The 115,343-nt window shown below is 70.2% G+C and carries 86 protein-coding genes and 2 pseudogenes (1 of these 88 running past the window's edge); 44 read left to right on the top strand and 44 right to left on the bottom strand.

Annotation, left to right across the window (positions count from 1 at the left end; all coding sequences use genetic code 11):
• Together ABD817_RS34895 and ABD817_RS34890 are read left to right on the top strand one after the other, a co-directional pair.
• Window positions 1-374 carry the end of an FxsB family cyclophane-forming radical SAM/SPASM peptide maturase gene (locus ABD817_RS34895; RefSeq protein ID WP_344922670.1) on the top strand. 865 nt of this gene lie to the left of the window's left edge, so only the last 374 of its 1,239 coding nucleotides appear in the window; the start codon falls outside the window, past its left edge; it ends in the stop codon at window positions 372-374.
• Entirely contained in the window at window positions 371-1,690 is a 1,320-nt protein-coding gene (locus tag ABD817_RS34890; protein WP_344922668.1) for an HEXXH motif domain-containing protein, read from the top strand. The genes ABD817_RS34895 and ABD817_RS34890 overlap by 4 nt, the downstream gene beginning before the upstream one ends.
• A gap of 79 nt (window positions 1,691-1,769) precedes the next feature.
• Here the strand turns inward: ABD817_RS34890 and fxsT are convergent, their stop codons facing one another.
• Window positions 1,770-4,301 (bottom strand): FxSxx-COOH system tetratricopeptide repeat protein, encoded by a 2,532-nt coding sequence (gene fxsT, locus ABD817_RS34885; protein WP_344922666.1) that lies wholly within the window; start codon window positions 4,299-4,301, stop codon window positions 1,770-1,772.
• Window positions 4,302-4,503: 202 nt separating this feature from the next.
• Between fxsT and ABD817_RS34880 the strand changes: the two genes are divergently transcribed.
• From ABD817_RS34880 to ABD817_RS34870, 3 genes and pseudogenes are all read left to right on the top strand, one after another.
• Window positions 4,504-4,662, top strand: a complete 159-nt coding sequence (locus ABD817_RS34880; protein ID WP_344922664.1) for a hypothetical protein — start codon at window positions 4,504-4,506, stop codon at window positions 4,660-4,662.
• 195 nt (window positions 4,663-4,857) lie between these two features.
• Window positions 4,858-5,748 (top strand): SIR2 family NAD-dependent protein deacylase, encoded by an 891-nt coding sequence (locus ABD817_RS34875; protein WP_344922757.1) that lies wholly within the window; start codon window positions 4,858-4,860, stop codon window positions 5,746-5,748.
• Window positions 5,745-7,475: pseudogene (locus ABD817_RS34870) on the top strand (tetratricopeptide repeat protein); the annotation flags it as partial. The gene ABD817_RS34875 and the pseudogene ABD817_RS34870, both read left to right, overlap by 4 nt.
• 100 nt (window positions 7,476-7,575) lie before the next feature.
• On the opposite strand, the gene ABD817_RS34865 reads toward ABD817_RS34870, so the two are convergent.
• The 5 genes from ABD817_RS34865 to ABD817_RS34845 form a co-directional block, all read right to left on the bottom strand.
• Window positions 7,576-9,060 carry an MFS transporter gene (locus ABD817_RS34865; protein ID WP_344922662.1) on the bottom strand — a complete coding sequence of 495 codons (1,485 nt, stop codon included), beginning with the start codon at window positions 9,058-9,060 and terminating at the stop codon, window positions 7,576-7,578.
• Window positions 9,061-9,552: 492 nt separating this feature from the next.
• Window positions 9,553-11,238, bottom strand: coding sequence for a hypothetical protein (locus tag ABD817_RS34860; protein ID WP_344922660.1), 1,686 nt, complete (start codon window positions 11,236-11,238; stop codon window positions 9,553-9,555).
• 64 nt (window positions 11,239-11,302) lie between these two features.
• A complete protein-coding gene (locus tag ABD817_RS34855) occupies window positions 11,303-12,253 on the bottom strand; it encodes a carbohydrate kinase family protein (protein WP_344922658.1) in 951 nt (316 codons plus the stop codon).
• Between the two features lie 7 nt (window positions 12,254-12,260).
• Entirely contained in the window at window positions 12,261-13,199 is a 939-nt protein-coding gene (locus ABD817_RS34850; RefSeq protein ID WP_344922656.1) for a pseudouridine-5'-phosphate glycosidase, read from the bottom strand.
• 123 nt (window positions 13,200-13,322) lie between these two features.
• On the bottom strand, window positions 13,323-14,492 hold the full coding sequence (locus ABD817_RS34845; protein ID WP_344922655.1) for a YeiH family protein: 1,170 nt from the start codon (window positions 14,490-14,492) through the stop codon (window positions 13,323-13,325).
• Window positions 14,493-14,562: 70 nt separating this feature from the next.
• On the opposite strand from ABD817_RS34845, the gene ABD817_RS34840 reads away from it, so the two are divergent.
• The 5 genes from ABD817_RS34840 (at window position 14,563) to ABD817_RS34820 (ending at window position 20,183) form a co-directional block, all read left to right on the top strand.
• Window positions 14,563-15,465 carry a LysR family transcriptional regulator gene (locus ABD817_RS34840; RefSeq protein ID WP_344922654.1) on the top strand — a complete coding sequence of 301 codons (903 nt, stop codon included), beginning with the start codon at window positions 14,563-14,565 and terminating at the stop codon, window positions 15,463-15,465.
• 214 nt (window positions 15,466-15,679) lie between these two features.
• Window positions 15,680-17,194: a phytoene desaturase family protein gene (locus ABD817_RS34835; RefSeq protein ID WP_344922652.1), complete on the top strand. Its 1,515-nt coding sequence runs from the start codon at window positions 15,680-15,682 to the stop codon at window positions 17,192-17,194.
• Between the two features lie 116 nt (window positions 17,195-17,310).
• A complete protein-coding gene (locus tag ABD817_RS34830) occupies window positions 17,311-18,018 on the top strand; it encodes a response regulator transcription factor (protein WP_344922650.1) in 708 nt (235 codons plus the stop codon).
• Entirely contained in the window at window positions 18,015-19,442 is a 1,428-nt protein-coding gene (locus ABD817_RS34825) for a sensor histidine kinase (protein ID WP_344922648.1), read from the top strand. The genes ABD817_RS34830 and ABD817_RS34825 overlap by 4 nt, the downstream gene beginning before the upstream one ends.
• 87 nt (window positions 19,443-19,529) lie before the next feature.
• Window positions 19,530-20,183, top strand: coding sequence for a TetR/AcrR family transcriptional regulator (locus tag ABD817_RS34820; RefSeq protein ID WP_344922647.1), 654 nt, complete (start codon window positions 19,530-19,532; stop codon window positions 20,181-20,183).
• A 40-nt stretch (window positions 20,184-20,223) separates the two neighbouring features.
• On the opposite strand, the gene ABD817_RS34815 is transcribed toward ABD817_RS34820, so the two are convergent.
• The 4 genes from ABD817_RS34815 to ABD817_RS34800 form a co-directional block, all read right to left on the bottom strand.
• A complete protein-coding gene (locus tag ABD817_RS34815) occupies window positions 20,224-20,493 on the bottom strand; it encodes a hypothetical protein (protein ID WP_344922646.1) in 270 nt (89 codons plus the stop codon).
• A 66-nt stretch (window positions 20,494-20,559) separates the two neighbouring features.
• Window positions 20,560-21,411 (bottom strand): helix-turn-helix domain-containing protein, encoded by an 852-nt coding sequence (locus tag ABD817_RS34810; RefSeq protein ID WP_344922645.1) that lies wholly within the window; start codon window positions 21,409-21,411, stop codon window positions 20,560-20,562.
• A 135-nt stretch (window positions 21,412-21,546) separates the two neighbouring features.
• The gene (locus ABD817_RS34805; protein WP_344922643.1) at window positions 21,547-21,771 is read right to left on the bottom strand and encodes a hypothetical protein; all 225 of its coding nucleotides are present in this window, start codon (window positions 21,769-21,771) and stop codon (window positions 21,547-21,549) included.
• A 94-nt stretch (window positions 21,772-21,865) separates the two neighbouring features.
• Entirely contained in the window at window positions 21,866-22,780 is a 915-nt protein-coding gene (locus ABD817_RS34800) for a TIGR03620 family F420-dependent LLM class oxidoreductase (protein ID WP_344922641.1), read from the bottom strand.
• A 110-nt stretch (window positions 22,781-22,890) separates the two neighbouring features.
• Between ABD817_RS34800 and ABD817_RS34795 the strand changes: the two genes are divergently transcribed.
• A complete protein-coding gene (locus tag ABD817_RS34795) occupies window positions 22,891-23,427 on the top strand; it encodes a TetR/AcrR family transcriptional regulator (RefSeq protein WP_344922639.1) in 537 nt (178 codons plus the stop codon).
• An 88-nt stretch (window positions 23,428-23,515) separates the two neighbouring features.
• Here the strand turns inward: ABD817_RS34795 and ABD817_RS34790 are convergent, their stop codons facing one another.
• From ABD817_RS34790 to ABD817_RS34770, 5 genes are all read right to left on the bottom strand, one after another.
• Window positions 23,516-25,267, bottom strand: a complete 1,752-nt coding sequence (locus tag ABD817_RS34790; RefSeq protein ID WP_344922637.1) for an acyclic terpene utilization AtuA family protein — start codon at window positions 25,265-25,267, stop codon at window positions 23,516-23,518.
• 184 nt (window positions 25,268-25,451) lie between these two features.
• Window positions 25,452-26,264 (bottom strand): enoyl-CoA hydratase-related protein, encoded by an 813-nt coding sequence (locus ABD817_RS34785; RefSeq protein ID WP_344922635.1) that lies wholly within the window; start codon window positions 26,262-26,264, stop codon window positions 25,452-25,454.
• 53 nt (window positions 26,265-26,317) lie between these two features.
• Complete coding sequence (locus ABD817_RS34780; RefSeq protein ID WP_344922756.1) at window positions 26,318-28,324, bottom strand: acetyl/propionyl/methylcrotonyl-CoA carboxylase subunit alpha; 2,007 nt, start codon at window positions 28,322-28,324, stop codon at window positions 26,318-26,320.
• Window positions 28,325-28,332: 8 nt separating this feature from the next.
• On the bottom strand, window positions 28,333-29,928 hold the full coding sequence (locus ABD817_RS34775; protein WP_344922633.1) for an acyl-CoA carboxylase subunit beta: 1,596 nt from the start codon (window positions 29,926-29,928) through the stop codon (window positions 28,333-28,335).
• The gene (locus ABD817_RS34770; protein ID WP_344922631.1) at window positions 29,925-30,686 is read right to left on the bottom strand and encodes a TetR/AcrR family transcriptional regulator; all 762 of its coding nucleotides are present in this window, start codon (window positions 30,684-30,686) and stop codon (window positions 29,925-29,927) included. The genes ABD817_RS34775 and ABD817_RS34770 overlap by 4 nt, the downstream gene beginning before the upstream one ends.
• Window positions 30,687-30,856: 170 nt before the next feature.
• Here ABD817_RS34770 and ABD817_RS34765 point away from each other — a divergent pair, with 170 nt between their 5' ends.
• Window positions 30,857-31,054, top strand: coding sequence for a hypothetical protein (locus ABD817_RS34765; RefSeq protein ID WP_344922630.1), 198 nt, complete (start codon window positions 30,857-30,859; stop codon window positions 31,052-31,054).
• Between the two features lie 160 nt (window positions 31,055-31,214).
• Here ABD817_RS34765 and ABD817_RS34760 read toward each other — a convergent pair whose 3' ends face one another.
• From ABD817_RS34760 to ABD817_RS34750, 3 genes are read right to left on the bottom strand one after another with little or no spacing between them, the layout of a single operon-like run.
• Entirely contained in the window at window positions 31,215-33,848 is a 2,634-nt protein-coding gene (locus ABD817_RS34760; protein ID WP_344922628.1) for a DUF7824 domain-containing protein, read from the bottom strand.
• Complete coding sequence (locus ABD817_RS34755) at window positions 33,845-35,167, bottom strand: SWIM zinc finger family protein (RefSeq protein ID WP_344922626.1); 1,323 nt, start codon at window positions 35,165-35,167, stop codon at window positions 33,845-33,847. The genes ABD817_RS34760 and ABD817_RS34755 overlap by 4 nt, the downstream gene beginning before the upstream one ends.
• A gap of 53 nt (window positions 35,168-35,220) precedes the next feature.
• Window positions 35,221-37,950 (bottom strand): DEAD/DEAH box helicase, encoded by a 2,730-nt coding sequence (locus ABD817_RS34750; RefSeq protein WP_344922624.1) that lies wholly within the window; start codon window positions 37,948-37,950, stop codon window positions 35,221-35,223.
• 675 nt (window positions 37,951-38,625) lie between these two features.
• Here ABD817_RS34750 and ABD817_RS34745 point away from each other — a divergent pair.
• The 5 genes from ABD817_RS34745 to ABD817_RS34725 all read left to right on the top strand — a co-directional run bounded on the left by ABD817_RS34745 (window position 38,626) and on the right by ABD817_RS34725 (window position 55,355).
• Entirely contained in the window at window positions 38,626-44,862 is a 6,237-nt protein-coding gene (locus ABD817_RS34745) for a protein kinase domain-containing protein (RefSeq protein ID WP_344922622.1), read from the top strand.
• A gap of 44 nt (window positions 44,863-44,906) precedes the next feature.
• Window positions 44,907-47,924 (top strand): DEAD/DEAH box helicase, encoded by a 3,018-nt coding sequence (locus tag ABD817_RS34740; RefSeq protein WP_344922620.1) that lies wholly within the window; start codon window positions 44,907-44,909, stop codon window positions 47,922-47,924.
• The gene (locus ABD817_RS34735) at window positions 47,924-52,213 is read left to right on the top strand and encodes an Eco57I restriction-modification methylase domain-containing protein (protein WP_344922619.1); all 4,290 of its coding nucleotides are present in this window, start codon (window positions 47,924-47,926) and stop codon (window positions 52,211-52,213) included. The genes ABD817_RS34740 and ABD817_RS34735 overlap by 1 nt, the downstream gene beginning before the upstream one ends.
• 101 nt (window positions 52,214-52,314) lie before the next feature.
• Entirely contained in the window at window positions 52,315-54,153 is a 1,839-nt protein-coding gene (locus tag ABD817_RS34730) for a DUF4357 domain-containing protein (protein WP_344922617.1), read from the top strand.
• 128 nt (window positions 54,154-54,281) lie between these two features.
• On the top strand, window positions 54,282-55,355 hold the full coding sequence (locus ABD817_RS34725; RefSeq protein WP_344922615.1) for an McrC family protein: 1,074 nt from the start codon (window positions 54,282-54,284) through the stop codon (window positions 55,353-55,355).
• Window positions 55,356-55,365: 10 nt separating this feature from the next.
• Here the strand turns inward: ABD817_RS34725 and ABD817_RS34720 are convergent, their stop codons facing one another.
• Genes ABD817_RS34720 through ABD817_RS34710 form a run of 3 tightly spaced genes read right to left on the bottom strand, consistent with a single transcriptional unit; the run spans window position 55,366 to window position 56,660 of the window.
• Complete coding sequence (locus tag ABD817_RS34720; protein WP_344922614.1) at window positions 55,366-55,569, bottom strand: DUF397 domain-containing protein; 204 nt, start codon at window positions 55,567-55,569, stop codon at window positions 55,366-55,368.
• 37 nt (window positions 55,570-55,606) lie between these two features.
• Window positions 55,607-55,804, bottom strand: a complete 198-nt coding sequence (locus ABD817_RS34715; RefSeq protein WP_344922612.1) for a DUF397 domain-containing protein — start codon at window positions 55,802-55,804, stop codon at window positions 55,607-55,609.
• 7 nt (window positions 55,805-55,811) lie between these two features.
• Entirely contained in the window at window positions 55,812-56,660 is an 849-nt protein-coding gene (locus ABD817_RS34710) for a helix-turn-helix domain-containing protein (protein WP_344922610.1), read from the bottom strand.
• Window positions 56,661-56,922: 262 nt separating this feature from the next.
• Here ABD817_RS34710 and ABD817_RS34705 point away from each other — a divergent pair, with 262 nt between their 5' ends.
• Window positions 56,923-57,324, top strand: a complete 402-nt coding sequence (locus tag ABD817_RS34705) for an ATP-binding protein (protein WP_344922608.1) — start codon at window positions 56,923-56,925, stop codon at window positions 57,322-57,324.
• Window positions 57,321-57,557, top strand: coding sequence for a hypothetical protein (locus tag ABD817_RS34700; RefSeq protein WP_344922606.1), 237 nt, complete (start codon window positions 57,321-57,323; stop codon window positions 57,555-57,557). Before ABD817_RS34705 ends, ABD817_RS34700 begins: the two co-directional genes overlap by 4 nt.
• A 371-nt stretch (window positions 57,558-57,928) precedes the next feature.
• Here the strand turns inward: ABD817_RS34700 and ABD817_RS34695 are convergent, their stop codons facing one another.
• The gene (locus tag ABD817_RS34695; protein WP_344922604.1) at window positions 57,929-58,369 is read right to left on the bottom strand and encodes a hypothetical protein; all 441 of its coding nucleotides are present in this window, start codon (window positions 58,367-58,369) and stop codon (window positions 57,929-57,931) included.
• 181 nt (window positions 58,370-58,550) lie between these two features.
• A complete protein-coding gene (locus ABD817_RS34690; protein WP_344922603.1) occupies window positions 58,551-60,323 on the bottom strand; it encodes an alpha/beta hydrolase in 1,773 nt (590 codons plus the stop codon).
• 612 nt (window positions 60,324-60,935) lie between these two features.
• Between ABD817_RS34690 and ABD817_RS34685 the strand changes: the two genes are divergently transcribed.
• Window positions 60,936-61,076, top strand: coding sequence for a hypothetical protein (locus ABD817_RS34685; protein ID WP_344922601.1), 141 nt, complete (start codon window positions 60,936-60,938; stop codon window positions 61,074-61,076).
• A 209-nt stretch (window positions 61,077-61,285) separates the two neighbouring features.
• Here ABD817_RS34685 and ABD817_RS34680 read toward each other — a convergent pair whose 3' ends face one another.
• The 6 genes and pseudogenes from ABD817_RS34680 to ABD817_RS34655 form a co-directional block, all read right to left on the bottom strand.
• Window positions 61,286-62,617, bottom strand: coding sequence for a TIGR02679 family protein (locus tag ABD817_RS34680; protein WP_344922599.1), 1,332 nt, complete (start codon window positions 62,615-62,617; stop codon window positions 61,286-61,288).
• Window positions 62,614-66,831, bottom strand: a complete 4,218-nt coding sequence (locus ABD817_RS34675) for a TIGR02680 family protein (protein ID WP_344922597.1) — start codon at window positions 66,829-66,831, stop codon at window positions 62,614-62,616. Before ABD817_RS34675 ends, ABD817_RS34680 begins: the two co-directional genes overlap by 4 nt.
• The gene (locus tag ABD817_RS34670) at window positions 66,828-68,069 is read right to left on the bottom strand and encodes a TIGR02678 family protein (RefSeq protein WP_344922595.1); all 1,242 of its coding nucleotides are present in this window, start codon (window positions 68,067-68,069) and stop codon (window positions 66,828-66,830) included. Before ABD817_RS34670 ends, ABD817_RS34675 begins: the two co-directional genes overlap by 4 nt.
• Entirely contained in the window at window positions 68,066-69,607 is a 1,542-nt protein-coding gene (locus ABD817_RS34665; RefSeq protein ID WP_344922594.1) for a DUF2397 domain-containing protein, read from the bottom strand. The genes ABD817_RS34670 and ABD817_RS34665 overlap by 4 nt, the downstream gene beginning before the upstream one ends.
• Window positions 69,608-69,958: 351 nt before the next feature.
• Window positions 69,959-70,177, bottom strand: a pseudogene (locus ABD817_RS34660) (helix-turn-helix domain-containing protein); the annotation flags it as partial.
• A gap of 139 nt (window positions 70,178-70,316) precedes the next feature.
• Complete coding sequence (locus ABD817_RS34655) at window positions 70,317-70,823, bottom strand: carboxymuconolactone decarboxylase family protein (protein ID WP_344922593.1); 507 nt, start codon at window positions 70,821-70,823, stop codon at window positions 70,317-70,319.
• 271 nt (window positions 70,824-71,094) lie between these two features.
• Here ABD817_RS34655 and sigJ point away from each other — a divergent pair, with 271 nt between their 5' ends.
• On the top strand, window positions 71,095-72,027 hold the full coding sequence (gene sigJ / locus ABD817_RS34650) for an RNA polymerase sigma factor SigJ (protein ID WP_344922591.1): 933 nt from the start codon (window positions 71,095-71,097) through the stop codon (window positions 72,025-72,027).
• A gap of 247 nt (window positions 72,028-72,274) precedes the next feature.
• Window positions 72,275-72,688, top strand: coding sequence for a hypothetical protein (locus ABD817_RS34645; RefSeq protein ID WP_344922589.1), 414 nt, complete (start codon window positions 72,275-72,277; stop codon window positions 72,686-72,688).
• A 150-nt stretch (window positions 72,689-72,838) separates the two neighbouring features.
• On the opposite strand, the gene ABD817_RS34640 is transcribed toward ABD817_RS34645, so the two are convergent.
• Window positions 72,839-74,671, bottom strand: a complete 1,833-nt coding sequence (locus ABD817_RS34640; RefSeq protein WP_344922588.1) for a protein kinase domain-containing protein — start codon at window positions 74,669-74,671, stop codon at window positions 72,839-72,841.
• Between the two features lie 171 nt (window positions 74,672-74,842).
• A complete protein-coding gene (locus ABD817_RS34635) occupies window positions 74,843-76,204 on the bottom strand; it encodes an FAD-binding oxidoreductase (RefSeq protein WP_344922586.1) in 1,362 nt (453 codons plus the stop codon).
• 268 nt (window positions 76,205-76,472) lie between these two features.
• On the opposite strand from ABD817_RS34635, the gene ABD817_RS34630 reads away from it, so the two are divergent.
• The 3 genes from ABD817_RS34630 to ABD817_RS34620 all read left to right on the top strand — a co-directional run bounded on the left by ABD817_RS34630 (window position 76,473) and on the right by ABD817_RS34620 (window position 80,496).
• Window positions 76,473-79,196, top strand: coding sequence for an immune inhibitor A domain-containing protein (locus ABD817_RS34630; RefSeq protein ID WP_344922584.1), 2,724 nt, complete (start codon window positions 76,473-76,475; stop codon window positions 79,194-79,196).
• A 135-nt stretch (window positions 79,197-79,331) separates the two neighbouring features.
• Entirely contained in the window at window positions 79,332-80,270 is a 939-nt protein-coding gene (locus ABD817_RS34625) for a diacylglycerol/lipid kinase family protein (RefSeq protein WP_344922582.1), read from the top strand.
• Window positions 80,271-80,340: 70 nt separating this feature from the next.
• Window positions 80,341-80,496, top strand: a complete 156-nt coding sequence (locus ABD817_RS34620) for a hypothetical protein (protein WP_344922580.1) — start codon at window positions 80,341-80,343, stop codon at window positions 80,494-80,496.
• 27 nt (window positions 80,497-80,523) lie between these two features.
• Here the strand turns inward: ABD817_RS34620 and ABD817_RS34615 are convergent, their stop codons facing one another.
• Genes ABD817_RS34615 through mads6 form a run of 3 tightly spaced genes read right to left on the bottom strand, consistent with a single transcriptional unit; the run spans window position 80,524 to window position 84,176 of the window.
• A complete protein-coding gene (locus tag ABD817_RS34615) occupies window positions 80,524-81,765 on the bottom strand; it encodes a CU044_5270 family protein (protein ID WP_344922579.1) in 1,242 nt (413 codons plus the stop codon).
• Window positions 81,758-82,354 (bottom strand): RNA polymerase sigma factor, encoded by a 597-nt coding sequence (locus ABD817_RS34610; protein WP_344922578.1) that lies wholly within the window; start codon window positions 82,352-82,354, stop codon window positions 81,758-81,760. The genes ABD817_RS34615 and ABD817_RS34610 overlap by 8 nt, the downstream gene beginning before the upstream one ends.
• Before the next feature lie 58 nt (window positions 82,355-82,412).
• Complete coding sequence (mads6, locus tag ABD817_RS34605) at window positions 82,413-84,176, bottom strand: methylation-associated defense system protein kinase MAD6 (RefSeq protein ID WP_344922577.1); 1,764 nt, start codon at window positions 84,174-84,176, stop codon at window positions 82,413-82,415.
• Window positions 84,177-84,672: 496 nt separating this feature from the next.
• Here mads6 and ABD817_RS34600 point away from each other — a divergent pair, with 496 nt between their 5' ends.
• The 4 genes from ABD817_RS34600 to ABD817_RS34585 all read left to right on the top strand — a co-directional run bounded on the left by ABD817_RS34600 (window position 84,673) and on the right by ABD817_RS34585 (window position 87,280).
• Entirely contained in the window at window positions 84,673-85,071 is a 399-nt protein-coding gene (locus tag ABD817_RS34600) for a phage holin family protein (RefSeq protein WP_344922576.1), read from the top strand.
• The gene (locus ABD817_RS34595) at window positions 85,068-85,775 is read left to right on the top strand and encodes a DUF3618 domain-containing protein (protein WP_344922575.1); all 708 of its coding nucleotides are present in this window, start codon (window positions 85,068-85,070) and stop codon (window positions 85,773-85,775) included. Before ABD817_RS34600 ends, ABD817_RS34595 begins: the two co-directional genes overlap by 4 nt.
• A gap of 446 nt (window positions 85,776-86,221) precedes the next feature.
• Window positions 86,222-86,794 (top strand): hypothetical protein, encoded by a 573-nt coding sequence (locus tag ABD817_RS34590; RefSeq protein WP_344922574.1) that lies wholly within the window; start codon window positions 86,222-86,224, stop codon window positions 86,792-86,794.
• A gap of 9 nt (window positions 86,795-86,803) precedes the next feature.
• On the top strand, window positions 86,804-87,280 hold the full coding sequence (locus ABD817_RS34585) for a VOC family protein (RefSeq protein ID WP_344922572.1): 477 nt from the start codon (window positions 86,804-86,806) through the stop codon (window positions 87,278-87,280).
• A gap of 47 nt (window positions 87,281-87,327) precedes the next feature.
• Here ABD817_RS34585 and ABD817_RS34580 read toward each other — a convergent pair whose 3' ends face one another.
• Complete coding sequence (locus tag ABD817_RS34580) at window positions 87,328-88,023, bottom strand: TenA family protein (RefSeq protein ID WP_344922571.1); 696 nt, start codon at window positions 88,021-88,023, stop codon at window positions 87,328-87,330.
• 184 nt (window positions 88,024-88,207) lie between these two features.
• Between ABD817_RS34580 and wrbA the strand changes: the two genes are divergently transcribed.
• The 11 genes from wrbA to ABD817_RS34525 all read left to right on the top strand — a co-directional run bounded on the left by wrbA (window position 88,208) and on the right by ABD817_RS34525 (window position 99,418).
• The gene (wrbA, locus tag ABD817_RS34575; protein ID WP_344922569.1) at window positions 88,208-88,843 is read left to right on the top strand and encodes an NAD(P)H:quinone oxidoreductase; all 636 of its coding nucleotides are present in this window, start codon (window positions 88,208-88,210) and stop codon (window positions 88,841-88,843) included.
• 173 nt (window positions 88,844-89,016) lie between these two features.
• A complete protein-coding gene (locus ABD817_RS34570) occupies window positions 89,017-89,535 on the top strand; it encodes a MaoC family dehydratase (RefSeq protein WP_344922568.1) in 519 nt (172 codons plus the stop codon).
• 26 nt (window positions 89,536-89,561) lie between these two features.
• Window positions 89,562-90,722 carry an acyl-CoA dehydrogenase family protein gene (locus tag ABD817_RS34565; protein WP_344922567.1) on the top strand — a complete coding sequence of 387 codons (1,161 nt, stop codon included), beginning with the start codon at window positions 89,562-89,564 and terminating at the stop codon, window positions 90,720-90,722.
• 168 nt (window positions 90,723-90,890) lie between these two features.
• Window positions 90,891-91,325 (top strand): HIT family protein, encoded by a 435-nt coding sequence (locus ABD817_RS34560; protein ID WP_344922566.1) that lies wholly within the window; start codon window positions 90,891-90,893, stop codon window positions 91,323-91,325.
• A 236-nt stretch (window positions 91,326-91,561) separates the two neighbouring features.
• Complete coding sequence (locus ABD817_RS34555) at window positions 91,562-92,758, top strand: sensor histidine kinase (RefSeq protein ID WP_344922565.1); 1,197 nt, start codon at window positions 91,562-91,564, stop codon at window positions 92,756-92,758.
• Window positions 92,759-92,860: 102 nt separating this feature from the next.
• Window positions 92,861-93,622, top strand: coding sequence for a LytR/AlgR family response regulator transcription factor (locus ABD817_RS34550; protein ID WP_329083538.1), 762 nt, complete (start codon window positions 92,861-92,863; stop codon window positions 93,620-93,622).
• Window positions 93,619-94,200 (top strand): DUF485 domain-containing protein, encoded by a 582-nt coding sequence (locus ABD817_RS34545; protein WP_344922564.1) that lies wholly within the window; start codon window positions 93,619-93,621, stop codon window positions 94,198-94,200. Before ABD817_RS34550 ends, ABD817_RS34545 begins: the two co-directional genes overlap by 4 nt.
• A 94-nt stretch (window positions 94,201-94,294) precedes the next feature.
• On the top strand, window positions 94,295-95,794 hold the full coding sequence (locus tag ABD817_RS34540) for a sodium/solute symporter (RefSeq protein WP_344922562.1): 1,500 nt from the start codon (window positions 94,295-94,297) through the stop codon (window positions 95,792-95,794).
• A 318-nt stretch (window positions 95,795-96,112) separates the two neighbouring features.
• Complete coding sequence (locus tag ABD817_RS34535; RefSeq protein WP_344922561.1) at window positions 96,113-97,375, top strand: MFS transporter; 1,263 nt, start codon at window positions 96,113-96,115, stop codon at window positions 97,373-97,375.
• A 106-nt stretch (window positions 97,376-97,481) separates the two neighbouring features.
• Window positions 97,482-97,811 (top strand): DUF485 domain-containing protein, encoded by a 330-nt coding sequence (locus tag ABD817_RS34530; RefSeq protein WP_344922559.1) that lies wholly within the window; start codon window positions 97,482-97,484, stop codon window positions 97,809-97,811.
• Entirely contained in the window at window positions 97,808-99,418 is a 1,611-nt protein-coding gene (locus tag ABD817_RS34525; RefSeq protein ID WP_344922558.1) for a solute symporter family protein, read from the top strand. Before ABD817_RS34530 ends, ABD817_RS34525 begins: the two co-directional genes overlap by 4 nt.
• A 101-nt stretch (window positions 99,419-99,519) precedes the next feature.
• Here ABD817_RS34525 and ABD817_RS34520 read toward each other — a convergent pair whose 3' ends face one another.
• From ABD817_RS34520 to ABD817_RS34485, 8 genes are all read right to left on the bottom strand, one after another.
• A complete protein-coding gene (locus ABD817_RS34520; RefSeq protein WP_344922556.1) occupies window positions 99,520-100,455 on the bottom strand; it encodes an aldo/keto reductase in 936 nt (311 codons plus the stop codon).
• Between the two features lie 93 nt (window positions 100,456-100,548).
• Window positions 100,549-102,087 (bottom strand): WS/DGAT/MGAT family O-acyltransferase, encoded by a 1,539-nt coding sequence (locus tag ABD817_RS34515; RefSeq protein ID WP_344922555.1) that lies wholly within the window; start codon window positions 102,085-102,087, stop codon window positions 100,549-100,551.
• A gap of 311 nt (window positions 102,088-102,398) precedes the next feature.
• Window positions 102,399-104,084, bottom strand: a complete 1,686-nt coding sequence (polX, locus tag ABD817_RS34510) for a DNA polymerase/3'-5' exonuclease PolX (RefSeq protein ID WP_344922554.1) — start codon at window positions 104,082-104,084, stop codon at window positions 102,399-102,401.
• A 120-nt stretch (window positions 104,085-104,204) separates the two neighbouring features.
• The gene (locus tag ABD817_RS34505) at window positions 104,205-104,909 is read right to left on the bottom strand and encodes a cupin domain-containing protein (RefSeq protein WP_344922552.1); all 705 of its coding nucleotides are present in this window, start codon (window positions 104,907-104,909) and stop codon (window positions 104,205-104,207) included.
• Between the two features lie 136 nt (window positions 104,910-105,045).
• Window positions 105,046-105,885 carry a DUF6807 domain-containing protein gene (locus tag ABD817_RS34500; protein ID WP_344922551.1) on the bottom strand — a complete coding sequence of 280 codons (840 nt, stop codon included), beginning with the start codon at window positions 105,883-105,885 and terminating at the stop codon, window positions 105,046-105,048.
• A complete protein-coding gene (locus ABD817_RS34495) occupies window positions 105,876-106,907 on the bottom strand; it encodes a Gfo/Idh/MocA family protein (RefSeq protein ID WP_344922550.1) in 1,032 nt (343 codons plus the stop codon). Before ABD817_RS34495 ends, ABD817_RS34500 begins: the two co-directional genes overlap by 10 nt.
• 73 nt (window positions 106,908-106,980) lie before the next feature.
• The gene (locus ABD817_RS34490) at window positions 106,981-108,348 is read right to left on the bottom strand and encodes a glycoside hydrolase family 30 protein (RefSeq protein WP_344922549.1); all 1,368 of its coding nucleotides are present in this window, start codon (window positions 108,346-108,348) and stop codon (window positions 106,981-106,983) included.
• Window positions 108,349-108,546: 198 nt separating this feature from the next.
• On the bottom strand, window positions 108,547-109,557 hold the full coding sequence (locus tag ABD817_RS34485) for a LacI family DNA-binding transcriptional regulator (RefSeq protein ID WP_344922548.1): 1,011 nt from the start codon (window positions 109,555-109,557) through the stop codon (window positions 108,547-108,549).
• A gap of 175 nt (window positions 109,558-109,732) precedes the next feature.
• Between ABD817_RS34485 and ABD817_RS34480 the strand changes: the two genes are divergently transcribed.
• From ABD817_RS34480 to ABD817_RS34465, 4 genes are all read left to right on the top strand, one after another.
• Window positions 109,733-111,031 (top strand): extracellular solute-binding protein, encoded by a 1,299-nt coding sequence (locus ABD817_RS34480; RefSeq protein WP_344922547.1) that lies wholly within the window; start codon window positions 109,733-109,735, stop codon window positions 111,029-111,031.
• A 201-nt stretch (window positions 111,032-111,232) separates the two neighbouring features.
• The gene (locus ABD817_RS34475) at window positions 111,233-112,096 is read left to right on the top strand and encodes a carbohydrate ABC transporter permease (RefSeq protein WP_344922546.1); all 864 of its coding nucleotides are present in this window, start codon (window positions 111,233-111,235) and stop codon (window positions 112,094-112,096) included.
• Entirely contained in the window at window positions 112,093-112,917 is an 825-nt protein-coding gene (locus ABD817_RS34470) for a carbohydrate ABC transporter permease (protein WP_344922545.1), read from the top strand. Before ABD817_RS34475 ends, ABD817_RS34470 begins: the two co-directional genes overlap by 4 nt.
• A gap of 50 nt (window positions 112,918-112,967) precedes the next feature.
• Entirely contained in the window at window positions 112,968-114,359 is a 1,392-nt protein-coding gene (locus tag ABD817_RS34465; RefSeq protein ID WP_344922544.1) for a glycoside hydrolase family 5 protein, read from the top strand.
• Between the two features lie 58 nt (window positions 114,360-114,417).
• Here ABD817_RS34465 and ABD817_RS34460 read toward each other — a convergent pair.
• Window positions 114,418-115,343: penicillin-binding transpeptidase domain-containing protein (locus tag ABD817_RS34460; protein WP_344922543.1), on the bottom strand; the 926-nt coding region annotated here is incomplete at its 5' end.

Here is a 115,343-nt window from a genome sequence, read left to right as displayed (position 1 = left end):
GCGAGACGGTGGGGCTCTCACCCGCCCGGATGGCCGTCGTGGAGACCGACGGCAGCATCGAGCAGTCGGACATCCTGAAGTCCAGCTACCACGGGGCGGCCGCGACCCGCCTGCACCTGCTCCGCGACTCCTTCGACGCCGCGCTCAGGCATCCGGCCATGGCCGCCCGGCAGATCGGCGAGCTCGCGCTGGCCCCCGTCTGCCTGGCCTGCGACCTCCGCTCGGTCTGCGGCGGAGGGTTGTACGCGCACCGGTACAGCGAGGCCACCGGTTTCAGGGGACCCTCGGTCTACTGTCCCGACCTCTATCGGTTGATCACCCATATCCGTACAGGTTTCGCGAGGGATGTCGCCCGGCTGAAGGGAAGTCGATGAGGCTCGGTGAGCGAGAGGTGTCCGACACGACGGTTCTCACGCTGGCGGCCGGGGAGGGGGGAGCCGACGCCGTGGCCGAGCTGAGCGCGGTCCAGCGCGTCAAGAACAGGCTGCTGGTACGCGGGGTCGCGGCAGGGGCGCGGTCGGCGGGCCACCCCGGTGCCGCCCTGGCGACGCGTGCCTACGACCTCCTGGCGGACCTGGAGGGGGAGGCGGGCGAGGAGGTCGAGCGCGTGCTGCGCTACCCGGCGGTGGGGGCGTGGGCGTGGCGGACCTACCGGTCCCTGGCAGGCGGGAATGCCACGCACGACGATCCCGCGCAGCTGGGCGCGCTGGCCGTGGTGGCCGCGGCGCGGGCGCGGGCCGCGTGCCGGGTCCGGCTGCCCGTCCACGACGGCGCGATCATGCTGCCGTCCCTGGGGCGCCTCACCCTCCCCGCCGGTACGGGAGACACGATCGACGTCACGGTACGGCCGGACGGGGACGGCGCCGAACTCGACGCCGGCGGCCTGACGGTCCGCGTCCACCCCTCCGGCGACCGGCCCGGCTGGCAGGCGCTGCACAGGCTGCGGGTGAACCCGGGACTCGACCTGGTCGTCGACGACCTCGACCCGTACCGGTGGGCCGCGGAGGAGGTCGCGGAGCCGAGGCTGGAGCCCGAGCGGCTCCGCGCGTGGGGGGAGCACCTGGAGGGGGCGTGGCGCGTCCTGATCGCCCACCACCGGACCGTGGCGGAGGAGGTGGGTCTCGCCGTGTCGGTGCTCACCCCCATCAAGGCCCCGGAGAGGGGACAGAACAGCGCCTCCTCGCGTGAGACGTTCGGGACCATCGCCATGTCGGATCCGTGGGACGGCGTGGGGCTCGCCGCCACGTTCGCCCACGAGATCCAGCACGCGAAGCTCACGGCGCTGACCGAGGTGATCCCGCTGACCCTGCCGGACGACGGCAGGCGCTACTACGCGCCCTGGCGGGACGACCCGCGTCCCGTCTACGGCCTGCTGCAGGGCTCGTACGCCTATCTCGGGGTGGCGGAGTTCTGGCGGAGGCAGCACCGCTTCGAGCGGGAGGAGGAGGCGTTCCGGGCGCGCGTGGAGCTCGCCCGCTGGCGGCGGGCCGCCTACGCGGTCACCGGCACGCTGCTGGCCGGCGGGGGCCTGAACGAGCGCGGGGAGGAGTTCGTGGCGCGCATGAGGAAGACGCTGGAGGAGTGCGCCGCGGAACCGGTGGACTCCGCCGCGGAGAGCCAGGCCCTCCGCGAGGCGGAGCACCACCTCGACGCGTGGAGGAGGCGCAACCCCGGGTTCCGGGCGGGCTAGCCCGGGACGGGGCGGCGGCCGGACCGGCGAGGCGTGCCCGCGCGGGCCTGACCGCCGACGGCGTGGCGTGGCGCGGCGGTCAGATCGGCGGGGGGTCGAAGTCGCACTCGATGCGACGGCCCTCGCTCGCGAAGAGGGCGTCGGGGTGACCGACCTCCAGCGGGCGCTCGTAGCGCCGCATCGTGTCGTCGTACAGGATCTCGGCCCGCTCCTTCTCGCCCGCGGCCCTCAGGTCGAGGGCGAGGTTGCTGGCGCAGGCCAGGCTCAGGAAGTGGTTCTCCCCGAAGAGCTCCCGCATCCGGCCGAGGGTCTCCCAGCCGAGCTCGCACGCCCGGGTGACCTCTCCCAGCACCATGAGATCCCCCTGGAGGCCGACGGCGCACGTCAGCGGGTAGTGGTGCCTCTGGCCGACCGTGGCGACCAGGCCCTCCACCGCCCTCTCGTCGAGGTATCTGGCCGTCGCGACGTCGCCTCGTACGCGGTGCAGGATCGCCAGGTTGCCGCCGCAGGCGAGGCTGTAGGGGTGTTCCTCGCCGAACACCCGGGGATAGAGGGAGACCGTCCTCTCGGCCGTCGCGAACGCCTCGTCGAGGTCGCCGGCCGTGCGCAGGGCGTTGGAGAGGTTGATCGCGGCCGCCATCGTGTCGGGGTGCTCGTCCCCGAAGAGCCGCTGGAAGCGGGTGTGCGTGTCGCGCGCGAGGTCCAGCGCCTCGGCCACCTCTCCCGAGCGCCGCTTGGCGATGGACAGGTCCTTGGCCGTCAGCAGCGTGACGTGGTGGTCGAGTGTCAGCTCCTGGACGCCGTAGGCGTAGGCCTCCTCGCCCAGGTCGCACGCCTCGGTGTAGTCGCCGCAGAGCCGCACGGCCCTGGCCAGGCCGTTCCACGACAGCAGCAGGGTGCTCCTGCCGATGCCCTCCACCGCGTCGCTCATCTCCAGGTACGTCTCCTGGTGCAGGCGCCGCGCCTGCGGGTAGTCGCTGGTGAGGGCGTAGTCGAGGGCCAGGTTGTTGAGCACGCGCAGCGTGGACGGGTGGCTGAGGCCCCGGCTGGAGACGTGGGCCGCCCGGGACTCCTCGTCCAGCCTCCTGGCGGCGCCGAAGTCGCCGCGCGCCCGCAGGGACGCCCCGTAGCCGTTGGTCGTCAGGAGCGTCTCGTCGTGGTCGTGGCCGAGGACCTCGCGCATGCCGTCGAGGGTCCGGTGGTCGGTCTCGTACGCCGCGGTGTACTGGCCGAGCCCTCGCAGCACGTTGCCCAGGTGCTTGTACGCGACGAGCACGTCCGGGTGCTTCGCCCCGCTGACCTCGGTCCATCTCTCGGCGAAGCTCTCGAGGAAGGAACGGGCCGACTGGTAGTTGCCCGATATGTAGAGGTAACGGGTGACGTTGAGGGCGAACTGCCTGACGGTGGGATCCGTGCACTCCTCCAGACCGGAGGGGGTGACGTGGGCGACCAGCTCCTCGAAGCGGCGCCACCTGGCGCTCTCGTCGGGGTCGCTGGGGGCGCTGCCGGCCAGCAGCACGTGCACCTCGTGCCGGATGTCCGCCTGGTCCTCCTCCGGCAGGTCGTCGCGCAGGAGCGCCTGGATCAGGCGGTGGACCTGGATGGTGCGGGTGGTGGGCTCGATCCTGGCCAGCGCGAAGCGCCTCAGCTCGCTCAGCGCCGTGGCGAGCAGGATCGGATCGGAGAGGATCTTGCCGAGCCGGGGGACGACGGCCTTGTTGCCCCTGCGGAAGACGTCGCGGGGAATGGGCTCGGGGCCGAAGAAGGCACAGCACCGCAGGAGCGTGATGGCCTCGGGGAGGCGGTCCTCCAGGAGCGACACCGACACCTTCCAGGCCGCCGTCATCGACAGCGGGTATCCCGGTGCCCGGTTCGCCCCCAGCAGCCTGCTCGCCTGCTCGCCGAGCTGCTCCAGGTACTCGTCGACCGACATGCCGGTCTCGTACTGCAGCGCGCCGGCCTGCTCCAGGGCGAGCGGCAGGTCGCCGAGCTGCTCGGCCAGCCGCGAGGCGTCGTCGTCGGGGACCTCCCGGCGCAGGCGCTTCTTCAGGAACGCCACGCTCTCGTCGCGGGTGAAGACGTCGACCTGGAGGGTCTCGAAGTGGTCCTCCCACTTGGGGTTGCGCGAGGTGATCAGCACGTGGCCCGGCCCGCGCGGGATGAACTCCTGGACCTGCCCCGGCTCCTCGGCGTTGTCGAAGATCAGCAGCCAGCGCCGGTAGGGGACGCCGCTCTGCAGCGTCCTGCGCACCGCCTCGGCGGCCTCCTCGACGCCGGTGGCCGACGCGGGCGGCAGCCCCAGGTGGGGCGCGAGCGCCGCCAGCGCGGACGGCACCAGCACGCGCTGGTCGGAGGGGATCCACCACACGAGGTCGTAGTGCGACCGGTAGCGGTGGGCGTACTCGATGGCCAGGTGGGTCTTGCCGACACCACCCCACCCCTGCAGCGCCTGAGGCTGGGGAACGACGGCGGTGACGGTGCTGATGCCCTGACGGAGCTTGACGAGCATGTCGTCCCGGCCGGTGAAGTTCCTGTTGCGGGGCGGCACCTTCTCCCAGACCTCGGGCTGCCGCTCGGGCACCGTGTTCGCCGCGTGTGAAAGCTCCACCACCTCGGGCCTCCGTCTTTTTCTAGCCAAAGGGATCGTACGGTCATCCTAAAGGTTGATTCGAAGAGTGGGGTATTACAGAATCACATTGAGAAAAAACGCGGCCCTGGGACTTTCGGCAGTGATGTCGCATCCTCCTTTTAGGACATCCCGAAATCCGGGGCCGGGCCGGGCCGGATACGACGCGACGCCATAGGGAGCACGCATGCGCGATGACAATTCCAGGTCAGGCGGTCTCGTCGACCTTGAGGGGCTCTCCCTGGAGAAGCTCACGGAGGTCGACGAGACCTGGTTGCGGAGGATGCTGGAGCCGTTGCTGCTGGAGACGGCGGAGCCGACGGCGGGATTCACGAGTTCGATCTGAGGAATCACCTTGCCGTTTCACGCGGGTTGCGGCAGAAAGGTGATCGTGAATCATTCGTCCACTCCGGTCGCACCGGCGATACAAGGGGTGCCTTCCCGTGCGGGGGGGATCGACCGTGCCAATAGAGTCGTACGGCATCGAGTCCATGACCTGATTGGACCTCTTGTCCGTGAGGTGGTGCCCTGCGTGCACGACATGGGGGAGGCCGAGTGGGAGCGCCTGCTCGACCAGTTGAACAGCGGAGACTGCACGCCCTTCCTGGGGTCCGGGGCGTGCGTGGGGACTCTGCCGACGGGGACGGCGCTGAGCCGTGACATGGCGCGCCGCTGGGACTATCCCTTCGCCGACGACCACGATCTTCCCCGGGTGACGCAGTTCGCGGTGATGAGATATGGGGACTCCGTATATGTGAAGAGGCGCGTCTGCGACGAGCTCGACGCCGGGGGCGCGCCCAACTTCCTCGACCCTCTCGAACCGCACGCCCTGCTGGCGAGTTTTCCCCTCCCGGTATATCTGACGACGAACTACGACGACTTCATCCTGCGCTCGCTTGAAGCGGTGGGAAAAAGACCGAATGTGGCCATTTGTCCGTGGAACAAAGGGCTGGCCTACGCGGAGGATCTGTTCAGCAGTGAGGCGGGCTGGAATCCCCGGCCCGAGGCCCCGCTCATCTACCACCTGCACGGAAATCTGCAGGATCCGGCGTCGATCGTGCTGGCCGAGGACGACTATCTGGAGTTTCTCACCAACCTCGCGGTGGACGGCGTCGCGGGCGGCCAGCGAATGCTGCCCACCTCCATTCTCGCGGCGCTGACCAGAAGACCCCTGTTGTTCATCGGATACAGCCTGCAGGACTGGACGTTCCGCGTGCTCTTCCACGGGCTGTTGAAGGCCGTCCCCGGCATCAACCGCCGCAGGCACGTGAGCGTCCAGCTCGCCCCCTCGCTCGCCAGCACGAGGGCGGACGTGCTGGAGGTCCAGCGCCAGCTGGCCAGATACTACGAAGACTGGCGGATCTCCATCTTCTGGGGGACGGCGGAGGAGTTCTGCCGTGAGCTGCGCCGGCGGATGGGACCGGTGCCGTGACCCCCGACGTGACCCCCGACGTGACCTCCGACCACGGCCGGCCCTACGTCGGCCTGCGGGCCTTCCGCCGCGAGGACGGCGCCAAGTTCTTCGGCCGCGACAGGGAGGCCCGAGAGGTCTCCGACCTGTGGCAGGCCGGGCGCCTGACCGTGCTGTACGGGCCGTCGGGCGTGGGCAAGACCTCGCTCATCCAGGCCGGGGTGCTCCCGCTGCTGGACGCGGGCAGGACCGACGTCCTCCCGATAGGGCGGGTGTCGCACGGCTCGCCCTTCCCGTCCGCGGCGCTCTCGCGGCACAACCCGCACGTGTTCGCGCTGCTGTCGTCGTGGTCCCCCTCGGAGACGCCCACCCGGCTGGCCGGGCTGACGATCCGCGAGTTCCTGAGCCGGCGCCCGCCGCGCCAGGACCCGTACGGCGACCCGGTCCTCACCCTGGCCGCGATCGACCAGGCGGAGGAGCTCTTCGGCGACTTCGCCCACCGCCAGCCGTACCGGGAGTGGTTCATCAGCCAGCTCGTCGAGGCGCTGGACGACGATCCGAACCTGCGGCTCCTCGTCTCGATCAGGGAGGACCACCTCGCCTCGATCCTTCCCCACGAGCCGAAACTGGCGGGCATGGCCAGAAACCGGTTCTCGCTGACCGCCCTCGGCCCGGCCGCCGCGGTCCGGGCGACCGAGGGACCGCTGGAGGGGACGGGCCGCTCGTTCGCCCCCGGCGCGGCGCGGGGACTGGTGGACGACCTGCGCATGATCAGGGTCGGCAGGGCGCTCGGCGAGGAGGTCGTCGCCGACGCCAGGGCGGTCGAGCCCGTCCAGCTGCAGGTCGTGTGCTCGGCCATGTGGCGCTCGCTGCCCGAGGACGTACGGGTCATCTCCTCCGACCACGTCCGCAGGTTCGCCAACGCCGACCGGTCGCTCACCGACTTCTCCGAGCGGATGATCGCCGAGGTGGCCCACGACCACTTCGGGGACGACGTCGCCGACCTCAGGAGCTGGCTGCGCCGCTGCTTCATCACCGAGCTGGGCACCCGCGAGGTCGTCTACCAGGGGGAGACCGTCACCGCCGGCATGCCGAACGCGGTGGTCAGGGCGCTGGTCGACCGCCACATCCTGCGCGAGGACATCAAGGCCGGCACGCGCTGGTGCGAGCTGTCGCACGAGCGCCTCATCCAGCCGATCCTGCAGAACGACCACGTCGTCGTACGGGCCGAGAGCCGGTCCCTGCCCGACGACTACCTGCGGGCCGCCGAGTTCTCCTTCCGCGACGGGGAGTTCGCGCTGGCCGCGAAGCAGGCCGAGGAGGCGCTGGCGCGATGCGGCGGCAACACCAGGATGCGCGCGGAGATCGAGTCCTTCCTCGGCAACGTCGCGCACCGGCGGGAGGACTTCGAGAAGGCCGTCTCCCACTACCGCAACGCCGCGGTCCACTTCGAGACGCTGGGGGCGACCTCGGCCGTCGGTGGCCTTCTCGCCGGGATCGGCAGGCTGCGGCTGGCCCAGGGACGCTCCTCGGTCGCGGTCCGGGAACTGTACTCGGCGATACGCCGCGTGCCCAACGACCTGAACATCGAGACCGAGCTCGCCTGGGCGCTCTGGTACGACGGTCACCCCGACGCGGCGCACGACGTCCTCAACGACGTCCTGGGCAGGGAGGGCAACGTCACCGAGGCGTTGCGGGCGCGGGGCGAGATCCTCGCCGGGCTCGGCAGGGCGGAGGCGGCGCTGCGCGACCTCGACCGGGTCCGGCCGCTGCAGTGGCCGTCCACCCGGGCCGCCCACGCTCTCGCGCTGGCCTTCCTGAGGCGTTTCCCCGAGGCGGAACGGGAGATCAGGGCGGTGCTGGCCGAGGTGGGAGATCATGGTCCGGTGCTGTTGTACGCCGCCCGGATCCACGCCCTGGCCGGTGACGCCGCGTCGGCGGCCGATCTGGTCCTGAGGGCGAGGGCGGCGAGAGCGCCCAGCCTGCCTGCCCATCTCGCGGCCGAAGCGACTCGGTTGCTCGCCACGTTGTGAGCACCCGCGCGGCCACGTGGGCACCGGTCGCCCGCACCTTCCTGGCCGTCCCGGCGAGACCCAGCCGCGCGTGAAGCCGCAGCAGTGACGTGAGCGTCACCACGAGGGCGACGGCGAACATCAGGACGGTGAGGATGACGGCCGCCATCCGGATGCCGAACACGGCGACCAGGATCCCGCCGAGCGGGGCGGAGACGCACACGGCGCCGTGCGCGACGAGCCGGTGCACGCTCACCACCCGCCCGAGCTTGCCCTTGTCGACGGTGTCGACCTCGAAGGTCCTGATGGCCACGTTGCTGAGCGCCCCGGCGCACCCGGTCAGCAGGATCGCGAGCCCGAAGAAGAGCGGCCCCTCACCGTAGGCCGCGACGAAGAGCGCCAGCACCCATATCCACAGCTGGGCGAAGAGCGTGAAGTTCCTCGGTTCGAGCCTGAGGTAGGGGGCCAGGCCCGATCCCGCCACGCCGCCCACGCCCCCGGCGGCCAGGACCAGGCCGACCTGGTACGAGGGCAGGTTCGCCGACCCGGCGATGAAGATCATGATGAGCGCGTTGATCATCAGGTTGGTGACCGTGGTCAGGGCCATGGCCCTGCGGAGGAACGGGTGCCTGGAGAGCTCGTGGAAACCGTCGGCTATCTCCCGCAGCAGGTGCCGTCCCGCCAGGCTCCTCACGCCGCCGGCTATCTCGCGGATCGCGTGCAGCTGCGGCCGGCCCCTCCTTCGTCCCGTCCTCCCCGCCCTTCCCGCCCCGCCCGCCGCCACGCTCAGCGGGGAGAGGAGGGCGAGGAAGAACAGCGCCGCGTTCACCGCGAAGGACATCGCGTGCATGACCCCGAAGAGCCACCCTCCGAGCGGCCTGCCCGCCAGCACCGCGAGGTGCGAGATCGTCTCGCTCCTGGCCATCACGATGGAGACCTGCTCCTTCGGGACGAGGGAGGAGATCAGCGCCGTCTCCGCCAGCGAGTAGACCACCCACAGCGTGCCCTCAAGAAAAGCCGCCACCAGGAGGTGCGCCAGCGACGGGTGGCCCAGGACGAGCGCGAGGAACACGGTGAGGACGATCAGCCCTCGCAGGGTCTCGGTGAGGAGCATGAGCGAGCGCGGGTTCACCCGGTCCGCCAGGACGCCCGCCGGGATGTAGAAGACCAGGATCGGGAAGGTCAGCGCGAAACTGGTCCAGCCCGCCAGCACCGGAGAACCGGTCAGGGCCAGTGCCAGGAGGGGATAGGCGACACTCACCGCCCGTGACCCCACGGTCGAGAACGTCATCCCCAGCCAGACGCGGGCGAATTTTCTCATCGGCTAGCTCGAAGTCGCTCTCTGGTCCCGGGCCCCAGCGCGACCTGGTCGCCCGCCGTCCCCGTCCGCGTCCTAGGGAACACCTCACAAGGCAATGGAGGGAGAGAGCTATACGGACTCCCGTTGTTAGGTGAACAATGACAATTTCTTGACAAAAAGCCGCAGAAATCAACGCCAATGACAGCCCATTCGCCAAAACGGGTCACAGTGGTGTCGCTGAGTCACTTGAGTCCCAAAAGCATAGCGCCGAAGAAGAGCGGCCGGGAAAGGTCGTTCGTTTCCGCGCCTGGAAAGCGGTGTTTGGGAGGCATCGCGGGAAACCCCGTCCCGGCGGCGTTCGGTGGCGTCCGGGGCCGAACCGGGGGGACCGAATCGAGGCGGTCGAACCGGAGCGGCCGGGGCCCGAGTCGCCGCGCGGCGACCCGCCGCCCTCCCCCGGGACCGTTCAGGACCGTTTCCGGGTTTCCGGGGTTCTCGGGGGAGGGGGCGGGTTCAGGCCGGCAGCTGGGCGTCCAGGCGGTAGCCGTCCACGGTGACGTAGACCTGGTCGCCCGGACGGGCGTTCAGGCGCATCAGGACGGGTTGCAGCGAGTCGAAGACGGGGTGGTCCCGCCAGACCAGGACCACCGCGTTGTCGCCGGGGCCGGTGACCGACAGCAGCGTGCCGGGACGCATGCCCAGCCGGGTGGCGTACCCCTCGGGCACGGCCACCGGGCCGCCCCGCAGATGGTCGCTGGTCACCTCGATGCGCTGCCAGCGGCTCGGGTCGGACGACGGGCTCGCGGGCGGGTGGAGCTGAGCCCGCTGGCTGGTGATCAGGTGCGGCCTGGAGTTTCCGCTCGCCAGGGCCGACAGCGTGGCCAGGGCCGCGCGGGGGTCGATGGCGCCGGCGTTCACCTGCGGGATCGGCTGCCCGCCGCGGTGGTGGTGGCCGTTCGCCCCCGGAGTACGGCGCGGCAGTTGCCTGACCTCCTCGGAGGCGCTCTCCTGGGGGACCGCCTCCTGCGTGGTGCCCGCGGCGGCGAGGGCGTCCAGCCAGGGCTGGACCGAGTGGGCCCGGATGCCGAGCTGGTGCTCCATGAGCCTGAGCGCGTCACTGTCGATCGGCTTGTTCGACAGGAGCTGGCGGGTCCTGTCGCGCAGGCCGCCCAGATCGCCCACGACGAGCCAGTCGTCCTGGAGCCGCCGGTCGGGCATGAGCGTGACCAGCACCCTCCAGAGCGGGGTCCGCAGGGTGGGGACCTCGATCGGGTGCGCGGGGTCGGCGCCGATGAGCTGGTCCTTGGTCGCGGCGGAGCCCAGCCACTCGGTCAGCCCGAACATGTGCCCGGTGAGCGGCGCGGACTCCGGGGAGCGCAGCCAGAGCAGTATCCGTTCCTCGGCGGCACGCTGTGCCGCCGAGAGCGCGTCGCGGTCGGCGTTCAGCTTGTGGGCGAGCGCGCGCAGGCTGATCGGGTCGACCGCGAAGAGCCGTTCCACGGCGACCGCGCGCTCCAGCGGGCTCCAGTCGCGGAACATGTTGTCGACCAGGCGCACCAGCGGGTAGTCGCCGAGGTTGACCTGGGGAGCTGGGGCGGGGGCGGCCGCGACCGGTTCGGGGACCTGCGCCTGCCGCTCCTCCTGCGCCACCGACGGCACCGACGGCGCGGACGGCTGGGCGGGGACCTGCGGCGCGGGTGCCCGCTCCGGGTCCTGGACCCGCTCCTGGAGCGGGACCTGGGCCGGGGCGGCGACCGGCGCGGTGTGCTCGGCGATCCCCGGGATGCGGCTGAGCACCTCCCGGAACACGGCGGTGATCACGATCTCGGGAGCGGACGTCGCGGGCCCGCTCAGGTCTCCCGGGGTGAGGCGGCGCAGGCGGGTCCAGCCGCCCAGGCCGGCGATGGCCGCGCGCGCGGGCTCCGGCCAGCCGGGCAGGGTGGGATCGACCGTGTGCACGTGCAGCGCGGGCAGCACGTCGCTCAGCGGCAGATGATCCCAGCGTGCCAGCGAGAGCCGGGCCAGCCTGTCGCACACCCAGTCGAGCCCCGTGGCGCCGAGGGCCTTGGGCAGGGTGACCGACGACCACCAGCCGGCGGGCAGCCGGGGGTCGGCCAGGGCTTCGGCGACCTGCTGGGGACGACTCCAGCGCAGGGCCGGGACCAGATCACTCAGGCAGATCGATGACTCGGCATCCATCGGCGGACCGTAACCTCCCCAAAGTGACGCGTGTGGCTAATGGTGCAGCTTACGCCGCAAGCTATCAATTGGTGTTAAGAGGGTAAAGCTCCTTGGTACCCAAATCAGACGGAAGGACACGCGGACGGCCACCCAGGACCGTCACGGCCTCCGCCCCGGCGCGGCGTCCGGCGTCCAGCGCGGCCTCGTCCGCGGCCCCGCTCAGCAGGGCCGTCAGCAGCCCGGCGGCGAACGCGTCCCCCGCTCCAATGGAGTCAATCACCTCGGTGGTGAGCGCGGGAACCCGGGCGGCCAACTTTCCGTCCCTGGCCATCAGCGCGCCGCGCGATCCGAGTTTCACCGCCGCGGCGCCGTAGCGCAGGCTCAGGCTCTCGGCCGCCCCCTCGGCGGTGGCCTCGCCGGTGAGCAGCAGCGCCTCGTCCAGATTGGGGATGATCAGCTGGGCGGTCAGGGTCTCCCGGACGAACCGCTCGACGCCGAACGAGCGCAGGAAACCGGTCGAGGCGGGGTCCACGCTGATCGAGACCCCGCGCCGGGACGCCTCTGCCATGGCCAGCCGGGAAAGCTGGAGCCCCGGCTCGGCGAACAGTGTGTATCCGGACAGATGGAGATGTCCCACACCGTCGAGGAGGGTCTCGTCCCAGTCGCCCGTGCCGATGTGCCCGCCCGCGCCCCGGTTGGTGAGCATGGAACGCTCCCCGGTGACGTCGACCATGGCGATCACCACCGCGGTGGGCCGGTCGGGGTCGACCCGCAGGTGCGGCCGTACCCCGAATCGTCGCAGCTCGGCGGCGTGCCAGTCGGCGGTGTCGAAACCGGCCCGGGTCAGGATCCGCGCGTCGGCGCCCAGCCGGGCGGCCCAGGAGGCCGTGTTGGCCCCGGAGCCGCCGGGACGCAGCACGATGTCGGCGGCGGTGTCCGTCCCGACGGCCAGGCCGCTCCCGGCGGACCCGCCGTGAAGCGCGACGACGTCGGTCACCACGTCGCCGATGACCAGCAGACCCGTTCCGGCCACGGTGCCCTCAGTCTCCCCGGCTCCAGGAGGCCGCGATCCGCCCGGCGACGCGGGCGTTGCCCCGCACCGCGGCCAGGTTCGCCTCCAGCGAGGCGCCGTCGGTGCCGCGCACCAGGTAGCCGAGGAGGAACGGGGTGATGGCCTGACCGGTGACCCCCCGCCGTTCCGCCTCGGCGAGGGCCTCGGCGAGGACCCGGTCGTGCAGCTCGGGGTCGAGCTGCTCGGACAGCGGCACCGGGTTGGCGACGATCAGCGCGGTCTCCGGGCCGCCGAACGCGTCCTGGGCCCGCATGATGCCCGCGGCCTCGTCCGGGGTCTCGATCCGCCAGTCGATCGGCTCTCCCGAGGAGTGCAGGTAGAAGCCGGGGAACTCGTCGGTGCGGAACCCCGCGATCGAGACGCCGCGCGTCTCCAGCCGCTGCAGGGTGGCCGGAACGTCCAGGATCGACTTCACGCCCGCGCAGACCACGGTGATGCGGGTCCGGCTCAGCGTGTCGAGGTCGGCAGACTCGTCCTGGCTCTCGGTCCACCCTCGGTGCACGCCGCCGAGACCGCCGGTGGCGAAGACCCGGATGCCCGCCCTGGCGGCGAGGAAGGAGGTGGCGGAGACCGTGGTCGCCCCGCTCGCCCCGAGCGCCGAGGCGGCGGGCAGGTCGCGGAAGCCCAGCTTGCGAAGCCCCGGCTCACCGGCGACGCGCTCCAGCTCGCTCTTGTCCAGACCGATGCGCGCCACGCCGTCCAGCACCGCGATCGTCGCGGGCACCGCCCCCGTCTCCCGGACGATCTGCTCCAGCTCCACCGCGACCTCGAGGTTGCGGGGCTGGGGCAGGCCGTGAGAGATGATCGTGGACTCCAGCGCCACGATCGGGGCACCCCGCTCCAGCGCTTCGGCCACCTCGCCGGAGGGGCGGAGCACGCTGGAGAGGGACTGTCGGGTGGTACGCATGAGCTGGTTCTGTCTCCTTGTCCGAGGTCGTAATCATTGCTTGCTTTTGGAACGGTGTAAACGACACCGTCTTCCCCAAAAAGAGCACGTTACGGCGGTTGCAGGGAGACGTCCACTCAAAGATCAGCCAACGACCAGCACCCCGAACAGTGAGATCCCGCCGATGATGGCCGTGGCGATCCCGCCCAGGAGCAGCGACCGCCCGCCCCGCGCGAGCCTTCTCAGGTCGACACCGGTACCCAGGGCGAAGAGCGCCGCCGCGAGCAGCACCGTCGTCAGGCCGGGAACCGCCCGGGTGATCTCGGGCGGCACCACGCCCAGGCTCCGCGCCGCCACGGCCGCGACGAACCCGGCGACGAACAGCGGCACCACCGGCGGGCGCCGCACCGCCCCTCCGGCCGTGGAGCGGTCCGCGGCGGTCGGGGGCGGGGAGGCCGGGATACGGCGCGCGGAGGTCGCGGTGTGGTGAGGGAGGGCCGGGACGCGGCGCGGGGCGGTCGCGGCGCGGCGCAGGGAGACGGAGGTGAGCCCGACGATCGGGGCCAGCAGGACGACCCGGGCCAGCTTGACGGCCACCGCGCTCGCCAGCACGCCCGCTCCGGCCGCCGCGCCGATGGCCGCCACCTGCGCGACCTCGTGGACCGAGGCTCCCGCCCACAGGCCCAGCTGCCCCGGTGTCAGTCCCAGCGCCCCCGCGAGCAGGGGAAGCGCGACGATCGAGGCGCTGCCGTACAGCACGACCACGCCGACCGCGGCCGCCACGTCGTCGTCGTCGCTCCCGGCGACCTCGTGCATGGCGGCCACGGCCGCCGCCCCGCAGACGGACACGCCGGTCGCGATCAGCAGGGACCTGCGCGGGCCCACCCCGAGGCGGCCCCCGATCCACCGCGTCGCGGCGAACGTGACGCCGGTCGCCGCGGCGACCACCGCCAGCGCCCGCCAGCCGAGCGCCAGCAGTTCCGGCAGCGCGATCTGCAGACCGAGCAGCACGATCGCCAGGCGGAGCACCCGGCGGGAGGCGAACCCGAGCCCGGGGGCCAGCGACCGGTGCAGGCCGCCGAGGTTGGTGAGGGCGACGCCGAGGACCACCGCGACCACGGCGGCGCTCACCCCGGGAACGACCCGGGTCGCGGCCGTCGCCAGGACCACCGCGACGGCCGAGGCCCCGAGCCCCGGTGCGAGCGTTTTGAGCGCTTCGAACCCCGCCGCCGGTGCCGGTGCCGGTGCCGGTCGTACGGGCGTCGGAGGGGCCTGCGCGGAACCGGGGGGAGGGGTGAGGGGGGAGACGGGCATGCCCCGAGTGTCGGCACGGTGCCGGGAGGCCGGTAGCCGTCACCTTCCTGGAAGGTCATAGCCTGGAGCTATGAGCGAGCTGCCCGACCTCGAATCCCTGCGCCTGCTCGTCGACGTGGAACGCCTGGGCAGTCTCGGCCAGGCCGCCCGAGCCGCGGGCATCGCGCAGCCGTCGGTGAGCAAGCGCATCTCGCTGCTGGAACGCCGCCTCGGGCTGCCGCTGCTGGACCGCACCCCGCGCGGGTCCACCCTCACCCCGCAGGGCGTGATGGTCTCGGCCTGGGCCACGCAGGTGCTGGCCGCGGCGGAGGAGCTCATGCGCGGGGCGGAGGCGGTACGGCACGGCCGGGCCGCGCACCTGCACATCGCCGCCAGCATGACGGTGGCCGAGTACCTGCTGCCGCGATGGCTGGGGGAGCTCCAGGACCGCGAGCCCCAGGTCCAGGTCGGCCTGGACGTGCAGAACTCGGCCGAGGTGGCGAAACTGATCGGCGGGGAGATCGAGCTCGGGTTCGTGGAGGGGCCCTCGGTCCCGGCCGGGCTGGTGTCGAAGGTGGTGGCCACCGACAGGCTCGTGGTGGTGGTCGCGCCGGGGCACCCGTGGGCGCGCCGCCGCACCCCGCTGCTCGCCGCGGAGCTGGCCGCCACCCCGCTGGTCGTCCGCGAGCGGGGGTCGGGCACCCGCGAGACACTGGACCTCGCGCTCACCGGCCACGCGGTCGCCCCCCCGAGGCTGGAACTCGGTTCCAACGCCGCGGTCAAGGGAGCCGCCCGCGAGGGCGCCGCCCCCGCCGTGCTCAGCGGCTACGCGGTGGAGGCGGAGCTGGCCACCGGCCGCCTGGTCGAGGTGCCCACGAAGGACATCGACCTCGCGCGCCGCCTGCGGGCGGTCTGGCGGCACGGCCGTGCCCCCACCGGCCCCGCCGCCACCCTCCTGAGGATCACCCTCTCCGCCGCCCGCGAGCGGCAGTGATCCGGCCGGTCAGAGGGGTGGTCAGAGGGGTGGTGGGCGGGGGTGGGCGGGGCGCTTGGGGCTGCCGATCTGGCGATATTTCGGGATATGGTGAAGCGCATGGTGATGGTCGAGACGTCGGGTGTGCTCTGCCCCGAGCCACACTGGCAGACAGGTCTCTGAGCGGCCGGAGCCCCCCGCCCCGCGTCCCTCACCTCACCCACCGGGAAGTCTCGTGCTCCGCTCTCGCTACGAAGCCGTGATCGTCGGAGGCGGCCACAACGGCCTGGTCGCCGCCGCCTACCTCGCCCGCGCCGGACGGCGCGTCCTCGTCCTGGAACGTCTCGGTCACGTCGGCGGCCTCGCCGTGTCGGCGAGGGCGTTCCCCGGGGTCGACGCCCGGCTCTCGCGCTACTCGTACCTGGTCAGCCTGCTGCCCTCGAAGATCGTCTCCGACCTGGGACTCAAGGTCGCGCTGCGCCGCCGCCGGTACGCCTCGTACACGCCGGTGGGCGACACCGGGCTGCTGGTCGACAACGGCGACGCCGCGCGGACCGCCGCCTCCTTCGCCCGGGTCACCGGAGGCACCGGCGAGCTGGAGGCGTGGCGGCGCTTCTACGGGATGACCGCCGACGTGGCCGAGCGGGTCGCGCCGACGCTGCTGGAACCCCTCGCCGACCGCGCGGCGATGCGGGACCTCGTCGGCGAGGAGGCCTGGCGCGACCTGTTCGAGCGGCCGATCGGCGAGGTGGTGGACGAGCGGTTCGCCGACGACACCGTACGCGGCGTGGTCCTCACCGACGCCCTCATCGGCACCTTCACCGACCCCTCGGACCCGGGCCTGCTGGCCAACCGCTGCCTCCTCTACCACGTGATCGGCGACGGGACCGGCGACTGGAACGTCCCCGTCGGCGGCATGGGCGCGGTCTCCGGCGCGCTGGCCGACGCCGCCCGCGCCGCGGGGGCGGAGATCCTGACCGGCGCCGAGGTCCTCGCGGTCGACCCCTCGGGGGAGGTCGCCTTCCGCGACGCGGGCGGGGAGCACACGGTGACGGGCGAGCGGATCCTGGCCAACGTGCCGCCCGCCGTGCTCGCCCGGCTGCTCGGAGACGCCGAACCCGTCCCCGAGGGGGCGCAGCTCAAGGTCAACATGGTGCTCTCGCGGCTGCCGCGCCTGAGGGACCCCGGCGTGGACCCCGCGGCGGCGTTCAGCGGCACCTTCCACATCAACGAGGGCCGCGACCAGCTCGCCCGCGCGTACGCGGAGGCGTCGGCCGGGCGGATCCCCTCCCTGCCCCCGGCCGAGGTCTACTGCCACTCGCTGACCGACCCCTCCATCCTCGGCCCGGAACCGCGCCGGGCCGGAGCGCACACGATGACGCTGTTCGGCCTGCACATGCCGGCCAGGCTGTTCCGGGAGGACCCGGCGGGCGCGCGCGAGGCCGCGCTGCGCGCCACGCTCGCCTCGATGAACGGGGTCCTCGCCGAACCCGTCGAGGACTGCCTGCTGCGCGCTCCCGGCGGCGGTCTCTGCCTGGAGGCCAAGACCCCCGTCGACCTGGAGGACGAGGCGGGCCTGCCCGGCGGCCACATCTTCCACCGCGACCTGTCCTGGCCGTACGGGGAGCCGGGACTGTGGGGTGTGGAGACCGGTCTCGAACGCGTCCTGCTCTGTGGCGCGGGCGCCCGGCGCGGCGGCGGCGTCAGCGGCATCCCCGGCCACAACGCCGCCATGGCACTGCTCACCTGAGCCCGGCCTGAGCCCGGCCTGAGCCCGGCCTGAGCCCGGCCTGGTGGGGCCGGTTCCGGCGGGCACGGCCGGAAGCGTTCATCCCGCTTTCATGATGGGCGTCTACCGTGGAGGCCATGGCCGAGGGTGAGGCGGCGCGGGTGCTGGTCGTGGACGACGAGCCCGCGCTCAGGGAGGCGCTGCAGAGCAGCCTGGAGTTCGAGGGCTACCGGGTCGGGCTGGCCTCGGACGGCCAGGCGGCGCTGGAGGCGCTCGACAGGGAGCCGTACGAGCTGGTCCTGCTCGACGTCATGATGCCCCGGCTGGACGGGCTCACCGCCTGCCGCAGGCTCAGGGCGGCGGGCAGGCACCTGCCGGTGCTCATGCTCACCGCCCGCGACGCCGTGGGCGACCGGGTGTCGGGCCTGGACGCGGGGGCCGACGACTACCTTGTCAAGCCGTTCGAGCTGGACGAACTGCTGGCACGCGTCAGGGCGCTGCTGCGGCGCGGCGCCCTGAGCGCGCCCGCGACCGACGACGGCGCGGTCCTGACCTTCGGCGACCTGCGGATGGACACCGCCGGACGCGAGGTCGTCCGGGCGGGCGAGCCGCTGGAGCTGACCCGCACCGAGTACCTGCTGCTGGAACTGCTCATGATCCACCCCCGTCAGGTGCTCACCCGCGAGCAGATCCTCAGCGAGGTGTGGGGCTTCGACTTCGAGCCGTCCTCCAACTCCCTCGACGTCTACGTCATGTACCTGCGCCGCAAGACCGAGACCGGCGGGCGCCCCCGGCTGATCCACACCGTACGGGGCGTCGGATACGTGCTGCGGACCTCCGCGTGAACGGGCGCCGCTCCCTGCGCTCCCGGCTGACCCTGCTGGTGGCGGCGGCCGTGGCGCTGGCGATCGCGGTGTGCGCGGCGCTGTGCTGGTTCGTCGTGCGGGCCGAGCTGCTGCGGCAGGTGGAGCGCTCGCTGGAGGGACGGCCCCAGGGAATCGAGTGGCTCGGGCCGTACTGTCCGGGAGGGCTGGCGGGGGTGGGGGTCCCGAAGGTTCCGGGAGTCCCGGGGGACCGGGGAGAGGTCGTCGGCCGCAGGTCGCTGCTCCGTCTCCCGCCCATCCAGCTGGTCTACGCCGACGGCGGGAGGTGCGTGGCGGGTTCGGCGCCCGTCAGGGTCACCCCGGCGGACCTGGCCATGACGCAGGGGCCCCCGGGCAGGCGGGTGTTCAGGAACGGCGTGACCGACTCCGGGGAGGAGGTCCGGGTGATGACGATGAACGTCAGACGCGGCGTCGCGGTCATGGAGTCCCGGTCCCTGGAGGAGGTCCGCGCCACCCTCGCCGCCCTCGCCTGGATCCTCGCGGGGGTCACCGCGCTCGGCGTGCTCGGCGCCGCCTCCGCCGGGCTGCTCGTCTCCCGTACGGCGCTGCGCCCCGTCGGCAGGCTGACCGAGGCCGTCGAGTACGTCGCCAGGACCGGGGACCTCGACACCAGGATCCCGGTCGAGGGCACCGACGAGATCGCCAGGCTCGGCGTCTCCTTCAACGCGATGACCACCGCGCTGACCGGGTCCCGCGAGCGCCAGCAACGGCTCGTCGCCGACGCGGGGCACGAGCTGCGTACCCCGCTCACCAGCCTGCGCACCAACATCGACCTGCTGTTGCGCAGCGAGAACACCGGGCGTCCCCTCGACGCCGCCCCCAAGCGCAGGCTGCTGGCCAACCTCAAGGCCCAGTTCGAGGAGATGTCCACGCTCGTCGGGGACCTGCTCCAGCTGTCACGTTCGGAGGACGAGCACGAGCCGCACGTCGAGGTCGCCCTCCACGACGCCGTCGAGGCGGCCGTGCGCAGGGTGCGGCCGCGCGCCCCCGACACCTCGATCGAGGTGGAGCTGAGCCCCTGGTACCTGCGGGGAGACCAGGCCGCCCTGGAGCGGGCCGTGGTCAACCTGCTGGACAACGCGGTGAAGTTCTCGGCGGGCCGGGCCGACCCGGTGGGCGTGCGGCTCCGGGGTGGCGAGCTGACCGTCAGGGACCACGGCCCCGGCATCGCGGGGGAGGAGCTGCCGTACGTGTTCGACCGGTTCTGGCGGTCGTCCTCGGCCCGCAGCATGCCCGGTTCGGGGCTGGGGCTGGCCATCGTGGCCAAGGCCGTGCGCGACGCCGGGGGAGAGGTGGGCCTGGAGAACGCCGCCGGGGGCGGCGTCCTCGCCCGCGTCCGCCTGCCCGGCTCTCCCACCCGGTCTCCGGTCGTCCCGGGCCCGTGAGCGTCCGCCGATCTCGGTGAAGCTATTGACTGATCGGCCAATCAGGAGTAGTGAAGCGGTGCCCCCGCCCTGCTGTAGTCTTGCGCCGTGCACAGCGGAGGAGGAGCGCGCAGCAGTCGCGCCGACCAGGCCGACCAGCGCCGAGCGGAGCTCCTTGAAGCCGCCAGGCGAGTCGTGCTGGAACGTGGGCTGGCCAGCACCCGGGTCGCCGACATCGCCAGGGCGACGAACGTGAGCGGCGGGCTGATCCACTACCATTTCGCCACCAAGGACGATCTCATCACCGAGATGCTCCGCAGCACCGGCGACTCCGAGATCCAGCGGCTGAAGGAGATCGTCGCGGGCCCCGGCACCGCCCTCCAGCTCCTCGACCGCGTCCTGCGCTTCTACATCCCGGCCTCCCGTTCCGACCAGAGCTGGACCCTCTGGGTCGACGCCTGGGCCGTCGGGGTGCGCGAGGAGCACGTCCGCACCATCCTGCTGGAGCTCGAGGGCGCCTGGATCGAGATCCTCAGTCAGGTGATCTCCGACGGCGTGGCCTCGGGGGAGTTCGCCTGCGACGACCCCCTGGGCTCCGCCGAGCGGATCGACGGCATGCTCGACGGTCTCGTGGTCCGATACACCCTGCACACCGGCAACATGTCACGGAGCCGGATGCTCCACCATGCCCGGGTCGCCGCCGCCCGCGAGGTCGGCCTCGACCTCTCCGACTTCCCCGACGCCCCGGCCGACGGCTTCTAGACGGTTTCGCGGGGGCTTCCCAGACCGCTTCGCGGGCCGGTCAGACCCGGGGAGTGGGCATGGCGGCGAGGAGAAAGGCCAGCCGGGCCGCGGCGTCGTCGATGTTGTCGCTGGTGCCGAGCCGGTAGCCCCACGACGTGATGAAGCCGCCGTCCTGGGCGCAGGTCACCGTCTCGGCCAGGGTGTTGCTGAAGCGGTTGCGGACGTAGACGTACGCAGGATCGCCGAACGAGATCCGCTGCACGGAAAGGTCGGCGTGCAGCCGTATAGCGGTAACGAATCTCTCCAGACAAGACAGCGTGTCCAGCATCGTGAGTCACCTCCGTCCGACAGAGAATTGCACGATCTTGGGATGCTAATCAAGCAATTGCGGTCTTTAGTCGGCCGATTGTCCGGAGAAATCGCTGAGTACTCGGACGATCACCGCCCTGGCGTCCTCGCCGAAGGCCGCGACCTCACACAGTTCCTCGAAGGTCCGCGTGTAGAAGGCGACGTCGTCCGGGTCGCGCAGGAGCAGGTCCCTCGTCCTGGTCGGCACCGCCACATGGTCCTCGTCGTACACCCAGAAGCCGTTGAGCGGTGCCGAGGGCAGGGGCGCCTCGAAGGGGATCACGCCGAACTCCACGTTCGGCAGCGCGGTCACCGCGAGCAACCGGTCGAGCTGCCCGCGCATCACGTCCAGCGGGGCCAGCCGGTAGCGCAGCACCGCCTCGGTGATGACGAACCTGAACCGCTTGCTCTGGTCGTAGAGGATGTCCTGGCGCTGCATGCGCACCCGGATGGCCGCGTCGATCTCGTCGGGCGCCCGGTAGAGGCGCTTGATCCGGGTGAAGATGCTCCGGGCGTACTCGGTGGTCTGCAGCAGCCCGATGACCACGCCGGGCTCGAACACCCGCAGCAGGGTCGTCCGCGCCTCCATGTCGCGGATGTCCTCCTGGAGCGCCGCCAGCCCGCCGCGATGCCGCTGCCGCCAGGAGTCCTGGCGGTCCAGGAGGCCCGTGGCCCGCTCCACCAGCTTCCCGGCGACCTCGGGGGAGGCGTCCACAGCCCGCGCCCACTGGGTGACGTCGTCCTCGGTGACGGTCTGGCGGGCGTTCTCGATCCGGGAGACCTTGGACGCCTGCCACCTCAGCCGTTCGGCCAGCTCCTTGCCCGACAGGTGGGCGGCCTCCCGCAGGTGCCGCAGCTGCACGCCGAGTTCGGTTCTGGCCTGCTGGAACCCGCTCACACGATCTCCTCGGCCGTTCGTGCGGACCGTGTGCCACGGCTGTCGTCCGCCGGTTCTCTCCGCGTGCTCACGTCGCCTCCCGCATGGTGCGCACGACGCTAGACCCGAGCATGTGGATCAAGCCAGAGAGCACTCCTAATCGTGACCAATATTTACAGAAAGTACTCGGCGCGCGATGTCTGCGAGAAGCTCACGCGGTACCTCGACGGCGGTTTCGCCGTCCAGGACGTGGCGCAGGTCGGCCAGCGCCTCCGTGTCGGTCACCCGGAGACCCTGCACCACGACGGTCCCGCGGTCGGTCTCGTAGAGGGAGGGACAGGCCCCCGCCTCGGAGGTGGAGCCAAGAAAACGGAGACGCATGATTGAATCCTTCCCCGAACCGCACTTGTGGAGCAATTGCGTGCAATCCTAGATTTTGGAAGGTTGCATGAAGGTTTCAATCGACGCGTAACGGTCAGCCGGTCGTGGCCAGGGCGGACAGTTCGCGCCACTCGCGCATCGGGAGCGCCGTGGGGGTGGCGGTCAGGACCTGGAGGCACACGTGGTCCGCGCCCGCGTCCAGGTGGGCCCGGACGCGCTCGGCGATGACGTCGGCGTCCCCGTAGGCGACGATCGCGTCGACCAGGCGGTCGCTCCCGCCGTCCGCCAGGTCGTCGTCGCCGAAGCCCAGACGGCGAAGGTTGGCGGTCTGGTGTGCGGCGGCCCCGAAGTACGGGCCCAGGTGTCCCCTGGCGACCTCGCGGGCTCTCGTGAGATCGGTGTCCAGCACGACGGCCTGCTCGACCGCGAGGAAGGCGCCGGGGCCCATGATCTCTCTCGCCCGGTGGGTGTGCTCCACGGGCACGAAGTAGGGGTGGGCGCCGAGGGTCCGTTCGGCGGCCAGGGCCAGCATCCGCGGCCCGAGCGCGGCGAGGACGCGCCGAGGGGGCTTCCCCGGCGCGGGGGAGCCCAGCGGGATGGCGTCCATCGCGTCGAGGTAGGCGCCCATCGTGTGCACGGCCCGGCCGAGGCTGGGGATGCTGTAGCCGTCCATCTCGATGGGGGTGTCGGAGACCCGGTGCCCGCCGAGGCCGAGGAGGTAGCGGCCGGGGTGTGCCTCGTTGAGCGCGCGCTCGGCCGCGGCCATGGTGATGGGGTCGCGCAGGGCGATGTTGGCGATGCCCGCCCCCACGACCAGCCGCCGGGTGGCGGAGAGCAGCAACCAGGCCTGGCTCACGCTGTCGCGGCCGAACCCCTCACCGAACCACAGGGCGCCGTAGCCGAGCTCCTCGATCTCCGCCGCGGCCTCGCGGACCCTCTCCGCGGGCTGGTCGTCGAAGGCGAACGTCCAGATCCCGACGCGTCCGAGGTCGTTGGTGTCGTCGTTCATTCGGGAGCCTCTCTGCGGGAAATATCCGGAGAGGGTCTCCGGATAATCTGACCGTATAATACGGAGAAGTTCTCCGCTTGCAAACCGGTTTGAGGACCTGGGGGGTATCGATGCGGGTCGACGCGCGTCGCAACCGTGAACACCTGCTGACGACCGCCAGGGCCGTGATCGCCGAACAGGGGCCCGAGGCGTCTCTCAACGAGATCGCGCGCCGGGCCGGGGTGGGACCGGGAACGCTCTACCGTCACTTCCCCACGCGGCAGGTGCTCCTGGCGGCCGTGTTCCGGGACCGGGTCGAGACGCTGTGCGCGAGGGCGGCGGACCTGCTCGCCCACACCTCACCGGACGAGGCGCTGGCCCTGTGGTCGCGGGACGTGCTCGCCCACGCTCTCACCGACCGAGGAATGTCCGCCTCGATGACGCTTGGCGGGGCCGAGCTCGGCTTCGACTGCCACGCGGCGATGCGCTCGGCGGCGACGGGTCTCCTGCTGCGGGCCCAGCGGGAGGGCCGGACGCGTCCGGACGTCGACATTGAGGACCTGTTCCAGCTCGTCACCGGCGTCGCGCTCGCCGCGAGTGAGCTGCCCGGCGGGCTCGACCGGGCCGAACGCCTGCTCTCGGTGACCCTGGCGGGCCTGCGCCGATGAGACCGCCTCCCCTCACCTGACCAAAAGGGATGGGGCCGCCTCCCCGGTGAGACCAGGGGACGGCGCGGGTGCCGTCGTACGGGCGGGATCAGAGGTCGTACGGGCGGGGTCGGAGAAGGTGCCGCGGGATGTCGGCGAGCCCGGCGCGGAGTTCCTCGCCGAGTGCCTTGGCCTGGGCGTCGAGACGGGGACTCGCGGCCACGCCCCTGCCGAGGAGGCCGTGGACGACGAAGTTGAGGGCGAGCAGGTTGGGCAGTTCGAAACGCTCGACCCGCAGGCCGCCGGTGAACGGCAGGAGCTCCGTCAGGCGTTCGACCGTCAGATAGCCCTCCAGCCACCCGAACTGCTCCGCCGTGCGAACCCAGACCCCCAGGTTGGCGTTGCCGCCCTTGTCCCCCGAGCGGGCGCCCGCGATCGCGCCCAGCGCGACCCGAACGGTCTCGCCGCCGCCCGTGACCCGCGCGACCGTCACCTCCGGCGCGCCGATTACGCCGGGCGCGGCGGGTACGTCGCGTGTGCCGGGTACGCCGTGTGCGCCGGACACGGCGGTCGCGTCGGGTACGTCGGGGAGCTCGCGGCCGTCGAGCCAGACGCGGGCCCGCACCGTGTCCGCCGGGACGAGCGTGGGCCAGTAGACCCCGTACGGCGAGGCGTCACCGGGAGGGGTGAGGCCGTAGAAGCCGGGGTAGCTCGCCAGGCCCGTCTCGACCACGGCCGAGGAGAAGGCGCGTCCCGCCCTCCGCCGGTCGGCGTCCATCACGGTGACGCGCAGCAGGGCGGTCCCGGCGAGCGGGGTGAGCTCCACGTGGACCTCGTCGAACGACTCCTTCGGCACCCGGGACCAGATGGCCTCCTCGGCGAGCCGGGCCTTGGCCTCGATGTCCAGCCCGGTCAGGACGAGCGTCATGGTGTTGCGGTAGCCCGCCAGGTAGTTGACGGCGACCTTGAGCGTGTCCGGGGGCGCCTCGCCGCGCACCCCCGAGACACGGACCCGGTCGGGACCCTCCTGCTCCAGCCGGATCGTGTCGAAGCGCGCGACCACGTCGGGGCCGAGGTAGCGAGGCGACCCGATCTCGTACAGGAGCTGCGCGGTGACCGTGCCCACCGAGACCAGCCCCCCGGTCCCCGGGTGCTTGGTGACCACGCTGGAGCCGTCGGCCGCCAGCTCCACCAGCGGGAACCCGCAGCGCGCCGGGTCGGGGACCTCGCCGAAGAACGCGTAGTTGCCGCCGGTCGCCTGGCAGCCGCACTCGATGACGTGCCCGGCGACCACCGAACCGGCCAGCGCGTCGAGATCGCCGGGCCCCCAGCCGTACCGCCAGATTCCCGGCCCGGTGACCAGGGCGGCGTCCGTGACGCGGCCGGTCACCACCACGTCCGCCCCCGCCGACAGGGCGGCGGCGATCGGGCGTCCCCCCAGGTAGGCGTTGGCGGTCAGAGCGGGCGCGGGCAGCGGCTCACCGGTGTCCGCGTTGAGGGCGCCGCCCAGGTCACGTCCGGTGAGGTCGTCGCCGGTGACGTGGGCGACCCTCACCGGCAGCCCGAGGCGTCCCGCCAGCTCGGCCACCGCCTCGGCGCACCCGGCCGGGTCCAGCCCGCCCGCGTTGGAGACGATCCTGACGCCCCGATCCAGGCACGTCCCGAGGACCTCCTCCAGCTGCCTCAGGAAGGTCGGCGCGTAGCCGGGACGGCCCTTCAGCCGGTTCCCGGCCAGGATCAGCATGGTCAGCTCGGCGAGCCAGTCGCCGGTGAGCACGTCGATCGGGCCGCCCTCCACCATCTCCCTGGCGGCCGACAGCCGGTCCCCGTAGAAGCCGGAGCAGTTGGCGACGCGAAGCATCAGCCCTCCTCTGGGCGGGACGTCCCGGACGCGTCGCCGCACGCCGCGAGGACCGGCGCGCGCGCCGCGCGGATCGTGCGGACCGGCGCGCGCGTCGCGCGGATCGTGCGGACCGGCCCGCGCGGCGAGGTTCCGTCGCGTGTCGTCGGCCCGACTCCGTTCCCCGGTTCGCCGTACGGCGGCATCAGCTCGCTCCCGGCGCGGGGATCCACGACGCGGGACGCTTCTCCATGAAGGCGGCGATCCCCTCCTGCCCCTCGGCGGAGGTGAAGCGCCGCGCGGACAGCTCGGCCATCTGGCGCATGCCCTCCTCGACGCTCAGCTCGGGCACGGTCCGCACCAGCTGCTTGGTGAGGGCGAGCGCCTCGGGGCCGCCGCGCAGCAGCATGCCGGTGTAGTGGGCGACCGTCGCGTCCAGCTCCTCCTCGGGCACGGCGCGGGTGAGCAGCCCGATCTCCCTGGCGCGGGCCGCGTCGAACGTCTCGCCGGTGAGCAGGTACTCGGCGGCGGCGCGCGGGTCGAGCCGCCGCAGCACGGTCACCGAGATCATCGCGGGCACCACGCCGAGCCGCACCTCGCTGAACGCGAACGACGCCGAGTCCGGGGCTATCGCGAAGTCGCAGGCCGCCACCAGGCCGAGCCCCCCGGCCCGCGCCGTACCGTTCAGCCTGCAGACGACCGGCTTCGGGCTCTCCCAGATCAGGCTCATGATCTCCGGGAACGACGCGGTCACCGGCGCCTCGTGCGCGCCGCCCGGCGCGACCCGCTGCTCCTTCAGGTCGGCGCCCGCGCAGAACACGGGCCCGGTCCCGGTGAGCACGATCACCCGGACGCTCTCCTCGGCCAGCGCCCAGTTGAGCCGGTCCTCCAGGTCGCCCAGCAGCCGCACCGACAGCGCGTTGCGGTTGCGGGGGGAGTCGAGGGTGATCGTCGCCACCCCGCCGGACACCTCCCTGCGCACCAGGCGTTCCACCGGCCAGCCCCCGTCGCTCTTCATCTCGGTCCCTCCGTCCTCGAAACCCCCGGTCCCCGGGGAACCCGGAGGGAAGGTCACGTCCGCTCCTCGATCACGGCCAGCACGGCCCCCGCCTCGACCTGGCGGCCCGGCGTCACGTTCACCGCCGCCACCGTGCCCGGCGCGGGCGCGGCGATCCGGTGCTCCATCTTCATGGCCTCGAGCACCACGACCACCCGCCCCGCCCCGACGGCCTCGCCGGGTTCGACGTCGACCCGCAGCACCGTACCGGGCATGGGCGCCACCAGGGAGCCGGGCGGCACGTGTTCCACCGGTTCCGGCAGGCGGGCCAGCGGGGTGAGCCGTACGGAACCGAGGGGGGAGTCCACGTGCGTCACGCCGTCGTAGCGGGCGACGGCGAACCGGTGCCGCACGCCCGAGGTCTCCAGCACCACGAGCGAGGGCGTCGCGCCGACCAGGACCGTATCGGGAAACCCCTCGGCCCGTAGGCCGTCCCTGGTGATCCGGTACGAGATCTCCGCCTCCGCGAAGACGGCGCGCTGCGGCCGCGACACCACGTTGCGCCACCCGCTCGGCAGTCCCGCCTGCACGGTCGCCGCCGCCCGGTTGGCCGCCGCCCCCGCGAGCGCGGCGGCGAGGGCGGACAGGCGCGCGACCCCCGGCCGTCCCGGGTGAGCGCCGGGGACCCCGGTGAGCCCGTGCTCCTCCAGGAAGCCGGTGTGGGTGTCCCCGGCCAGGAACGCCGGATGGCGCAGGACCTCGACCAGCAGGTCCCGGTTGGTGACGAGGCCGTGGATCCTCGCGCCCGCCAGCGCGGCGGCCAGCCTGCGCACGGCGTCGGGGCGGCTCGCGCCGTACGAGACGACCTTGGCGAGCATCGGGTCGTAGTGGACGCCGATCTCCGAGCCGTCCTCGACGCCGGAGTCCAGCCGCAGGCCGTACCGCCGGCCGGGAACGGGCGCGAAGCGGGAGTCCACCCCGGAAATCTCGAAGCGGTGCAGGACGCCGCTCTGCGGAAGCCAGTCGCGGGCCGGGTCCTCGGCGTAGAGGCGCACCTCGACGGCGTGCCCGGACGGCTCGGGCGGCGACGCGGGGAGCCGGGCGCCCTCGGCGATCCGCAGCTGCCACTCGACGAGGTCGAGGCCGTAGACGCACTCGGTCACCGGGTGCTCCACCTGCAGGCGGGTGTTCATCTCCAGGAAGGCGATCGTCTCGTCCCGGACGAGGAACTCGACGGTCCCGGCGCCGACGTACCCGATGGCCCGCGCGGCCGTGACCGCTGCGTCGAGCAGCCGCGCCCGCAGCGGCGGGGAGATCGCCGGGGACGGGGTCTCCTCGACCACCTTCTGGTGCCGCCGCTGGATCGAGCACTCCCGCTCGCCCAGCGCCCACACCGTCCCGTGCCCGTCGGCCAGGATCTGCACCTCGATGTGCCGGGCGCCCTCCAGCAGGGGCTCGACGAACACCGTGCCGTCCCCGAACGCCGACGCGGCCTCCCCGCGCGCCGACTCGACCGCCTCCGCCAGGTCGTCGGCCGACCGCACGACGCGCATCCCGCGCCCGCCGCCACCGGCCGACGCCTTCACCAGCAGCGGGACGGCCATCCGGGTGAGCACGGCGTCCAGGTCGTCCGTCGAGTCACCGGGCCCCGCGACGAGGCCCGGCAGCACCGGGACCCCCGCCTCGGCCATCAGCGCCTTGGCCTCGATCTTGGAGCCCATCGCGGCGACGGCCTCGGCCGGAGGGCCGACCCAGGTCAGCCCGGCGTCCGGTACGGCCCGCGCGAAGGCGGCGTTCTCCGACAGGAAGCCGTACCCGGGATGGACCGCGTCGGCCCCCGCCCCGCGGGCCGCCTCGATGATCTTCTCCACCGACAGGTAGGTGTCCGCGGGCCTGACACCGGCCAGCCGTACGGCGTGGTCGGCCTCGGCCACGTGCGGCGCGTCCGCGTCGGCGTCCGAGAAGACCGCGATGGTCTCGATGCCGAGGTCGCGGCAGGTACGGAAGACGCGGCGGGCGATCTCACCCCGGTTGGAAACGAGCAGGCGGCGGATCGGCGGGACGGGCACGGGCGTGGGCATGGTCACGGTCACATCCGGAAGACGCCGAAGCCCGAGGGCTCCGGGACGGCGGCGTCGCCGATGGCGTCGCCGACAACCGACAGGCACAGGCCCAGGACCGTCCGGGTGTCGCGGGGATCGATCACGCCGTCGTCGTAGAGGCGGCCCGACAGGAAGAACGGCAGCGACTCGGCCTCGATCTGCGCCTCGACCAGCTGCCGCATCGCCGCGTCGCCCTCCTCGTCGTAGACCTGGCCCCGCGCCTGGGCGGCGGCCCGGCCGACGATGGACAGCACCCCGGCGAGCTGGGCGGGCCCCATCACGGCCGACTTGGCGCTGGGCCAGGTGAACAGGAAGCGGGGATCGTAGGCCCTGCCGCACATGCCGTAGTTGCCCGCACCGTACGAGGCGCCCATCACGATCGTGAGGTGCGGGACGGACGAGTTGGACACCGCGTTGATCATCATGGCGCCGTGCTTGATGATGCCGCCCTGCTCGTACTCCTTGCCGACCATGTAGCCGGTGGTGTTCTGCAGGAAGACCAGCGGGGTGCGGGCCCGGTTGGCGAGCTGGATGAACTGCGCCGCCTTCTGCGCCTCCTCGCTGAACAGCACGCCCCGGGCGTTGGCCAGGATCCCGATCGGGTGGCCGTGCAGGCGGGCCCACCCGGTCACCAGGCTCCCGCCGTACAGGGGCTTGAACTCGTCGAACTCGCTGCCGTCCACCACCCGCGCGATCACCTCGCGCGGGTCGAACGGGATCCTCAGGTCCTCCGGCACGATGCCCAGCAGCTCGTCCTCGTCGTACAGCGGGTCACGCGCGACGCCGGGGGAGACGCCGGGCCCGCGCCGGTTCAGGCCCCTGACGATCCGCCGCCCGATCCGCAGCGCGTCGTGCTCGTCGGCGGCCAGGTAGTCGGCGAGGCCGCTGACGCGGGCGTGCATCTCGGCGCCGCCCAGCGACTCGTCGTCGGACTCCTCCCCGGTGGCCATCTTGACCAGCGGCGGCCCGCCGAGGAAGACCTTCGCGCGCTCCCTGACCATGACCACGTGGTCGCTCATCCCCGGCACGTACGCCCCACCGGCCGTGGAGTTGCCGAAGACCAGGGCGATCGTGGGGATCCCGGCCGCCGACATGCGGGTCAGGTCGCGGAAGATCCGGCCGCCGGGGATGAAGATCTCCTTCTGGGTCGGCAGGTCGGCCCCGCCCGACTCCACCAGGTTGATCAGTGGCAGCCGGTTCTCGAAGGCGATGTCGGCCGCCCTGAGCGTCTTGCGCAGCGTCCACGGGTTGGACGAGCCGCCCCGCACGGTGGGGTCGTTGGCGACGAGCACGCATTCGACGCCCTCGACGACCCCGATCCCGGTGACCACGCTCGCCCCGACGGGGAAGTCGCTGCCCCAGGCCGCCAGCGGCGAGAGCTCCAGGAACGCCGAGTCGGGGTCGACGAGCAGCTCGATCCGCTCCCTGGCCAGGAGCTTGCCCCGCGCGCGGTGCCGGTCGGCGTACTTCCCGCCGCCGCCCGCCACCGCCTTCGCCTGCTCGGCGTCGAGCTCCGCCAGTTTGGCGAGCATCGCCTCGCGCCGCGCCCGGTAGTCCTCACCGGAGGTGTCCAGGCGGCTCATGAACCCGCTCCCTGGGTTGACACGGACGTCACATCGACGACCCGGCTCGTCGGCGTCGGCGTCGGCGTCGGCGTCGGCGTCGGCGTTGGCGTTGGCGTTCGTGCCTGTGCCTGTGTTTGTGCTTGTGCCGGAACGGGACCCCACGCGGGAGCGGGTGTCAGGCCGATGGCCCGGCCCCAGAACGTGGAGAGCATCGCGACGGCGGTCCGCTCGTCGGCGTGCTCGCCGAGGTCCAGCCAGACGTGGGCGAAGTGCTCGACCATCCCGCCCAGCATCACGGCGGTCAGCCGAGGGTCCAGCGACGGGTCGGCCAGTCCCTGCTCCTGCAGGCGCCGCAACCCCTCCGCGCCCCGCCGCACGAAGACCTCGCGCAGCTCCAGCAGGAGGCCCCGGAAGCTCTCGTCGGCGACCGCGACCTGCTCCAGCATCCGTACCAGCCGGGAGTTGGCGGCCCAGGCGCGCAGGTAGAGCAGGTTGGCGGCCTCGATGCGGGCGTACGGGTCGCCGGGGGCGGCGGGTCCGACCACGCTGGCGGTGAACATCTCGCCCACCACGGCCGCCGCCACCTCGCGGAACAGCTCCTCGCGCGAGCCGAAGTAGGTGTAGAAGGTGCCGTGCGAGACCCCGGCGCGGGCGCAGACGTCGTCGACGCGCACGGCGTCGTACCCCCGCTCCTCGAACGCCTCCCGCCCGGCCTGGACGAGCGCCGCCCGGGTGCGCCGCCCTCGGCTGCCGAGGGTCTCAGACTTGACGATCACGTCAAGTACGGTAGCCCACAACCGATGCTTCCACCAGGACGGCGCGTCCCCCGCCCGCTTTCCGGCCCGCGATGTGGCCGGGAAGACCTTAGATTTCAAAGACGGCCGATGTACCAAGATGTCGGCCTAAGTAAGCACATGTTTCACAGAAGCAGGGGAAGCGAGAGCACATGAATGAGAAACCAGACGACGCGTCGAAGGCCGCCACCGGACTCTCCCTTGGCGTCGCCTTCGGCGTCGCCATCGGCGCCGGTCTGGGAGTCGCGCTCGGCAACGTGGCCATGGGCATCGGTATCGGGATCGCCATCGGCGCCGGCCTGGGGGTGGCCTTCATGACCGGCCGGAAGAACAACGGCGGCAAGGGGTGAACGACCCCTGGTCCGCGCCGGGCACCCTGCGAACCGGCCCGCTCGCACGGTGCCCGGTCGGCGGATGCTGAACCCCTGACGACCGAGCCGCCGGTACGCCCTCCCCGGAGCGCGGGCTCTCGGGTACGGCGGGGGCTCGACCGTCAGGTCTCCGGTCTCGTCACATCTCCTCGGGTCTCGTCGGGTCTCGTCGGGCAGGGAGCGGCTCTCGTCGGGCGGGGAGCAGCCGGGTAAGGCGAAGTGCCTCGCGGACCATCCGGCTCGACCCGCCGCGTGCGGCGACCGCGGCCAGTCCGGGGATCGGCGTGGTGTCGCCGGGTGGGGCGGTCCTGACGCCGAGCGCGATGAGGTCGGCCAGGCCGCTGGGCGGTCGCTCACCGTCGGCGGGCAGTACGCGGGGAAGAGCGGCCGTGACGGCCTGCCACACCTGGGCGCCCGCGCCCGCCCGTTCCGCCTCGGTCAGTGAGGGAATGACGCGGCTCAGCGTCACCATGCCGTTCTTGACCAGGTGACCTAGCTGGTCTCCCAGGTCGGCGGCGGGCAGGTCCCCGGCCGCGGCGAGGGCGAGGAGCAGATCCAGGGCCGCCGTACGCTCGGCGGGGTCCTCGTTGTTCAGGTGGAAGACCAGCATGGCCGCGAAGGCGGAGCCGAGGGGGCCGTCGGCGCGGGCGAGATCCTGAAGAATCGGCAGCCTGGGGCTGCGCTCGGACCATTCCCAGTTGAAGAACGGCAGCAGGTGGGCCGCGACGACCTCGCGATGGGAGGGCATGACTCCGGCCCACCAGTTCATGTACCCGCCGAGGCGGTGGATGGAGGTCTCGGGATCGCGGCACAGCGGGTCGACCAGGTCGAGCCCGACCGGTGAGGCCGCGACGAACGAGGCCGCACGCGGGTCGTAGTGGTACTCCGGCGGTTGCCCCTCGTCGAACCAGCGGTGGGAGGCGCCCTCGGCGTAGCCGTACCGGACCGTCACGACGGGATCGGCGAGTCCCTCTCCGGACAGCCATCGCGCCACGAGCCGCCCGGCGGGAGTGGTGAGCCGGGCGGCCCTTGAGACCACGTCGGCGTCGACCCGCCGGGGGATACGCAACAGCGCCTGCTGCAGATCGGCGCTCGCCGGGTTCATGTCCGCGGCTTCCAGCCGTTCGAGCCGGGCGAGCAGTTCGGCGGGGTCGACATGGCCGTCGGCGCTCGTCGGGGTGGCGAGCAGCACCGGCGGCAGGGCGTCCGCCCGCGCCGCGGTGACGAGTTCGGCCATCCGGCGCAGGATCAGCAGGTGCGGCACCGAGATCCGGTACCGGGCCGGAAGCCGGGGCGCGGGCGACGACGTCGAGGGAGAGGCGACGGCCCGCATGGCCGCCCACAGCCACGCCAGCGGGTCGTCCTCGCTCCGCTCCCAGGTGCGGACCGGCACCGTGGCCAGGGCCGCCCGTACGGCTTCGCGGTCTCGGTGGGTGAGCTCGACCAGCCCCGCCATCAACCGTTCGGTGTTCAGCCAGCCGGGATGGTGGAAGGAGTCGCCCGCGAGCCGGGTGAACTCCGCGCCGAGCTCGGCCGCCGTGGTGATGGGCGGCGGGAACTCGACCCGGGGGAGTGCCGGGGCGACCAGGAGGACGGGCCTCTCCCCTTCGACCGGCTCCTCCTCGCCCGGCTTCTCCGAGACGCCGAGGCGCGCGCGCAGATCGGCGGGCAGCGCGGCTGCCGCGTCGCGAAGCGGCGCCGGGTCCAGGTGCGCGGCGTGTTTGACGGCGAGCCGTACGGCGCGTTCCTGCACGTCGGAGGACTCATGGGCGAAGGCCGACACCAGGGCGGCGGTAGCCGCCTCTGCGTACTCGGGCGTCAGCCGCACGGACCGGTCGAGCCAGGAGAGACCGGCGCGCACGAGCTTCTTCTCCGGCCGGTACATCAGCGCCTCGACGGCCTCGGCGAAGTCGCCGGGGGATACGGCGGGCAGCTCGCGCAGGTGGCCCAGGGCCAGTTCGGCGACCGTGCCGGGCGCGGACGGCAGCAGCCGCAGGTAGTCGCGGGCCCGGGGCGCCACCTCGGCGCGGGTGGGTTCGAGCGCCTGGTGCAGGCGGGCGAAGAAGCGCAGCTCCAGTGCGGTGCCGCCGCGCAGGAACCGGCCGACGCACCCGTCCAGCAGCATGGCGCGGTCGACCCGGCCATCGGTGGCCAGCGCGTGAAGCCCGCCCAGCCAGGTGTCGCCGGTGGGGCGGCCCTCCCACTGCAGGGCCGCACCGACACCCTGGGCGTGGAAGATCCGCGGCAGGAGCGTGTCCAGCAGCGGGTCGGCGGCCAGCACGTCGGCCATCCGCTGGTGGCCGAGTGCCGCCGACACCCAGTTCACGATGAAACCGTCGTCGGTCGGCGGTTCGATGCCCGTCCGGTGGATCAGGGACGCGGTCAGCTCGTAACTCGGGTCACGCCCGCGGAGTTTCCCCGCCAGCCGCGCCGCCAGGTCGGCCTGCCACGCGGGCGGGCGGGTGCCGACCAGGTCGAGCAGCCGCCGGGTGTCGTCGACCCGCTCGTCGGCGCCGACCAGGCCGCGCCGGGTGAGCCAGGACGCGACGGAGGCCGCGGCGGCGATCGTACCGGTGCCCGCCGCGCGCAGCGCCTCGGCATGGTCCCCGGCGCCGCGCCAGGAGTCGAGATACAGCCGGATGTGCTTGAGATGTCCGGGCAGCTGTTTGGCGACCTCGCGCCTGGCGGCGTCGTCCAGGGTCACGACCAGCGCCGCGACGCCGTCGGCGTCGCACTTGTCGATCAGGTCGCGTACGTCGTCCCACGCGCTCACGCCTGGGCTCCCTTCGTGATCTGTACGGCGAGCACGTGCTTGCACGGCCCTCGTTGTCCTTGGTGCCTGGCCCACCACGGGCAGGTACAGGTGGTGCCACGCACCTCGCGGACCCGGTCGCCGGAGGTCACCAGGGCGAGGCCGGATCCGTCGAGCCGTACCGCCCCGCTGTCGGCCAGCTCGCGGGCGGCCCTGGCGCGCGGGTTCATCGCGGCGACCCTGTCGCGGTCGTAGGGCAGCTCGCGGTGGAAGTAGCCGGCCTCGGCGGTGTCGTAGCCCACCCGGCCGGCCGCGCCGAGCTGGGTCAGCGCGGCCCGTACCCGGGGCGCGTCGAGACCGGAGCGCTCGGCCAGCAGGTCGGGCTCCACCCTCGGTTCGAAGGCCAGCAGCGCGCCGACCAGGTCGGCGTCGTCCGCGGCGTCGTCGGAGGCCAGCGTCCGGAGCACGGCACCCTCGGTGGAGAAGGAGCGCCCGCTGTCCGGAGACAGGGTGAGCACGTAGCGCATGCCGGGCAACTCCAGCTCCCACGCGCTCGCCACGGCCGTGTCCGGGCGGGCCGGGCCGTACAGCCGCAGGGTCCTGGCGAAGCGCAGCAGCGTGAGCATCGTCGCGAGCCGGTCCGGCCCCGGCAGGCAGACGGCGCCGGGGCCCGGACCCGAGGTCAGCCGCAGCGAGCGGCCCGAGGGCACCGCCCACAGGGCGGAGCCGACCCGGCGGGGCAGCGTACGCAGGAAACGCACCGCCTCCGGGCCGGTGAGCTCCGCCCGCAGGTCGAAACCCGCGGTGACGAGCTGGACCTCGGCGAAGCCGCGCAGCCACCGCTCGGGCAGCGGCACCTTCTTCTCCACCACCGCGCCGTCCAACGTGGTGACGGCCAGCTCGTCCCGCCCGACGCCCAGGTGCAGGGGGTCGGCGCCGCCGACCCGGGCCAGCGCCTCGCGCAGCGGGCCGTTGACGTCGACGTTGGTGGTGCCCAGGTCGACCACCTCTCCGTCGAGGGCGCGCTCCAGCACGTCGAGGCGGGCGTAGACGCCGCCGCAGGCGGAGAACGACTCGAACCGGAGCCGGTCGCCGTTGCAGGTCACCACCGGATCGCGGGAGAAGGTCGGGGCCGGGCGGTCGTAACGGGCCTGCGCCACGTTCGCGACGGCGAGCAGCCCGGCCGCGGCGGGGGCGGCCTCGGTCAGCAGGCCGCTGAAGAACCGGGGATGGCTCAGCGGGCCGCGCGCCGTACGCCCGCCCGAGGTGGACAGGGCCAGCCGCCCGGCGGTGAGTGTTGAGGGTCCGGCGTACGCGTACGCCTGCACCGCATTGGTCATGATCGGGACCGTAACCGCGATCACCGACATTTCTCGATGATGCGAATCCAGTGCTATGCCTTACATGCCGCACATTCGTAACGGAGACCAGTTCTGCCGCGACGGTCTTGTTCGTAGCGGATCAGCATCCGGCGGCAGCGGCCGCAGTCGTCACCAAGTTGCCCGCTTCCCGGGGCTCCCGAGCCGGGGCGTCGACGCTGGGCTCGGCGCGCGGCATCGGCGAAGGCACGGTGCTCGGTACGGAGCACGAGCCCCGGTTCCATCCCAAGCAAAGATGTCGATGAGGACCAGACGACATCGCCGACGATGGCACTGGATTCGAGAATGGGCAGACAAGGCCGGATGTTGACCCCCTCCCGCCGGGCTTGGAGGGCTTCGACGGACAGGTAACCGTCCCGCTCCGGCTCCACCCAGATCGTCACCGCTTCCGAGCTGTCACCACAGATAGAGGTGAGCTCGGGAAGGAGCGATGGCAGAGCGCGAAGGGAGCCGCGAGGCAGCCACATGTCGACCGTCGCGGCTCGTTTGATGTCGGTCCGCAGCCGTTCTACGAGGTCCTCATCGATGAGTTCGGTCATTCCGGTAGAGATTGCCGCTTGCCACGGCATTGATGCCGCGGTGTCGATAAGGCGGGCGAAGAACGTCCACACCGGGTCATGGGAGGCGGCAGACCGGTGGTGCAGGGCGTTCAGCGCGCCGATCACCACGAAGTGGTCACGCGCCCGGCTGGCCGCCACATTGAGCAGGCGAGCACCCTCGCTGCCGGCGTGGCCCTCGGTGAACCAGCGGTTGAGCGGCGAGACGCCACGACCGGTGTCGACAGTGTCGTAGATGACGATGTCTCTTTCACCTCCCTGGAAGCGGTGGACTGTGGAGGCCGCCCAATCGTCCAGGTGATCTTCTGGCAGAAGTGATTCCAGCAGCCGGGCCTGCGGCGCGAAGGGCGTGATCAGGCCGAGGTCCGCTGCTGTCGCTGTGGCGCCGCTGGTGAGCGAGGCGGCCAGCTGGGCATGTGCGAGGTTGTAGCGCGACAGGCTGCCCTGTCTGCGTGCTGTACGGCTGCGCATGGAGGTGGTGTCGATGACGACGAGCTCGGCCTTGGCCCATGACGCCCGGCTGTGGACGGTTCTGCTCGCCGTACCGGGCGCTGATGAAAGCCGGCTGCCGTAGAAGGCGGTGCTGACGACGTCGCTGATGGTCTGACGCATGCGGTACTGCTCGGTCAGGGCGGCCAGGCGAGGTGGATCCTTGCGCTCCGAGATGGCTGCAGGGATGCCCGCTTTCTCGAACGGGCTGTGGTGCAGCCATTCTTGTGCTTCGGGGGTGTCGGCGATTACCACAGGTGGTAACTGTCGGAAATCGCCCGCGATGATGGTGTGCCCGCTGCCTGCTCCGGCGACGAGCATGGCGAGTGCGGCCGTGGTCATGCTCGCCTCGTCGAGGACAACGACGTCGAAGCTGAGGTTTTTGAGGGTCTCCAGCGCGAGCTGGTGAGCGGTGGCAGCCACCACGGTGGCCTCCCGGCAGATCTGGCGCCGGACCTGCTTGAGCCTGCCGTCCAGCTCACGCAGGAGCGCCTGCAACTCGGCGATCTGCGTCTCCAACCGCAGCCGTTCGGTCTCCTCGGCTTGGTTTAGCTCTCGCTGCTTGAGCGCGTTGAGGTCTTCGCGGCATTCACGTAGCTGGTGGCCTTTCTCGACGCGGTGCTGAGCCAGGGGAGCCCCCAGGGTGGCGGCGATCTCGTCGACGAGGATTTGGCGGGTCAAGGACGGGTCGGCGGGCTGGCCGATCCGGACGAGCGCACCGTTGGCCAAGCCGGGCCGGCGCCTGAGCAGCGACCGGATCGCCACATCCAAAGCCGCGTTGGTCGGCGCCGCCAGCAGCACCCGCTGCCCACGTGCGCACAGTTCGGTGATCAGGGCAGCGACCGTTGTCGTCTTGCCGGTGCCCGGCGGGCCCCAGAGCCAGGTCACGCCAGGCGTGAGCGCGAGATGAACCGCCGTCTGCTGCCCCCGGTTGAGGTCCGTGGGGCCGGTCGGCTTCGCCAGGCGTACGGGAGGTCCGGTCTCGGGTGGTGTCACGGCGGCCAGGGCGGCTACGGCGTTGAAACCGGGTCCGCCCTCGACCAGCTCGTTCAGCCGCTTGCTCTGTTCGGTCAACAACCAGGACAGGTCCGTGCGCAGTGTCGCCTCGGTCGCCATTGGCGCGTCGGGTGGTGTCGACAGCGTGACCACGCTGCCGAACACCGATACGACCTCAACCTGGAACTGCTGATTATCGATGATCAGTATGGCCGACGTGCCCTCGGAGGCGCCGATTTCGCCCTGTGCCTCGAAACGCCTCAGGCCCTTTCCGGGCACTGCTGTGCCCGCGGCTGCGATCAGCGGGACATCGGTCTGGACTCGGCGTTTGGACACGGCCGTCAGTTCGTGACGAAGCGCGGCCGCCGCTTTTCTGGCCGTTTCGGGCCACTCGGGTGACATGGGGCCGACAGGCGGCAGAGGTTCGTGCGCGGGCAGCCCGAGCGACATGGCCAGCTGGGTCGCCTCCGCGGCGGCTCGTTCCTCGACAACCTCCCGAGGGCGGGGCTGCAGGGCAGGCGTGGGTGCCCATCCTCGCGGCACCCACATACCGTCACGAAGATCAGCGAGACCGTGGGTGCTGCAGGTTTCCCAAAGCACCCCGGAGTCGATTCGCCGCAGTCCGGCCTGATGGACCGCGGTGAGCAGGTCATCGGCCGCGATGGGCCCGCTTGCCAGCGCCCCCTGGATGACGGTGACCATGTTTGTCTTCCTGAGACCTGCCATGAAAGCTCCAGTTGGTCGGTGCCGGTGCGGGCAGACGATCATCGGGATGGACCGATCCAGTTTTCGCTGGTGGCACCGCCGAAGTCCTCACGGGAGTTTGGTCGGGCCTCGCGGATGACCGGGGGCCGGGCGCCGGTCACGGCCTGCCCTGGCTGGCGTTCACATTTTCGGCTGTGACTAAAATGGGGACATAGTGGTTCCAAATCTCACCACGCCCTTGAGGTGGCCTGGCGCGTCGGCAAGGCCACAGTCACCCCGCTGAGCGGGGCAATCGTGACGACCCCACCCTTTGGGCTGGATGACGGCCAAAGGAGGCTCCGGGTTCATAACAATCGGTAGGCGCAACGTAACCCGCACCCCTGCAGGCGCTGATATGACGGGCATGCGGTCCCTTCGCGCGGCTTCCTTATCATCGCCTCCACTCCCGTTCCGTCCGGTGATCGACCCGCCCGTTTTGGATGCGGAGTCATTCGACTACAGACAGACTATGTTCCTGTTAACTATGTCAATAGAGAAAATCTGTCTCGTTTTAGAAACATCGTGTACTCTAGCCGGACATAGTGGGGTTTTACCTAACCACGGCCTTGGATCCCGTGGTCGGTCGCTGGGATCCGCTTCCAGCTCAGAACATGGGGAGAACAAGGAGTGCCTGTGAACCTGGACCGGGTGGCGAGTCGTTTCCGTCTCCTGGAGGCCGTGGGCAAGGGCAACATGGGGGAGGTCTACCGCGCCGAGGACCTCCAGGCGGACGCGGAGGACCGAAACCGCGTGGTCGCGGTGAAGCTGATTCTGCGCAACCGCTCCGGCGCGATCATCGACTCGCGCGCCGACGACAAGGCGGTCCAGCGGTTCGACCGTGAGATGCGCATCATGCGCAGGCTCGACCACCGCAACCTTCCCCGGATCATCGCGGGCAGCGTGGACACCACCGGCCTGCCCTACATCGCGATGGAGTTTCTCGAAGGGGAGACCCTGAAAGACCTGGTGAGCGAGCATCCGCAGCTGCCCATCGGCTGGGCCTCGGCGCTGGGCGCCCAGATCGCGGACGGGCTGTCCGCGGCGCACACCGCCGGTGTCATCCACCGCGACCTCAAGCCCGCCAACGTGATGCTGCTGCGCGGTGGAGTGGTCAAGGTCCTTGACTTCGGCATGGGGCGGATCCTCGACGACATCGAGGGCGGCAAGGTGACGAGCACCGGTGTCACGGTCGGCACCGCACGCTACATGGCCCCCGAGCAGTTCCTCGCCTCGACGGTGACGCAGGCGGCCGACCTGTACGCCCTCGGTTGCATGCTGTTCGAACTCCTCACCGGTGTCCCGCCGTTCCACAGCGAGTCCGCGCACAAACTCGGCGAGAAACACCTCAAGGAGCCGCCGCCCCCGGTACGGCTGCTCCGCTCCGACGTTCCCGCGGAGTTGGAGAGGCTCATCGAACGCCTGCTCGCGAAAGACCCGGCCGACCGGCCCGCCGACGCGGTCACCGTCCGCGAGGCGCTGCTGCCGTTCGCCGTGGGGGAGGAGCGCGTCCTCGGCTGGGATGAGCTCGACCCGGTGCGACACCTGGCGAAATTACGCGCACAGAGCCGCCTCTCCCGGCCGGCCACCGAGCCCGCGGACACCCCCGAGCTCCAGACGCCCGGGACCGGTATGGACGTCTTCGGGGTGCATCGCAAGCTCATCAAGGACTACCGCTCGTTCACCGAGGGCGGCACGGTCATCCGCGACGAGCGGATCGCGGCCTTCGTCGAGAACGACCTGGACGCCAAGTCCCAGTGGCCCGACCCCTGGCTGTCGCTGAACCCGTTCTTCGCCTCGGGCGGCACCGTCCTCGAACTCGCGACCGCAGGGGTGCTGCACCCGGAGTGCGCGCGCATCTTCCAGTCAGGGAAGACCGAGGACGGCACGGTGTGCGACGGCCGCCCGCTCACCCTGCACCGCCACCAGCGTGAGGCGATCGACACCGCCGGGTCCGGTGCTTCCTACGTGCTGACCACGGGAACCGGCTCCGGAAAGTCCCTCTCCTACATCGTGCCGATCGTCGACAAGGTGCTGAGAGACCGCGAACGGGAGGGCCCCGAGGCGCGCAAGCGGGTCCGCGCGATCATCGTCTACCCGATGAACGCGCTGGCCAACAGCCAGATCAAGGAGCTCAAGAAGTATCTTTCCGACGGTTACGGCCCCGGCCGCGAGCCGGTCACCTACGCCCGCTACACCGGCCAGGAGAACGAGGAGCAGCGCAAAAATATCCGTGACAACCCGCCGGACATCCTGCTCACCAACTACGTGATGCTGGAGCTGATGCTCACCCGACCGGGTGACCGGCGCTCTCTCATCAAGATGGCCAAGGGACTTGAGTTCCTCGTCTTCGACGAGCTGCACACCTACCGAGGCCGCCAGGGCGCGGACGTGGCCCTGCTCATCCGCCGGGTGCGTGAGGCCTGCCAGGCGACGCGTCTGCAGTGCATCGGCACCTCCGCCACCATGTCCAGCGAGGGCACCGCGGAAGACCAGCGAACGGCCGTCGGCCGCGTCGCCACCACTCTCTTCGGCATCGAGGTGGGACCCGAGAACATCATCGGTGAGACCCTCGTGCGCGCCACCGAGGAGACACCCGACACGGTTCCGGTCGAGCGCCTCCGAGCCCCTGGCGCCCCGCGCGCCTACGCCGACCTGGTGAAGGACCCTCTCGCCCGCTGGATCGAGACCCGCTTCGGTCTCACCACGGACGAGACGGGACACCTGGTCCGGCAGAGACCCGCCAAGATCGAGGAAGCGGCCCTCGAACTCGCCGGAGACAGTGAGCTGACCGTGGCCGAGTGCGCACGGGCGATCCGCCGCACGCTGGAGGCCGGTTCCGAGGCGAGGAACCCCGTCACCGAGCGCCCGCTGTTCGCCTTCCGGCTGCACCAGTTCCTCTCCAAGGGAGACACCGTCTACGTCACCCTTGAGGACACGTCAACTCGTCACCTGACGCGCGACTACCAGATCGTCCAGCCCGGCTCGGGCGGCAAAATCCTGCTGCCGCTCGCTTTCTGCCGCGAGTGCGGCCAGGAGTACCCGACCGTGTGGCGCACCGAGAAGGACGGTCGCGTCGTCTACGAGCCGCGCCGCGACACCGCCGCCACCGGTGGCCCCGCAGGGGACGGCTACCTCTACATCGACTCCGACCGGCCCTGGCCGAGCACGCCGGAGGACGTCATCGCCGACCGCCGGTTGCCCGAGTCCTGGCTGGAGATCGACGAGCGGGGCCAAGAAGTCGTGCGCGCCTCATACCGGTTGCGGCTGCCCAGAGCCGTCACCGTCGACGCGTACGGGGTCGAGGGCCAGGGCGAGCTGAAGGCGGCCTTCGTCCCCTCGCCGTTCCTCTTCTGCATGCACTGCGGGGTGAGTTACGAGCAGGTCAGGGGGAAGGACTTCGCCAAGCTCGCGACCCTCGACCAGGAGGGCCGCTCCTCGGCGACCTCCCTCGTCTCCGCCTCCATTGTCCGCTCGCTCAAGGAGGTCCCCACCGAGGCGCTCAAAAAAGCGGCCCGCAAGCTGCTCACCTTCGTCGACAACCGGCAGGACGCCTCCCTACAGGCCGGTCATTTCAATGACTTCGTCCAGATCACCCAGTTGCGCGGCGCCCTCTACCGCGCGGCCGTCGAGGCGGGGGAGGAAGGCGTCAACCACGAGGAGCTCGCCTCCCGCGTCTCGGTCGCCCTGGGCCTGGAGGTCGCCGACTACGCGGGCAGCGCGGATCTGCCCCCTTCGATGGCGCGCAACGCCGCGAAGACCTTTCAGGACGTCGTCGCCTTCCGCCTCTACCTGGATCTCGAACGCGGCTGGCGCATCACCATGCCCAACCTGGAGCAGACCGGCCTGCTGGAGATCGACTACGCGGACTTGCAGTGGCTCGCCGAGCAGCAGGATCGGTGGTCCGGGACCCACCGGAAGCTGCGTGAGGCGACCCCGGGTCAGCGTGTCGAGATCATGCGGGCACTGCTCGACGAGATGCGCCGGGCCCTCGCCATCGACGTGCAGCACTTCCGCGAGGACTTCGACACCCTCCAGCGCGCCAGCGAGGAGCGCCTCGTCGACCCCTGGGTGCTCGCCGCGAGCGACCGACCCAAGGTCGGCACCGCTTACCCGCAGGGCTCCAGGCCAGGCCTGGACCGCTCAGGTCTGTTCCTGTCCGGACGGGGCAAGTTCGGCAAGTACCTGCGGCGGGTGCACTTCGGCCAGGCTCTGCCGGTCGACGACGCCCAGCTGATCATCGTGGAGTTGCTGAAGGTGCTCGCCAAGGCAGGACTGGTCAGGGAGAGTGTCACGACCCCGCAGCGCGCGGGCCGTTTCCGGGGCGGCTCAGGCCCGGCCGTCACCGGCTACCGCATCTCCGCCGCAGCCCTCATCTGGCGGGCGGGGACGGGGGAGGCCGGCACCCACGACCCGCTGACCCGCACCTACGCCAGCGGTGACGGTCCCAGGGTCAACGCCTTCTTCCGCGACCTCTACAAGGAGACGGCCGGTGCCCTCGGCGGCCTCGTCGCCCGCGAGCACACCGCCCAGGTCACTCCCCTGGAGCGGGAGAAGCGTGAGGAGGCCTTCCGCAAGGCCGAGTTGAAGCTGCTCTACTGCTCGCCGACGATGGAGCTCGGCGTCGACATCTCCGAGCTCAACGCCGTGATGATGCGCAACGTGCCGCCGACCCCGGCCAACTACGCGCAGCGCAGCGGCCGGGCGGGCCGGTCCGGGCAGCCCGCGCTCGTCACCACCTACTGCGCGACCGGAAACAGCCACGACCAGTACTACTTCCGCCGCTCCGAACGCATGGTCGCCGGAGCCGTCGCCCCACCCCGCCTCGACCTCGCCAACGAGGACCTGGTCCGTTCGCACGTCCAGGCCATCTGGCTCGCCGAGGCCGGGCTCAAACTGGGCAACGCCATTCCCAACATCATCGACATCGGCTACCCCGAGGACGCCCGGATCCCCAACCCCGCGCTCATCCTGCAGGACCACATCGACGAGGCCCTGCGCGACGCCGCCGCGCAGGAGCGTGCGCTGAAGGCCGCGCAGAAGGTCTTCGGCGGACTGCTCACCGACTTCGCGGCCACCACCTGGTGGGACGAGCAGTGGATCGAGACAGCGATCCGCCTGGCTCCGAAGGAGTTCGACCGGGCGTTCGACCGCTGGCGCGGCCTGTTCAGGGCGGCCCTGGTCGACCAGGCCGAGCAGAACCGGCGGGTCCTGGACCACACCCTCTCCGAGCGCGACCGCAAGATCGCCGTCGGGCGCCGCAGGGAGGCCGAGACCCAGCTCAACCTCCTCAAGAACGAGAGCGCGGACAGCAAGTCGGTGCTCTCCGACTTCAACCCTTACCGCTACCTCGCCGGAGAGGGCTTCCTGCCCGGCTACTCCTTCCCGCGCCTGCCGCTCGCCGCCTACATCCCCACGACCGGGTCCCGGTTCGGCGACGGCGACTACCTGCAGCGTCCCCGCTTCCTCGCCATCCGCGAGTTCGGGCCAGGAGCCCTCATCTACCACGAGGGAGCCCGCTACCAGGTCACCCGCATCCAGCTGCCGCCGGACGCGACGGGCGACGTCGTCACCAGCAGTGCCCGCAGGTGCGCGGGGTGCGGCTACCACCACGACAGCCAGGACCGTGACGACCGCTGCAAGATGTGCAAGGAACCGCTCGGCGAGACCACCTACGGGCTGCTTCAGCTGCACACCGTCTACACCAGGCGTCGCGAGCGGATCTCCTCCGACGAGGAGGAGCGGCGCAGGGCCGGTTTCCGGCTGGTGACCTCCTACAGCTTCCAGGATCACGGCGATCGTTCCGGCCGTCAGGACGCCCTCGTCTTCGAGGCCGGAGACAAACTCGCCACCCTGTCCTACGGCGACTCGGCGAGGGTCCGCATCACCAACGTCGGCCGGGTGCGGGCCAAGCCGAACGAGCCGGACGGCTTCTGGCTCGACCCCGCCGACGGCCGCTGGATGAACGAGCGCGACGCCGGTGAGGCCTCCGGCGACTCCGGCGAGATGCCCGTCATCGACGCGGACGGCAACGAGAAGCGCCGCAAGAAGCGGGTCATCCCCTACGTCCAGGACAGCCGCAACATCTTGGTCGTGAAGCTGGACGAGCCGCTGGACGAGCCGATCGCGCTCTCGCTCATGTACGCGCTGGAACGCGGCATCGAGGCCGCCTTCGAGCTGGAGGACTCCGAGCTGAGCAGCGAACTGCTGCCACCCGACGACGGCCCTCGCGACCGGATGCTGTTCACCGAGGCCGCGGAGGGCGGCGCCGGCGTGCTGCGCCTGATGCAGTCCGAACCCGGAGCGCTCGCCCGCGCCGCCGCGGAGGCCCTCGCCATCTGCCACTTCGACGCGAACGGCAACGACCTCGGTGGACCGCACCCCGACCGTCCCTGCGCCAAGGGCTGCTACGAGTGCCTGCTCACCTACGGCAACCAGTTCAACCACGCCCTCATCGACCGCCACTCGATGCGTGACCTGCTACTCCGCATCGCGGGTTCGACGGCCCGCACGACCGGCCGGGGCGAGACCCGCTCCGAGCAACTGGCGCGGCTGACCGCGCAATCGGACACCACGCTGGAGGCCAAGCTCATCACCTGGCTCAAGGAACATGGTCTGCGCCTGCCCGACGAGGCGCAGACCCTCGTCGCCGAGGCGGGCGCCCGACCCGACTACGTCTACCGGCTGCCCGGCGTCAACGTCGCGGTCTTCGTCGACGGCCCCGTCCACGAGCACGCCTCGGTCGCCGAACGCGACCGCGAGGCGGAGGAGCGGCTGTTCGACAAGGGCTGGGACGTGGTCCGCTTCCCCCACGACGCCGACTGGTCCGCCATCGTGGCGGAGTTCAGGCGTTACTTCGGGACCGGCGCCTGAACCAGGAAACCGACAGAGACAACTACCCAAGGATCCCCCTCCCGATGACGATCACCCCCACCGTCGGTTCCCTGGTCTCCGCCCGAGGCCGTGACTGGGTGGTGCTCCCCGAGAGCGCCCCCGACATGCTCGTACTGCGTCCCCTCGGCGGAGCCGACGACGACATCGCCGCTGTCTTCCCCGACTTCGAGGAGGTCACGAGCGCCGAGTTCGCACCCCCGTCGGCCACCGACCTCGGCAACGCCCACGCCGCGGGCCTGCTCCGCTCGGCCCTGCGCATCGGTTTTCGCTCCGGGGCCGGCCCCTTCCGCTCGCTCGCGGGGATCGCCGTCGATCCCCGCGCCTACCAGCTCGTCCCGCTGATGATGGCGCTGCGCCAGAAGACCGTACGGATGCTGATCTCCGACGACGTCGGCATCGGCAAGACCGTCGAGGCCGGTCTCATCGCGAGCGAGCTGCTCGCCCAGGGCGGTGCGAAGGGGCTCGCCGTGCTCTGCGCGCCCGCGCTGGCCGAGCAGTGGCAGGAGGAACTGCGCACCAAGTTCGGCATCGACGCCGAACTGGTGCTGGCCTCCACGGCCTCCAGGCTGGAACGCGGCCTGGACCTGGGCCAGTCGCTCTTCGACCGGCACCCCCACGTGGTGGTCTCCACCGACTTCATCAAGTCCACCCGCCACCGCGACGACTTCGTCCGGCACTGCCCCGACCTGGTCATCGTCGACGAGGCCCATACCTGCGTCGCCGCCGACGAGAACAGCTCCACGCAGAACCAGCTGCGGTACGAGCTGCTGCGACGCATCGCCGACCCCAAGGTCGACCGTCACCTGCTGCTGGTGACGGCGACCCCGCACAGCGGCAAGGAGAGCGCGTTCCGCAACCTGCTCGGCCTGATCAGGCCGGAGCTCGCGGAGGTCGATCTCGGCTCGGAGGAAGGCCGCAAGCTGCTCGCCGCGCACTTCGTGCATCGCAAGCGAGCCGACGTGCGTCAGTTTCTCACCGTGAACGACGGCCTGGCCGACAACAGCCTGGCCGAGGAGACCTCGTTCCCCTCGGACCGTTACTTCAAGGACGAGACCTACAAGCTCTCTCCGGCCTACCAGGCCCTCCTCGACGACGCGATCGGCTACGCGCGTGAGCGGGTGGCCGCCGCCGGAGGCCAGGGGAGGCGCGAGGCCCGGATCGCCTGGTGGTCGGCGATCGCGCTGCTGCGCTCCCTGGTCTCCTCACCGCGTGCCGCCGCCCAGACGCTGCGCACCCGTTCGGCGGCGGCGAAGGCCACCACCGCCGAGGAGGCCGACCGGCTCGGTGCCCCCCTGACCAGCGACTCCTCGGAGAACGACGCCCTGGAAGGTCTCGACGTCGCCCCCGGCGCGGAGATCACGGAGGTCTCAGAGATCACGGGGACCGGCGTGGAGGTCGCGGAGGTCTCGAAGACCGGAAAGGGGGACGCGCGCCTCGCCGAACTGGCCGACAGGGCGGCCCTCCTGGAGGGAACGGCCGGTGACCTGAAGCTGGCCGCGCTGATCAGGCACCTCAAGAAGCTGCTCGACGAGGGCTACCACCCGATCGTCTTCTGCCGCTACATCCCGACCGCCGAGTACGTCGCCGAACACCTGGACGGCAAGCTCGGCAAGAAGACCGTTGTCCGGGCCGTCACCGGAACCCTCTCCCCGCAGCAGCGCCTGCAGCGCATCGAGGAACTCGCCGACGAGGCGGGCGACGACAGCGCGGCCCGCCGCGTCCTGATCGCCACCGACTGCCTCTCAGAAGGCGTCAACCTCCAGCACCACTTCGACGCCGTCGTCCATTACGACCTGGCATGGAACCCCACCCGCCACGACCAGCGCGAAGGCCGTGTCGACCGCTACGGCCAGAAGCGGGACATCGTCAAGGTCATCACCCTGTGGGGCAGCGACAACGGCATCGATGGCAAGGTCCTCGAAGTCCTCATCAAGAAGCACCGCCAGATCCGTAAGGACCTCGGTATCTCCGTCTCCGTTCCGGACGCGGCCTCCTCCGGGGTGACCGACGCGATCGTCGAATGGGTGCTGATGCGCGACCGGCAACGCGGTCAGGAGACGCTCTTCGGCCTTGAGGAGCTCGGCGCGATCGACGACAGGGCCGAAGAGCTGGAGACGGAGTGGAAGTCCGCCGCCGAACGTGAGAAGACCTCCCGCTCCCGCTTCGCCCAGCGTTCCATCCACCCCGAGGAGGTCGCCCGCGAGGTCGCCGCGATCCGCGACACCCTCGGACGCTCGGAGGAGACCCGCGACTTCGTACGACACTCCCTGGCAGCCCTCGACGGCGTCCTGCGCGACGACGCGAGCGGCGGCGACTTCACCGCGGAGGTGAGCGGCGCCCCGGCCGGGCTTCGCGACGTCCTCGCCCCTGTCCTCGGCGGCGACGCCGTCGAGCTGGGCCGCCCGGTCCCGTTCCGTACGACGGCCGCGGTGGCACGCGGCGAGGCCGCCCTGGTCCGCACCGATCCTGTGGTCGGCGCGCTCGCCGGATATGTACTCAACGCCGCCCTCGACGGCAAGGCGGAAGGACCCCGCCCGGCCCGCCGCTGTGGAGTGATCCGGACCAACGCCGTCGGTAACCGCACCACGCTGCTCCTGGTCCGCTACCGCTTCCACCTCACGCTGCCCTCCAGATCGGGGGAGCGAGAGCTCGTCGCCGAGGACGCCCGGCTGCTCGCCTTTGAGGGCTCACCCGCGAACGCCGTCTGGTTGCCCGCCGAGAAGGCGCTGGAACTGCTCGACGCGACCGCCGACGACAACACCGACCGCCACTTCGGCGAGCGCACGATGAGCCGCGTCCTGGACGGCCTGCCCGCCACGAAGACGCGTCTGGAGGCGTACGGCGAGGAACTCGCCGCCGAACTCCTCGCCTCGCACCGCCGGGTCCGCAGTGCCTCCGGCGAGATCGTCCGTGGTGTGAACGTCACCGCGCAGAAACCCGCCGACATTCTCGGCGTCTACGTCTACCTGCCGGCCTCCGACGCCGTCACTTCCGCAGTCGCCTCCGTCATTGTCCCCGCCGTCGCCGGAGGAGCAGCCTGATGTCCGCCACCGTCCGCAACCAGGTCTTCTCCGCCGTGCACAGCATCGGCGGCCTGCTCCCCGCCGACATGCTGGTCCGCATCTCCGAGGGCAGGGACGTCAAGGGCTCGCTGCCCTCCGACTACCGCGTCGTCGGCTCGCGTTCGGTGCGCGACGACGCCGAGCGCCACTGGGACTACCTCAAGTCGGTCTGGAAGGAGCTGCGCGCGAAGCTCCCCGTCGCACCGGAGGTGGAGGCCCCGTCCGACCCCACCGGTCTCGCGGTCACGCAGTGGCTCGAACCGCTCTTCGCGGAGCTCGGTTTCGGCGACCTGACGGCGGTCGGGGCGGCGGGCATCCCGTCCGACGACGGCGGCAAGACCTTCGCGGTCAGCCACCGCTGGAACCACGTGCCCCTGCACCTGGCCCCCTGGAACGCCGCGCTGGACAGGCGCCCCGGCGGCGCGGGCACGGTCCCGCCGCAGTCCCTGCTCCAGGAGTGCCTCAACCGCACCGAGGCGCACCTGTGGGGTGTCCTCACCAACGGCCGCCAGCTCCGCCTGCTGCGCGACTCCAACGCGCTCGCCACCGCCTCGTACGTCGAGTTCGACCTGGAGGCGATCTTCGACGGCGAGCTGTTCAGCGAGTTCGTCCTGCTCTACCGGCTGCTGCACTTCACCCGCTTCAAGGTCGAGGAGGACGCGGCGCCGTCGGCGTGCTGGCTGGAGAAATGGCGCGTCGAGGCGATCGCCTCCGGCACGCGTGCCCTGGACCACCATCGCGACGGGGTCCAGAAGGCCATCACCACGCTCGGCACCGGCTTCCTCAAGCACCCTGACAACAAGGCCCTCCGCGAGGACCTGGACGTCGACGCCTTCCACGCCGCGCTGCTCCGCCTCGCCTACCGGCTGATCTTCCTCTTCGTCACCGAGGACCGGGACGCGCTCCACTCGCCCACGGCGAGCGAGGAGGAGCGTCGGCGCTACGCCGCCTACTTCTCCTCCCGCAGGCTGCGCCACCAGGCGAGCCGTCGCCGGGGCACCGCGCACACCGACCTCTACCGGACCCTGCGGATCGTGCTCGACGCGCTCGGCAACGAGGACGGTCACCGGAAACTGGGCCTGCCCGGACTCGGCGGCCTCTTCGACGACACCGCCGCCGACGCCCCGCTGCACGGCCTGTCGCTCTCCAACGTTCATCTGCTGGAGGCCGTACGCCACCTCGACCGGGTCCGCGACGCGGACTCGGCCCGCTGGCGCCAGGTGGACTACCGCAACATGGGCGCGGAGGAACTCGGCTCCATCTACGAGTCGCTTCTTGAGCTCGTCCCCAAGCACAGCGCCGTCGATCGCACCTTCGAGCTGGTCAACCGCCTCGGCAACGACCGCAAGAAGACCGGCTCGTACTACACGCCGAGCTCCCTGATCGAGACCCTGCTCGACTCCACCCTCGACCCGGTCATCGACGACGCGCAGAAGCGCGGAGAGCTGAAGGCGTCGGCGGCGAGTGAGCCCGACCCGGCCGAGGCCATCGTCACCGAGTTGCTCTCGCTGACCGTCTGCGACCCGGCCTGCGGCTCCGGCCACTTCCTGGTGGCCGCCGCCCGCCGGATCGCCAAGCGCGTCGCCGCCGTACGGGAACGCAACCCCGAACCCACCCTGGACGCGGTCCGGCACGCCCTGCACGAGGTGATCGCCCGCTGCGTGTACGGGGTCGACCTCAACCCGATGGCCGTCGAGCTGGCCAAGGTGTCGCTCTGGCTGGAGGCCCTGGAGCCGGGCAAGCCGCTCGGCTTCCTCGACGCGCACATCAAGCACGGCAACGGGCTGATCGGGGCGACGCCGGTGTTGCTGCGCGACGGCATCCCAAGCAAAGCGTTCAAGGCAGTCGAGGGTGACGATGTCAGCTACGCGAAATTTCTTGAGAAGCAGAACGATAAGGAACGTGCGGGACAGGTTAGGCTGTTCGATGTTGCCGAGGAGACGAAGGTGGCCAACACCGCTTTCGCCTTTGGTCTGCGCCGCATTATAAATGCTCCTTCCGATACACTCGAAAAGGTTCATCGGCAGGCTGAGGACTACCGAAATTGGGAGAACTCCGCCGAGTATGTCAACGCTGTGCATTTGGCCGATGCCTGGTGTGCGGCATTCATGTGGCACAAAGTCAAGGACGCCCCGCCTGCGGTAACTCATAATGTCTTCCGTGCACTCCAGGACCCTGATGCCACAGCTGCCTCGCAGGTGACCCACGATGAGATCATGCGGCTCAGTCAGGAGTATCACTTTTTCCACTGGTATCTGGCATTTCCCGAGGTATTCACTGTCCCGGATGATGCCTCAGGCGCGGACGTGGACCCGGCCACCGGCTGGGCTGGGGGTTTTTCTTGCGTACTGGGCAATCCGCCGTGGGACAAGGTTGACTTCAAAGATCAGGAGTACTTCAGCATAGTTGAGCCGTCGATTGCCGTGATCTCTGGTACCGCTCGGCGTATCCGAATCGCCGAGTGGGCTAAAGAGAACACGGAGGCGGGTAAGCGCTACCGGGCCGAGCGACGCAAAGTGAAATCGACATTTCTGTTTGCAAGCGGCTCGGAGACGTACCCTCTGTGTGCCAAGGGGCTCACGGTTAAGGGCGTCAACTCACTCCAGACCGACCAGCTCTTTACTGAGCGCTTCGCCTACATTGCCGCACCCAAAGGGCGCTTCGGGTGCATCATCCCGACAGCCATCGCAACGGGCGCGGGGGCACAATATCTTTTCAGCGACTTCACTCGACGCGGCGCCATCGCCTCCTTGTATGACTTCGAGAACCGCAAACCGCTCTTCGTGGGGGTGCACTCTAGCTACAAGTTTTGCCTGCTCTCGATGACCGGCAAGGAGTTGCGTGAACCGGCGGCGAAGTTCGCCTTCTTTCTCGAAGAAACAGCTGATCTCGACGATGCTGAACGCATCTTCGCACTCAGCCCGGCGGAGATTGCTCTCATCAACCCCAACACCGGGACCCTCCCCATATTCCGCACCCGTCAGGACGCCGACCTCACTGTTTCGATCTACAAGAGCGCCCCTGTGTTGAAGCGTGGAGCGGATCCGGACGGAAACCCCTGGCGCATCTCCTATAAGCGTCTCTTTGATATGACTGATGACTCGGAATTTTTCCATACGAGACAAATGCTGGAGAACGGGGGGTGGGAGTTGAGTGGCAACGTATTCACGCGTGACCGTGACCGCATGCTACCTCTCTATGAGGGGCGTATGGGGCATCAGTACTTGCATCGGTTTTCCCACTCTTCCGGTTCTCAAGAGGTCACTCTCGAAGAATTGAATGATCCAAATTTCGTCGTGTTGCCGGAGTATTGGGTAGCTGAGGATATAGTGAGACAGCGCCTCGATAAGCGAGGCTTGAAAACTGGATCAGCTCTTCTTGGTCATAGAAGGGTTACGCGTAACACTGACGAACGTACGTCGATTTCCGCCATTATTCCATGGGGTGCTGCATCTTACGGATGGATCATTTCTGTTGGACCAGAAATGGCGCAGCTGCCCCTGCTGGAAGCCGTTTATAACTCATTCGTATACGATTATGTACTGCGAAATAGCCTTACCCAGCCCAGCGTTCCGCAAAGCACCTCTGAGCAGCTCCCTGTTCCCTCACCATCAGTTCTGTCTTTGCATAATTTATTCATCACGAGTCGTGTTATTGAACTTACTTATACGTCCTACGACATCAGCCTCTTTGCTCGCGATCTCGGTGACACGGGCGCACCCTTCTGTTGGGACGATGAGCGTCGTACTGTCATTCGTGCCGAACTTGATGCTCTTTTCTTTCACCTCTACAGCGTATCGCGCAACGATGCCGCCTACATTCTTGACAGCTTCCCGATCGTTAAGCGCAAGGATGAGGCTAAGTACGGTACGTACCGCACCAAAGATCTCGTCCTCGCCGAGTACGACCGCTTGGCAAAGTCCGGCGTAAGCCTCACCGTCCCCCTCGTCGACGGCGAGAACTACACCTCCACCCTCACCCCACCCCCTGGCCACGGCCCCCGCTATTCCAAGCAGTCGACCATCACCACCACGACCTTCCGAGGCGCGGAGAGTGCGTCTGTGATCGGCGAAGTACGCGAAGCCGCCCGTATCGATTTTGAAATATGGAAGGAGCCTCCAACTTCAGAAGTGTGTCCGGGGACCGGGCATAAGGGACGCCTGGAATTCCGAAACGGGTGGGAAGACTGGTACGTCCACTGCCCCGCCTGTGGAATGACGTGGACAGGTGGCAGTGACGTGATCGATCCACATAAACCCCTGCGGTGACGTTGAGTCTGGATGCCTTAAGTCGTGGAGATCGCTGCCTTCACACCAGGCGGTGACCACGTGCCCTCATCTATTGGTTGTGCCGACACCGAGAGGACCTGATGTCCAACCTCCATCCCGAGTTTCAACTCCGTCTGCCTGACGATGGGCCTGTCGCACGCGGCTGGCTATTAAACGAGAAGGGGGCCAACGGCAGCCAGAAGTTTGTGGTGTTAGCCGGGTCGCCGATCCGGCGGGATGTCGTGCCGTCGTTTGAAAAGCGAGCCGCTTCCGCGCACAGATTCCGTCAGGAATTGATCGACGATGGCTTGATCGCAGAGTCCGCAACTTTGCCGGGTTACTTAGAGGCGGTAGAAGACATCCCCTGCGGCTCGCCCTCGGCCGCCGCCGCGATCGTGCTTGGTCGCAATTCCAGCGGATGGAAAGATTGGAAGAGCGACGGTGGGCATCCGCTCGGCGACTTCGTTGACCAGGCGGGGTGGGGGGCCAGCCGTACTTGGCTGGTCCGGGGGACCAATGTGGCCGGGTTCGGTACGGTCAAGGATCTCTGGCTTTCCCAGGGGCGCGTGAGCCTCGCGGCGGAACGGCTGTGTGAGGGCGTCAAGCCGGGCATGAGTAAAAACCGTCTGCGCAGTCTCGTGGAGGAGGACTACGAGTCTGTCGTTTATACCCAGCGAGTCCGGCTGGTCGACGACTTTCACTTCTTCCTGTCTCGAATGAAGCTCGGGGACACCGTCTGCACGACTTCCCACGGCCTGTTGTACGTCGGGGAGATCACCGGCGAGGTGGAGCAGATCGTCTCTGAGGGAGGACGCTCGAACCTGCGACGTCCGGTGGAGTGGCAGAGCATCGGATACCCGTACGACGAACTACCCGAGGAGCTCCAGCAGAAGCTCTCCACCCAGCGCGACGTCGTCGACATCACCTCCAGCCAAGCACTGATCGCCGGGCTGGGCCGGAGCGACGAGGAGTTGGCCGACGAGGCGCGGGACATGGCAGGTGATTCGAGCCTGGAGATCGCCGCGCTCGCCGCCCGCCGGGAGCTGGAGCTCCCTGAGCCGACCCAAGGACTCGCGGACGAACTTCTGGTGCACGACGTCAAGTGGCTGCGTGAGGTGCGTGACCTACTCTGGGACGACCGGCAGCTTGTTCTCTACGGCCCACCCGGCACCGGCAAGACCTACCTTGCGCTCAAGCTGGCCGAGTTCCTCGGTGGCGGTCCCGAGCAGGTCAAGCTGGTGCAGTTCCACCCCTCGTATGCCTACGAGGACTTCTTCGAAGGCTTCCGACCTCAGGAGGATCCGGAGACGCGGGAGGTCGCCTTCCGGCTCACCGCGGGACCACTGCGTGAACTCGCCGATCTGGCATCCCGCGAGGGCAACCGGCACGTCCCGCACTTCCTTCTTATCGACGAGATCAACCGGGCGAACCTGGCCAAGGTCTTCGGCGAGCTGTACTTCCTGCTGGAGTATCGGAACAAGTCGGTGCGGCTCACCTACTCAGGCGACGACTTCGCGCTCCCGCCGAACCTTTTCGTCATCGGCACCATGAACACCGCCGACCGCTCCATCGCGCTCGTGGACGCCGCGATGCGCCGCCGTTTCGCCTTCGTCGAGCTCTCACCCCGGACCGAGCCGACCAGCGGATTGCTCCGTCGCTGGCTGGAACGCGAGGAACGAGACATCGAGCCCGCCGACCTCCTCGACGCGCTCAACGCGCGTATCGCCGACCCGGACTTCCGTGTCGGACCCTCGTACCTGATGAAGAAGGGGGTCTATCGCGATGGCGGGCTCGAACGCACCTGGAGGACGAAGATCCTGCCGCTGCTGGAGGAACATCACTACGGGGAAGGTGTGAACGTCGAGCTGCGCTACGGGCTGCGGTCGCTGCGCGCCGCCATCGCGACCTTCCCGGATACCGGCGAGCCCGACCTGTCATGACGTTCATCGAGCTCACCGAGTATGGCGAGGGGGTCTCGGTCCCACTCGATGATGCCGCTGGCCGGGCACTTCTGGCATCCCGCCTCGTCGAGGCGGGACCCGACCCGTACCGTCCAGGTCGGTGGCGGGTGAAGGCTGGAGGCAAGGTCGGTGTGGCCACGGTCGCCGTGCCCGATGGCGAGGCGGTCACCGTGCGGATCGAGCCAAAGATGTCCATCGCCAGGATCCTCTTCCTCCTGGGCTACAGCCTCAGTGCCAAGGGGTGGCGGCACGAGGAGGTACGACTGGGGGAGGAGCCGGAGCTGCTGTCCGCCCTCGCTCGTCTCTTCGAGCGGCAGGCGGACCAGGCCCTGCGACAGGGGCTGCTCCAAGGATATCGCAGCACCGAGGAGACCTCCCTCGTCGTACGTGGTCGCATCCGCGAGGCGGAGCAGATCCGCAGGCATCACGGTCGGCTCATCCCGCTGGAGATCGCTCACGACGAGTACACCTCCGACATCGCCGAGAACCAGCTCCTCCGCGCCGCCTGCGAACGGCTGCTGCGGTTGCCCGGCGGTATCCCCGGTGACGTACGCGCCAGGCTGCTGCGACTGCGCGTCCGGCTGGCCGAGATCACCCCGCTCGGACGCGGCCAGGAGCTGCCCGTCTGGCGGCCCACCCGGCTCAACGTCCGCTACCAGAACGCGCTGCGCCTGGCCGAACTCGTACTGCGCGGCGCCTCTGTCGAGCACCGGCCTGGCGACATCACCGTGAACGGCTTCCTCTTCGACATGGCCCAGGTCTTCGAGGACTTCGTCACCGTCGCGCTCCGCGAGGCCCTCGCCGACAACGGTGGCCACTGTGTTCTCCAGGCCACTCACTATCTCGACGAACGTCAGGCGATCCGGATGCTTCCCGACTTCGTCTGGTACGCCGACGACGGTACCCCACTCGCCGTGGCCGACGCCAAGTACAAGGCGGAGAAGCCCGGGGGTTTCCCAGACGCCGACCTCTACCAGATGCTCGCCTACTGCACCGCGCTCAACCTCCCGGAAGGTCACCTCATCTACGCCAAGGGCAACGCCCCGCACGCCGCCCACCGCGTCCGGCACGCCCGCATCACCATCCACCAGCACGCCCTCGACCTCGACCAGCCGCCGGCCGGGCTACTCACCGAAGTGAAAGCCCTGGCCCGGCGACTGGTCATGGTCATGCCCGTATAGCCGGTGCCCGTCAGCCGAACTCGCCGTTCCTGACACCGCTGACGAATGCGGACCACTCGCCCGAGGTGAGCTTCAGGATGGGGCCGCAGGGGTCTTTGGAATCCCGTAGGGCCTGCCCTTCATTGGGGAGTGCCGCGACCTCAAGACAGTTCTGTCCTTCTGCCGAGCTGAGGGAGGATTTACGCCAGGTGAGATTGGACTGGGTAAGGCTCATGATTTCCTCTCGGCTGTAGCTGCGCGGCGGGTTTTGGTCAGTCGAGCTGGCCGTTTCTTACGCTACTGACGAAGGCGGACCACTCCGAGGGCGTGAAGATCAGACTTGGCTCGTCGGGGGCTTTCGAGTCCCGTACCGCGACGATTCCAGGAAGGTTGCGGGCGACTTCCACGCAGTTGTTGCCGTCGCCCTGGCTGAGGCTGCTCTTGTTCCATTCGGCGCCAGACAGATCCATAGGTGTCTCACAATCGGTCGATGAGCTCGGAGAGATAAGCGATCGAGGCGTCAGCTCCAAGTGCGTTGGCAACGAGGCGCTGCATCATCAGGTTATAGCGTTCGAGCTGTTCGGGTTCTTCTAGATAGAGATTGTCTGTAGGAGTTTCAACGTAGACAACGTTCTGATCGGTAGGGTCAGGAAACCCGAGAATGACGAACTGACCCCACATTCCTACATGAGGACCCGCCGACATTGGAATGACCTGAATGGTCACGTGCTCAAGCGGTTGGGTATCGATTAGCTTGCGAAGTTGGTCGCGCATCACCTCTTTTTTGCTCATGGTTCGCAGAAGAGCCGCCTCGTCGATGATCGCCCGATATCGAGGTGGATTCGGGCGCTGCAGGATCTCCTGTCGGCGCATCCGCGCTTCCAAGCGTTTATCGAGTTCGGCGGGATCATAAGACAGGGAGGCTCGGATGAGTTCGGCCGTGTACGCGGAGGTTTGCAGCAAGCCGGGGATCACGAGGGGCTCGAAGGTGTCGATTGAGGAGGCTTCCGCTTCGAGACCCACGTAGCTGCCGGTGAAGACACCTTTGTACTGCTCCCACCAACCTCGCTCGCGAGCACCCCGGACGAGGTCCATGACCGCTTCCCTGTGAGCGTCCTCCGCCCCGTATAGATCAAGGATGTCTCGGATGTCGCGAGGTCGCGGCCGGGCCGTTTTGCCGGTTTCGAGGCGCGAAACCGTGGCCCGTGACATGTCCAGCGCCTGAGCGACCTCCTCCATGGTCAAGCCAGCGGCCTCGCGCAAACTCCGGAGTTCGGCAGCCAGACGTCGTCGGCGCACCGTTGGACTCTGGCCACTGTATGTCATCGCTTACCTCCAGGGCGTAGGGATGTCGATCGTAGAGCACTCGGTGCAAGGGAAGACATATCGGTCGAGTTTCAGAATGAGAGTTGCAGTTTGAGCCGTGCAGGCCGCATCATAGGCGCGTCAGACGAGCATGCTTTGTAAAGAGATAGTGATTCTGTGTGACATCAGTCGTTGGCTGGGTCGGATTTCGGTCTCGCGCCTCTGTGCCGCATATGCCAAGTGCGGCACTCCCTCTGTCGGCCTCGCCCTCGCTGGAGCACTTATGAAGACACCTCAAAACGCCCTTGAGGCGTACTGGGATCTGCCCGCCGATCCCGAAGCGGTCGGTAAGGCGCGCGGCCTCGTGCGGGAGGCCCTTGCCGCCTGGGACATGTCCTCCGTGGAGGAGAACGTGACCATGGTCGTGTCCGAGCTGGTGAGTAACGCGATCCTGCACGGCAAGGCGCCGATCACCCTCGCCCTGTACCAGTACAGGCGGGTCGTCCGTGGGGAGGTCACCGACCACAGCGCCGTGTGGCCGAACCCGGTCCCGGCCGGTCCGGAGGAGGAGCATGGTCGAGGGCTGGTGAACGCCGACCGGTGGGGCGTCGTACCGGCCTCGGAGGGCAAGCCAGCGGACGGCAAGACCGTCTGGTTCGTCTGCGCGGAGTGGAGGTCCCGGTGAGTGGTCCGCTGCCCATCGTGGATCTGTCCGACGGGGTACGCCTGTGTGCGGGGTGCGGCACCCACATCGTCACGCTGGCCGCCGCGGTACGCCTGATTTGGGCCGACGTCACCGACGACGTGATCCCGGCCGAGGCCGTCGAGCAGATCACCGCGCCGGTCGCCGACATCTGGGTCGACGTCCTGTGTGACCCGTCCTGCCCGTCGGGAGACCACGAACCACACCCGGGCTGACCACGCTGTCGTCGCCGGGCGGCCCGTTGTCATCGAACTTGTCTACCGACACTGCGGCAACCCGGTGGACCCGCTACGCGGCACCGGCCAGCTCGGCACCGGCGTCCGGTTCGACCTCCCAGCCCAGCCCCACCACCCCTGAATCCTCGAACCTCCGGGTTCGGCGGGATCGCCCTCACTTCCCACCGATCCCCTGAACCCGGAGTCGGTCCACGCCCGCGGCTTCCCCTTGCCGAGCGTGGACCGCACAAAAGGGCCGGTGTCCACGGACCTGATCCCCACTCGTCCGGGACGCTGGCCTCCCCATCCTGGGAGACACGGCAGAGTTCGGCCGATGAGCCGTGCGAGCAAGGGGAAATGAGGTCGGCAGGTCAGGTGGGGGAGGGGGAAGGCTTGTCGGGGCGAAAGCATGGCGAGCCCACCAACAGCGAAATTTCCAAACCGGATTCGCCGTCAACGGTGTCGAGGGCGAGACGAAAGTCGTCACTGGTCCTACCGGATAGCTGAGGCTTCCCCCGGTCGAATGCGTATTCGTTTGTAATTTTGTGTCCGGAGTTTTTCCAGTTGGTCTGGATCTTCCGGGCCACCTCGACCAGGTGCTCCTTGGGAATTCCTGTTAGATAATAGGATCGGATGACATATATTTCCCCAGTGAGAACGTTCCCCTCATCGGGAATACAAGGACGATCGGCGAGACTGGTGGGACTGAGCTTCATGTTGGGAACAGGTTTGACCTCGGCGACGGCTGTGCGGACGAGCTCCTCAACCCGTGTGGTGGCCTGTGCCTTGGAAATATTCGGTTTATCGTTCATTGTCGATTCCTTCGCGCAGCCACTGAGCCAACCCAGCACCGCTAGCGTAGTGAGCGCCGCGAAAAAGCGTAATCGCCGTGCCATGGGTTCCCTTCGCAACTAATTTGGCTGTCCGATAGCTCTTGCCGATCAATGCTTCGCGTGTTTTTTAGCTTGCCTGCCATGAGGGGACGCCTGTCATTTAGAGAAATGGTACGAACATTTTTTGAACATCATCGGATTTTCCAACGACGACACGGCTCATGTTACGGATGGAATCTGATCCTTCTATCCAGTAATCGGAGTGGCCGCCCTCCCCGGCGCGGAAGCGGGTGGCGCCGAATTTGGGGGAGTCCGGATCTCCACCGAACCGCCCAAGCTTGGCGACAGGATCATTGTCACTGGCCCCGACCCACACGTGATCCCTGCCCGCACCCAACTCGGCGGCTTGGGGAGTGCCGACGCCGGGGCTGCCGACGAACACCAGGTCGTCGGCGAACGTCCCGGGAGGGCGCAGCGTGGCGGCTTTGCCGGTGGTCAGCGAGCCGTAGCTATGGCCGACCATGGTCAGGCGAGCCGGTACGGCGAGGTCATGGGTGGCGTGCAGCCCGTCGGCGAAGGAGGCCAGTTCTTGGGCGCCCTTCTCGGCGGCCCCGTCCACGGCCACTGAATGGTCAGGGATGACCAATCCGATGTCGAGCTGGGGCGCGTCGTAACCGAGCCACGCGATCGAGGCCGTCCGTCTGCTGTGATCCAACCTGTCTGCCTCCGACCAGACGGCCAAAGCACGGTCGAAGTCGGCGGTGCCGTTCTCGACCTGGGTGGTGAATCCCGGCACATAGGTGGTGATGTTGTGTGCCCTGTCGGGGTCGCCGTATGACACCACCGCGCGGCCGTGGGCGTTCACCGCGTCGAAGGAGAGCAGCAACGCCGGGGGGAAGCCGTTCTGGCCGCCCTTGGCGAGGGCCGCTCTGACCTCCTGGACCCTCTTCAGCATGAGAGAGACCCGCTCGGCGGCTGCCTCCAGCCCTGCGCGTGCCTGGCCGGAGAACTCGGGCCGCCCGGCTTTCTCCTTGAGACCGGACAGCATTGTGGTCAGTCGCTTCTGCTCCTGGTCGAGGAAGGTCCGGTTGAGTCTGTCGCGGGTGGCCGAGGGCAGCCCGTTCAGTGAGCCGACCAGGCCCGGAGCCGCACCGGCCAGCTTCTTGGCGGTGGCCGGATCCAGTGTCTTCCACCAGGCGCTGACCCGCTGCGCCAGGCCGGCGTCTTTTCCCTCCCGCTGGAGTTTCAATATCCCCTCCAGGGCTTTGGCGTCACCGCCGCTCGCGCGGGAGAGCAGGTCCCTGGCCTTGTTCGGCGCGGTGTCGAACGCGCCGAACAGCCCGTACGCCGCCGCTCCCGCACCGATCGTGTCCATGCCGAGGAACGGCCCCTGCACGGGAAGCCCGTTCTCGGCGATCGGCGTTACGCGGGTGATGGTCTCCAGACGTTTTCGCAGATCTCTGGTCTGAGTCTCGGACCAGGCCCCGATGGAGCCGATCGCAGGCCCGGCGCCGGGGGCCACGCACAGCGTCGAGCAGGCGTTCTGCAGTTGGGATCCGGCTTCCATCAGCGGGCCGCCGGCCCGGTCGAGCTCTCTGATGAGGAGCTCCATCTGGCCGACGTCTATCCCTCTGAACCCCTCGGCACCCGCGCTCATGCTCGTCTGGAGCGGGGTGATCACGCGTAGCTGTGGAGGAGCGGTCCCGCCTTGGCGCACGATCAGCTCGGCGATCTCGTCCAGCGCCGTCTGGAACGCCTGCTGGAGCCGTACGCGGTGGGAGAACAGTTCTTTGGTGAAATAAGATGCTCCGCCACCCACCCAGGTATTGAGCTGCATCACCTGAGACGCTCTGTTCAGCGCGGGGGCGTTGGCTTGTGCGAGCTCGGCCACTCTACGATATGCCTCGATTGCGTATTTCGCGGTCGAAGTCATCTCAGAGGACGTCACCGGAGCATCTCATCATGAACACACTCGCTGGTCCATTCTTAATAAGCGGGCATCATTCTTGCCGCGGGCGATCTGCCGGATATCGGCGAACCGATATTCGGTCTCCGGTTCATCCGCCCCCTCGGCTCTCGTACGGCACCAGTACGCGCGGACCTGCACCATGGCCGCAGCCGCCACGCTGCGGGACGTGGAGGTTCGGCGACTTCGCCTGTCCACTGTTGCCTCCCGTGTGGGCGCCCGGATGGAGGCGCTCGTTGGCGAACTGTCCAACCCTCGTGATGCGGGGGCGAGGTGGTGTGCTGCCGTCATGCTCCAGAGGAGAAGAGCGACGAAGCCGCCAGAGCTGCGCTGCTTCGTGCACCGAGAACCGAGCCGGTGCGCGAGACTATCCGCACCATCGGCCTTGCAATCCAGGGAGAAGACCCATGCACGTGATCGAGATCCAGGAAGGCGAACTCGTCTCCGAGATCAGCCGGTCGGCGAAGGAGTTGGGTTCTGAACGGCGCCATCGTATCCTTGATCGGGGCCGCGGATTCATTCGCTGTCTCCACAATGCCCGCAAAAGATCCAACGGCGGATAATATCACTGAATACGCCATGACCGGCGAGATCGTCGATGGCAAGCCGCATGTTCATGTGGTCATGGGCGTCGAAGGTGATAGGGGAGTTACCGGACATTTGCACAGCGCCCAAATCGGCCACTGGTTCGCCCGTGTTTATGTGATGCCCGTCAGCTGAACTTGCCACTCCCCAGCCAGGGCCCCGGCGTTGATTCATTATGTCCCGCTTCTTCGGGTTGATCAAATGTTGTAGACGCGAAGGTGTCGTCTGCTTCGGCGGTGCGGATGCTCCGGCGTTCGGTGCGGTGGTGGCCACGATCACGCTCAACGGCGGTGGTGTCGCTCCGTTCGGCATCCGGGCAGCTCACCCCGCACCGGAACCGTCGCTCACGACGGGAGGGCCGATGGAGCCGCCTCGTGTGCGCGCAGATCGGTGAGCAAGGTCGATAACAACATCTCCTCATGGACGGCGGAGTTTCGGCGGCGCATCGCGTCCTCAAGGGCCGCGTCCCATGGCGTCGGGTTCGGCGAGCCGGTCAGAGCGAGCCTCGCGTCCGGCGGGAGGGCCGCCAGAGCATTCCGGTAGTCGTCGGCGCTCATCCGCCACGGCTTCAGGCCGGCCGCGAACATGCGGGCCGCGATCGCGACCCCGGGCCAGTCGAAGTCACCGTGATAGCGAACGATCACACCCGCGTCCACGAGCCGACGCAACGCCACCCAGCCCGCGACGGACGGATTGCCCGCCGGGCAGACAATGGGGGCGGCTACGCGTGCCCTCGCCGCCGCCTGCAGGACCTGCGGATTCTCGCACGCGAACACGTGCGTGCCGGGAGCGGCGAGCCGTGCATCCGCCGCCGCGCCGCGAAGTTCGTGCAGGGTCAGGTGGGTGACCAGCTTCATATCGGCGCGTTCCCGCATCATCGCCGACCAGGGATCGCTCCCCGGTGGCCGTAGGGACCAGACGAGGACGGTGCCCGACACCAGGTCGGTCGCGACTCCCAGCCGTGCCCACAGATCACGCCGTTCCTCGGCCGTCTCCGGTACGGCGACGCCGAACGAGGCGGCGGCCGCACGCAACACGAGCGAACCGGGAAGCCTGCCGTCGTCGAGGCCATGCGCGTCGCCGAGGCAGCGGCCGGCCAGCTCCGCGATCTCCCAGCCGGGATCTCGCGTGATGGGGCCGCCAAAGCCACCCGATCCCGAGAGTTCGGCGAGTACGGCTGCGAATTGGGTGACCGCCACGGCTGCGGTATCGATACCGGCCCGGGTCAGGAGTCCCGAGCGACGTATGCCTTCGATGAATGTCGGGGCCCAATGTGTCCGCACGGCTCCGGCGGTCGCCAGTGCGGCGTCCAGTTGTGCCCACACGTCGGCCCATGAGGCGTGCGCCTTCTCTTTGATCGCCGCTCGATCCACAAGACCGTCTCCGGTGAGCTGCGCGATGACCGTGACCAGGCCCGCGGCCGCCGCAGAGGATCGGAGGGCCTCATCGAGCGCGGTAAGGGAGACGCGGATCCGGCCTGCGGCGATGGGTTTGCCGAGCAGGCCGGATAGCCGGTCGGCGCCGTTCTCGTCGAGTGTCACGGTGACCGTTCCCGTCACGGCGAGCCTGCCGCGTTCCAGCTTGCCGCGTAGGGCCGTCCACAGGGGAGCGAGGCAGGCGTCGGCGAGGTAGCGTCGGGTGCGTTCCGGCAGTCGAGTCTCGGCGGGCGGGTTCACCGGGCGGGTCGCAGATGACGATTGTGGCCGTCCCAGTGGATGTGGGTGGTCACCGCGGCCGTACCCTCTCCGCGCCGGATCTCGTAGCAGTCCAGCGAGGGAACCTGCGGATAGAAGCCCCACAGTGCGTGGCCGGTCATCGCGAAGTCCAGATCGAGCCGGACGAGCAGGCCCATCAGTTCTCCGATCGTGCGGTTGTCGACCTTGGCGAAGGCGTCGTCGAGCAGGATGAGCCGGAGCGCACGGGCCGTGTCCGGTAGGCCGGACAGATAGGCGTCGGCCGCGGCGAACAACGTCACGTACGACACGAACCGGATCTCTCCCTGGCTCAGCTTGGCCCGTCGGCTGATCTTCCGCTCCCGTCCCTGCTCAGGGCCGGTGATGACGACCTCCATCTCATGCCACGACCGGTAGTCCAGCGCTGCTTTCAGATGGGTCGCGTATCCTGCAGTCGGATCCGTGGCGAACTCCTCGCTGACACGAGCGTTGAGCAGCTCGGTCAGCTCGTCCTCCTGCTCGGGGGAGCGTATGTCGCCGGCCGTGGCAACAAGCGCGCGGATCCTGGCGACGGTGGGGCCCGCGCCTTCGGCGAGGTTCCAGCGCAACGTGACCCCGATGCCGTGGCTGGTGCTGATGCCGGCCAGGCTCACGTTCATGGCTTTGATCAACTCCTTGGCCTGCTTGAGCCGCTGCCGGAGTTCCTCGGCGACGCCGCCGAGGATGAATTCGGTGAAGACGCGTCGTTCGCGGTCGCTCAGCGCCGACCGCCCCGCTTCGCACTGGTGGTGGAGATCGGCGGTGGCCTCCGGCAGGGAGCGCTGACCGGCCGCGTCGGCGATCGCCATCAGCCGGATGCCGTCCCGCACCGTGGGGATGACGTCGAAGCCACCGGCGAGTTCGCGTTCCACCGTCTGCTGGGCGCGGATCAGCGCGTTCTCGTCGGCGATCTGGCCACGCCTGTCCAGCGCGGCCATTACGACCCCGACGGCCGCCTCGACGTTCGGGGGATCGATGTGCGCCAGTGGGACGTGGAAATGAGGCTGCCCGGTCGCGGCCGCCGCCACTCCGGGAAGCGCAAGCCGAGCAAGGAGCCTCTTCGCCGCCTCGGTGAGCCGGGCACGCTCCCGCTGGGCCTCCTGCCGAGCCAACTGCGCCTGGGCTTCGGCCTTGCCCTTCTGCTCCGCAAGCGTGGCGACGCGCTTGCGGGTGGATTCCAGTTCACGACGGCACGCCGCCGCTCCCTCCTCGGCGGAGCGCAGATCGGCCCGTGCCTGCTCGGCCGTGGCACCCATGTTCTCCCTGATCGCGGCCAGCTCCGCGGCCTCCCCGTGCCATGTGCCCCACCGCTCGGCGGCGGCTACCTCGGCTTCGTGTCGTGGCCGCCGAGACTCCCGCGCTCCGGCCACGGCGTTCGCGTGCAGGCCGACACGGTGCCGCAGCTCCGCCAGTCTCTGTCCGGCTGTCCTGCACAGGCGTACGGCGTCCCGGAGCCCGTCCCGCACCGCGGAGAGCTCGTCAGTGGCGGTCGGCAGGTCGAATTCGGCACATGCCGCCCGGTGCGCGGCGAGGGCGGTGGTCCACTCCCGGCGGAGGTCGGCGGCGGCCCTGCGTGCTTCGTGACATATCGGCTCGACTCTCTTCACCCGCTGCCTCGCGGCGACCGTCAGCGTGTGGGCCGACCGGACCGACTCGCTTGTCGGCGCGGTGCGCAGGTGTGAGTCGAGCGCGTCGCGTTCGTCGTGCAGCGTCTGCCGCCGAAGGGCCCGGTTCTCGGCGGCATCGGCCAAAGTGGCGAGCGAGACGTCGATCTCGGTGAGCCGGGCGGCCCGGGTGGCGGCTCTGGCGGCCGCGCCGATATGCCGGGCCGTCGCCGTCCGGTGGCGACCGGTGAGGGGGCCGTTGCCCCAGGCACCCTCGGTGTCCACCCAGGTGGGGTGGCCCCGATCGCCCAGCGCGACGCGGTCGAGCACGTCGCGCACCAGTTCCGCTGGAAGCGCGGACGTGGTTTCGACGAGCAGCACGTCGCTCAACGGATTCACGGCCAGGGGGCCGGTGGCGCGAAGCAGGAGCCGGCCGTCCGGGGCGGCGAGACCGCCGTCCGTGATCGTGGCCGTCAGCAGGCCCGAGGCGAGCAGGGCGCCCTCAAGACCCGCGCGTTGCCCCTCGTCCAGCTGGGCGGCGAAGTCAACGGCACGCCACAACGGCACCTCGTCGCCGGACACCGGGCGCGTCCAGTGCGGCGGGGGCGGATCCGGATCGCGCGCGGCGAGCAACCCCTTCCGCTCGTCCTCCAGTACCTGCCGTCGTTCCCTGCCCGCCCGGTCCTCGGAGTCGAGCATGGCGAGGGCGCGGGAGAGCCGGTCGTGAACCGCGTCGGCAGCCGGCCTCACCACGTGGTCGAGCGCGGCGAGCAGATCCATCGTGTCGTCGCCGACGAGCGCGCCGATGTCGTCGAGTACCGGTCGGAGAGCGGTCGCGGTCCAATCGACGCCGTTCAGCAACGTCCGGGTCGGCTCACCTGTTATCCAGGCCGTCCAGTCGCGCGCGAGAGCGAGTGCGGCGGCGTCTCTGGCCCTTTCCTCCCCATCCGCCTCCGTCACGGCGTCGGTCAGCCGCTGTTCGGCCTCGGAGGCTTTCCTGTCGGCCGATTCCACATCGCGTGCCTGTTCGTCGAGGCGGCGCGCCTGCTCCAGGCGCGTGCTCGCGTGCGCGCCACGTTGTGTCGCCGTGTGGGAGACCCGGTTCACCTGGTCAACGGCGTCGTCCAGGTTCGAGGGGGTCGTCTCCAGACGTGCCGGGACCGGGCGGGTGAGTGGCTCGGGCTCGGCGTGCAGAGCGAGTCTGACCATTTCCGTGGCGCCCGCTTCGCTGTTGACCATGACGCAGGCGACACCCGGCATGGTGGCGCGTACGCCGGCGCCCAGCAACGGATCCCGCGTCTCCGCGATGGCCTCCGCGGCGATGCGGGCCGCCTCGACGGCCTCGCGGGCACGCTCGTCGGCTCCCGCCACCTTGCCCGCCTCGTCGATCCGGGCGGCGATCGCCATCCGGATCGCCAACTCGGCGGTACTCCCGAGCGCCTGGACCCTGCGCTCCCGCTCGTCGAGATCGCGGACGGCGCCGTACGCCTTCGAGGCGCGGATGCCCTCGGCGCTCCTGCGTAGTTCCTCCTCGTCGGTCGCCAGCTCCGTCGTCTTGGCCTCGGCCCGCATGTGCTGGTCGGCCAACCGTACATGCTCGTCGTGCAGCTCTCCGGCACGTCGTTGGGCTTTCCGGACGGCGGTGACGGCTGCCTGGGCGGCCTCGGCGGTCTCGCCCAGGACACCCACGGCGTACCGTCGATAGATGTCGAGGAATCCGGAGACCACCCGGTGCGCCGTCTCCAGTCTCTGCTGAGCGGCGCGCGTCTCGGAGAGACCGTCGAGCTGCTCGCCCGCTCGCGACAGTGCGGCCTCACTGGGCGGGGGCAGCGCGTCGGCCAGGATCTGCGGCAGCCTGCCCTCGTCGATTCGATTACCGACATCCGGAGCCCGAAGCGTCCGTAGCAACTGGAGCAGACCGGCGAAACGCTCCTTGCCCGACTCGCCCGTCAACCCGAAGACCGTGGCGCGGACGCGTTCACGGTGGACATCCGGTGAGTCGGCGATGCGATCCGCGCCTATCGCCTCGGCCAGCCCGTCACGCGACAGCGGGGTGCGGTCGTCACCGAGCAGGACCAGGTCGTGTCCGACTCGACGCGGTGTGGTGAAATACCACGCTTTCGCCTCGCCGGTGGATTTCGCGAACCGGACCAGCGCGCCCAGCGTGATGTACTCCGGCTCTATTACCCCGTCTGAGGTTTCTCCGCCGTCCCCGTGGCGGATGAGTTCCAGCCAGAGATAGCCAAGCCGGTTGGGCTGCTCCTGCCCACCGGCGCGCATCAGGTCTTCGAGGCGCACGCGACCCGATCCGGTCGCGTCCATCCTGCGGCGGTCACCGTCGAGGAGGAAGGGCAGGAGCATTTCCAGGGCCCTGGACTTTCCCGAACCGTTGGTGCCTCGCAGCACCAGGCGTCCGCCGGAGAAGGCGAATTCGGTCTCGTAGTAGTGCCAGACGTTGATCATTCCTGCTCGATGCAGGCGCCACCGATGCGGATGGTGTTGTGGCGGAGTCTGCTCGACGCCGGAGGACCCGTCGATCACGGACATCGGACTCGTACGATCCATGGTGGTCATGCCGTCTCTCCGGTCTCGTCCGTGAACAACGGGTCCTGCATCTCCTGCGGATCGGCGCCGAGCCGTCGCTTGGCGCGTGTCGTGGCCGAGACGTCTCGCACGCTGGGCCGGTAACGGGCGGCAGCCGGATGAACGACCACTCCCTCGGTCACGACGGTGGCCAGGCCCACGGATGCCAACAGGTGAACGACCTCGTCCCGGAAGCGGGCCGGATCGTTCACGACGTCGCTCCGCCACGCTTTGGCGTGGCGGAGCGCGAGATCGCCCAGTTTGTCGTCGACGACCTGCCACGGCGCGAGCACGCCCGTCACGGCCCGGCCATCAAGGATCACCTGTCCGGTGGCCTTCGGTTCGAGAACCTCGATGAGCGCATCAAGGAGAAGCAGTGCGGCTTGCCGCACGGTGCCCGTGCCGGGAAAGGCGACATCGGTGAGTCGTTCGTCGGCGTCGTACGCGAGGGCGCCCTCCGCTCTGACTTCGAGACCCAGACCGAAGCTCTCCTCCAGGATACGAGTGAGCTCGGTGCGCTCCCTGCTCAGCACGTCGCGTTCCGCCTCACTGAGGTCCCCGCGGTGCACCACCGGGTTCTCCACCAGCTTGCGACGGAGGGAACGACGGGGTTGGTCGGGCACGTTCGGATCGTCAGCCCACAGGAGTTCGGGGCGCGCGAGCGGGTACAGGGGGCGCGCGACCAGGTGCGGCAGCAGGCTCCGGTTGACGGTCAGCAGTGCTTCCTCGCGGCGCTCACCCCATGCCACCACACTTCCGTCCGTCTCCGTCAGCACACCCCAGGCGAGTAGGAAGTCGATCGCGGCGACGAGGTCACGTCGTTCGGCGAGCGTGTCGTCGATCGTGATGCCCGTGGTGGCGGCGTCCGCTCGAATCTGCTCCACGAGCTGCGACACCAGGACCTGTTCCCCTACGTCCGACGCCAGCAGACCGGCACAGACCAGGGCGAGGTAGGCGTACGCCCGTGGCGTGAACTCACCGCCAGAGGGGCGGCGAGCGGGACGGACCGGGGCGTCGGGTGACAGCGGCGTCTTGACCAGGCGGGCGAAACCGGTCTCGACCACCAGGGCATAGCCCAGCAACCTGGCGAAGGTCGACTTGAGCGCGCCGGAGTGTTTGCGTACAAGAGCGAGCTGTTCGGAATGCCGATGCGCGGTGAGCACAGGGTCGGCGAGAAGAGCACGGGCTGCGATGCGCCGCTCGTCGGCGTCATGGGCTGCGATCGTCATCCCTCGGTTCCCGTCTGGTCGTCATCGGCCAAGGCGACGTCGGCGAGCGGGGCGACGCTCAGGCCCAAGCCGTGAACGGTGAGCCGGCCGTCATCGGAGTACACGCGGGTCACGCCTCCCGGGCGGGGCACGACGACCAAGACCAGGTCCAGTTCTGAGTCCATGGACACGGCAGGACCGGTCAGATCCGGTGTGACGGCCAGCAGATCGGAGAGCTTGTCCAGTAACAGCTCGCAGGCCGCACGAGTGATCCTGGCCTCACTTAGGTCTCCCACGGCGATGAGCTCAGCCGCCGCCCCGGCCTTGCGGGCGACCTCCTCGTCCGCTTCCGCCAGCAGCCGCTCGTAATCGAGACCCGGGTCGGGAACGCGCGCCGTGCGCCCTCGTGCCGTGCGATCACCGCGCTCCCGCAGTGATACCGGTACGTCGACAGGGCCGGCGTCCCACCACGAGGTACCCGCCGTAGCCCGGCCACCTACCTCGTCAGGGCCCATAAGCAGGTGCCGGGAAGGATAAGCGCCGAACGCCGCCGCGAAGATGCGGTGCGCCTCCTCGGTGCCGGCCTCGGCGAACCACGTCGCGAGACGAAGGAGATCGGCGCGCCTGGACACTCCGGTGCCCGCGGCGGCCAGCATACGCTTCGCGTTCGCGAGGAGCTGGCCGAGCGCCTGCTCCGCTGCCGCACGCAGCTGAGAAGGCCCCGAGCGGCCGTCCTCGCCATACCACGCGGCAAGCTCGACCCACTCGGCGGCAGTCCGGCCGGGCGAACGCTCGGCCGGACTGCCATCAGGGCCGGTCAGTCCAGGAAGTGCGGCGAGCACCGCGAGAAGCCGGTCAAGATCGGGAAGTATTCTGTCCAGCCGGTCGGCGACCGCGGGCGCGTGCCGGGCGACATCGGCTGATATGAGATCGACGTATTCGAGGAGCAAGGTCTTGAACGCCGCGTACTCGGCTCCCGCCAGGTCATATCGGGACATGACTTGATGAAGGTAAGCGTAGAAATCTCGCACGCTTTCGGTGAAAAATCGCTGGTTGTTGAAGACGGTGGTCACATCGGCGGCCAGCGCTTCGGCGTCCATCTGCCGCTTGTCCGAAAGCCTCGCCAGGATGTGGTCGAGGATCTCGGCTGTGCCGCCGAGCAGCTCACGGGCCACCTCACGCGCGCCGTCGGTCGCGGAGAGCAGCTCCTCAACCTGCCGATGCACCTTGCCGCCGAGTTTTGAGACCTGGTATCGGGAACGGGAGCGCAGCCACTCCGAGACGGTCGCCACCCGGGCGTCGCGCACCGACCGGACCAGATTCCCCCATGACTCGAGTTGCTGGCATCGGTCTTCGACGTCGTCCGCCGACAGGGTGATTCCGGCTTCCCCTAGCAGTCCGGCGGCCTCCACGGCTGACAAATCCGTGAGCAACGTGTTGGTGAAGAGTCGCATCAGCGCTACGTACTCATAAGCGCGCTTGTCGGCGGTCGCGTACCGATAAAGGTTCAGTCGCGCTCGCGCTTTCGATGGAAAATCCTTTGTGTCATCCGGCTCCATGTCCCACCCACCTCGCGTCTGTGATCGGCACAAGTCGCCACTCGCCGAAGGATATACGTCTACGTTAGGTAAATCCTCCAAAACTTTTGAGTGGTCCGTCACCCGTAGTGAATTCGAAAATATTCTCGAAATGTGCACAGTGGGCGCCGCCCTGCAAAGCTGAAATCCATCGCGTAAATAAAGGTATTTTGCAGTGATTGCGGCCAGGGTGTATCAAATGGGGGTTTTGGTTTCTATCGTATAGATGGCATAATTTTAGGAATGACATTTTGTAATCTTCGGGTTGCAGTCGGTGGGACGGCCTGTCGCAGCCGTCGTCGAACCGCGCCGTGCCCGTCGTAAGGCCGCCGGTCAGCGGAAGGAGCGCCGGTAGCGGCCGGGGGTGGTGTTCAGTGCGTTGTGGAAGCGGCGGCGTAGGCTGACCGCCGAGGACAGGCCGACGCGCTGGGCGATCGTCTCCACCGGGAGGTCGGTCTTCTCCAGCAGGGCGCGGGTGCCGGCGATGCGTCGGTTGAGCAGCCAGCGGCTGGGGGAGATGCCGAGCCGCTCGGTGAAGTGGCGGCCGAGGGTGCGCGCCGAGACCTACCGCGCGATCCGGGCGGACACGATCGGCGACGACACGGAGGGCGGCTCGGCGCTGCTGATTCTCGGAGCCGGCTGGGCGCAGGGCGAGGCACGTTCGCGTGTCCTCCCTCTGAGCCCGTCTGCGTTACCTGCTGTAGTTCTCCCCGGGGTTCCTGCCGGGGATCGGCCTGCCGATGAGAGCGACGGGGATGAAGAAGCAGATCTGGCTGATCGCCAGGGTGAGCGTCCACAGCGCCTTGTCGTCGTAGTGGGCGGATGCCCTGGCGTACAGCTCGTCGGGGACGCGCTCTCCGAACGGGTTCGGGGAGAGCACGGCCTCCACGAGTTCCAGTGCGACGCGTTCGGCGTCGGTGAAGGAGGGGGCGTCCCGCCATGACGCCACGGCGGTGATGCGCTCCTCCGCCTCCTCGGCCTTGCGGAGATCGCCGGTTTGCCGGACGGTGTGATACGTGCTGCCGACGATCTGCCCGGCGCGAAGCTGCACCAGGCTGACGGTGACCCGCGGAATCGAACCGTTCAGGACCGCCTTGGACATGCCTCCGGCGATCCCCGCCATCTCGGGGAAGAACTGGATGGGGTCGGGCAGGCGTGACCGGAGACCGTCTTGCCCGGTGGACGTGGGAGTGGACATGGTGAGGGCTTCCCTTCCGAATCTCAGCGTATTTTGAGGCTTGCGACCCGGCGGGGCCGGTCCTCCATCACGAGGTGACCAGCCGGGGGTCACCCGTCGCGGTGCGGGCCACCGGCCGGGGTCGCCGGGCTTTCCCGCGTGGTGGACGGTGTCTCGGTAGTCCGACGAGACATCCGCCGGGAATGTGAGGCGACGCGCCGACCTCACGTTCGGGGGGTTTGTCTCGTCGGACTGGTGAGGGCAGACGCGACCGAGGAGAGCCGGCGACACGATGACCACCCAGTCCGACCAGTCCGAGCCGGACCTGAACGCGATCATGAGCGAGCGGCGCCAGCTGATCAATCTCGCCTACCGGCTCCTCGGCTCCCTGGCCGACGCCGAGGACGTCGTCCAGGAGACCTACGCCCGCTGGTACGCCATGTCCCGGGAGCAGCGGGACGCCATCGAGTCCCCCGGCGCCTGGCTGACGACCGTCGCCAGCCGCGTCTGCCTCGACCTGCTCGGCTCGGCACGGGCCCGGCGCGAACGCTACGTGGGCGAGTGGATCCCGGAGCCGCTGCCCGACCGTACCGAGTGGATCAGCGGGCGGCCGGGCGGCACCGCGGCCGACCCTGCCGACCGCATCACCCTGGACGAGTCGGTCAACATGGCCTTCCTCGTCGTGCTCGACGCGATGACCCCGGCCGAGCGCGTCGCGTTCGTCCTGCACGACGTCTTCCGCTACTCCTTCGCCGAGGTGGCCGAGATCGTCGGCCGTACACCGGGGGCCTGTCGCCAGCTGGCCTCCTCGGCGCGCCGCCGCATCCGCGCCGCACAGGCTCCCGCGACCCCGGCGGCCCGGCGCGCCGACATCGTCAGAGCCTTCAAACAGGCATGGGAGGCGAAGGACATCGACGCCCTCGTCGGCCTCCTCGACCCCGACGCCACGGGGATCGCCGACGGCGGTGGCCTGGCCAGCGCCGTGCTTCACCCGATCGAGGGCGGCGAGCAGATCGCGCGCTACGCCATCGACATCGTCGCCAGGGTGCCCGAGCTGACGATCCTGGAGCGTACGGTCAACGGTGAGCCCGGCCTGGTGGCCCAGCGGGACGGCGTCATCGTGGTGGTGATGGCGTTCGACGTCGCGGGCGACCGGATCAGGCACCTCTGGGCGGTGCGCAACCCCGAGAAGCTCCGGCCGTGGACGGTGGAGCCGCGGCGGTGAGACCGGCCGTCGAAGCGATCCAACCGTCATGATCGAGCCGGCCGTCTCCCGGTTCGGACGGGGTGGTCACCGTGTCGCCGGCTCCCGTGGTCGCGTTCGCCCTCACCAGGTCGGCGAGACACCGCACCGGGAGCCCGGCGCGTCGCCTCACATTCCCGGACGGTGTCTCGTCGGACTACCGAGACACCGTCCGGCACACGGATCGTCGCCGTCCTCACCCCGTCTCGCAGCCGTCAAGGAGTCACCCGTGTTGTTGCGTGTCGCGATCATCCTGCAAACCCTCGCCCTCTTCGCCGCGCCGATCACCGCCGGACTGCTGTTGTCCTCACCCGGCGGACGGACACTGCACAGCGTTTCTGCGTACGGGGTGTTCACCGTGGCGGTCTCGCACCTGGTCGTCGCGATCCTGGTGTGGCGGCCGGGCGGCGGCTCGCCCAGGCCCATCCTGTACGCGGCCGGGTTCCTGGCGCTCACGCTGGCACAGGTGGCGCTGGGCATCGCGCGGGTGAAGACCCTGCACGTCCCCCTGGGCGTGCTGATGTTCGGCATGAGCGTCCTTCAGCTCAGCCGGGTCCTGGCCGACCGCCGTCCTCACGTGGCCGCCGCGGGCCGGAGGGGTGGCGCCGGTCGCGCGGCACCCGCCCATCTTGATCACCTATGAACTGGCCGCGCCGACGGCACACCCGTCGTGATCAAGCATTCTCGACCCCCGGCTCATCCGCCGCCGTTTCGTCAAGCCGCGAAAGACCCCCGCCGTTTCGTCAGGCCGTGAAAGACAACGACGAGCTGAAGCGCGCGACATTCCCCGCACTCAGCCGCAGTGGCTCCAGCCGCTCTTCCACGACAGGGAGCCGTGCGAGCCACCCCAGATCACACACTTCTTGGCGGCGGGGAGCCGTACCGGGCCCGCGTAGACGGTGAAGTTGCCGGGGTTGCTCCCGCTGGAGCCGCCTTTCACCTGGAGGATCGCGTTCATCGCGATCTTGGAGGGGAACACGTACCGCGACATGGTGACGACGCAGTTCTTGCCCTCGCCGGTGTTGTAGAGAAGGTAGACGGTCGCCGCGCTGCCCAGGGCCCTGGAGTCGACCACCTTGTAACCGCTTCCGCAGACGCCTGTCGCCGTGTAGGGGTTGGGCTTCTGGGGCGGCTTGACGGTGGGTTTGGCGGTGGGTTTGACGGTGGGCTTCACCGTCGGTTTCGCCGTGGTGGGCCTGGACGTCGGCTTCGGGGACGAGGAGGGCTTGGGGGTGGTGCTCGGCCGGGTGGAGGCCGTCGGCTTCGCGGGCCGGGTGGGCCGGGCGGTGGTGACCGTCGGCTCGGGAGTCTGCGAGGGGGGCCTGCTGGGCTTCCGCGTCGGCTTCGCCGTGGCGGAGGCAGCATCCCCGTTCGGGCGGGAGGGCGGCTGCTCGGTGCGCCAGGACGGGCGGGACGTGATCGCGGAGGCCACCTCGGTGTCCTCCGCCCGCTCGGAGGTCGTTTCCGAGGGCTCGGGAGACTCCTCCAGGGCGTCGGGGACGGGCGTCGGCTCCGGCTCCGCGACCTTCGACACGGCGGGGGCCGCCGCCGCGGCCTTCTCGTCGCCCTGGAGAAGCACCACGGCTCCGGCGGCCATGCCGAGCGCGGCCACGACCGCCACCCCGGCGAGCAGGAGTCCCACCGGCCGGGGAGCCTTCGGCTCGCCAGGCCCCTGACCGCTCTGCCCCGGTCCGCCCTGTACGCCGTGTCGTGTGGCCGTCCCGGCCCCGGGTACGGTCGCGTGTCCGATGCCAGTACCAGTGCCAGGCACGGCGCCGGGGGCGTGGGAGGGAGCGGCCGGGCGGGGGACCGGGGTGGTCGGGCCCGCGCCCATCAGGTGGCTGACGAGCTGTTCGGCGGTGGGGCGCAGGAGCGGGTCCTTGGACAGGCAGGCCGCGATCAGGTCGCGCAGCGGCCCCTCCAGCGTGCCCATCTCCGGCTGCGCGTTCAGGATCCGGTTGATCACGACGGCGATGGAGTCCTGGCCGAACGCGGGCGTACCGGTCGCGGCGAAGACCATCGTGACGCCCCAGGCGAACACGTCGGCCGCGGGCGTCACCTCGCCGGGACCGAGCTGCTCGGGCGCGAGGTAGGAGGGGGTGCCCATCGCCACCCCGGTCGCCGTCATCCCCGGCGAGTCCAGCGCCCTGGCGATGCCGAAGTCGATCACCACCGGGCCCTCGGGGCCCATCAGCACGTTGGCGGGCTTGAAGTCGCGGTGCAGGATGCCCGCGCGGTGGATCGCCGACAGCGCGGTGGCGGTACTGACGGCGAGACGCTCCAGGGAGGCGCCGCGCCGGGGCCCCTCCCGGTCGACCAGCAGGCGCAGGGACGGTCCCGGGACGTACTCGCTCACGATGTACGGGCGGCTGCCGGCGAGGTCGGCGTGGAGCACGGCCGCGGTGCAGAACCTGGCCACCCGCTGCGCGACCGACACCTCGCGCAGGAAGCGGGCCCTGGCCTCGGGATCACCGGCCAGCCCGTGGTGCAGCAGCTTGACGGCGACCTGCTCGCCCCCGGGCCCCCGCCCGAGGTAGACGATCCCCTGACCACCCTCGCCGAGCCGTCCGATCAGTTCGAACGAGCCCAGTCGCGGTGGATCCTCCTCGGTGAGCGGCTCTGTCACGATATTCCCCCGGAACAAACCCAAAAATGGTTTATATGGGGAAGAACGCTACCAGCGCGAACGGTGGTGGAGATTCACTCCGGAAGTCCCGTGGCGGCGGGGAAGCCGCCCAAGGCGGAAACCGTCCCAAGAAGAACCCCCTCAAAGGGGACCCCAAAACGGAGAGCCCGCTCAGATGGCCTTGCCGGGGTTGAGGATGCCGAGCGGGTCGAAGACCCGCTTGATCCCGTGGTGGATCTCCTCGGTGACCGGACCGGTCTCCAGCGCCAGCCAGCGCCGTTTCAGCAGGCCGACACCGTGCTCACCGGTGAGCGTGCCCCCCACCTCCAGGGTCTCCCTGAAGAGATCGTCGGCCGCCGCCCACACCCGCGGCGGCGGTTCGGTCAGGGCGTGGTCGAAGATGAAGACCGGGTGCAGGTTGCCGTCGCCCGCGTGGGCGACCGTGGTGATCAGCACGTCGTGTTTGACGGCGATCGCCTCGATCTTCTCGATCATGTGCGGCAGCAGGGAACGCGGCACGCACACGTCCTCCACCAGGCACTTGCCCAGCCGCTCCTTGGCCTGGTAGGCCATCCGCCGGACCCCGATCAGCTCCTCGGCCTCCTGCGCCGACGACGACACCGCCACGAAGGCCGCGCCGTTGGCGGTGCAGAGCTCGGCCATGCGCTCGGAGACCGCCGGGCCGTCCACCGCGTCCGACTGCGCGATCAGCATCGCCCGGGTCGACTCCTCCAGCCCGATGTTCCGCCAGTCGTCGATGGCCTTGAGCGTGTTGCGGTCGAGCATCTCCATCAGCGACGGCTGGCATCCGGCCGCGATGATCGCCGAGACGGCGGCGGCGGCGTCCCGCAGGGAGGTGAACTCGGCCGCGATCGTCGCCGGGTAGACCGACGGGGCCCTGCGCAGCCGTACCGTCGCCGCGGTGATGACCCCGAGCGTCCCCTCGGAGCCGACGAACAGCCCGGTCAGGTCGTACCCCGTCACGCCCTTCACGGTGCGCCTGCCGGTGTTGATCACCCGCCCGTCCGCGAGCACGACCTCCAGGCCCATCGCCGAGTCGCGGGTCACGCCGTACTTCACGCACCGCAGCCCGCCCGCGTTGGTGGCGAGGTTGCCGCCGATGGTGGAGATCTCGTACGAGGAGGGGTCGGGGGCGTACATCAGCCCGTGCTCGCGGGCGGCCCGGTCGAGGTCGGCGGTGATGACGCCCGGCTCGACCACGGCCGTCTCGTCGGCGGGGGAGAGCTCCCTGATGGCCGCCATTTTGTGCAGCGCCAGCACGACGCATCCCTCGACGGCGGTCGCCCCGCCCGCCAGGCCGGTCCCGGCTCCCCTGGGCACCACGGGCACCCGGTGCTCGGTGGCCCATCGCATCACGGCGACCACGTCGTCCCTGGTGTGCGCCAGCACCACGGCCGCCGGTCTGCCCGGCTCCAGGAAGGTCCGGTCCCGTGCGTAGGAGTCGGTCACGTCGGGGTCGGTCAGCACCTTCTCCGGTGCGAGCGCGGCGACGAGTTCGGGGATAGCGGTCACACCTTGGACTGTACGGCCTGCCCCGCCGTGCCCTCTCCGGACAACCGATACGCCCTCTTCGGACAAACGGTGCTTTATTGCAGTTTCGCAACATCATTTGGTCTCTTGACTCTGACTTTACCTTCTCGTCTAACGTCCCGGTTCGGCACGCTCATACGGCGTGCCGGAGATGGACGCGTCCGGCCACCCCGGGCGCAGGGAAGGGGACACGTTGTCCGGCAGAGTCAGCAGCGGAGGCGCTCGCAAACGCCTTCTCGCGATAGTCCCCGTGCTCGGCCTGGCCGTCACGGGACTGGCTGTGGGCGGTGCGTCGGCCGAGAGCGACACCTCGGTCGCGCGGTACCAGCCGACCGCGGCCGACTACTACATCAACTACGCGCCCCCGAGGGACGAGCCGGAGGTCGACGACCCCGCCGTGCCGTCGGCGCGGGCGCGCAAGCTCAGCCCCTCCAAGAAGATCACCGAGAAGTACACGGAGGGCAACCCGGTCGCCGCGCGGGTGCTGGCGAAGCGCGAGGCCCAGGCGATCAGGACGGGGATCAACCCCGCCGACTTCATCTTCAAGAAGTCGAAGACCGTCAAGACGGCCAAGCTCCTCACGCTGCTGGTGGAGTTCAACGACAAGGCCAACGACGACTTCTCCGGCTTCTCCCGGCCCGGGAACGTCGACAGCGAGGACCCGGCCGAGTGCGTCACCGAGCCGGCGGGCACGCTGCTCAACGGCCCGCTGCACAACAGGATCCCCAACCCGGCCACCCTGTCCCACAAGGACAACAACAGCTTCTGGGTGCCCGACTTCAGCCCCGACCACTTCAACAAGATGCTCTACAGCAAGCAGGGCATCACCCAGCGCGTCCGCACCGACCTGACCGACCCCCGGGACGGCCGCAAGGGCATCGACATCTCCGGCTCCACCATGAAGAACATGTACGAGGAGATGTCCAAGGGCGCCTACACGGTCACCGGGCAGGCGAGCCCGTGGATCAAGGTCCCGCACTCCGAGGCGTACTACGGCGCGCGCGCCTGCGGCCAGCCGGTGCAGGACATGACCGGCCACCCGGACAACCCGCGCGGGGCCGGCCAGCTCGCCATCGACGCGGTCGACACCCTGGCCGCCACCAACCCGAACTTCCCGTGGGCCGACTACGACATCGAGGACGTCGGTGACGCCGACGGCGACGGGAACTTCGCCGAGCCCGACGGCGTGGTCGACCACCTCGTCCTGGTCCACGCGGGCAAGGACAAGTCCTCCGACGGCGGCGCCGAGGGCACCTACGCGATCTGGGCGCACTCCAGCGCGGTGGCCGGCGGACACCAGGTTCCCGGCGAGAACGTGAAGATCTCCAACTACATCGTGCAGCCCGAGGACTCCGGCGTCGGCGTCTTCGCCCACGAGTACGGCCACGACCTGGGCCTGCCGGACCTCTACGACACCAGCGGCCAGTTCTCCTCGGCCGTCGACTTCTGGGACCTGATGTCCGCCGGTTCGCACAGCGGCCCGATCTTCCAGTCGATGCCCACCCACATGAGCATCTGGAGCAAGTGGGTCCTCGGCTGGGCCAACCCCAAGATCTTCAACCCCGGCGACCGCGCCGGTGTGGTGACGATCGGCCAGGCCTCGCGCACGCCCAGGCTCACCGAGGACGGCGTCAGGGTGAACCTGGCCAGCCCCCCGGTCGTCATGGTCGAGCCGCACAGCGGCACCAAGACGTTCTGGTCCAACTTCGACCAGGAGTGGGCGAACGTCAAGATCGGCCGTGACGTCCAGGTGCCCGCCGGAACCGACCTGAAGTTCCGGATGTGGAACAACTACGAGATCGAGGAAGACTGGGACTACGGTTTCGTCGAGATCTCCACCGACGGCGGCACGACCTGGGCCCAGCAGAAGGTCTACACCGAGGGCGGCGCCCTGGTCTCCACCGACGACGACTACGCCGACCCCAACGGCAACCTGGTCGCGTTCGGCAACAAGAAGTACGGTCTCACCGGGAACACCGACGGCTGGCGGCACGACTACGTCGACCTCGCCCCGTTCGCCGGCAAGACCGTCAAGCTGCGCCTGACCTACAACACCGACGCCGCCTACACCCCGCGCGGCTGGCACGTCGACGACTTCGCGCTCACCAACGGCACCCAGACCGTGTGGAGCGACGACCTGGAGAGCGGCGCCACCGGCTGGACGGCCAGTGGCGGCAGCTTCAACGGCACCACCGGCCAGGGCTGGGTCGTCAACGACGGCAAGCGCGAGGTCTCCCGGTTCTACCTGGCCGAGTGGCGCAACCTCGACGGTTTCGACAAGGGCCTGCAGTACACCTACAACTCCACCTACTCGCGTGACGGCGCGTGGAAGGTGGAGAAGGTCAAGTACAACGCCCCCGGCATGCTCGTCTGGCTCCGCGACTCGAACTACACCAACAACTCGGTGGCCAACGGCCTCGAACTGGCGCCGAGCATCGGCGCCAAGGGCAGCCTGCTCCTCGTCGACTCCCACTTCGACCCGCTGCGGCGGACCGGCGCGGCGGCCGAGAAGGACACCACGACGCTCAAGAACATGCCGGGACGCGCGCAGAGCTCGAACGCCGCCTTCTCCTTCGCCAAGACCTACCCCTTCACCGAGTGCTTCGAGGGACCCGGCGAGCCCTTCAGCGAGTACTGCACCAAGGTGGCCGCGCAGGGCGGGGTCTCCGAGTTCACCGACGCCAAGACCTGGTACCCCGGGTTCGAGGCGCGCGGGACCAGCCTGTTCTACCGTGACGTGGACGCCTCGACGGTCATCCCCTCCAAGGGCGACCAGCCGTACAGCACCCGCGTCGTCAACGCCGACGGCACCCCGGCCACCGAGATGTACGGGACCGACATGGGCAACGGCCACGTCCTCGGCTCCGGCAACCCCGGCGACGAGGGCAAGGCGCTGGGCGTGAAGCTCAAGCTGATCACCCCGCTCCCGGGCGACCTCGGCGCGATCGTGCAGGTCACCCCGCCCAAGAAGTAGGTCACCCCGCCCAGGAGACCCCCAGAAAGGCGCTCGGAAGGCCCCTGGAGGCACCCGGGAGGCACGGGCCCCGCCGTCACCGACGGCGGGGCCCTACCATTTGAACGGGCAACCACCCGATCGGATAGGGGCAGCGTGGGAGAGCTTCGAAGCAAGGCCGAGCACACCGAGGCCATCCGGACCAAGGGCAGGGTCCGCGTGGTCGTCAACACGCGCTCGCGCCAAGGCCGGCGCCACTACCCCGCCGTGGTCCGCGCGCTGCGGGCCGAGGGGTTCGACTCGATCCGCTTCCTGCCGGTGGTCGATCCCAAGCGCCTGCGCGCCACCCTGGAGGAGGCCCTCGCCGACGAGCCCGACCTGCTCGTCGTGGGCGGCGGCGACGGCACGCTCAGCGCCGCCGTCAAGCACGTCGCCCACCGCGACGTCGCCCTCGGGGTGCTGCCCCTGGGCACCACCAACAACTTCGTCCGCAGCCTCGGTGTCCCCCTCGACCTCGCCGGAGCCGTCCGGGTCCTGCGCACCGGGAAGGTCGCCGACATCGACCTCGGCGTCGCCGGAGACCGCGAGTTCGCCAACCTGGCCAGTTTCGGGGTCTCGGTGGAGGTGGCGGGCAAGGTCAGGCACGGGGTGAAGCGCCTCCTCGGCCGCGCGGCCTACCCCCTCACCGCCCTGACGGTCCTCCCGGGCCACCGGCCGTTCCGCGCCTTCCTCACCGTGGACGGGCACCGCCACGAGCTGCTCACCCACCAGCTCAACATCGCCAACGGCCGCTTCCACGGCGGCTGGCAGGTCGCCAGGGACATCAGCATCGACAACGGGCGGCTGGTCGCGTACCAGCTCGGCTCGGGCAAGCGCCTGCGCCTGCTGCTGGAGACCATGGTCCGCGCCGGCAGCGGCCGCTGGCGCAGCCTGGCGGGCGGCCCCTTCGTCGTGGGGCGCGAGATGCACCTGGAGACCGACCCGCCGATGGCCGCCGACGTCGACGGCGAGGTCCGTCTGATGACCCCCATCACGATCCGTACCGTCCCCAACGGCCTGCGGGTGATGGTCCCCGACGACTTCGTCGACTCCTGAGCCCGGTGCCGACGGTGATTGGAACCGGGCTCAGCGGGTAGTCGTCGGGTTCCGACAGAGGGAGGACACCATGGCGTCGCTGATCGACCGAATCCGAAGCTACCTGCGCACCCCGCAGGGGCAGCGGAACCTGGAGAAGGCAAAGGCGATGGCCCGCGACCCGCGCAACCAGCAGAAGCTGCGCGGGCTGCTCGACCGCTTCCGGGGTGGCCACACCCGCCGCTGACCCTGCCGACGCCCACCGCCCGGCGGCTCAGTCGCGCCGGGCGGGCAGGTCGGGCATGTCGTCGGTCCAGCCGATCCGCTCGTACGCGGTGAACGAGGCGACCTTGTAGGTCCGCCCGTCCGGGAGCCGGTCGAGATTGTCCCTCTCCCGGGACAGCGGCAGACCGCTCGCCACGTCGATCACGAGCCGGTTCCTCCCGAAGACCCTGTTCTCGCCCTGCGGCATGGACGTGCTGGCCGGGTAGGAGATCGCCTGGCCGACCCGGCCGAGATCGTCGACGACCTCTCCCTCGGAATTCATCCCCGGCAGGGAGGCGAGGAGCTGGTAGGCCGCCGCGCGCGTCTCGGGAGAGACCGGGAGCGAGGTGATGATGGTCATGCAGTCCTCCAGCATCCACGGATCCGCCTCCCCCCGCTTGCCCGGATCCGGCCGCTCGGCGGTGAGAGAGGCGTTGCGCTCGCCCAGGTAGGCCTTCAGCTTCTCCGGGGTGTCCGGCATCGCGCTCACCTCGGCCCAGGTGAGCGACCCCTTGGTCAGGTGGCCCGCCGACCCGATCCACCCGCCGCGCAGCCAGGACGCCTCCGGCTCTCCCTTCGCGGACTCGATCCGGTGCTCGGGGGAGATGTAGCCACCCGTCAGCGCGCCGTCCTCGAACAGCCAGCGGGTCGGCGAGCCGTTCTTCCGCCAGGCCGCCTCGTCCCTGGGCGTCGCGGGTTTCGCGCCGAGATACTGGTTGATCCTCCAGCTCTTCCTGTCACGTGTCCGCGACAGCCACATCTCCGTGGCGTGGCGCCGCAGGACGAGGTATCGGGCACCGGGCTCGACGCGCTGGGACCCGTTGACGGTGCGGATGACCCAGTAGGCACCCTTCGTGGGAGCCTTGGCCACCGCGGTCGCCGCGGCCAGCAGGACCTGCCGCGCCGTGGCCGAGGTGTCCGGCGCCGGCAGCCGGTTGAGCGGTGCCGGGGGGTGTACGGCGGTCGACGAGGTGACCACCAGGGCCGCGGCCGCCGCGGTCCCGGCCAGTCCCACCCCCAGGGCCGTCCACCAGGCCGTCCTGCGGCCGCGCCGCGCCTGCCGGATCATCCGGTCTCCCGGCGATCCGGGGGAGGGAGATCCGGGGGAAGACGGCCCGGACGGCTCGAAGGACTCGGAGAACCCGGAGAAGGGGTCGGCGGCGGCCAGGAGCCGGGCCCGGCCCGCCGCGATCACCTCGTGGGACGGCTCCGGCTCGGTGAGCAGGTCACGAACCGAGGTCAGTTCATCCATCGGAGTCTCCGATCATGGGATTGACGCCGCCCAGCGCGGTGCGCAGCTTCCTGCGCACCCGGTTGAGCCGGGAGCCGACGGTGCCGAACGGGATGCGGAGGGTCTGTGAGACCTCCTCGTAGCTCAGGTCGGCGAGCGCGACGAGCAGCAGGACGTCGCGGTCGCCGTCCGGGAGGCGGCGCAACGCCGACGCGAGCGGCCCCTGCACGCCCGCGGCGGCGAGGCGCGCGGCCACTCGCTCCTCGTGTCCCTCGTCGGCCTCACCGGTGACGGGCGCCCGCTGCAGGGCCTCCAGCCTGCGCATCTCGCTTCTGCGATGCTGGGCGACCAGGTTGGTGGCGATGCCGTACAGCCAGGGCCGGACCGTCCCCCTGGCGGGGTCGAACGACTCCCGCCTGCGGAACGCGACCAGGAAGGTCTCGGCGGCGACGTCGTCGGCGATCTGCGAGCCGAGCCGTCCCGCGGCGTAGCGGTGGATCTCGACGAAGTAGCGGTCGTAGAGGACCGCGAACAGGTCGGGGTGATCCCGGGATCGTTCTATCAGCTCGGCGTCGCCGATTCTCGTCGGCGCGTCAGGGGGAGCGGCCATGTGCCGGGTGTCCCTTCTGTGGGTTACACCCTTACTCCGTCGCGCGGCCGATTCGCCTTCACGGCTGTTTTCCGGTGATACGCCGGAATCTCGTCCTGAGCCTGTCGATCAGCGGCTCCCGCGCCGGTACGCCCTCGGGGCGCGCGGTCTCCTGCCGGGCGGGTGCCTGGGGACGGGCGTCCCGAGGGTGGCGTCCTGGCCTGTGCTCCTCGGGCCCGTGCTCCTCCGGCTTGTGCTTCACCGGCCGTCCGATGTCCGTCGCGCCGGGGTTCGCCGTGACGACGCCCGCCGCGCCGGGGCCCTGGGGTGCCGGGGCCTGAGGGTGGCCGGTGTGCCGTGGCCGGACATCCTGGGGACGGGCGTCCGACACGGCGGGGTCTGATGCGGCAGGGCCTGACACGGCGGGGTCCGGTCGTACGGCGAGGTGCGGCGGGACGGGCGGCTGGGCGGCGGGGACTCGGCGGACGGGCTCCGCCGGGCGGGGCCGCCGGGCCCGGCGCAGGTCGGCGAGGGTCTCGGCGGCGGTGGGACGCTTGTGCGTCGCGTGGTCGCGCATGCGCCGCAGCAGGTCCATGACCTCCACGGGCGCCTCGCCGGAGGCGGGCTCGGCGTCGGGGGTGACCGGCGGAAGCTTCCCGGTCAGCAGCTGGAAGGCGATCACCCCGGCCGCGTACACGTCGGAGGCGGCCGTCATCCGCTCGGGCATGGCCTGGCACTCGGGGGCGGCGTAGTGGGTGTCGAGGACGTTGGGCAGCTCGTTGGCCACGGTGTGCGCCCGGGGCCCCGGCTTGGCGTAGTCGAACCCGGTGAGCATGGCCCGGCCCTCCTCCGTCACCAGCACGCACGCGGGGCTGAGCGCCCGGTGGATCACGTTGTTGGCGTGGACGTGGGCCAGGCCGAGCAGCATGTCCTCCACCACGTCCAGCCGGGCGGCGGTGGAGAGCGTGGAGGGGGAGGCGGTGAGGTGCAGGTGCAGCGCCTGGCCGTGCACGTCGTCGAGGACGAGCACGAACCGGCTCTCGTCGTCGATGGCGAAGAAGTCGCGGGCGCGCACCACGCACGGGTGCGGGGGAATCCTGGTGAGGGCCTGGTAGGCGTTGGTGATCAGCCGTCGCTCGGCCGCCCTCGGCTCCTCCTCGGCCAGCGGGTCGGCCCGGTAGACGCGCAGCAGGACCGTCTCACTGCCCGGGACCGTCGCGTTGATCGCACGGTACTCGGTGACCCGGGTGTCGCCGCCCAGCTGCTCCTCCACCTCCCAGCTGCCGAAGCGCGGCGGCGCCGTGGAACGCCGCACGCTCCCGTTGAGCGCCTCGATGATCGCGGTACCGTACGGCGCGGTGTCCGTGGTGTGGCCGCGCCTGACGCGGGAGACGTCACTCAGCGTGCCGATCAGCCCGGCGAGGTCGGTGACGTGCCGCGAGTCGCGGCCGGCCGGGTCGACCAGTTCCGCGTCGGCCCCGGTGAGTACCACGAGGCTGTCGACGTAGACCCGGTCCAGCTCGCGTCGCTCCTGGGTGAGCAGGCCCTTGAGGGCGCGCCCGTTGCCGCGCAGCTTGGCGACGGGGGAGCCGAACGCCTCACGCCGCAGCGGGAACCAGCGGGTCCCCGCTACCTCGATCCGGCCGCGGGTGCCCTTGACGTCGATGACGCAGAGCGAGTGGCCGGTCAGGACGATCACGTCCACCTCGAAGGTGTCGTCTCCCCGGGGCACCTCGATGTTGTGCAGCAGCAGCCAGTCGTCCGGGGCGCTGTCTCGCAGGTGCGCGATGACCCGTCGCTCGGCGTCGTTGACCGGGCTTCCGCCGCCGACGATCTGTGCCATCTCTAGCGTGCCGCCTTCCTGATCGCGCTCATCGTGCCACGCACCATCCCAAGAGGCTCATCTTCACCCGTACCTCTACTTTTCCACCACTCGGACACGCGGGCCTCCCTATGATCATGGCGTATCCCGGCCGTGAGACGTGATCGACGTGTCCGGGGGGCCAGGCGGCGGCGTCCTCCACCCGGTCGGCCGGGGCGTGGCTCCCGCGGATCACGGCCATGGGCGGGCGGGTCGGCCACCACCGTCCCCGGGCCGGGCGGCCCGGCCGACACGCCCGGAGCCGTCCCCCCGGCCGCCTGACCCACCGGGCCGCGCCGTGGAGGCCCCCGGCTCGGGAAACCCCTCGTACCGCCGTGGACGCCCGGCCTCCCCGGTTCCGCCACGTGACCGCAGGTGACCGCACGTGGCCGCACCCCCTGTGATCATCGCAGTCAGGGCCATGTTTGCCGGAGGAGGGGAGGGTAGACGTCTTCTCCTGTAGGGGAGGAGGCGGTCCATGACCAACACCAAGGAGTCGCTGCCGACGTCCGAGCTGATCCGGCAGCTGTCGGAGCAGGTCTCGCGTCTCGTCAGGGACGAGTTGCGCCTGGCCAAGGTGGAGCTGACGGAGAAGGGCAAGCACGCCGGGATCGGCGTGGGGCTGTTCGGCGGAGCGGGAGTCGTGGCCCTGTTCGGGGCCGGAGCCCTGGTCGCCGCGGTGATCCTGTTTCTCGCGCGGTACATGCCCCCGTGGGCGGCGGCCGCGCTCGTGGGCGGGGTGCTGCTGGCCGTGGCGGGCGCGCTCGGGTTCTTCGGCAAGCGCCAGGTCGCCGAGGCCGCCCCGCCGACCCCCGTACGGACCATCGAGAGCGTCAAGGACGACATCGACGCGGTGAAAGAGAGGGCGCACCGATGACCGAGACAGACCCGGGCGGGCCCGACCGGCGAGAGGCCGACGCCGGGACCACCGGATCCCGCAGGAAGGGCGTCGACGAGCCCATCACGCCGGACGAGAGCGGGTCGCTGAACATCCCGCCGAACCAGCCGGACGGCACGCCCCGCGAGGACCTCGGCGTTCCCGAGTCCGAGCGCGACGGCACTCCCCGGCTCCTCGACACCACGGCGACGACCACCCCGTACGCCAACACCGGTGGCACCGGCGGCACCGGTGGCACCGGCGGCGCGACGGAGACCGGCAAGACCGTCGGAGGCGACGGGAACGACACGGAGACCATGCGGCGGGACATCGAGGACGCCCGCCGCGAACTAGGCGACACAGTGGAGGCACTGGTGCACAAGACCGACGTCAAGGGCCGTTTCCAGGAGACCGCCGCCCAGGTGGGCGACGACCTGCGCAAGGTGGGGGCGGCGACCGCCACCACGGCCACCGAGATGGTGGAGCGGGTCAAGGTGGCCGCCCCCGAGATGGTCGGGCGGGTCAAGGAGGTGGCTCCCGAGGTCGTCGGCAGGGTCAAGGAGGTGACTCCCGTCGAGATCAAGGACGCGGCGGGCAGGGTCACGACCGAGGCGGGCAAGCGCCCCGTCGTGACGATCGCGGCGGTCGCCGCGCTCCTCCTGGTCGTCCTCCGCGTCCTGCGGCGAGGCAAGAAGAGGAAGTAGGCCGGCCAGTAGCGTCGGCAGGGCCGTCCCCGGCGATTCGCGGGGGCGGCTCACCCTTGTCCCGGCGAACGCCATCCGGCGTCCGGCCGGACGCCGCCTCGGGTTCCGGCCGGACGCCGGTCTCCCGCCCTGGAGATCGGCGTGACCACCGGATCCGCGGAGATCCGGCCGATCCTGTGCGCTCAAGCGAGCCAAACTCATGTCTGTCGGGGTAATCTGACCGTTTCCGGGTGGGCGGCGGACCCCCTCCTCTCCGCCCACCCGGGCTTTCCCATGCCCGATGTCCCATCGGGTGCTATCCGGTCCCGTCAGGTCCCCGTTTCCGGCCCGGAGGGTTTCCGGGCCGGGAGGCGAACTATCCTGATCTCTGACGCGCGGAGAGCCGGGCGCATGTAGCGTTCTCGGGGCAGGACACGATTCTCGGGGCAGGACACACAGGAGGTCTCATGCGCCGTGCTCTCGGGATCGCCGTAGGCCTCGCCCTCATCGCGGCCGCCCTGTCGCCGCTGCCGCAGGCCCAGGCCAGTTGCGTCACCGAGGCCAGGAAGTGCCAGGAGAAGCCGCTGATCGGTGTCGAGCTGACGGCCGGGGCCGTGTCGCGTCCGGATGCGGGCGGCCGGGTCTCCTACACCCTCGACTACTCCATGACGTGGACGCCCTCCTTCGCCCCCTACTGGGGCGCCTTCTGGGTGGGGGGCCGCTTCCCCAAGGGCGCGCGGGGCCCCACCCGGGCGGTGCTGCTCGACGCCACCACCGGCGGGCGGCTCGCCGTCCTCCGCTGCCGCGAGCACTCCGACGGCGTCTGGTGTGCCGCCGGAAGCCGCGTCCCGCACCGGGGGCGGATCGTCTTCACGACCCGCCTCGCGCCCGGTGCCGACGCCACGGCCAGGCTCGGTTTCGACAGCTTCGAGGGGCTCGGCCGCGAGGAGGCCGGGCGCCGCCTCAGCCGGGCGCAGGCGCGTGAGAGATTCTGCAACCACCGTTTCACCACGACCGTCACGACGACGCCGGCCCCCTGAGGAGACGAGTTGAACGCCGTACTGACCGGTGTGCACCACCTCAAGATCTGGGTGAGCGACCTGGAGCGGAGCCGCTCCTGGTACGAACGGGTCCTGGGGCTGGAGCACCACACCAGCTTCCAGGACGACGACGGGGTGATCAGGGGGATGAGCTTCACGGTCCCCGGCGCGTCCTTCCAGATCGCGCTGCGCGAGAACCCCGAGCTGGCCAGGGCGCTCTTCGACGCCGACCCCTTCGCGCTCCAGGTCACCCTTGAGGGGCTCGACGACTGGGCCGCCCGTCTCGACGGGCTCGGCGTCCCGCACAGCCCGATCTTCAGGGCCTCCGCGGGCCACGCGATGGGCTTCACCGACCCCGACGGCGTCCAGATCCGCCTGTACGCCCCGGACGAGCGGGTCCACGCGGCCCAGGTGGGCGCGGAAGGCGTCTACCGGTCGGGCGAGGCCCCCGACCCCATCCCCGCCCCCGGGCGGGACCAGGACTGAGTGGTCCCTTCCCCGCGTGCGGGGGCGCCGGGGTCCCCGGCGGGAGGTCAGGAACCGTCGGCCATGTCGAAGAAGCGCAGCTCCAGCCGTACGGCACGGCGGAAGAAGTCGAGCACGCGCAGCCGTCCCTCCTCGTCCAGCCCGGGACCCAGCCGGTCCAGCTCGTCGCGCAGGAAGTGCACCCAGGCGCGGAAGGCAGGGCCCTCGTGCAGCTCGATCCACTCGCGGTGCACGAAGTTGTCGGGCAGCGGCTCCTCGGCGAGGGCGGCCCAGCTCAGATAGGTCCATTCGGCCACGCACAGCACCGCCAGGACGAGCGGGTAGTCCAGGCCCGTCCTGGCCTCGTCCATCAGGGCGCGGAAGTCCTCCGTGACCGGCTCCAGCACGGGGGAGGCCAGGTCGGCGGGGGCGGCGCCGAGGGCGGCGAGGGCCCGGTGGAAGTACGTCACCTCCTCGGTGGTGGCGATCTCCCCCAGGAACCGGCCGAACGGCACCCGCGACTCGAAGCTGTCGGCGCAGGCGACGGCCGCCCCGAGCAGGGCGGTGAAGGAGTCGACGAACTGGAAGTCCTGGACCAGGTAGCGGCGCATGGCGTCGTCGGGGACGTCGCCCCGGGTGATCGAGGCGGCGAACGGGTGGTTCACCACCGCCGTCCACTCCGGCTCGCTCAGCGCGCGCATCCACTCGCTGAAGGCGGGGTCGACGGCACTCTCGCGCCACTCGTCGTAGGCGATCTGCTCCACGGGGCCTCTCCTCGCGATCTCGGCATCTCGATCAGCGTGAATGCTAGCCCCGCCGGGCCCGGCGCGCGGAGGCCGCCGCTCATTCCGTGATCACCTGGGTCAAAGAGTCTTTGCAGCTCGAGATGGGTTCTTCCGGGGCTTGTCGGGCACGTTCCGCAGGACGGGCCCGGAAGGATGTGAGGCAATGACCGAAGAGGGAGTGACCGAACCGGTCGTCAACGCCGCCGTCATCTACTACTCGGCCACGGGCACGGTCTTCGCGCTGGCCAAGGCCGCCGCCGTCGCCGCGGAGAAGGCCGGTGCCGAGGTCCGCCTGCGCAAGGTCAGGGAACTCGCCCCGGCCGAGGCCGTCGCGGCCAACGAGGGCTGGGCCGCCCACGCCGCCGCCACCCAGTACGTCGTGGAGGCCTCGCTGGCGGACCTGAGGTGGGCCGACGCGCTCCTGTTCGGCACGCCCACCCGCTACGGCAACCCCACCGCCCAGATGAGGCAGTTCATCGACACCACCGGCGGGCTCTGGGCCCAGGGCCTGCTGGCCAACAAGATCGTCTCGTCGTTCACCGCCAGCTCGACGGCTCACGGCGGGCAGGAGAGCACGATCCTCGCGATGAACAACACCTTCTACCACTGGGGCGCGATCATCGTGCCGCCCGGCTACGTGGACCCCGTCCAGTTCCGGTCCGGCAACCCGTACGGCACCAGCCACACCTCCCACAACGGCACGATCCCGCCCGGCGACCTGCAGCTGGAGGCGATGGGCTTCCAGGCGCGGCGGGTGGTGGAGGTCGCGGCGGCGTTCCTCCGGGGGCGCCTGCCCTGACGGCCCTACCTTACGATCGCCAGGTGACCGCCTACCGGGCACCCGCCGCCGATCCGCGCCGTCATGTCGTCTCGGGAGGGTTCCGGCCGGGAGCCCGGCCTGTGCGCCGGTGCGGCGCCGTGCCCGACGGCCGGCAGGCACCCGATCGGGACCGCACGTCCAGGGGAGAGACCGTGACCGTGCACGAACCCGGCCTAGGCCGGTACTACGAGGACTTCGTCGTCGGCGACGTCTACCAGCACCCGCTCGGCCGTACGATCAGCGAGGCCGACAACACCTGGTTCACCCTGCTGACGATGAACACCAACCAGAACCACTTCAACGCCCACTTCGCCGCGCGGGCCCCGGTCGGGAAGGTCATCGTCAACTCCGGCCTGTCCGTGGCGATCGTGCTCGGCATCTCGGTGATCGACATCAGCCAGACCGCTCTGATGAACCTCGGCTGGGACGAGATCAGGCTGACCCACCCGGTCTTCCTGGGCGACACCCTGTACGCGGAGTCGATCGTGCTGGACAAGCGGGAGTCGCGGTCGCGGCCCTACGCCGGGATCGTCACCTGCAAGACGCGTGGCCTCAACCAGGACGGCGACGAGGTCATGTCCTGGCGCCGCGCGGTGATGGTCTACCGCCGCGACGCGCCGCAGGACAAGAACTACTTCCCGACGGCCAGAACCGGCCCGCTCACCCCCTGACGCCGCTTCGCGGAAAGGACCCCGTGATGGACTTCGAGCTCAACGAGGAGCAGCGGCTGTTCCGCCGGACCCTGCGGGAGTTCGTCGACAGAGAGATCGTGCCGGTCGCCTCCGAGTGGGAGCGGACCGGCCGCTACCCCACGGAGATCGTCGAGGGCTTCAAGGAGATGGGGCTGTTCGGGATCACGATCCCCGAGGAGTACGGCGGGCTCGCCCTGGACCGGGTGTCGTTCGCCCTGGTCTTCGAGGAGATCGCACGCGGGTGGATGGGCGTGGCCGGGGTGCTCGGCTCGCACTCCCTGGCGGCCTGGATGATCGCCAGGTACGGCACCGAGGAGCAGCGGGACGCTTACCTGCCGGACCTGGCCACCGGCGCCCGCCGTACCGGCATCGCGCTGACCGAGCCCGCGGCGGGCACCGACCTGCAGGGCATCCAGACGCGGGCCGTCCGCGACGGCGACCACTACGTGATCAACGGCACCAAGACGTGGATCACCAACGCCCGGCACGCCGACCCGATGCCCGTCCTGGTCAAGACCTCCGTCACCGACCCCGCGCACCACGGCATGTCCCTCGTCCTCGTCGAGGCGGGAACCCCCGGGTACACCGTCGGCCGCGACCTGCCCAAGCTCGGCTACAAGGGCCCCGAGACATGTGAGATCGTGCTGCGGGACGTGCGCGTCCCGGTGTCCGCGCTGCTCGGCGGGGCCGAGGGGCGGGGCATGCAGCAGGCGCTGTCGGCCCTGGAACTCGGCCGGGTCAACATCGCCGCCCGCGCGGTCGGCCTCTCCCAGTGCGCCTACGACGCCGCGCTGGGCTACTCGCGCGAGCGCCACGCCTTCGGGCGGCCCATCGCGGACTTCCAGGCCATCCAGCTCAAGCTCGCCGACATGGCCACCGACATCCAGGCGGCCCGGCTGCTGACCTACTGGGCGGCGGTCCGCTCGGAGAGCGGCGCGGTGAACTCCGAGGCCGCGATGGCCAAGTACTTCGCCTCCGAGGTCGCGCTGCGCGCCACCACGGAGGCGATGCGGATCCACGGCGGCTACGGGTACTCGCAGGAGTTCGTTCTCGAACGCCTCTACCGCGACGCGCCCCTGATGGCCATCGGCGAGGGCACCAACGACATCCAGCGGATGGTGATCGCGAGGTCCCTCATCTCGGGGGCGGCCAAGATCGGGTGGTGACGCGTTCCCGTGACCCGTCCGTCCGCTTCCCGGCCACCGGGGCCGGAGCCGGAGCCGGGGAAGGAGCAGGGGCGAAAGGGGGCGCGAAGGGGGAGCGGCGGTCCCCGGTGCCCGGTGGCGGGCCGGAGGCGGTCGTCCGGGCCGCCCGGCACCTCCTATCCTGACGTGATGCCGGTCTCTGAGGTGGTACCAGGTGAGGACTGTCTGTTCTGCACCATCGCGGCCGGGGAGCGACCGGCCCACGTCGTCCTCTCCGACGACGTGGCCACCGCCTTCCTGGACACGCGGCCGGTCTTCAAGGGCCACGTCCTCGTGGTCCCGCGGGCCCACGTCGAGACGCTGGGGGACCTGCCGGAACCGGTGATCGGCCCGTTCTTCGAACGCGTCCGCGTCCTCTCCGTCGCCGTCGAGCGCGGCCTGGAGGCGGCCGGTACGTTCGTCGCGATGAACAACCGGATCAGCCAGAGCGTCCCGCACCTGCACGCCCATGTCGTGCCCCGCAACCGCAAGGACGGCCTGCGCGGCTTCTTCTGGCCCCGGACGAAGTACGACGATCCCGCCGAGGCGGAGTCCTACGCCCGCCGCGTCCGCGAGGCCCTCTGACAGATTGGTCTTGATCTACAATGTAAAGGCACCGGGCCGGTTGACGACCACAGACCGTGCGGTCCGCCCGGATACGACGCGCCGGGGTGAGGCGCGACCCGCCCCGGACGCGCGGAGCCCGGCGACGCGGCGGCCCGATCCCCGGGACGCGGGGTCGCGCCGGGAAGGCCGGATGTGGTCTCGCGCGATCTCGATGGGCGAGGCGCGGGCGTGGCGGGGCGTATAAGGTCCGGAGCGTGGAACCCCTCGTCGCCGTGTTGCTGGTCGCCGCGCTGGTCGGCGTACCCGCCCTGGTGCTGTGGCGGGTGCTGCGCGGCCGCAGGGAGCTGGGCAGCAGTCCCGCGGAGCGGGCCACGTTCGAGACCCTGCACACCGCGTCCCTGGCCGCGCCGCCGCTGCGGGCGGGGCTGACCGAGGCGGGGGCGCAGAAGGCGTCCCGCCACCTGCGGGAGCTGCTGGGCTCCCCGGCGCTGGCGATCACCGACGAGGAGCGGCTGCTGGTCTACGACGGCGAGGGCGACCACCACGCCCGCGAGGTGTTCGCCCACGCCGCCAAGACGCTCTCCGGGGGCCGGACCCGCGTCCTGGGCCCCGAGGTCGTCTCGTGCGACCTTCCCGAGTGCCCGATCAGGTTCGCCGTGGTGGTGCCGCTCACCACCGACGGCAGGGTGGTGGGCTCCCTCGCCGCGTACGGCGGGCACGCCTCGGCGGGGCTGGTCAGGGCCGCCCACGAGGTCGCGAACTGGGTCGACTCGCAGCTGGAGCTGGCCGAGCTCGACCGGTCGAGAACGCGCCTGATGGAGGCGGAGGTCCGGGCGTTGCGCGCGCAGATCTCCCCGCACTTCATCTACAACTCGCTGACGACCATCGCGAGCTTCGTCCGTTCCGACCCCGACCGTTCCCGTGAGCTGCTGCTGGAGTTCGCCGACTTCACCCGCTACTCCTTCCGGCGGCACGGGGAGTTCACCACGCTGGCCGAGGAGCTGCGCTCCATCGACCGCTACCTCACCCTGGAACGTGCCCGCTTCGGCGACCAGCTCCAGGTGACGTTGCGCATCGCCCCGGAGGTGCTCGCGGTCGCGGTGCCGTTCCTGTGCCTGCAGCCCCTGGTGGAGAACGCGGTCCAGCACGGGCTGGAGAGCAAGCCCGGGGTCGGGCGCATCTCGATCGTCGCCGAGGACGCCGGGGCCGAGTGCCGGATCAGCGTGGAGGACGACGGCGTCGGCATGGAGCCCGACCGCCTGCGCCGCATCCTGGCCGGTGACGCCGACGAGCGCTCGGGGGCCGGGGGAGTGGGGCTGGTCAACGTGGACGAGCGGTTGCGTCAGGTCTACGGTGACGAGTACGGCCTGGTGGCGGAGACGGCCAAGGGCGCGGGAACGAAGGTCAGCGTCCGCCTGCCCAAGTACCATCCGGGTGTCTCCGCCCGTTGAACCCGCGCCTGATCCGGACCTTCCCCTACCAAAAAGTTGACAGGCGATGTCTGATTCATCACCCTCTAGAAATTCCCTCGTGAACGACCTGGAGGAGTGACCGTGACCGGCCTGCGCGTCCTTGCGGTGGACGACGAGCTTCCCGCGCTGGAGGACCTGGCCTACCTGCTCCGGGACGACCCTCGCATCGGAGAGGTCTCCCTGGCCAGGGACGGGGCCGCCGCGCTGCGGGTCCTGGACCGGGCGATCGCCGACGGGCGGCCGATCGACGCGGTCTTCCTCGACATCAGGATGCGCGGCCTGGACGGGGTGGTGCTCGGCCGCCTGCTCTCGCAGTTCGCCAACCCGCCCCGGGTGGTCTTCGTGACGGCTTATGAGGAGCACGCGGTCGACGCCTTCGAGATCAAGGCCGAGGACTACCTGCTCAAGCCGGTACGGCCGGAGCGGCTGGCCGAGGCGATCCGCAGGGTGTTCGTCTCCGCGGAGCTGCCGGAGAGCGAGGGGTCCGGCCGTGCCGACCCCGACACCATCCCGGTGGAGCTCGGTGGTGTCACCCGGTTCGTGGCCAGCACCGAGGTCCGGTACGTGGAGGCGCAGGGCGACTACGCCCGCCTGCACACCGCGGGGGGCAGTCACCTCGTCCGCATCTCGCTGGCCACGCTGGAGGAGCGCTGGTCGTCGGCGGGGTTCGTGCGGGTGCATCGCAGTCATCTGGTCGCGGTCAAGCACATCGACGAGCTGCACATCGACTCGGGCCGGTGCGTGGTCCGTATCGGCGAGACCGAGATCCCGGTCAGCCGCCGTCACACCCGCGAGCTGCGTGATCTCCTGGTCCGCAGGGCGCGCAAGGGCAGGTCGGAATGAGCGGCGACCCGGGGCCCAGGGAGGGGGCCGAGCCGCGCCGGTGGATCACCGACCGGTCGCGCGGGGAGGCGGAGCGGACGCGCAGGGACACCGAGCGGTCCCGTAAGGAGGCTGAGCGGTCGCGTAAGGACGACCGGTCTCGTAAGGACGAGCGCCCGCGTAAGGACACCGATCGGTCGCGTAGGGACGCCGAGCGCCCGCGTAAGGACGAGCGCCCGCGGCGGGAGGTGGTGACCAGCCCTCGCACCATGGCCCCCCGCCATCCCCGCTACCCGGTCACCCGCGAGATCGACGAGCAGACCCGTCTGGGCGAGGTCTACATGCGCTCGCTGGTCCGTACCCAGTTCCGCCTGGCCCTGTTCGTCTGCACGGTGCTGGGGTGTGTGGTGGCGGGGCTGCCCCTGATGTTCCTGCTGGTGCCCGAGCTGCGCGCGGTCCACGTGCTGGGGATCCCGCTGCCCTGGGCGGTGCTGGGCGGTCTGATCTACCCGGCGTTCGTGATCGGGGCCTGGCTCTACGTCCGGCAGGCGGAACGGAACGAGCGGCACTTCGCCGAGCTGGTGGACAGGGCCCGTTGACCAGGCGGTGGGTCGTCCCGGGGCCGGAGCCCGAGGTCTCCATACCGGGGGACATGACGGAGAACGCCACGGGAGAGGGCGGGGGAGGCGTCGGATGAACACCGCGTACGGTGTGACGGCGGTGGTGCTGGTGGTGCTGGCGGCGGTGCTGATCGGCGCGTTCGGGATCAGGCTGTCGCGGACCACCTCCGACTTCTACGTCGCCTCCCGCACGGTCTCCCCGCTGTGGAACGCCTCCGCCATCGGCGGGGAGTATCTGTCGGCCGCGAGCTTCCTGGGCATCGCCGGGCTGATCCTCACCTACGGCGCCGACATGCTGTGGCTGCCGGTCGGCTGGACGGGCGGCTATCTGGTGCTGCTCGTGCTGGTCTCCGCGCCGCTGCGCCGCTCGGGCGCGTACACGCTGCCCGACTTCGCCGAGGCGCGGCTGGAGTCGATGGCGGTGCGGCGGATGGCCGGGGTGCTGGTCGTGCTGATCGGCTGGCTGTACCTGATGCCGCAGTTCCAGAGCGCGGGCCTGGTCCTGCGGGCCATCACCGGCGCCCCCGAGTGGGCGGGGGGCCTGCTGGTGGCGGCCGTGGTCGCGGTGAACGTCATGTCGGGCGGCATGCGGTCGATCACGTTCGTGCAGGCTTTCCAGTACTGGCTGAAGCTCACCGCGCTGGCCGTGCCGCTGGTGTTCCTGCTGCTGGCCTGGCGGGGCGACGGCGCGCCGGGGCTGAGCGCGGGGGACGCGGCCACGTGGGCGCTGCCGCTGGCGACAGGCAGGGAGTACGGCCTTTACTCGACCTACTCGCTGATCCTGGCCACGTTCCTGGGCACCATGGGGCTGCCGCACGTGCTGGTCCGCTTCTACACCAACCCCGACGGCCGGGCGGCGCGCCGTACGACGCTGGTGGTCCTGTCGCTGCTCGGTGCCTTCTACCTGCTGCCCGCGGTGTACGGCGCGCTGGGCCGGATCTACGTCCCGGAGCTGGTGGGCAGTGACACGGTGGTCCTGTCGCTGCCCGGTCGGCTGATCGGCGGCGTGGCCGGGGACCTGCTGACGGCGCTGGTGACGGCCGGGGCGTTCGCGGCGTTCCTGTCGACCTCCTCGGGGCTGACGGTCTCGGTCGCCGGGGTCATCGGGCAGGACATCCTCAAGGGAGGGGTGCGGTCGTTCCGGGCGGCGGCGGTGCTGGCCGTGATCGTCCCGCTGGCTCTGGCGGCCTTCGCCCGCTCGCTGCCGGTCGCCGACGTCGTCGGCCTGGCGTTCGCGGTGGCGGCCTCCTCCTTCTGCCCGCTGCTGGTGCTGGGCATCTGGTGGCGGCGGCTGACCCCGGCCGGCGCGATGGCCGGGTTGCTCGCCGGTGGTGGCCTGGCCTGCGGCGCGGTCCTGATGACGATCGGCGGGGGGCCGCACACCGGCCTGGTCGGTGCCCTGCTGGCCCAGCCCGCGGCGTGGACGGTGCCGATCGCCTTTCTCGTCATGGTGGTGGTCTCGCTGCTGACGCCGGGGCGCATCCCGCCGAACGTGGCCCGCACGATGGTGCGCCTGCACACCCCCGAGATCCTCAACCTGGACCGGGGTGACTGGCGGCCCCGGTCCTCTTGACGGCTCCGGCGAGCTGTGACGGAATAACGGTTATGAACCGACATTTCGGTTGTTCTGACTAGATTTGGTGCTTGCCGGCTCCGGTGACGAGGCGGTCGTCGAGGTCGGCGACGCCACCGCAGCGCTACCCGGGAGCCGGGCGCTCCGCCGGTCCGCCGTCGCGCGTCCCGGAAGCCGGGCGGAACTCCGGGCCGCCGCCGTCGCGTCCCCCGAGAGGCGGAAGGTCTCCCGGTCCGCCGCGTCCCCCGGGAGCCGGGCGGGACTCCGGTCCGTCGCGTCCCCCGAGAGGCGGACGGCACACCGGCCCGCCGGTCCGCGGTGATACCGCGGGTCCTGCGCCGGTCCCGGTTCCGGCTCGTCTACTTCGGAATGGCCGTCAGCCTGCTGGGCGACGCCTCGCTGCTGCTGGTACCGGGCATCCTGGCCAAGAGCCTCACCGGCTCCGACGCCGCCGCCGGTCTGACCCTGTTCTTCTTCACCCTGCCGCTGTGCTTCTCGCCCTTCTTCGGATACCTGATCGACCGTATGGACCGCAGGAGGCTCCTGATCGTCACCTGCGTGCTGTCGGGGATCTCGCTCGCCCCGCTGGTCGCGGTCACCGGGCAGGACAGGGTCTGGCTGGTCTACCCGGTGTCGGCGGCGATGGGCTGCTCGTACGCGGTGGTCTTCTCCGCGCTCGGCGGGCTGCTCAAGGTCATCCTGCCCGAGCACCTGCTGGCCGAGGCGAACGGGGCCCTGCACACCACCCGGCAGGGGCTGCGGCTGTTCGGGCCGCTGCTGGGCGTGGCCGTCTACACCGGCTTCGGCCTCGGCGCGCTCGTGCTGTTCGACATGGTCACCTTCCTGGTCGCCGCCGGGGTCTTCGCGATGCTCCCCGCACCGGAGTCCGCGCCGAAACCCATACCGGAGCTGGTCGTCTCGCGGGGCCGGCGCGAGGAGTTCTGGGCCGGGGCCCGCCATCTCGCCGCCGACCCGCCGCTGCGCCGCGCGGCCGTCGCGCTCTGCCTGATGTTCTCGCTGGCCGGGGCGACCGAATCGCTGATCTTCGCGGTCATCGAGCACGGCCTCGCCAGGTCGCCGGAGTTCACCGCGTTCACCTCGACCGCGATGGGCGTCGGGGCGGTCGCCGGGGGGCTGTGGAGTTCCACGGTGATCGCGCGCAGGGGCGAGCTGTTCGCGATCGGCGCGGGCATCGGCCTGTACGGCGCGGCGGTCGTGTGCTGGATGGTCCCCTCGGAGGTGGCCGTGCTGGGGGCGATGACGGTGGCGGGCGCCGGGCTGACCCTGGAGGGGGTGGCCAGGACGACCCTGGTGCAGCGCCGCAGCCCCGGCCACCTCGTCGGCCGGGTCTCCACCGCCTTCGAGTCCCTCACCGGGGTCGCGCAGCTGCTGTCCCTGCTCGGGGGCGCCGTGCTGGTGTCGCTCGTCGACTACCGCCTCCTGCTGGCGGTGGTGGGTCTGACGGCCTGCTGCGCAGGGGCGTACGCCCTGCGAGGCGGGGGACCGCGGCCGGAACGGGCTCCTGCCGGGAACCGTTCGTCGCGCGATACAGACCTTTCACCGCAAGCCCCATCCAACTGAACGCGACTCGTCGGCGCCTCGGCGAAGAGTCCGCGTACGGGTCTCCTCCACGGGTAGCGTCCACCCCTACGTTGTCCGTGATCCAGATCACATTTTGGGAGGTCTCGTGACCGCCAGGCAACATGATTCATCGGTCTACGAAGAAATTCAGGCCAACGACCAATTCCAGGAGCTGAAGAGGCGTTTCCGGGCCTGGGCGTTCCCGATGACCGCGGCGTTCCTCGCGTGGTACCTGCTTTACGTCATCATGTCCGCCTGGGCGCGTGACTTCATGGGCACGAAGGTTTTCGGCAACATCAACGTGGCGCTGATCTTCGGTCTGCTCCAGTTCGTGTCGACGTTCGGGATCGCCTGGGCCTACTCCCGTTTCGCCGAGAAGAAGCTCGATCCGCTGGCCGACGAGATCCGCCACGGTATCGAGGGGAAGAACGAATGAGCCACCAGACCCTCTCCACGATCCTGTTCCTGCTCTTCGTCGCGGGAACGCTGGGCATCACCTTCTGGGCCAGCCGCAACACCAAGGACGCCACCGACTACTACGCCGGCGGCCGGTCCTTCAGCGGTGTGCAGAACGGCCTCGCCATCGGCGGCGACTACATGTCGGCCGCGAGCTTCCTGGGCATCGCCGGCATCATCGCCCTGTCGGGCTACGACGGCTTCCTGTACTCGATCGGCTTCCTGGTCGCCTGGCTGGTGGCGCTGCTGCTCGTCGCCGAGCTGATGCGCAACTCCGGCAAGTTCACCATGGCCGACGTGCTGGCCTTCCGGATGAGCCCCCGCCCGGTCCGCACGGCGGCGGGCGTCTCCACCATCACGGTGTCGATCTTCTACCTGCTGGCCCAGATGGTCGGCGCGGGCGCGCTGGTCGGCCTGCTGCTCGGCGTCACCTCGCCGACGGGCAAGGCGCTCACGATCGTCGGCGTCGGCATCCTGATGATCGTCTACGTGGTCGTCGGCGGCATGAAGGGCACCACCTGGGTGCAGATCGTCAAGGCCGTGCTGCTGATGGGCGGCGCGACCCTGGTCACCCTGCTGGTGCTCGGCCGCTACGGCTTCAACCTGTCCGGCCTGCTCGGCGACGCCGCCGCGCAGAGCGGCAAGGGCGACGCCTTCATCAACTCCGGCCTCAAGTACGGCACCGAGGCGCAGGGCCTCGCGGGCAAGATCGACCTGATCAGCCTGGGCCTGGCGCTGGTCCTCGGCACCGCCGGTCTGCCGCACATCCTGATCCGCTTCTACACGGTCCCCACCGCGAAGGAGGCCCGCAAGTCGGTCCTGTGGGGCATCGGCATCATCGGCACCTTCTACCTGCTCACCCTCGTGCTCGGCTTCGGCGCGGCGGCCCTGGTCGGCGGCAAGGCGATCCTGGCGCAGGACAAGGCGGGCAACACGGCGGCGCCGATGCTCGCGGAGGCGGTCGGCAGGGCCATCTTCGGCGACGTGGGAGGCACCATCCTGCTCGCCATCATCGCGGCGGTCGCCTTCGCCACGATCCTCGCGGTCGTCGCCGGTCTGACGCTGGCGTCGAGCTCCTCCTTCGCCCACGACCTGTACGCGCACGTGTTCAAGCGCGGCAACGTCACCGACAAGGAGGAGATCCTGGTCGCCAGGATCTCGGCCTTCGTCATCGGCGCGGTCTCCATCGGGCTCGGCATCCTCGCCCAGGGGCAGAACGTGGCCTTCCTGGTCGCGCTCGCCTTCGCCGTGGCGGCCTCCGGAAACCTGCCCGCGATCCTCTACAGCCTGTTCTGGAAGAAGTTCAACACGGCGGGCGCGGTCTCGGCCATCTACGGCGGCCTGGCCTCCGCGCTGATCCTGGTGATCTTCTCGCCGGTCGTCTCCGGCAGCGCCACCGCGCTGTTCCCCGACGCGAACTTCGCCTGGTTCCCGCTGAGCAACCCCGGCATCGTCTCTATCCCGATCGGCTTCCTGGCCGGGTTCATCGGCGCCCGCCTCAGCAAGGAGTACAGCGCCGAGAAGTACGCGGAGATCGAGGTCCGCTCGCTCACCGGCATCGGCGCCGAGAAGGCCGCCTCCCACTAAGCCCCCCTCCCCACAGACCCCGTACCGACCCCCCGTACACCTCGTACGGAAGTGCGGGAACCCGGGGCCCGGCCGCGTCGCGGCCGGGCCCCGCCGTCGTGCTACCCCCCGGCCGGCGCGGACGCCTCGTCCAGCAGGGCGAGCTCGTCCTTCGACAGCGTCAGGTCGGCGACCGCGAGCAGCGGCCGGAGCTGCTCGACGTTACGGGCGCTGGCGATCGGCGCGGCCACCGTGGGCTGGGCGGCGAGCCAGGCGAGCGCGACGGTGGCCGGGGCGGCGCCGTGGGAGGCGGCCACCTTGTCCAGGGCGTCGAGCACCCGCGGGCCGCGCTCGGACTCCAGGTATTCCGACGCCTTGGCCGCCCGCGGGCTGTCCACCGTGACCCCCGGCCGATACTTGCCGGTCAGGAAACCGCGGGCCAGGCCGAAGTACGGTGTGCTGGTCAGCCCCGCCTCGGCCACCACGTCGCGCAGCGCGCCCTCGTAGCCGCGCTCGACCAGGTTGTAGTGCTGCTGCAGCACCCCGTACCGCGCCAGACCGGCCTCCTCGGAGATCGCGAGCGCCTCCGCGAGCCGCTCGGCGCTGTAGTTGGAGGCGCCGATGTTGCGTACCTTGCCCTCGGTGACCAGCTCGTCGAACGCGCCGAGGGTCTCCTCCAGGGGGGTGGACGCGTCGTCGATGTGGGCCCAGTACAGATCGATGTAGTCCGTACGGAGCCGCCGGAGCGAGTCCTCGGCCGCCGCGCGGATGGTGGCCGCCGACAGCCCGGTGCGGCCGCTCAGGGAACCCACCTTGGTCGCCACCACGATCCGGTCGCGGTTTCGGCGAGCGGCCATCCACTCGCCGATCACGGTCTCCGACTCCCCGCCGGCGTGCCCGGGGACCCACGCCGAGTAGGAGTCGGCGGTGTCGACGAGGTTTCCGCCCGCCTCCGCGTAGGCGTCCAGGACGGCGAAGGAGTCGTCCCGGTCGGCGGTCCAGCCGAATACGTTGCCGCCGAGGCAGAGAGGGAACAGGTTCAGCTCAGAAAAGCTCATGGTCCAACTCTATTTCTTGACCGTCGAAGTGTTTTCCGCGGCCGGAGCCGGGGATCTCGGGGTGCTTCGTGGGGGAGCGGGCCCGCGCCCCTCTCAGGCGGGAACCATCTCCCTGACCGGCGAGGGGTGCCCCACCGGGGCGATCCGCACGGCCGGCCCGGTCGGCACGGCAGGCACGGCCGGTTCGACCTGCTCCATCAGCTCGTCCATCGCCTCCCGCAGGTGACCCATGAGCCGCCACACGTCGGCCACCCGGTCCGGGCAGGACAGGATGCCGAAGTCGAGCGAGCCGTCGTAGGAGAAGCAGGTGATGTTGACCCCGCCGCTCACGTCGGTCAGCACCGACATGGGGTGGTAGGCGAGCACCCTGGCTCCGCACAGGTACAGCGGGAGCTGCGGCCCCGGCACGTTCGAGACGATCAGGTTGATCGGCGGCAGCACGATCGAGGCGAGCCGGAACACCGCGGAGGTCGCCAGCGCGGTCACGGCCGAGGGCAGCATCGACGACAGCTCGCCCAGCCAGGCCGTGGGGGCGCCGGCGAAGCGCCGCTTGGCCGCGAGCATCGTCCGGGCCATGACGCGCAGGCGCTCGCGGGGGCAATCCAGGTCGGTCGGGATCGGGGTGACCATGACGGAGATCTGGTTGCCGACCACCTCCCGCGCGCTCGCGCTGCGGACCGCGACCGGGACCGCGGCGATCAGCGGCCGGTCGGGCAGCGCGTCGCGCTCGCGCAGCCACGCGCGCAGCGCCGAGGCGCACAGCGTCATGACCACGTCGTTGACGCTGGCTCCCGCGCTCTTGGCCACCCGCTTGACGTCCGCGAGCGGGATCGACCCGTAGGAGAAGCGCCGCTCGGCGCCGATCGGGCCGTTGAACGGCGTGCGCGGCGCGATCGGCATGGGCGGCTCCGAGGGCTCCACCGGCTCCGGCGCCCTGCCCGCGATCATCCGGGTGGCGGCGGCCACCTGCCGGGCGCCGGGCAGGGCCGAGGTCAGCGGCATCGTGTCGAGCTCGGCCGCCATGCGGCCCAGTGAGTACAGCGTCCTGGCGGGCTGGAGCACCGTCCTGGCCACGGCCCCGGCGAGCATGCCGGCCAGGCCGGGGGCGGTGGTCCGGGCGCCGGGCGCGGGCCGCTCGACGGCGCGGGGCTCGGGGGTCAGGTCCAGCAGCGCCGCGAGCAGCTCCGCCCCGGACACCCCGTCGATGGCGCAGTGGTGGACCTTGGCGTACAGGGCGACCCGGCCGCCGGTGAGGCCGTGGATGAGGTGCATCTCCCACAGCGGGCGGGTCCGGTCGAGGTGCCGCTCGTGGATCCTGGCCACCTTCTCGGCGAGCTGGGCGTCGTCGCCGGGGCCCGCGAGGGTCACCTCGTGGACGTGGCCGGAGACGTCGAGGTCGGGGTCTTCCGTCCAGTAGGGACGGTCGAGGCCGAACGGCACGGTGGCCAGGCGCAACCTCAGCGCCGGGGCCAGGTGCAGCCGATCGCGCAGCAGCCCGACCAGGCACTCGCGGGTGACGGCTCCCAGCCTGGAGCAGGCGGGGTCGAGGATGGCCAGCCCCGCCACGTGGGCCGCGGTGGTCGCCGATTCGGCGTGAAGGAACTGCGCGTCGAGCGCGGTCAGCTGGCGCATCGGTCGGGCCTCCTGGCGGAAAATGCGAGAAATCGGAGAACACGTGTTGCCATCATCACGTCGGCACGTTTCCCTCTCGTTTCCTCCGTAGGACCTCCGGCGTTTTTCGGACGTCTCCTTGGCGAGGGGCGGAGACCCGCCGACCGTCACCCTGCGTAACCTTCCCATTTCACACGGTAGACACGCCTTCCGGACGGGGTGACCCCGACGATCCTTTTCGAAGGAAATACTCGCCCATGGGTCTCCGTCCCCGAAGACCTCTATTTCCTACCGGGAAAACAGGTGACACGCCGTCGTCCCCGGCCGTCACCTCACCGGCCGAGGAAGGCGAGCAGCCGCTCCAGCGGCCAGGTGTTGATCACGTCGTCGGTGGTGAGCCACCCGCGCTGGGCGACGCCGATGCCGAACCGCTGGTTGTCGAGGTGCGGAACCGCGTGGGCGTCGCTGTCGACGGAGAACTTCACGCCGTGGTGGTGGGCGAGCCGCACCAGGTCGGCGGGGAGGTCGGAGCGGTCGGGGAAGGAGTCGATCTCCATCGCGGTGCCGGTGCGGGCCGCGGCGCGGAACACCTCGTCCCAGTCGGCGTCCACCGGCGGGCGGATGCCGATCCTGCGGGTGGTTGGGTGGCCGATGATGTGCACGTTGGGGTTCTCACACGCGGTGACGAAGCGCCGGGTCATCTCCGCGCGCGACTGGTTGAAGTGCGAGTGGACGCTGGCCACGCACACGTCGAAGCCCTCCAGCACCTCGGCGGGCCAGTCGACCGAGCCGTCGGGGGCGATGTTCAGCTCACTGCCGTGCAGCAGCCGCGTCTTGGGATACCGCTTCTGCAGCTCGCGCAGGCGCTCGCGCTGCTCCAGGGCCTTTTCCAGCTTCATCCGGTGCATCGCGAGGTCGGGCGCGTGGTCGGTCACCGCGTAGTAGGCATAGCCGCGGGCCGAGGCGGCGGCGACCATGTCCTCCAGGGGGGCGATGCCGTCGGTCAGGTCGGTGTGGGTGTGCAGATCGCCCCTGAGGTCCTCGACGGTGACGAGCCTGGGCAGCTCGTGCCTGAGCGCGGCGGGGATCTCCCCGGCGTCCTCGCGCAGGGTCGGCGGGATCCACTCCATGCCGAGCGCCCCGAAGACCTCCTCCTCGGTCGCGGCCGCGATCAGCCGGTCGCCGTCGAACAGGCCGTACTCCGACAGCTTCCAGCCCTTCTTCACGATGATCTCCCGCAGGTGCACGGTGTGCTCCTTGGAACCCGTGAAATACATCATCGCGGCGCCCCACGACTCGGCGGGGATCAGGCGCAGGTCGACCTGGACGCCCTGGGCGGTGCGGATCGAGGTCTTCTTCTCGCCCGAGGCGACGACCTCCGCGACGTAGGGCTGCGCCTTGAAGTCGTCCATCAGCGACTCGGGGCCGACCACGAGGATGTCGATGTCGCCGACGGTGTCCTTCATCCGGCGCAGCGAACCGGCGTAGGCGATCCGCTCGGCGCCCGGCAGCGAGGCGATGACCCGCTCGGCCAGATCCATCGCCGTCCCGGTGTGCATCCTGGCGCTGTGCTCGGTGAGGTGCTCGACGCCCTTGAGGAGGTTTTCCACGGTCTTGGCGCCGAAGCCCTTGACGCCGTCGAGGCGCCCCTCCCCGATGGCCTTCACCAGTGCCTCGGGGGAGTCGATGCCCAGCTCCTGGAAGAGGAAGACGGCCTTCTTCGGCCCGAGCGAGGTCACCCGGGTCAGCCGCCGCACCCCCTGCGGGACCTTCTCCCGCAGGTCGTCGAGCTGCCGGAAGCTGCCCCGCTCCAGATATTCCTCGACCTTCTTCGCGATCGCCTCGCCCACCCCGGAGACGCTCCGCACGGGCACGGTCGTGATGTCGTCGGGAAACCCCGCGATCGCCCTGGCGGCCTTCTGGTAACTGCGGACCCGGAACGCGTCGCCCCCGTTCATCGCGAACAGCTCGGCGTACTCCTCCAGGGCGGCGGCGACGTCATCGTTAGCTCGTGCCATGGGTCCAGCCTAGAAGATCGCACCGACATTCCCCGGCTCCGGCCGTCACAAGGAACCGAGCGGGGAACCGGGCGGCGCGCGCCGCCGCGCCGCCCGGTGGTCTGGGCCCCCTCGCGGCCCTCAGTCCCGGCCGTGCTCGGCGGGCTCGGCGGGGCCGGGAAGATCGGGGAGATCGGGGAGATCCGAGAGGTAGGTCAGCAGGTGGCCGCACATGCCGTCGCGGGGCACCGAGGGCACCCGGGTGACCTCGGCCTCACGCAGGTGGGCGAGGTCACCGGCGCGCAGGGCCGCCAGCTGGGCGCCCGTCGTCTCGGCGGCGCGCAGCGGGCCGTCGCGCCAGCGCGCCTCGAAGGCGTCCAGGCGGGGGGCGACGAGCCCGGCGGCGGCCTCCAGGAAGGCGGCGAAGCCGGGGCGGCCCTCGGCGCGGAGCCGGAGGAACCCCTCGACGGCCAGGTCGCGGCGCTCGCGCGGGGCCGACCGCACGGCGGCGGCGTAGCGGGCGGGGTCGGCGAGGACGTCGGGGGGGAAGGTCAGGACGGCGTCACCGGCCTCGGGCAGGCCGCTGTTCTGCATGAGGACCACGATGCGCAGGCCGCCGCCGTTGACCAGGCGGTGGACCGTGCCGGGGGTGAACCGGACGACGGCACCGGGAGCCAGTGCCGTCTCCTCGTACCCACTCCAGGTCAGGGTCTGGACGGCGCCGGAACCGGCCACCACGGCGTACGCCTCGGCGCACAGCGTGTGCAGGTGGGGCGACCCCCCGCGCAGGCCGTCCTCGGCGGGCCAGTCGTAGACGGTCAGATCGCTCACGCCTGTGCCGAACACCGGTGCTCCTCACTCCTGTCGAGCTTCCGTCTGAGCTTCCGTCCGAGCTTCCGCCGGGTTTCCGCCGGGCCCCTTCCGGGCGTCGGTGAACGCGGCCCGGCACCGGTCATACCCCGCCGGACCCGGCGCGAGGCCGTCACGTCCCCTCCGGGTACGGGTGTTCCCCGACGTACGCCTCCAGCCGGGGGCGGTCCCACGCGCCGGTGGCCACGACCATCCGGTAGCCCAGGCGCAGCGTCGCGCCGGGCGGCAGGACCAGCTCGCGGTGGAAGGCGATGGACGGGTTGACGGCCGCGAACGGCGTCGTACGGACGAACCAGACGGCGGGCAGGGCACTCTGGAACAGCAGGGTGGAGGAGCGGTCCACCTCGTCGTGGTGGCCGGTGTAAGCCAGCCAGGCCGACTCCTCGCCCATCATCTCCGGACCCTCGCCGCTTTCCGCGATCACCCGCCCGTGCTCGAAGGAGCGGGGCCCGCGCCAGAACAGGCCGCAGTACCCGGCCATCGGGCGGCCGTTGGTGGTGGGGCTGCCGAAGACCAGGTCCTTCCCGCGCACGTTGGTGATCGCGGTGGACAGCTCCAGCGCCCACGAGTCCTCCAGCACGTCCCGCACCCCGAAGGTCCGCACCTCGTCCACCCAGTGCTCGCCGCCCCGGGTGTGCCAGGTGAGGCGCTCCACGCCGGGGGCGAGGAACTCCTCGTGCCGCATGGTCCCGTTGTTGGGCAGGTCCACATACCCCGCGGCCTCGCGGACGTAGCTGCCGCCACCCCAGAAGTTCTCCCCCGACAGGTCCGAGACGGTCAGCTGCAGACCCCGGTGCCAGCGGTGGTCGTGCGGGCGGTAGGCGCTGACCACGTCCCCGGCCAGGGTCCTGATCGGGTGGAAGTACGGCTTGGGCGACTCGAAGACCGGGGTGTCCGGCCGGTGGACGTAGCGCAGGATCTCCACGCCGCGCTCGACGAAGGTCAGCTCCATGCGCGTCCGTCCAGGCGATGGTGGAAGGGGTGGCCGGGGACGAGGTCGGCGCGGAAGACGGGCCGGCCGGTGAACGCCGACGCGTACAGGCCGGTGATCAGTTCGAGCGCCCGGCGCCCCTCGGGGCCGCTCATGGGCGGGCGCTCGCCGCGCTCGTAGGCGTCCAGCAGTTCCGCCAGCTGCGCCTCGTGCGAGCTCGGCAGATCCGTGGGCGGGTTCCAGCGCGCCGAGGTGGAGGTCCAGTCGGCGTTGCGGTAGCCGTACAGGTGGCGTAGTTCCACGGTCGCCTCGGTGTAGTCGAAACGCAGGTAGCTCTCCTCGCGCCGCGACAGCACGCTGTTGACCACCGAGGCCATCGCGCCGGAGGCGAAGCGGACGGCGGCCATCGAGACGTCCTCGGTCTCGATCCGGCGGTCCAGCGTGCCGGTCATCGCGCGGATCTCCGACCAGTCGCCGAGGACCGACAGCATCAGGTCCATCTGGTGGATGCCGTGTCCCATCGTGGGGCCGCCGCCCTCGGTCTCCCACCGGCCGCGCCAGGGCACCTCGAAGTAGGCGTGGTCGCGGTACCAGGCGGTCACGCAGAGCGCGACGAGCGGGCGGCCCAGCTCGGGGGCGAGGGCGCGCAGGTGCCGCGCGCCGGAGCCGAACCGGTGCTGGGAGACGACCGAGGCGTAGCCGGGCCCCTCGGCCGCCGAGATCCGGTCGTACTCGGCCAGCGACAGGCAGGCGGGTTTCTCGATCCACACCCAGGCGCCCGCCTCCAGGCAGGCCACCGCCTGGGCGGCGTGCAGGTGCGGCGGGGTGCAGAGGTGGACGAGGTCGGGCCGCTCCGCGTCGAGCATCGCCTCCAGGGAGGTGTACGCCCCCGGGATGGCGTGTTCGGCGCAGAACGCCCTGACCCGCGCCTCGTCCACGTCCGCGGCGGCCACCACCCGCGCCCTGCGTGCCTCGGCGCGCAGGGCGGGCAGGTGGCAGATCCCGGCGATGCCGCCGGTGCCCGCGACCGCCACCCGGATCATCGCGCCCCTCCCGGTGCGGAGGACCCCCCGGCCTCCGGCCGAGGGAGGGGCGCGGGTACGGGAACCCGGCGCGTCACCGGACGACGACGGTCGTCAGGGAGCGCGGGGCGAGGGTGAGGCTCCTGCCGGGCCTCAGCCCCGGGAGCGGGGTGGCGGCGAGAGAGTGCTCGCGGTCGGTCAGGTAGGCGGTGGCCCGGCCGGGACGGGTGGTGATCTTGGTGGTGACGGGGGCGGCGGAGGTGTTGAGGATCTCCACGACCTCCGAGCCCCCGGCGTTGCGGAAGGCGGTGACCTTCAGCGCCGGGTCGGCAGCGGCGACGGAGAGCCGGACCGCGCCGGGGCGGACGAAGCGGCTGTAGGCGGCCAGCGCCCACAGGCGCTTGGAGACGCGGTAGGTCGAGGTGGCCTCGTCGATCTGGATCAGTCCCCGGGTGGCGCCGCGCGAGGCGCCGAACCAGAAGACGTAACCGTTCGCCTTTCCCAGGGTGAGCGAGTCGTGGATCTGCTGGGCGACCGCGAAGCCGTCGTAGCCGCTGCCGTCGTCCCACTCCTCGTTCCAGGTGGTCCCGTTGGGCGACCACTCCGACATCCACACGGGCCGGTCGGTGGGCAGCGGGCCGTCCACCGGGCTGACGTAGGGGTGCCCGGCGTGCGTGGCGACCCACCGCCGCGCGACGGGGTCGGCCTCGATGGCGGCGGTGTACTCGCGCTGCTCGGACCAGCCGGCGGCGTCGCAGCAGACCACCTTGAGGCCGGTACGGGCCGCGGTGGGACCGAGCACCTTGACGAACTCGGCGGCCTCCTTGGGGGTGAACCGCATCGAGGCGTACGAGACGGTGAGGTCGGGCTCGTTGGTGAACCCGATGTCGGTGATCCTGATGCCCTCCTTGGCGTAGAACTTCGCGTACTGGACCAGGTAGTTCGCGTACGCCTGCCGCCACTCGGGGAGCAGTGTCCCGCCGTTGCTGTCGGAGCCGTTGTCCTTCATGTAGCCGGGGGCGCTCCAGGCGTCGGCGTAGAAGCGGGTCACGCCGTAGCGCCTGGCCTCCTTGGCGAGCCAGACCTGGCCGCCGTCCTCGCCGTCCCAGACGTACTTCGGGGGCGCGGTCGGCCCGCCGGGGTCCTCGGGCTGGATGGAGGCCATCAGGTCGTACGGGCTGCCGGTGGGGGAGGAGCCGATGCCCAGGCGCAGAATGCTGAGCCCCGCGCCCTTCTCCGGGCTGAGCCACAGGTCGAGGATCTCCCGCTGCTTGGCGGCGGGCAGCGCGCGGACCAGCTCGTTGCGCCGGAACGCCTGCGAGAAGCCGAAGCCGTCGATCTTCTGGAGAACGCGGTGATGGTCCACCCGGATCTGGGAGGCGTTTTCCATGGTGGCCGGGCTGATTCCGAGGAGGGGGAGCGCGAGGATCGGTGCCAGCAGTGCCCTGTGATGCCGAGACATGCGGAAACCCGCTTTCCGAAAGTTTCACAAGATTGCCGAGACATTTCGTGTCGAGTACCGTAAATGTTTCACGGGCGGCCGTCAACAGCCGGTCAGGGCACGAGTGGAGAAGGCTCGGCGGCGCGCGGGAGGGCCGCAGGGCGGGGGGTGAGCCGCAGGGCGAGGGACAGGCCGCCGGGGCGTCCCCGGGCGGCGGGGTCAGCCGGTCGGAGGGGCGGTGCTGTCGCGGACGAGGAGGTCGGTGGCGAGCTCCACCCGCCGGGGCTCGTGCCCGCCCCGGTCGAGCCCGAGCACCATCCGGGTGGCGAGCTCGGCCATCTCCTGGAGCGGCTGGCGCACGGTGGTCAGCGGCGGCCACGCGGAACGTGCCAGCGGCAGGTCGTCGAAGCCCACCACCGACAGGTCGCCGGGAACCCGCAGGCCGCGCTGCCTGGCCGCCTCGAAGACGCCGAACGCCTGCATGTCGCTGCCCGCGAAGATCGCGGTGGGCGGCTCGTCCAGGGACAGCAGGGCGTGGCCGTGGTCGCGGCCGGAACCGACCAGGAAGTCGCCGTACCGGATGAGCGCCGGGTCCACCGCGATCCCCGCGGTCTCCAGCGCGGCCCGGTAGCCGTCGACGCGGGCCCGGCTGCACAGCATCCCGGCGGGGCCGCCGATCATCCCGATCCTGCGGTGGCCCAGCTCCAGCAGGTGGCGGGTGGCGGCCAGGCCGCCGTTCCAGTTGGTGGCGCCGACCGAGGCGACCCCGGGCGGCGGCTCGCCCTCCGGATCCACCACCACGAACGGGATGGACCTGGCTGCCAGCTGGCCGTGCTGGTCGGCGCTGATGCGGGAGCCGACCAGGATGGCCCCGTCGGTGCGCCGGGCGGCGATCCGCTCCACCCAGTCCCGGCCCGGCCCCGCGTGGCTGTGCAGGACCGAGACGACCACCCCGGCGTCGACCTCGCGGGCCGCGGTCTCCACGCCGCGCACCAGCTCCATCGCCCACGGGCTCTCGATCTCGGTGAAGACCAGGTCGACCAGGCCGACGGGGGCGTCGCCCTGGCCGGTCCTGCGCTGGTAGCCGTGCTTGTGCAGCAGGCGCTCGATCCGCTGCCTGGTCTCGGCCGCGACCTCGGGCCGCCCGTTGATGACTTTCGAGACCGTGGGCGCGGAGACCCCGGCCTCCTCGGCGATCAGGGCGATCGTCACGCGCGGCTTGGCTGGCATGCGGCGAATACTAACTGAAACCTTTCGGAGCCCTTCCGGGGAGGTGGCCGCCACCGTCCGGGATCGCTACCCCGGGGCTATTGACGGGTAACCGCGAATTTACCTATTCTCCGGATCACGAAATATTCGGGGAATATGTGAAACTTTTCAACTTACCTCCCGAAAGGGGATCCCCATGCTGAGCCGGCGAGGCGTGGTGGCTCTGGCGGTGTCCGCGCTGCTTCTCGGAGCCTGCGGTACGAGCGAAGACGGGAACGGGGCCCAACCCGGCGCGAGCACCGGTTCGGAGAAGGTCACCTTCGAGTTCTGGAACCTGGCGACGGCGGAACCCCTCAAGACGTTCTGGGCGGATCTCATCACGGAGTACCAGACGGCCCACCCGAACGTCACGATCAAGAACATCGCCATCGAGAACGACTCCTACAAGCCCAAGCTCGCCACGCTCACCCAGTCCGGCAAGGCACCCGACCTCTACTCCACCTGGGGCGGCGGCGTCCTGAAACAGCACATCGAGGCGGGCCTGGTGAAGGACCTGTCGTCCGACGCGGGCGACGTCATCGGCGGCATCACCCCGGCGGCCCTGTCCGCCTACCAGTTCGACGGCAAGACCTACGGGCTGCCCACCGACATCGGCATGGTCGGCTTCTGGTACAACAAGGCGCTGTTCGAGAAGGCCGGGATCACCGCCCCGCCCACCACCTGGGCCGAGTACCTGGACGCGGTGCGGAAGCTGAAGGCGGACGGGACCACCCCGATCGCCCTCGCGGGCAAGGCCAAGTGGCCGGGCCACTACTACTGGGCCTACCTGGCCATGCGGGTGGCCGGGCTGGACGCGCTCAAGCAGGCCGGTGTCACCAACGACTTCACCGGGCCCGACTTCGTCACCGCCGGGCAGCGGCTCAAGGAACTCGTCGACCTCCAGCCGTTCCAGAAGGGCTTCCAGGGCGCCGACTACTCCACCCCCGACGGGCAGGCCGCGACCATGGCCAACGGCAAGGCCGCGATGGAGCTGATGGGCCAGTGGGCCCCGGCCGTGCAGAAGGACGCGGGCGAGGGTCTCGGCGACGACCTCGGCTTCTTCACCTTCCCCACGGTGGAGGGGGGCAAGGGCTCCGCGGGCGACGCGTTCGGCGGAGGCGGCGGTCTGGCCCTGGGCGTCAACGCCCCGCCCGCCGCGCTGGACTTCCTGAAGTTCGCGCTCAGGCCGGAGAACCACAGCAGGGCCGTGAAGGCCGGCGCGGTCCTGCCCGTGCTCAAGCAGGGTGAGGAGGCGGCCGTCACCGACCCCCACATCAAGACGGTCTCCGAGACCCTGTCGGCCGCGGGCGGCTTCCAGCTTTACCTCGACCAGGAGTACCCGCCGGCCGTCGGCCAGGAGGTCAACGACGCCGTGGCCGAGCTGATCGGGGGCACCAAGACGCCGCAGGAGGTCGTCCAGACCATCACCGAGACGGCCAAGTCGGAGTCGGAGTAGCCGCCCCGCCCCGATGAGGACGGCGGCGAGTGCGACGGGGGCGAGGACGGCGAGGGCGACGAGGACGACGGTGATGATGGCGAGGACGATGACGACGACAGGCCGGACGCACGTCCGGCCCCCCACTCCGGGCCCGCTGTGAAGCGGGGGCGGGGCGGTGGCCCGCGCCGGGGACGAGGCTGGGGCACCGCAGTCCTGTTCGTGCTCCCCGCGCTGGTCCTGTTCACCCTCCTGGTGCTGGCGCCGATCCTGGTGGCCGGTTACACCAGCCTCTACCGATGGAACGGCATCGGCCCGCCGAGCGACTTCGTCGGCCTGGACAACTTCACCCGCCTGTTCCGGAGCGACATCCTCGCCGGAGACCTGCGCAACGGCGGCATCCTGATCGTGCTGGGCCTGGCGGTGCAGCTGCCGCTCTCTCTGGGCCTGGCGGTGATGCTGAACCAGCGGATCCGAGGGCGCGCCTTCTACCGGCTGCTGTTCTTCGCGCCGTACATGCTCTCCGAGGCGATCACCGGCGTGCTGTTCTCGCTCATCCTGTCGCCCGAGGCGGGCCTGGCCAACCAGCTGCTCACCTCCTGGGGGCTGGAGCCCTGGCCCTGGCTGTCCGAGCCGGACACCGTGATGTTCTCGCTGTTCCTGGTGATCACCTGGAAGTACTTCGGATTCCACATGATCATCTATCTGGCCGGACTGCAGGGCATCCCCAGGGAGCTGAGCGAGGCGGCCAGGATCGACGGCGCCGGAGGCTGGGACGTGTTCCGCCACGTCACCCTGCCGCTGCTCGGCCCCACCATCCGGATCAGCGTGTTCCTGTCCGTCATCGGCACGATCCAGCTCTTCGACCTGGTCTGGATCCTCACCGGCGGCGGCCCCTCGCACGCCTCGGAGACCATGGCGGTCAGCATGTTCGAGTACGGCTTCAAGCGGTCCCAGATCGGCTACTCCAGCGCGATCAGCGTCGTCATGTTCCTGATCAGCCTCGTCTTCGCCCTCGGCTACCAGCGGTTCGTCCTGCGCAGGGACCTGGAAGGGGCGAGCACCACCATGGGAGAGCGCCGATGATCGCCCGGCTCCGCACGCTCCCGGTCCACGTGGTCATCTGGGTGGCGGCCGTCTTCGTCGTTATTCCTTTCTTGTACGGGCTGCTCGGCGGCTTCAAGAGCTCCGACCAGCTCTCCGGCAACCCGCTGGGCCTGCCCTCCCCGTGGGTCACCGGGAACTACACCGACGTGATCGGCTCGGGCGCGTTCTGGCGCCAGCTGCTCAACAGCCTGTTCGTCGCGGTCACGACCACCGTGCTGGTCGTGGGGCTGTCGGCGATGGCCGCCTTCGCCTTCGCCCGGTTCGCCTTCCGGGGGCGCGAGTTCCTGTTCACGCTGTTCGCCATCGGGCTGATGTTCCCGTTCGCGGTGGCGATCCTGCCGCTGTTCGTCCTGCTGCGCACGTTCGGCCTGCTGGACAACCCGCTGGGGGTGATCCTGCCGCAGGCCGCGTTCGGCCTTCCGCTCACCGTCATCATCCTGCGGACGTTCTTCCGGTCCATCCCGAAGGAGATCGAGGAGGCCGCCGTCATCGACGGCTGCACCGCCTTCGGCTTCTTCTGGCGGGTGCTGCTGCCGATAGCCCGGCCCGCCCTGGCCACCGTCTCGGTCCTGGCGATCGTGGCGAGCTGGAACAACTTCTTCCTCCCGCTGGTGGTCTTCAACGACCCGAACCTGTGGACCCTGCCCCTCGGCGTCCAGCAGTTCCAGGGCGAGTACATGGCCGACACCGCCAGGATCCTGGCCTACGTCATCGTCTCGATGGTCCCGGCGCTGGCCTTCTACGCCGTCGCCGAACGTCAGCTGATCAGCGGCCTCACCGCGGGCGCCACCAAGGGCTGACCCGAATTCATCGTCGTACAGAGAGATCGTCGTGTAGAGAGTGAGACACCATGACCCTGAGTGTCGCCGGATCCCGTCTCGTCGATTCGGCCGGCACCCCGGTACGGCTGCGTGGAGTGGGCCTCGGGGGCTGGCTGAACATGGAGAACTTCATCACCGGCTACCCGGCCAACGAGTCCGCGATGCGCGCGGCCGTCCGGGAGGTGCTGGGGGAGGAGAGGGCCGAGCTGTTCCTCGACCGCCTGCTCACCTCGTTCTTCGGCGCGGACGACGCCGCGCTGCTGGCCCGCCTCGGCGTCAACTGCGTCCGCGTCCCGGTCAACTACCGCCACCTGGAGTCCGACGACCGCCCCTTTGAGATCATCGAACACGGCTTCCGCCACCTGGACCGGGTGATCGGCCTGCTCGCCGGGCACGGCATCCACAGCGTCATCGACCTGCACGCCCTGCCCGGCGCGCAGAACCAGCACTGGCACTCCGACAACCCCACCCACATCGCCGCGTTCTGGCAGCACCGGCACTTCCAGGACCGCGCCGTCCACCTGTGGGAGGTCGTGGCCGACCGGTACCGGGACAACCCCTGGGTGGCCGGATACAACCCGATCAACGAGCCGGGCGACCCGAGCGGGCGGGTCGTCGGCCCCTTCTACGACCGCCTGGTCAAGGCCATCCGCGCCGTCGACCCGGGACACGTGCTGTTCCTGGACGGCAACACCTACTCCACCGACTTCTCGATCTTCCGTGAGGTGTACGAGAACACGGTCTTCGTCTGCCACGACTACGCCCTGGCCGGTTTCGCGCACGGCGGCCCCTACCCGGGCCGCACCCGTGGCGAGTGGGTGGACCGGACCCAGCTGGAGCGCTCCTTCGAGCGGCGGACCGTCTTCCAGCGGGAGACCGGCACCCCCATCTGGGTCGGCGAGTTCGGCCCCGTCTACACCGGCGACCCGGAGATCGACCGGCAGCGCTACCAGATCCTCCGTGACCAGCTGGAGATCTTCGACTCGTACGAGGCCGGCTGGTCGCTGTGGACCTACAAGGACGTCGGGCTGCAGGGCCTGGTCAGCGCGGGCGACCCGTACATGGACCGGTTCGGCGCCTTCATCGCGAAGAAGGGACGGCTGGGCGCCGACCGGTGGGGCTCGACGATGGAGGAGTCGGCGCGCGAGCTGGCCCCCCTGCACCGGCTGATGGAGACCGAGTTTCCCTCCTGGGATCCCTACCCGTGGGGCGCCCGCTACCAGACCGACGACCTGATCCGGCACATCCTCATCGCGCAGGCGATGCTCCCCGAGTACGCCGAGCTGCTGCGCGGCTGCTCCGACGAGGAGCTGATCGCCCTGGCCGACTCCTTCGCCCTCGCCCGCTGTGTCCGGCGCGAGCCGCTGCTGGACCTGCTCGCCGGGAACCTGCTCGCGGGGAACCTGCTCGGCGACGCCTGACACACGCCCTGCTGCCCCCCGCCCGGCCGTGAGCCCGCGCGGCGACGCCTGTCCGTGGTCACCCCCTTCGAGCCGCCGCGCCGACGTCGTCGTCCGAGGGGCGCGGCGCGGGCCGGCAGTCCTGGGAGCATCCCCCGAACCGGGCCGAGTCGATGGGCGTGAACGACGCCGGCGGCGTGTTCCTCAGCGCGCCGATCATCGTGTCCTTCCAGATCGGCCCGGGAAGGGTGGCCCCGGCCACCGCCCCGTAATATCGGCCGCCGATCGTCACCCCGGTCAGTCTGTGGGCCCGTGAGCCGCGCGGGTCGCCGATGCTGACCGCTCCGGCCAGGTCCGGGGTGAACCCGGCGAACCACGCGGTGGCGGAGCTGTCGGTGGTGCCGGTCTTGCCGGCCGCGTCGCGGCCGATACCGCCGACGACCCGCATCGTGCCCTCGGTGAACACCCCCGACAACACATCGGCCGCCGCGTCGGCGACCTCCGGATCCAGCGCCTGGCGGCACTTGGGCTTGTAGTCGGTGACCTTGCCGTTGCGGTCGGTGATCCGGCTGATCGCCATTGGCGCACAGTACTTACCCCGCGCCCCGATCGCGGCGTAGGCGTTGGCCACCGTCACCGGATCCATCTCGTTGGTGCCCAGGGTGAACGTCGAGAACTCCAGCAACTTGAGCCCATCGGAGCGGTGGATCCCCAGCGATTTCGCGGTCTTGATCGTCTCGCACAGCCCGACCCGCTGCTCCAACTCCATGAAGAACGTGTTCACCGACCCCCACGTACCGGTCCGCAACGTCTTCCACCCCGGAGCCCCCTCGTCGTTGGTCACCGTCCAGGTCGGATCCCCGATGTTCTCCCCCTTGCAGTTCTTGAACGCCGCATACCCCGACGCGCGAAACCCCGCCCCCGCGCTGAACCCGTCGTTGACCTTCATGCCCTGCTTGAGCGCGGTGAGCAACGTGAACGTCTTGAACGTCGACCCCGCCTGAA

This window comes from Streptosporangium oxazolinicum (genome assembly GCF_039537505.1).
Taxonomy (GTDB): domain Bacteria; phylum Actinomycetota; class Actinomycetes; order Streptosporangiales; family Streptosporangiaceae; genus Streptosporangium; species Streptosporangium oxazolinicum.
The sequence above is the reverse complement of the archived record's forward strand: the minus strand, read 5'-3'. Positions and strand labels throughout refer to the sequence as shown.

What these genes read in the sequence shown, in the direction of transcription:
- ABD817_RS34755 (WP_344922626.1), bottom strand. Translation starts at nt 35,167, where the DNA reads ATGACCAATGCGGTGCAGGCGTACGCGTACGCCGGACCCTCAACACTC.
- ABD817_RS34795 (WP_344922639.1), top strand. Translation starts at nt 22,891, where the DNA reads ATGCGGGTCGACGCGCGTCGCAACCGTGAACACCTGCTGACGACCGCC.
- ABD817_RS34675 (WP_344922597.1), bottom strand. Translation starts at nt 66,831, where the DNA reads ATGACCACCATGGATCGTACGAGTCCGATGTCCGTGATCGACGGGTCC.
- ABD817_RS34665 (WP_344922594.1), bottom strand. Translation starts at nt 69,607, where the DNA reads ATGGAGCCGGATGACACAAAGGATTTTCCATCGAAAGCGCGAGCGCGA.
- ABD817_RS34730 (WP_344922617.1), top strand. Translation starts at nt 52,315, where the DNA reads ATGTCCAACCTCCATCCCGAGTTTCAACTCCGTCTGCCTGACGATGGG.
- ABD817_RS34790 (WP_344922637.1), bottom strand. Translation starts at nt 25,267, where the DNA reads ATGCTTCGCGTCGCCAACTGCTCCGGCTTCTACGGGGACCGGCTGTCG.
- ABD817_RS34495 (WP_344922550.1), bottom strand. Translation starts at nt 106,907, where the DNA reads ATGATCCGGGTGGCGGTCGCGGGCACCGGCGGCATCGCCGGGATCTGC.
- ABD817_RS34740 (WP_344922620.1), top strand. Translation starts at nt 44,907, where the DNA reads ATGACGATCACCCCCACCGTCGGTTCCCTGGTCTCCGCCCGAGGCCGT.
- ABD817_RS34830 (WP_344922650.1), top strand. Translation starts at nt 17,311, where the DNA reads ATGGCCGAGGGTGAGGCGGCGCGGGTGCTGGTCGTGGACGACGAGCCC.
- polX (WP_344922554.1), bottom strand. Translation starts at nt 104,084, where the DNA reads ATGGCACGAGCTAACGATGACGTCGCCGCCGCCCTGGAGGAGTACGCC.
- ABD817_RS34720 (WP_344922614.1), bottom strand. Translation starts at nt 55,569, where the DNA reads ATGAGCCTTACCCAGTCCAATCTCACCTGGCGTAAATCCTCCCTCAGC.
- ABD817_RS34805 (WP_344922643.1), bottom strand. Translation starts at nt 21,771, where the DNA reads ATGCGTCTCCGTTTTCTTGGCTCCACCTCCGAGGCGGGGGCCTGTCCC.
- ABD817_RS34520 (WP_344922556.1), bottom strand. Translation starts at nt 100,455, where the DNA reads ATGAGCTTTTCTGAGCTGAACCTGTTCCCTCTCTGCCTCGGCGGCAAC.
- wrbA (WP_344922569.1), top strand. Translation starts at nt 88,208, where the DNA reads ATGACCGAAGAGGGAGTGACCGAACCGGTCGTCAACGCCGCCGTCATC.
- sigJ (WP_344922591.1), top strand. Translation starts at nt 71,095, where the DNA reads ATGACCACCCAGTCCGACCAGTCCGAGCCGGACCTGAACGCGATCATG.
- ABD817_RS34765 (WP_344922630.1), top strand. Translation starts at nt 30,857, where the DNA reads ATGAATGAGAAACCAGACGACGCGTCGAAGGCCGCCACCGGACTCTCC.
- ABD817_RS34590 (WP_344922574.1), top strand. Translation starts at nt 86,222, where the DNA reads ATGCGCCGTGCTCTCGGGATCGCCGTAGGCCTCGCCCTCATCGCGGCC.
- ABD817_RS34750 (WP_344922624.1), bottom strand. Translation starts at nt 37,950, where the DNA reads ATGGTCACCGTCATCCAGGGGGCGCTGGCAAGCGGGCCCATCGCGGCC.
- ABD817_RS34525 (WP_344922558.1), top strand. Translation starts at nt 97,808, where the DNA reads ATGAGCCACCAGACCCTCTCCACGATCCTGTTCCTGCTCTTCGTCGCG.
- ABD817_RS34890 (WP_344922668.1), top strand. Translation starts at nt 371, where the DNA reads ATGAGGCTCGGTGAGCGAGAGGTGTCCGACACGACGGTTCTCACGCTG.
- ABD817_RS34880 (WP_344922664.1), top strand. Translation starts at nt 4,504, where the DNA reads ATGCGCGATGACAATTCCAGGTCAGGCGGTCTCGTCGACCTTGAGGGG.
- ABD817_RS34610 (WP_344922578.1), bottom strand. Translation starts at nt 82,354, where the DNA reads ATGGCCGCTCCCCCTGACGCGCCGACGAGAATCGGCGACGCCGAGCTG.
- mads6 (WP_344922577.1), bottom strand. Translation starts at nt 84,176, where the DNA reads ATGGCACAGATCGTCGGCGGCGGAAGCCCGGTCAACGACGCCGAGCGA.
- ABD817_RS34695 (WP_344922604.1), bottom strand. Translation starts at nt 58,369, where the DNA reads ATGAACGATAAACCGAATATTTCCAAGGCACAGGCCACCACACGGGTT.
- ABD817_RS34600 (WP_344922576.1), top strand. Translation starts at nt 84,673, where the DNA reads ATGACCAACACCAAGGAGTCGCTGCCGACGTCCGAGCTGATCCGGCAG.
- ABD817_RS34735 (WP_344922619.1), top strand. Translation starts at nt 47,924, where the DNA reads ATGTCCGCCACCGTCCGCAACCAGGTCTTCTCCGCCGTGCACAGCATC.
- ABD817_RS34850 (WP_344922656.1), bottom strand. Translation starts at nt 13,199, where the DNA reads ATGCGTACCACCCGACAGTCCCTCTCCAGCGTGCTCCGCCCCTCCGGC.
- ABD817_RS34500 (WP_344922551.1), bottom strand. Translation starts at nt 105,885, where the DNA reads ATGGAGCTGACCTTCGTCGAGCGCGGCGTGGAGATCCTGCGCTACGTC.
- ABD817_RS34560 (WP_344922566.1), top strand. Translation starts at nt 90,891, where the DNA reads ATGCCGGTCTCTGAGGTGGTACCAGGTGAGGACTGTCTGTTCTGCACC.
- ABD817_RS34685 (WP_344922601.1), top strand. Translation starts at nt 60,936, where the DNA reads ATGACCGGCGAGATCGTCGATGGCAAGCCGCATGTTCATGTGGTCATG.
- ABD817_RS34690 (WP_344922603.1), bottom strand. Translation starts at nt 60,323, where the DNA reads ATGACTTCGACCGCGAAATACGCAATCGAGGCATATCGTAGAGTGGCC.
- ABD817_RS34800 (WP_344922641.1), bottom strand. Translation starts at nt 22,780, where the DNA reads ATGAACGACGACACCAACGACCTCGGACGCGTCGGGATCTGGACGTTC.
- ABD817_RS34785 (WP_344922635.1), bottom strand. Translation starts at nt 26,264, where the DNA reads ATGAAGAGCGACGGGGGCTGGCCGGTGGAACGCCTGGTGCGCAGGGAG.
- ABD817_RS34775 (WP_344922633.1), bottom strand. Translation starts at nt 29,928, where the DNA reads ATGAGCCGCCTGGACACCTCCGGTGAGGACTACCGGGCGCGGCGCGAG.
- ABD817_RS34480 (WP_344922547.1), top strand. Translation starts at nt 109,733, where the DNA reads ATGCTGAGCCGGCGAGGCGTGGTGGCTCTGGCGGTGTCCGCGCTGCTT.
- ABD817_RS34545 (WP_344922564.1), top strand. Translation starts at nt 93,619, where the DNA reads ATGAGCGGCGACCCGGGGCCCAGGGAGGGGGCCGAGCCGCGCCGGTGG.
- ABD817_RS34615 (WP_344922579.1), bottom strand. Translation starts at nt 81,765, where the DNA reads ATGGATGAACTGACCTCGGTTCGTGACCTGCTCACCGAGCCGGAGCCG.
- ABD817_RS34780 (WP_344922756.1), bottom strand. Translation starts at nt 28,324, where the DNA reads ATGCCCACGCCCGTGCCCGTCCCGCCGATCCGCCGCCTGCTCGTTTCC.
- ABD817_RS34710 (WP_344922610.1), bottom strand. Translation starts at nt 56,660, where the DNA reads ATGACATACAGTGGCCAGAGTCCAACGGTGCGCCGACGACGTCTGGCT.
- ABD817_RS34875 (WP_344922757.1), top strand. Translation starts at nt 4,858, where the DNA reads ATGGGGGAGGCCGAGTGGGAGCGCCTGCTCGACCAGTTGAACAGCGGA.
- ABD817_RS34655 (WP_344922593.1), bottom strand. Translation starts at nt 70,823, where the DNA reads ATGTCCACTCCCACGTCCACCGGGCAAGACGGTCTCCGGTCACGCCTG.
- ABD817_RS34865 (WP_344922662.1), bottom strand. Translation starts at nt 9,060, where the DNA reads ATGAGAAAATTCGCCCGCGTCTGGCTGGGGATGACGTTCTCGACCGTG.
- ABD817_RS34860 (WP_344922660.1), bottom strand. Translation starts at nt 11,238, where the DNA reads ATGGATGCCGAGTCATCGATCTGCCTGAGTGATCTGGTCCCGGCCCTG.
- ABD817_RS34485 (WP_344922548.1), bottom strand. Translation starts at nt 109,557, where the DNA reads ATGCCAGCCAAGCCGCGCGTGACGATCGCCCTGATCGCCGAGGAGGCC.
- ABD817_RS34705 (WP_344922608.1), top strand. Translation starts at nt 56,923, where the DNA reads ATGAAGACACCTCAAAACGCCCTTGAGGCGTACTGGGATCTGCCCGCC.
- ABD817_RS34845 (WP_344922655.1), bottom strand. Translation starts at nt 14,492, where the DNA reads ATGCCCGTCTCCCCCCTCACCCCTCCCCCCGGTTCCGCGCAGGCCCCT.
- ABD817_RS34540 (WP_344922562.1), top strand. Translation starts at nt 94,295, where the DNA reads ATGAACACCGCGTACGGTGTGACGGCGGTGGTGCTGGTGGTGCTGGCG.
- ABD817_RS34470 (WP_344922545.1), top strand. Translation starts at nt 112,093, where the DNA reads ATGATCGCCCGGCTCCGCACGCTCCCGGTCCACGTGGTCATCTGGGTG.
- ABD817_RS34465 (WP_344922544.1), top strand. Translation starts at nt 112,968, where the DNA reads ATGACCCTGAGTGTCGCCGGATCCCGTCTCGTCGATTCGGCCGGCACC.
- ABD817_RS34595 (WP_344922575.1), top strand. Translation starts at nt 85,068, where the DNA reads ATGACCGAGACAGACCCGGGCGGGCCCGACCGGCGAGAGGCCGACGCC.
- ABD817_RS34565 (WP_344922567.1), top strand. Translation starts at nt 89,562, where the DNA reads ATGGACTTCGAGCTCAACGAGGAGCAGCGGCTGTTCCGCCGGACCCTG.
- ABD817_RS34715 (WP_344922612.1), bottom strand. Translation starts at nt 55,804, where the DNA reads ATGGATCTGTCTGGCGCCGAATGGAACAAGAGCAGCCTCAGCCAGGGC.
- ABD817_RS34815 (WP_344922646.1), bottom strand. Translation starts at nt 20,493, where the DNA reads ATGCTGGACACGCTGTCTTGTCTGGAGAGATTCGTTACCGCTATACGG.
- ABD817_RS34840 (WP_344922654.1), top strand. Translation starts at nt 14,563, where the DNA reads ATGAGCGAGCTGCCCGACCTCGAATCCCTGCGCCTGCTCGTCGACGTG.
- ABD817_RS34490 (WP_344922549.1), bottom strand. Translation starts at nt 108,348, where the DNA reads ATGTCTCGGCATCACAGGGCACTGCTGGCACCGATCCTCGCGCTCCCC.
- ABD817_RS34515 (WP_344922555.1), bottom strand. Translation starts at nt 102,087, where the DNA reads ATGCGCCAGCTGACCGCGCTCGACGCGCAGTTCCTTCACGCCGAATCG.
- ABD817_RS34670 (WP_344922595.1), bottom strand. Translation starts at nt 68,069, where the DNA reads ATGACGATCGCAGCCCATGACGCCGACGAGCGGCGCATCGCAGCCCGT.
- ABD817_RS34620 (WP_344922580.1), top strand. Translation starts at nt 80,341, where the DNA reads ATGGCGTCGCTGATCGACCGAATCCGAAGCTACCTGCGCACCCCGCAG.